General features: G+C 48.4%; 102 protein-coding genes, 1 tRNA gene and 2 rRNA genes (2 of these 105 cut by a window edge). 59 read left to right on the top strand and 46 right to left on the bottom strand.

Translation table 11 applies throughout. The annotated features are described in order from the left end of the window. The 6 genes in view from VF399_06270 to VF399_06245 are tightly spaced (at most 51 nt apart) and all read right to left on the bottom strand, a layout consistent with a single transcriptional unit that may run on beyond the window. Positions 1-328 carry the start of a hypothetical protein gene (locus tag VF399_06270; protein HEX7319942.1) on the bottom strand. 344 nt of this gene lie to the left of the window's left edge, so only the first 328 of its 672 coding nucleotides appear in the window; the start codon lies at positions 326-328; the stop codon falls past the left edge of the window. A 24-nt stretch (positions 329-352) separates the two neighbouring features. Then, positions 353-3709 carry a DNA polymerase III subunit alpha gene (dnaE, locus tag VF399_06265; protein ID HEX7319941.1) on the bottom strand — a complete coding sequence of 1119 codons (3357 nt, stop codon included), beginning with the start codon at positions 3707-3709 and terminating at the stop codon, positions 353-355. Between the two features lie 33 nt (positions 3710-3742). Next, on the bottom strand, positions 3743-4024 hold the full coding sequence (locus VF399_06260) for a hypothetical protein (GenBank protein ID HEX7319940.1): 282 nt from the start codon (positions 4022-4024) through the stop codon (positions 3743-3745). Positions 4025-4072: 48 nt separating this feature from the next. Next, positions 4073-4654 (bottom strand): GTPase domain-containing protein, encoded by a 582-nt coding sequence (locus VF399_06255; protein ID HEX7319939.1) that lies wholly within the window; start codon positions 4652-4654, stop codon positions 4073-4075. 9 nt (positions 4655-4663) lie between these two features. Then, positions 4664-5158: a roadblock/LC7 domain-containing protein gene (locus tag VF399_06250; protein ID HEX7319938.1), complete on the bottom strand. Its 495-nt coding sequence runs from the start codon at positions 5156-5158 to the stop codon at positions 4664-4666. A 51-nt stretch (positions 5159-5209) separates the two neighbouring features. Next, the gene (locus tag VF399_06245) at positions 5210-7756 is read right to left on the bottom strand and encodes a prolyl oligopeptidase family serine peptidase (protein ID HEX7319937.1); all 2547 of its coding nucleotides are present in this window, start codon (positions 7754-7756) and stop codon (positions 5210-5212) included. 119 nt (positions 7757-7875) lie between these two features. Between VF399_06245 and VF399_06240 the strand changes: the two genes are divergently transcribed. Further along, a complete protein-coding gene (locus VF399_06240; protein HEX7319936.1) occupies positions 7876-10689 on the top strand; it encodes a TonB-dependent receptor in 2814 nt (937 codons plus the stop codon). Positions 10690-10799: 110 nt separating this feature from the next. Here VF399_06240 and VF399_06235 read toward each other — a convergent pair whose 3' ends face one another. Next, positions 10800-12197, bottom strand: coding sequence for a hypothetical protein (locus tag VF399_06235; GenBank protein ID HEX7319935.1), 1398 nt, complete (start codon positions 12195-12197; stop codon positions 10800-10802). Positions 12198-12609: 412 nt separating this feature from the next. Here VF399_06235 and VF399_06230 point away from each other — a divergent pair, with 412 nt between their 5' ends. Together VF399_06230 and VF399_06225 are read left to right on the top strand one after the other, a co-directional pair. Next, the gene (locus VF399_06230; GenBank protein ID HEX7319934.1) at positions 12610-13179 is read left to right on the top strand and encodes a manganese efflux pump MntP family protein; all 570 of its coding nucleotides are present in this window, start codon (positions 12610-12612) and stop codon (positions 13177-13179) included. Positions 13180-13222: 43 nt separating this feature from the next. After that, a complete protein-coding gene (locus tag VF399_06225; GenBank protein HEX7319933.1) occupies positions 13223-14959 on the top strand; it encodes a metallophosphoesterase in 1737 nt (578 codons plus the stop codon). Positions 14960-15027: 68 nt separating this feature from the next. On the opposite strand, the gene VF399_06220 is transcribed toward VF399_06225, so the two are convergent. Further along, the gene (locus VF399_06220) at positions 15028-16110 is read right to left on the bottom strand and encodes a DUF3298 domain-containing protein (protein ID HEX7319932.1); all 1083 of its coding nucleotides are present in this window, start codon (positions 16108-16110) and stop codon (positions 15028-15030) included. A 136-nt stretch (positions 16111-16246) separates the two neighbouring features. Between VF399_06220 and VF399_06215 the strand changes: the two genes are divergently transcribed. Continuing rightward, the gene (locus tag VF399_06215) at positions 16247-17698 is read left to right on the top strand and encodes a hypothetical protein (protein ID HEX7319931.1); all 1452 of its coding nucleotides are present in this window, start codon (positions 16247-16249) and stop codon (positions 17696-17698) included. Positions 17699-17763: 65 nt separating this feature from the next. Continuing rightward, a complete protein-coding gene (locus VF399_06210) occupies positions 17764-18150 on the top strand; it encodes a hypothetical protein (GenBank protein ID HEX7319930.1) in 387 nt (128 codons plus the stop codon). A 13-nt stretch (positions 18151-18163) separates the two neighbouring features. Here the strand turns inward: VF399_06210 and VF399_06205 are convergent, their stop codons facing one another. From VF399_06205 to dnaA, 6 genes are all read right to left on the bottom strand, one after another. Beyond that, the gene (locus tag VF399_06205) at positions 18164-18631 is read right to left on the bottom strand and encodes a GAF domain-containing protein (protein HEX7319929.1); all 468 of its coding nucleotides are present in this window, start codon (positions 18629-18631) and stop codon (positions 18164-18166) included. Positions 18632-18792: 161 nt separating this feature from the next. Beyond that, a 5S ribosomal RNA gene (rrf, locus tag VF399_06200) occupies positions 18793-18909 on the bottom strand. 114 nt (positions 18910-19023) lie between these two features. Beyond that, positions 19024-22051 (bottom strand): 23S ribosomal RNA (locus tag VF399_06195). 263 nt (positions 22052-22314) lie between these two features. Beyond that, positions 22315-22839 carry a hypothetical protein gene (locus VF399_06190; protein HEX7319928.1) on the bottom strand — a complete coding sequence of 175 codons (525 nt, stop codon included), beginning with the start codon at positions 22837-22839 and terminating at the stop codon, positions 22315-22317. Further along, positions 22832-23926 carry a DNA polymerase III subunit beta gene (gene dnaN, locus VF399_06185; protein ID HEX7319927.1) on the bottom strand — a complete coding sequence of 365 codons (1095 nt, stop codon included), beginning with the start codon at positions 23924-23926 and terminating at the stop codon, positions 22832-22834. The genes VF399_06190 and dnaN overlap by 8 nt, the downstream gene beginning before the upstream one ends. 192 nt (positions 23927-24118) lie before the next feature. Then, a complete protein-coding gene (gene dnaA / locus VF399_06180) occupies positions 24119-25438 on the bottom strand; it encodes a chromosomal replication initiator protein DnaA (GenBank protein HEX7319926.1) in 1320 nt (439 codons plus the stop codon). Between the two features lie 312 nt (positions 25439-25750). Here dnaA and VF399_06175 point away from each other — a divergent pair, with 312 nt between their 5' ends. The 8 genes from VF399_06175 to VF399_06140 all read left to right on the top strand — a co-directional run bounded on the left by VF399_06175 (position 25751) and on the right by VF399_06140 (position 31201). Further along, entirely contained in the window at positions 25751-26107 is a 357-nt protein-coding gene (locus VF399_06175; protein ID HEX7319925.1) for a septal ring lytic transglycosylase RlpA family protein, read from the top strand. Then, on the top strand, positions 26104-26952 hold the full coding sequence (ispE, locus tag VF399_06170) for a 4-(cytidine 5'-diphospho)-2-C-methyl-D-erythritol kinase (protein ID HEX7319924.1): 849 nt from the start codon (positions 26104-26106) through the stop codon (positions 26950-26952). Before VF399_06175 ends, ispE begins: the two co-directional genes overlap by 4 nt. Before the next feature lie 123 nt (positions 26953-27075). Next, positions 27076-27146 (top strand) — tRNA-Gln (locus tag VF399_06165). 70 nt (positions 27147-27216) lie between these two features. After that, positions 27217-28167: a ribose-phosphate pyrophosphokinase gene (locus tag VF399_06160; GenBank protein ID HEX7319923.1), complete on the top strand. Its 951-nt coding sequence runs from the start codon at positions 27217-27219 to the stop codon at positions 28165-28167. After that, positions 28164-28898 carry a 50S ribosomal protein L25 gene (locus VF399_06155; protein ID HEX7319922.1) on the top strand — a complete coding sequence of 245 codons (735 nt, stop codon included), beginning with the start codon at positions 28164-28166 and terminating at the stop codon, positions 28896-28898. The genes VF399_06160 and VF399_06155 overlap by 4 nt, the downstream gene beginning before the upstream one ends. Before the next feature lie 44 nt (positions 28899-28942). Further along, positions 28943-29524, top strand: a complete 582-nt coding sequence (pth, locus tag VF399_06150) for an aminoacyl-tRNA hydrolase (protein ID HEX7319921.1) — start codon at positions 28943-28945, stop codon at positions 29522-29524. A gap of 183 nt (positions 29525-29707) precedes the next feature. After that, positions 29708-30718 carry a DUF933 domain-containing protein gene (locus VF399_06145; GenBank protein ID HEX7319920.1) on the top strand — a complete coding sequence of 337 codons (1011 nt, stop codon included), beginning with the start codon at positions 29708-29710 and terminating at the stop codon, positions 30716-30718. A gap of 243 nt (positions 30719-30961) precedes the next feature. Continuing rightward, positions 30962-31201, top strand: coding sequence for a hypothetical protein (locus VF399_06140; protein HEX7319919.1), 240 nt, complete (start codon positions 30962-30964; stop codon positions 31199-31201). Positions 31202-31261: 60 nt separating this feature from the next. Here VF399_06140 and VF399_06135 read toward each other — a convergent pair whose 3' ends face one another. The 8 genes from VF399_06135 to VF399_06100 all read right to left on the bottom strand — a co-directional run bounded on the left by VF399_06135 (position 31262) and on the right by VF399_06100 (position 39159). Next, positions 31262-32671, bottom strand: coding sequence for an aldehyde dehydrogenase family protein (locus VF399_06135; protein HEX7319918.1), 1410 nt, complete (start codon positions 32669-32671; stop codon positions 31262-31264). 10 nt (positions 32672-32681) lie between these two features. Further along, positions 32682-32945, bottom strand: a complete 264-nt coding sequence (locus tag VF399_06130; protein HEX7319917.1) for a hypothetical protein — start codon at positions 32943-32945, stop codon at positions 32682-32684. Between the two features lie 73 nt (positions 32946-33018). Next, the gene (gene amrS, locus VF399_06125) at positions 33019-34002 is read right to left on the bottom strand and encodes an AmmeMemoRadiSam system radical SAM enzyme (protein HEX7319916.1); all 984 of its coding nucleotides are present in this window, start codon (positions 34000-34002) and stop codon (positions 33019-33021) included. Continuing rightward, a complete protein-coding gene (locus VF399_06120) occupies positions 33999-34961 on the bottom strand; it encodes an FAD:protein FMN transferase (GenBank protein ID HEX7319915.1) in 963 nt (320 codons plus the stop codon). Before VF399_06120 ends, amrS begins: the two co-directional genes overlap by 4 nt. Next, positions 34958-35860 carry a DMT family transporter gene (locus tag VF399_06115; GenBank protein ID HEX7319914.1) on the bottom strand — a complete coding sequence of 301 codons (903 nt, stop codon included), beginning with the start codon at positions 35858-35860 and terminating at the stop codon, positions 34958-34960. The genes VF399_06120 and VF399_06115 overlap by 4 nt, the downstream gene beginning before the upstream one ends. 195 nt (positions 35861-36055) lie before the next feature. Continuing rightward, positions 36056-37363: a metallopeptidase TldD-related protein gene (locus VF399_06110; GenBank protein ID HEX7319913.1), complete on the bottom strand. Its 1308-nt coding sequence runs from the start codon at positions 37361-37363 to the stop codon at positions 36056-36058. A gap of 1 nt (position 37364) precedes the next feature. Continuing rightward, positions 37365-38729, bottom strand: a complete 1365-nt coding sequence (locus VF399_06105; protein ID HEX7319912.1) for a TldD/PmbA family protein — start codon at positions 38727-38729, stop codon at positions 37365-37367. 16 nt (positions 38730-38745) lie between these two features. Next, complete coding sequence (locus VF399_06100; protein ID HEX7319911.1) at positions 38746-39159, bottom strand: secondary thiamine-phosphate synthase enzyme YjbQ; 414 nt, start codon at positions 39157-39159, stop codon at positions 38746-38748. Positions 39160-39412: 253 nt separating this feature from the next. Here VF399_06100 and VF399_06095 point away from each other — a divergent pair, with 253 nt between their 5' ends. Continuing rightward, a complete protein-coding gene (locus tag VF399_06095; GenBank protein ID HEX7319910.1) occupies positions 39413-43900 on the top strand; it encodes a hypothetical protein in 4488 nt (1495 codons plus the stop codon). A 315-nt stretch (positions 43901-44215) separates the two neighbouring features. Then, the gene (locus tag VF399_06090; GenBank protein ID HEX7319909.1) at positions 44216-47107 is read left to right on the top strand and encodes a hypothetical protein; all 2892 of its coding nucleotides are present in this window, start codon (positions 44216-44218) and stop codon (positions 47105-47107) included. A 253-nt stretch (positions 47108-47360) separates the two neighbouring features. Here VF399_06090 and VF399_06085 read toward each other — a convergent pair whose 3' ends face one another. Beyond that, positions 47361-47657, bottom strand: coding sequence for a hypothetical protein (locus VF399_06085; protein ID HEX7319908.1), 297 nt, complete (start codon positions 47655-47657; stop codon positions 47361-47363). On the opposite strand from VF399_06085, the gene VF399_06080 reads away from it, so the two are divergent. The 3 genes from VF399_06080 (at position 47634) to VF399_06070 (ending at position 51115) form a co-directional block, all read left to right on the top strand. Further along, positions 47634-48545 (top strand): radical SAM protein, encoded by a 912-nt coding sequence (locus tag VF399_06080; GenBank protein ID HEX7319907.1) that lies wholly within the window; start codon positions 47634-47636, stop codon positions 48543-48545. The two genes, VF399_06085 and VF399_06080, sit on opposite strands and share 24 nt — an antisense overlap. A gap of 263 nt (positions 48546-48808) precedes the next feature. Next, the gene (locus VF399_06075) at positions 48809-49039 is read left to right on the top strand and encodes a KH domain-containing protein (GenBank protein ID HEX7319906.1); all 231 of its coding nucleotides are present in this window, start codon (positions 48809-48811) and stop codon (positions 49037-49039) included. Between the two features lie 144 nt (positions 49040-49183). After that, positions 49184-51115: a hypothetical protein gene (locus VF399_06070; protein ID HEX7319905.1), complete on the top strand. Its 1932-nt coding sequence runs from the start codon at positions 49184-49186 to the stop codon at positions 51113-51115. Positions 51116-51360: 245 nt separating this feature from the next. Here the strand turns inward: VF399_06070 and VF399_06065 are convergent, their stop codons facing one another. Both VF399_06065 and VF399_06060 read right to left on the bottom strand, forming a co-directional pair. After that, positions 51361-52287 carry a hypothetical protein gene (locus VF399_06065; protein ID HEX7319904.1) on the bottom strand — a complete coding sequence of 309 codons (927 nt, stop codon included), beginning with the start codon at positions 52285-52287 and terminating at the stop codon, positions 51361-51363. Next, a complete protein-coding gene (locus VF399_06060) occupies positions 52287-53678 on the bottom strand; it encodes a kelch repeat-containing protein (protein HEX7319903.1) in 1392 nt (463 codons plus the stop codon). Before VF399_06060 ends, VF399_06065 begins: the two co-directional genes overlap by 1 nt. A gap of 485 nt (positions 53679-54163) precedes the next feature. Here VF399_06060 and VF399_06055 point away from each other — a divergent pair, with 485 nt between their 5' ends. The 12 genes from VF399_06055 (at position 54164) to VF399_06000 (ending at position 65184) form a co-directional block, all read left to right on the top strand. Then, the gene (locus VF399_06055) at positions 54164-55114 is read left to right on the top strand and encodes a hypothetical protein (protein HEX7319902.1); all 951 of its coding nucleotides are present in this window, start codon (positions 54164-54166) and stop codon (positions 55112-55114) included. Then, positions 55111-56424 carry a hypothetical protein gene (locus tag VF399_06050; protein HEX7319901.1) on the top strand — a complete coding sequence of 438 codons (1314 nt, stop codon included), beginning with the start codon at positions 55111-55113 and terminating at the stop codon, positions 56422-56424. Before VF399_06055 ends, VF399_06050 begins: the two co-directional genes overlap by 4 nt. 282 nt (positions 56425-56706) lie before the next feature. Continuing rightward, complete coding sequence (locus VF399_06045; protein ID HEX7319900.1) at positions 56707-57195, top strand: TlpA disulfide reductase family protein; 489 nt, start codon at positions 56707-56709, stop codon at positions 57193-57195. Between the two features lies 1 nt (position 57196). Then, positions 57197-58141: a hypothetical protein gene (locus tag VF399_06040; protein ID HEX7319899.1), complete on the top strand. Its 945-nt coding sequence runs from the start codon at positions 57197-57199 to the stop codon at positions 58139-58141. After that, positions 58134-59045: an HNH endonuclease gene (locus VF399_06035; GenBank protein HEX7319898.1), complete on the top strand. Its 912-nt coding sequence runs from the start codon at positions 58134-58136 to the stop codon at positions 59043-59045. Before VF399_06040 ends, VF399_06035 begins: the two co-directional genes overlap by 8 nt. Positions 59046-59415: 370 nt before the next feature. Then, a complete protein-coding gene (locus VF399_06030; protein ID HEX7319897.1) occupies positions 59416-59634 on the top strand; it encodes a hypothetical protein in 219 nt (72 codons plus the stop codon). Further along, on the top strand, positions 59627-59818 hold the full coding sequence (locus VF399_06025; protein HEX7319896.1) for a helix-turn-helix domain-containing protein: 192 nt from the start codon (positions 59627-59629) through the stop codon (positions 59816-59818). Before VF399_06030 ends, VF399_06025 begins: the two co-directional genes overlap by 8 nt. 24 nt (positions 59819-59842) lie before the next feature. After that, positions 59843-60631 (top strand): ATP-binding protein, encoded by a 789-nt coding sequence (locus tag VF399_06020; GenBank protein HEX7319895.1) that lies wholly within the window; start codon positions 59843-59845, stop codon positions 60629-60631. 168 nt (positions 60632-60799) lie between these two features. Continuing rightward, positions 60800-61648 (top strand): ParA family protein, encoded by an 849-nt coding sequence (locus VF399_06015; GenBank protein ID HEX7319894.1) that lies wholly within the window; start codon positions 60800-60802, stop codon positions 61646-61648. Next, positions 61645-62190, top strand: a complete 546-nt coding sequence (locus VF399_06010) for a hypothetical protein (GenBank protein HEX7319893.1) — start codon at positions 61645-61647, stop codon at positions 62188-62190. The genes VF399_06015 and VF399_06010 overlap by 4 nt, the downstream gene beginning before the upstream one ends. 198 nt (positions 62191-62388) lie before the next feature. Beyond that, complete coding sequence (locus VF399_06005) at positions 62389-64035, top strand: tetratricopeptide repeat protein (GenBank protein HEX7319892.1); 1647 nt, start codon at positions 62389-62391, stop codon at positions 64033-64035. Positions 64036-64329: 294 nt separating this feature from the next. Beyond that, positions 64330-65184, top strand: a complete 855-nt coding sequence (locus VF399_06000) for a pirin family protein (GenBank protein HEX7319891.1) — start codon at positions 64330-64332, stop codon at positions 65182-65184. A gap of 267 nt (positions 65185-65451) precedes the next feature. On the opposite strand, the gene VF399_05995 is transcribed toward VF399_06000, so the two are convergent. Beyond that, positions 65452-66327: a hypothetical protein gene (locus tag VF399_05995; protein HEX7319890.1), complete on the bottom strand. Its 876-nt coding sequence runs from the start codon at positions 66325-66327 to the stop codon at positions 65452-65454. A gap of 642 nt (positions 66328-66969) precedes the next feature. Between VF399_05995 and VF399_05990 the strand changes: the two genes are divergently transcribed. Continuing rightward, positions 66970-67734: a class I SAM-dependent methyltransferase gene (locus VF399_05990; protein ID HEX7319889.1), complete on the top strand. Its 765-nt coding sequence runs from the start codon at positions 66970-66972 to the stop codon at positions 67732-67734. A gap of 87 nt (positions 67735-67821) precedes the next feature. Here VF399_05990 and VF399_05985 read toward each other — a convergent pair whose 3' ends face one another. Further along, a complete protein-coding gene (locus VF399_05985; protein HEX7319888.1) occupies positions 67822-68493 on the bottom strand; it encodes a hypothetical protein in 672 nt (223 codons plus the stop codon). Positions 68494-68653: 160 nt separating this feature from the next. Here VF399_05985 and VF399_05980 point away from each other — a divergent pair, with 160 nt between their 5' ends. The 5 genes from VF399_05980 (at position 68654) to VF399_05960 (ending at position 71312) form a co-directional block, all read left to right on the top strand. Continuing rightward, entirely contained in the window at positions 68654-68860 is a 207-nt protein-coding gene (locus tag VF399_05980; protein ID HEX7319887.1) for a hypothetical protein, read from the top strand. A gap of 228 nt (positions 68861-69088) precedes the next feature. Further along, positions 69089-69859, top strand: coding sequence for an arylamine N-acetyltransferase (locus VF399_05975; protein HEX7319886.1), 771 nt, complete (start codon positions 69089-69091; stop codon positions 69857-69859). A gap of 4 nt (positions 69860-69863) precedes the next feature. Further along, positions 69864-70331, top strand: a complete 468-nt coding sequence (locus VF399_05970) for a DUF3795 domain-containing protein (GenBank protein HEX7319885.1) — start codon at positions 69864-69866, stop codon at positions 70329-70331. A gap of 19 nt (positions 70332-70350) precedes the next feature. Next, positions 70351-70896: a TonB family protein gene (locus VF399_05965; GenBank protein HEX7319884.1), complete on the top strand. Its 546-nt coding sequence runs from the start codon at positions 70351-70353 to the stop codon at positions 70894-70896. Positions 70897-70925: 29 nt separating this feature from the next. Continuing rightward, entirely contained in the window at positions 70926-71312 is a 387-nt protein-coding gene (locus tag VF399_05960; GenBank protein HEX7319883.1) for an OmpA family protein, read from the top strand. Positions 71313-71459: 147 nt separating this feature from the next. On the opposite strand, the gene VF399_05955 is transcribed toward VF399_05960, so the two are convergent. Continuing rightward, complete coding sequence (locus VF399_05955) at positions 71460-71828, bottom strand: VOC family protein (GenBank protein HEX7319882.1); 369 nt, start codon at positions 71826-71828, stop codon at positions 71460-71462. A gap of 246 nt (positions 71829-72074) precedes the next feature. On the opposite strand from VF399_05955, the gene VF399_05950 reads away from it, so the two are divergent. Both VF399_05950 and VF399_05945 read left to right on the top strand, forming a co-directional pair. Further along, the gene (locus VF399_05950) at positions 72075-74396 is read left to right on the top strand and encodes a YncE family protein (protein HEX7319881.1); all 2322 of its coding nucleotides are present in this window, start codon (positions 72075-72077) and stop codon (positions 74394-74396) included. 327 nt (positions 74397-74723) lie between these two features. Next, positions 74724-75335 (top strand): hypothetical protein, encoded by a 612-nt coding sequence (locus VF399_05945; protein HEX7319880.1) that lies wholly within the window; start codon positions 74724-74726, stop codon positions 75333-75335. A 111-nt stretch (positions 75336-75446) separates the two neighbouring features. Here VF399_05945 and VF399_05940 read toward each other — a convergent pair whose 3' ends face one another. After that, positions 75447-76073, bottom strand: coding sequence for a hypothetical protein (locus VF399_05940; protein HEX7319879.1), 627 nt, complete (start codon positions 76071-76073; stop codon positions 75447-75449). 257 nt (positions 76074-76330) lie between these two features. Between VF399_05940 and VF399_05935 the strand changes: the two genes are divergently transcribed. Together VF399_05935 and VF399_05930 are read left to right on the top strand one after the other, a co-directional pair. Further along, a complete protein-coding gene (locus tag VF399_05935) occupies positions 76331-77068 on the top strand; it encodes a LamG domain-containing protein (GenBank protein HEX7319878.1) in 738 nt (245 codons plus the stop codon). A 242-nt stretch (positions 77069-77310) separates the two neighbouring features. Beyond that, positions 77311-78687 carry a DUF6804 family protein gene (locus VF399_05930; GenBank protein HEX7319877.1) on the top strand — a complete coding sequence of 459 codons (1377 nt, stop codon included), beginning with the start codon at positions 77311-77313 and terminating at the stop codon, positions 78685-78687. 148 nt (positions 78688-78835) lie between these two features. Here VF399_05930 and VF399_05925 read toward each other — a convergent pair whose 3' ends face one another. Further along, positions 78836-79960: an exo-alpha-sialidase gene (locus VF399_05925; GenBank protein HEX7319876.1), complete on the bottom strand. Its 1125-nt coding sequence runs from the start codon at positions 79958-79960 to the stop codon at positions 78836-78838. 514 nt (positions 79961-80474) lie between these two features. On the opposite strand from VF399_05925, the gene VF399_05920 reads away from it, so the two are divergent. Next, positions 80475-82817, top strand: a complete 2343-nt coding sequence (locus VF399_05920; protein HEX7319875.1) for a helix-turn-helix domain-containing protein — start codon at positions 80475-80477, stop codon at positions 82815-82817. A gap of 337 nt (positions 82818-83154) precedes the next feature. Here the strand turns inward: VF399_05920 and VF399_05915 are convergent, their stop codons facing one another. Further along, positions 83155-83418 (bottom strand): RNA-binding protein, encoded by a 264-nt coding sequence (locus tag VF399_05915; GenBank protein ID HEX7319874.1) that lies wholly within the window; start codon positions 83416-83418, stop codon positions 83155-83157. Between the two features lie 131 nt (positions 83419-83549). On the opposite strand from VF399_05915, the gene VF399_05910 reads away from it, so the two are divergent. Continuing rightward, positions 83550-83888, top strand: a complete 339-nt coding sequence (locus VF399_05910; GenBank protein HEX7319873.1) for an MTH1187 family thiamine-binding protein — start codon at positions 83550-83552, stop codon at positions 83886-83888. Between the two features lie 64 nt (positions 83889-83952). On the opposite strand, the gene VF399_05905 is transcribed toward VF399_05910, so the two are convergent. Then, positions 83953-84198 carry an SHOCT domain-containing protein gene (locus VF399_05905; GenBank protein HEX7319872.1) on the bottom strand — a complete coding sequence of 82 codons (246 nt, stop codon included), beginning with the start codon at positions 84196-84198 and terminating at the stop codon, positions 83953-83955. 315 nt (positions 84199-84513) lie between these two features. Between VF399_05905 and VF399_05900 the strand changes: the two genes are divergently transcribed. The 4 genes from VF399_05900 (at position 84514) to VF399_05885 (ending at position 86700) form a co-directional block, all read left to right on the top strand. Further along, positions 84514-84897: a VOC family protein gene (locus tag VF399_05900; GenBank protein HEX7319871.1), complete on the top strand. Its 384-nt coding sequence runs from the start codon at positions 84514-84516 to the stop codon at positions 84895-84897. Between the two features lie 37 nt (positions 84898-84934). Then, positions 84935-85453: a hypothetical protein gene (locus VF399_05895; protein ID HEX7319870.1), complete on the top strand. Its 519-nt coding sequence runs from the start codon at positions 84935-84937 to the stop codon at positions 85451-85453. Between the two features lie 66 nt (positions 85454-85519). Then, positions 85520-85888 (top strand): hypothetical protein, encoded by a 369-nt coding sequence (locus tag VF399_05890; protein HEX7319869.1) that lies wholly within the window; start codon positions 85520-85522, stop codon positions 85886-85888. Between the two features lie 41 nt (positions 85889-85929). After that, positions 85930-86700 carry a hypothetical protein gene (locus tag VF399_05885; GenBank protein HEX7319868.1) on the top strand — a complete coding sequence of 257 codons (771 nt, stop codon included), beginning with the start codon at positions 85930-85932 and terminating at the stop codon, positions 86698-86700. A gap of 32 nt (positions 86701-86732) precedes the next feature. Here VF399_05885 and VF399_05880 read toward each other — a convergent pair whose 3' ends face one another. Then, positions 86733-87197: a GNAT family N-acetyltransferase gene (locus VF399_05880; protein HEX7319867.1), complete on the bottom strand. Its 465-nt coding sequence runs from the start codon at positions 87195-87197 to the stop codon at positions 86733-86735. A gap of 246 nt (positions 87198-87443) precedes the next feature. Here VF399_05880 and VF399_05875 point away from each other — a divergent pair, with 246 nt between their 5' ends. Together VF399_05875 and VF399_05870 are read left to right on the top strand one after the other, a co-directional pair. Next, on the top strand, positions 87444-89774 hold the full coding sequence (locus tag VF399_05875; protein ID HEX7319866.1) for a T9SS type A sorting domain-containing protein: 2331 nt from the start codon (positions 87444-87446) through the stop codon (positions 89772-89774). A 149-nt stretch (positions 89775-89923) separates the two neighbouring features. Continuing rightward, on the top strand, positions 89924-90211 hold the full coding sequence (locus VF399_05870; protein ID HEX7319865.1) for a cyclic nucleotide-binding domain-containing protein: 288 nt from the start codon (positions 89924-89926) through the stop codon (positions 90209-90211). 12 nt (positions 90212-90223) lie between these two features. Here the strand turns inward: VF399_05870 and VF399_05865 are convergent, their stop codons facing one another. Continuing rightward, complete coding sequence (locus VF399_05865; protein ID HEX7319864.1) at positions 90224-90400, bottom strand: hypothetical protein; 177 nt, start codon at positions 90398-90400, stop codon at positions 90224-90226. Positions 90401-90497: 97 nt separating this feature from the next. On the opposite strand from VF399_05865, the gene VF399_05860 reads away from it, so the two are divergent. The 10 genes from VF399_05860 to VF399_05815 all read left to right on the top strand — a co-directional run bounded on the left by VF399_05860 (position 90498) and on the right by VF399_05815 (position 100289). After that, positions 90498-91250, top strand: a complete 753-nt coding sequence (locus VF399_05860) for an MBL fold metallo-hydrolase (GenBank protein HEX7319863.1) — start codon at positions 90498-90500, stop codon at positions 91248-91250. Positions 91251-91259: 9 nt separating this feature from the next. Then, a complete protein-coding gene (locus VF399_05855) occupies positions 91260-92558 on the top strand; it encodes a pitrilysin family protein (GenBank protein ID HEX7319862.1) in 1299 nt (432 codons plus the stop codon). A gap of 121 nt (positions 92559-92679) precedes the next feature. After that, entirely contained in the window at positions 92680-92952 is a 273-nt protein-coding gene (locus VF399_05850; protein HEX7319861.1) for a DUF5661 family protein, read from the top strand. A gap of 52 nt (positions 92953-93004) precedes the next feature. Continuing rightward, on the top strand, positions 93005-93778 hold the full coding sequence (locus VF399_05845; GenBank protein HEX7319860.1) for a 5'-methylthioadenosine/adenosylhomocysteine nucleosidase: 774 nt from the start codon (positions 93005-93007) through the stop codon (positions 93776-93778). Positions 93779-93838: 60 nt separating this feature from the next. Then, the gene (locus VF399_05840; GenBank protein HEX7319859.1) at positions 93839-94270 is read left to right on the top strand and encodes an OsmC family protein; all 432 of its coding nucleotides are present in this window, start codon (positions 93839-93841) and stop codon (positions 94268-94270) included. Positions 94271-94382: 112 nt separating this feature from the next. Beyond that, entirely contained in the window at positions 94383-96032 is a 1650-nt protein-coding gene (locus VF399_05835) for a tetratricopeptide repeat protein (protein ID HEX7319858.1), read from the top strand. Positions 96033-96132: 100 nt separating this feature from the next. After that, positions 96133-96411 carry an HgcAB-associated protein gene (locus VF399_05830; protein HEX7319857.1) on the top strand — a complete coding sequence of 93 codons (279 nt, stop codon included), beginning with the start codon at positions 96133-96135 and terminating at the stop codon, positions 96409-96411. A gap of 1 nt (position 96412) precedes the next feature. Further along, complete coding sequence (arsM, locus tag VF399_05825; GenBank protein ID HEX7319856.1) at positions 96413-97237, top strand: arsenite methyltransferase; 825 nt, start codon at positions 96413-96415, stop codon at positions 97235-97237. A gap of 41 nt (positions 97238-97278) precedes the next feature. After that, positions 97279-97914 (top strand): SagB/ThcOx family dehydrogenase, encoded by a 636-nt coding sequence (locus VF399_05820; protein ID HEX7319855.1) that lies wholly within the window; start codon positions 97279-97281, stop codon positions 97912-97914. A gap of 140 nt (positions 97915-98054) precedes the next feature. Further along, a complete protein-coding gene (locus tag VF399_05815; GenBank protein ID HEX7319854.1) occupies positions 98055-100289 on the top strand; it encodes a patatin-like phospholipase family protein in 2235 nt (744 codons plus the stop codon). An 82-nt stretch (positions 100290-100371) separates the two neighbouring features. Here the strand turns inward: VF399_05815 and VF399_05810 are convergent, their stop codons facing one another. From VF399_05810 to VF399_05755, 12 genes are all read right to left on the bottom strand, one after another. After that, the gene (locus tag VF399_05810) at positions 100372-102192 is read right to left on the bottom strand and encodes a DUF885 domain-containing protein (GenBank protein ID HEX7319853.1); all 1821 of its coding nucleotides are present in this window, start codon (positions 102190-102192) and stop codon (positions 100372-100374) included. 132 nt (positions 102193-102324) lie between these two features. Next, positions 102325-103245, bottom strand: a complete 921-nt coding sequence (gene fba, locus VF399_05805) for a class II fructose-1,6-bisphosphate aldolase (protein ID HEX7319852.1) — start codon at positions 103243-103245, stop codon at positions 102325-102327. A gap of 91 nt (positions 103246-103336) precedes the next feature. After that, on the bottom strand, positions 103337-103969 hold the full coding sequence (locus VF399_05800; protein ID HEX7319851.1) for a hypothetical protein: 633 nt from the start codon (positions 103967-103969) through the stop codon (positions 103337-103339). Next, positions 103966-104832, bottom strand: a complete 867-nt coding sequence (locus VF399_05795) for a hypothetical protein (protein HEX7319850.1) — start codon at positions 104830-104832, stop codon at positions 103966-103968. Before VF399_05795 ends, VF399_05800 begins: the two co-directional genes overlap by 4 nt. Then, positions 104829-105491, bottom strand: a complete 663-nt coding sequence (locus VF399_05790; protein HEX7319849.1) for a hypothetical protein — start codon at positions 105489-105491, stop codon at positions 104829-104831. Before VF399_05790 ends, VF399_05795 begins: the two co-directional genes overlap by 4 nt. Positions 105492-105502: 11 nt before the next feature. Continuing rightward, entirely contained in the window at positions 105503-106591 is a 1089-nt protein-coding gene (locus tag VF399_05785) for a DUF6754 domain-containing protein (GenBank protein HEX7319848.1), read from the bottom strand. Positions 106592-106635: 44 nt separating this feature from the next. After that, on the bottom strand, positions 106636-107349 hold the full coding sequence (locus tag VF399_05780; protein ID HEX7319847.1) for a ComF family protein: 714 nt from the start codon (positions 107347-107349) through the stop codon (positions 106636-106638). 23 nt (positions 107350-107372) lie between these two features. Next, entirely contained in the window at positions 107373-108149 is a 777-nt protein-coding gene (lgt, locus tag VF399_05775) for a prolipoprotein diacylglyceryl transferase (protein HEX7319846.1), read from the bottom strand. An 18-nt stretch (positions 108150-108167) separates the two neighbouring features. Then, a complete protein-coding gene (locus VF399_05770) occupies positions 108168-110210 on the bottom strand; it encodes an elongation factor G (protein ID HEX7319845.1) in 2043 nt (680 codons plus the stop codon). A 168-nt stretch (positions 110211-110378) separates the two neighbouring features. After that, positions 110379-110789 carry an archease gene (locus VF399_05765; GenBank protein ID HEX7319844.1) on the bottom strand — a complete coding sequence of 137 codons (411 nt, stop codon included), beginning with the start codon at positions 110787-110789 and terminating at the stop codon, positions 110379-110381. A gap of 67 nt (positions 110790-110856) precedes the next feature. Then, the gene (locus VF399_05760; protein ID HEX7319843.1) at positions 110857-111405 is read right to left on the bottom strand and encodes a hypothetical protein; all 549 of its coding nucleotides are present in this window, start codon (positions 111403-111405) and stop codon (positions 110857-110859) included. 56 nt (positions 111406-111461) lie between these two features. Continuing rightward, on the bottom strand, positions 111462-114917 hold the full coding sequence (locus VF399_05755) for an alpha-amylase family glycosyl hydrolase (GenBank protein ID HEX7319842.1): 3456 nt from the start codon (positions 114915-114917) through the stop codon (positions 111462-111464). 103 nt (positions 114918-115020) lie between these two features. On the opposite strand from VF399_05755, the gene VF399_05750 reads away from it, so the two are divergent. Then, positions 115021-115343, top strand: partial view of a M23 family metallopeptidase gene (locus tag VF399_05750; GenBank protein HEX7319841.1) — the start only. Its footprint extends 598 nt past the window's final position; only the first 323 of its 921 coding nucleotides appear in the window; the start codon lies at positions 115021-115023; its stop codon lies beyond the right edge, outside the window.

The raw sequence follows: 115343 nt of genomic DNA, 5'->3' as shown, positions 1-115343 counted from the left end.
CATAATACCGTTCGTTATTGAATCCGCCATAACCCTGGTTATCAAATCCAAAAGCGACAGCAGGCATAAAAGCACTCGGTTCAAGCGCCAATACCCTTGCCTGTACGCCTGGCTGGGTGTAGAAATCAGGATCTCCGGCTCCTATAAGGTTCGCCGCACCGTAACTGACGCCAATAGACAAGCGGTCCCATAGATCAATGCTGCCGTATCCGATTATTTCACCAACAGGACCAAAACGAAGCTGTACATCGTATCTGCCGTGTTGCGGTATCAAAATATCCGGTTGATCCACCAGATAAAAACTACCTAGAAAAACCATGAGCATCATGTTACCTCCTATTTTCTTTTTTACTCATAATTGTCCGAATATCTTCAATGTGTCAGGGCCAAAGATCGCCCGGATCTTTTTTAATACCTCGGGATCCGGGTTTATTTTCATGGATTTTGACCTTATTTTCCGATTGTCGTTCCCATCTGCTACTTTGAACCATATTTCACAATTTCCCTTGTTGTCTGCGAGTAATTCCTGGAAATCCTTCAAATTCACTTCATTGATCTTCCCGTTCTTGCATTCAATGAATATCCTTTTGTAAAACGCTCTGGAATTTGCAAAAGGAATGATCTGTTCAGCACGAATACTCCTTTTTTCATCCTCGCCTGATATGCGCCCTTTTATTATCAATGGCGCGTCCGTCTTCAGCAGTGATGAATACTTTTCAAAAGGCTCGGAAAAAACGAAAACATCGATCGCCCCGTCAAAATCCTCCAGACTTATTATCGCGTAGTTACGATCTTTTTTGTCTTTTCTCACCTTTTTTGCACCCAGAATGCCACCGATAATGACACTCTGCCCATCTTCCACTGTTACCAGGTTGTTAATGGGGGTCAGCCCCAGGACGCTGAATTCCTCGCGATATTTATCAAGAGGGTGCTCTGTGAAATAGAAACCAAAGGCTTCTTTATCCATTGCGGTCTTATCCAATGATTCAGTTTTGTTATTTCCCGTGTTTTCTTGTACTTCGTCTGTGAAAAGGGATGTTTGCGTCCCCTTGGTCTGTTTTTCAGTTGACTGATCCAGCAGTTTCTTTATATTGGCTTCAAATTTGCTGAATGCGCCGGCCTTGATCAGCGCTTCGATGGATTTTTTATTCAGACCCTTCATCCTGATCTGGAAATCAAAAAACGACTTGAACGCACCGCGGGTGCGCTCTTTCATGATGGCTTCAGATATGGGTTTTCCCAGGTTCTTCAAAGCACCCAGTCCATACCGGATATAGCCATTCTCTTTTTTAAATGCGTAATCGCTGGCATTGATATCCGGGATCAGCACTTCAATACCCAGGCGCCTGGACTCACGGATCAGCACCCACAAGCGGTCCGTATCGCCGATCTCGCTGTCCAGCGATGCCAGCATGAACTCCTGCGCGAAATGCGCTTTCAAGAAAGCCGTCTGGTATGCCAGGACCGCGTAGGCGGCAGCATGCGATTTATTGAATCCGTATCCGGCGAACGGTGCGATGTTCTTGAAAATTTCTTCAGCCAGATCCTTAGAAACATTATTCTTCGCGGCACCGGAAATAAAACGTTCCCGGTTTTCATCCATCAGTTCAGGGATCTTTTTTGCCATCGCCCGTCTGAGATTATCGGCTTCAGCAAAAGAAAAACCCGCGATATGGGCGGCGATCTGCATTACCTGTTCCTGGTATAAAATCAAACCATAAGTTTCTTTCAGGATCTTTTCCAATGACGGGTGTTGATACTTGATCTTTTCGGGATGCTCTTTATTCTCAATGACTTTTTGCATATTCATGTTACCCATGGGCCCTGGCCGGTACAGCGCAATGATCGCAGTCAGTTCTTCAAACCGTTCCGGCTTTACTGACCTTAGCAAGTCCTGCATGCCATGACTTTCCAACTGGAACACGCCGATAGTCTCGCCTTTCTTCAGGATTTCATACGTTTTCTCATCATTAGGCAGCATGTCCTCTTTTCTTTTATTGATCATTTTCAACGTGGAGTCGACTACTGTCAATGTCCTCAACCCGAGGATATCCATTTTCAGGATGCCTATATCTTCAAGTGAATTTTTAGCATATTGAGTCGAGATATCACCCTTTTCCGGATTTCTATATAGAGGCACGTATTCAACAAGCTCTTTTGGTGTTATTACGACACCGGCCGCATGTGTTGCCGGATGTCTTGCCAGACCTTCTAATTTCTTTGCAATTTCGACCAATTCTTTATATTCTTCTTTAGACTCGATCGTCGCCTTGAATTCTTTAACGTCATTGAGCGCATCATCAATACTTTGTTGAAACGGTATCATTTTGGCAAGTTTATCTACGTCATTATACGGTACTCCAAGCACTCTGCCCACATCCCTGATCACCGCCCTTGCCTGCATCGTGCCAAAAGTGATAACCTGGGTAACGTTTTTCTCACCATACCGGTTCTTGATAAATTCTATGACTTTATCTCTCTTTGCATCGCCAAAATCGACATCCACGTCCGGTAAACTGATACGATCCGGGTTCAAGAACCTTTCAAAAATGAGATTATACTGCAACGGGTCGACATCGGTTATATCAAGGGCATATAATACAAGGCTGCCGACCGCTGAGCCCCTGCCAGGACCGACCGGGATATCCTGCGACTTGGCGAATTGAATGATATCGCGGACGATCAAAAAATATCCTGATAGACCCATTTTCTTCATGATACCGAGCTCAAAATTCAAACGATCCTCGATCCCGGGCGTCGTCCTGGGATAACGGTGCTGAATACCTTCGAATGCCAGGTACTTTAAATATTCAAAATCACTTTCAAAATTCGCGGGCCTGGGGAAGTTCGGAAGTTTAACGTCCTTGCCCGACGTGTCGATCGCAAGGTTGCAGCGCTCAGCGATCAGCATGGTATTCGTGATCGCTTCTGGCAGGTCCTCGAACAACCTCATCATTTCTTCGGGCGGCCGGAAATACGCGTGTTTTGTCTCGAATTTCAACCGTTCCTTGTCTGACAAGACCTTTTTAGTGCCGATGCATAAAAGCACGTCATGCGCCTTGTGGTCGTCCTGGCTAAAATAATGGCAGTCATTGGTCGCCACGAACGGCGCGTCGAATTCCTTGCTCAATTCAAGCAGCTGGCTGATCGTTTTTTCTTCGTTCTTGATACCCATCCGCATGATCTCCAGATAGAAATTATCCTTGCCCAGTATCTCCTGGTATTCAGCCAGCGCTTTGCGCGCTCCCGCCATATCGCCCATGTTCACGCGGTACGTCACTTCGCCTTTAAAACATCCGGAAAGGCCGATCAAGCCCTGACAATGTTGTTTTAACAACTCTTTATCGATCCGCGGTTTATAATAGAAACCCTCCAGGTACGCGTGCGACGAGAGTTTCACCAGGTTCCTGTAACCCTGTTCGTTCTCGCATAAAAGCGTCAAATGAAAAGAAGATTCCGGAACCTTAATATCTTTTGTCTGGTCAAACCGCGATCTCGGGGCGATGTAGGTTTCAATGCCGATGATCGGTTTAACGCCGCGGCGCCTTGCGCTCTTGTAAAACTCGATGGCTCCGAAAAGATTGCCGTGATCGGTAATGGCAAGAGATGACATTTTAAATTTCGCCGCGAGATCGGTCAAGCGGTCGATCTGCATTGCTCCATCAAGCAGCGAATATTCGGTATGGTTGTGGAGATGGATAAATGACATTTATATCGTCATTTTAAGGTTTTTAATAGATTATTATTTCATGGAGACGTTGTCCAGCGGCAAGTGCAGGGGATTGGCACAATAAATCTCTTTGCATCGCGGACAAAGCGTAAAGTAGAATTCTTTGAACACTTCTTCTTCTAAAAGGTCTTCAGGCAATGATTTGATTTTGTCAAATTCCTTTTTCATATCAAATTTTTTTTCTTTGATATTGATCACGCCGTCAAAATCGGCAAAAACCTTGATCCCCACCTGATAGAAAAGATCACCGGGGTTAATGATCTTATTGCACCGGCTGCATATCTTTGAAGTCATGATGTGTTATTTTTTTCTTTTAGGTTAGGTTAATATTATCAGTTTATTTTACGCCAATGCTATGAGCACGCGTTTACAGATCTCTTTAAGGGTTTCAAAAACCCCGATGCCCTGCGACGCGACCGCTTCAAAATATGGATATTTGTTAAGCGGGTTCAGCGCCTTCTGCAATTCTTCCACGGATGTGATATTTGGCAGATCCCGCTTGTTATACTGGATGATCAACGGTATTTTCTCCAGGCTCAGATTATAGGTCATAAGGTTATCTTCCATGTTCTGGAAGGATTCGATATTCTCGTCAAAACGCTCGATCTGCGAGTCGGCGACAAAAATGATGCCGTCCGCGCCCTTTAAAATGAGTTTTCTTGAGGCGTTATAGAAAACCTGGCCGGGCACCGTGTACAGGTGGAACCGGGTCTTGAACCCCTTAATCGTTCCCAGGTCTACCGGTAAAAAGTCAAAGAAAAGTGTGCGGTCAAGTTCGGTCGCCAGGCTGATCAGCTTCCCCTTGATCGATGGGTTCAATTTCGTGTAAATATACTTAAGATTCGTTGTTTTACCGCCCAAGCCTGGTCCGTAATAGACGACCTTGGAGTTTATCTCTCGGGACGCGTAGTTAATTAATGCCATGCATCAGGGTCAAAAACCAAACAGCTTGTCCAGCTCTTCCTCGGCTGCTTTGGTGAAATCGATGTCTATCGGTTTCGGCGCATCGGTCCCCTTGGTGAGCTTGTTGAAAATATCGGTGAATATTTTTTCCAGTTCGGTCGCGGTATTCTTTGCCTTGACCCTGATCAAACCCAGCGTTGTTCGCTGGTCAAAAATGACCGCCAGGATGACCCGGTTGGCGATCAAACAAACATATAGATTCTCCCTTTCACCCTGGTGGAACAGCGTGGAAAATTCCTTTTCTCCGATCAAAGCAGCCAGCTGGCTGGTCGCCGCGAAATCCGCGGCCGATAGCGTGGCGAACGATGACACATCTATCTTCGCGGTGTCGCCGGCTGAAGTGATGAGCTGCCCGGCTTTGTCGATCAACAAGACAGTGCGCGCGTTTGTGCCTTGCAGTAAGCGGCCCAACGCGTCGGTGATCGCGTAAAAATCTTCTTCGAAGATATTGATGCCTTCTTGCATTGTAATATTATAAATATTATTTTACAAAAGTCAAGGACAATACTCGGCTGGTTATTCTTTAAGGAACATCGACTTTCGGTCCAGCTGCCAGCGCTGGTCAAAAAACCCGCACGCGACCACGCCGGCCCAGCCGAAGCGCGCGGCTGACGCGTCCCAGATAATGAAGTCGGGGAGACCTGAACCGGAATAAAGAACCGGGAAGAGGCTCATATGTTTTTCCGCATAGGCCGACGCTGGAGCGTACACCAGCACGAATCTTTCCTTGTTCAATGGGTTGGGATAGATTTCCATCAGACACAGGTCGTCCGCGTCGAGACGCTCCTTGCCCACGCGGAAATGACCGTACTCGATATTTATCGGCAGTTTATAATTGATATATTTCACATAAGAATTTGTTTCGTTGTTGCCGAATAATATCATATTAAATTGCTCGGTTATTTCTTCAGTTACTTCGGTGTCCGGCAGGATCTCGACAAAACCATTCGCCCGTATCCACCACGTGTAGGCATACGAACGCGCCAGGTGCAGGTTATTCTCGGTTGACATCGGCTCGCCGGTCGTGCCGTAAACTAAAATGAAGGGGGAGAAGAACGCGCGCTTGATCGGACCGTAAAGCTCTGGAATTTTTTTCAAACCATGTTCTTTTGGTTTGCCAATCTTATAGTTATTACCCTCTTTATAAATTGATACATCAAGGGATTTTCCATTAGAGAAAATAGATTGTTTTCCATTTATAGAAAAGCCGGATCTTTCAGCTTCAAGTTTTGTTTTAAAAGATATCGTAGCAGCTTTTACATTACTCCAGCTCATTTTTATGTCATCAACTTCAAATCCCCCTGTTAAATAATCATCAATTACATAATGTTTTTGCTGTGCTGTCAGTTCGCTAGAATGATATAGCTTCTCCAGTTCATCGATGTGAATCCAATAAGAATTATTTGTCTGTGCCAAATCGTATGGTCTTATTCTAACTTCTTGAGGCCATGGGTTCCTCGTTTGCTTTTTCATGAACTCCATCATTTCTTTTAGGTCCACGCAGTCCGTGCCCGGGGTTGAATCAATGTCCCACCAGTGGCTCATATCCGGCACCTCGTTATAAATGTAAATTTTATGCATTCCTGATAAATATTTATTCATCAGCCTGGCCTGGACAGGAGGGACATTGTCGTCCGCGCCGCCATGCAGGATATAGATGGGCAGGTTCAGCGCGTTTTCCAGAAACAGCGCCGGATTATCCTCGCGCATGACCATATCCCGATACTTTAACTGCTCCGGTTCGGCGAACAGATAACTCTTCTGCAGGGTAAACGGCGCGTACAGCTGGATCGTGGTCCAGCCCGCAGACGGCGCGATCGCGGCAAAGAGGTCAGGATGCGACAGGCCGATATGCCAGACCCCGTGCCCGCCCATGGAGTGACCAGTTAAATAAACGCGATTTTCATCTGTTTTGTAGTTCTTTTTGACTTCGTCTAACACCTCAAGAAAATCCAGCCGTCCCCAATCCTGCCAGTCAAAACCAAACCTGCGGCGGTTGGTCGGCGCGACCACATACGCCCAGTCCTTTTGCGTGTACGCGCCAACCTGCCCGCGCGCTTCAACACCAGCGCCATGGCAGGTCATGATCAAGGCGTACGTGCTGTCCGGTCCATAGTCTGCTGGCGGCAAGACCGCATAGTACTGGCAGGAGTTGTCAATCTTTGACAAAAATGTGCGCGCGTATGAACTGTCGCTGTTTTTGATCTTCAGCCAGCAGATCTTCCGGGTAATGAGATCACCGCTGCTGAGTTTTATCTCGACCTGGGTGCTGTCACCCGAGCCCACAATGTCCCGGGTCTCGATCGCCAACGGCGCTTTGATGCATGACAGGGGCATCAAACTGCGCAAGGTTCTGCTTGAAGGCTTTATCAATTCTCCGGTCACTTCGATAATGATCTGATCCAAACGCTTTTCCGTCGTATTCATGACCGGTACTCCAATATAAGCAGCAGTTTTTTCGCCGACAATGAGATCGGCGACAAGCACGTCTTCAGCGACGATCCGGAGCGGTTCAGCTACGGGTTCTATTCTGAAACTCGCCTCGTGATCGCCATAATCAGACAGTTTAAGCACAATTGTGTTCGTGCCCTTTTTCAACACCACCGGAACACGGAAATAACCGTCGCCGTACGCGTCACCCGGGAACGACCTGCCGTTTAAAACAAAAGAACCGATGCCCTGCGCGTTTATCAAAACCCTGTAGTCTTTGTCGCAACCAAATTCCGCCCACGCATAAGTCGCGTTGAGCAAACCAATAAACCCGTAGATATCCTGAAGCGTATCCCATGGAACATTTTTATATTCGACCCGGATATTACCGCTGTCAGAATTTGTTTTCTGCCATTTGACAACACCTCCGTCAGCCAGGATCGTGGGATATGTCCTCAGCGTTTCCGGTTTATATCCGGCCGTCTCGATGGCGGGGTCGGCGTCGACTATGGCTTCCCGGACACCGATCGAGAACGGTCCCAGGCACAGCCATTCATCAATGAACAACGTGTCTTTGATCGATGGCAACACCTGCAATTGCACTTGGGTGAACAACGCCAGATATATAAACATCGTCGCACAATTATAGAGGTAAACCGTTCACTGTCAATGCTTTTTCATCACTTGACATTTAAGCCTAAATGGAGTACATTATCATGCAAATACATGCATACATAGGAAGGAGGTAACCTATGAAGCGCATCGTTGTGATATTTTTCATGATCATTTCGTTCCTGGCTGCCATGGAAAGAGGCAGGATACAGGGACGGGTTATTGATTCTCAGACAAATCAACCTATCCCGGGTTCTAATGTTATTATAGAAGGTACGGAATTGGGCGCGGCCTGCGATGAAAACGGAGAATATCTTATTCCATATGTGCCGGTCGGCACGTATTCCATCGCTTCAACATGTATGGGTTACAATCCGGCGACCGTCGAAATGGTTGTCGTGATATCGAACCAGACAACACCCTTGAACTTCAAATTATCGCCCACGATCATCATGCTTGAACCGGTCGTCACGACCGCTCAGAAGCAGATCGTCATCCGCACCCAGACCCAGACCAGCCACACGACCACGGCCGATGACATCAGTCGATTACCCGTGAGCGAGATCAACGAGATCATAACCCTGCAGGCGGGCGTGTCTCAGGACGGCTACGGCACGCACATCCGCGGCGGCAGGGCAGCGGAGATCGCGTACTTTGTGGACGGCGTTCTTACCAAGGCGCCCCATTACGGCACCCAGTCGGTCCAGATCAACAAAGATGCGGTCGAGGAAATCGACATCATTACCGGCGGTTTTGACGCCGAGTACGGCGAAGCGCTTTCCGGTGTCGTCAATGTCGTGACCCGTGAAGGAAACGACCGGTTTGGCGGCAACGCGCGGTTTACCACGGACGAGTTATTCACGACGTCCAAGCTGAATTACGGCTACAACCTTGTCGAACTGAGCATGGGCGGAGGATTGTTGGTAAAATCAAGATTCCGTTATTTCCTGTCAGGCGAGACCTATAGTTCGGACGCGCATGAAGCTGCCCGTTGGAAAACTCCGGCTGAGCGTTTTGATTACAAGGGCCAGGCCAAACTTTCCTACCGGTTCCCCAATGCCAAGGGCAAGATGACGGTATCGCAATTTTATTCGCACGAACAGTACATGCATTACGCCGACATGTGGGGCGAGATGTCCATGGTTTACTATCTTGACCATCGCGCGGCCGACCTGTGGAAGAACTGGCTCACCACGGCGACTTTGAGCTACAACCCGGTGCAGTCGCAGATCGTGGAAGCGAAGTTCGGCTACACGAGAACGACCAGATTCTACGCGGTGCGCGACTATACCGTCGAAGATTCGCTGGACCGCCAGTGGTGGGAGGACTACCATTTCAAGGGCGAACACCTGATCGACATCCTGCTGCAAGATCTGCCGGACACCGTGAAAAAACATTACCTGATCGATTCTTTATCCGACACGCTCATGCCTTATCATTATACCGAATATGAACGGACCACGGCCGCATCGCTCCGGCGCAATCCCTACGGCGCGACCGGTTTTTACTATACGATCGGCGATGAAAGGATGTGGCGTTATTTCTTTAACCGCGATATCCAGACGAGCCTCAATTACACCAATTCCATCGGCGGAGTCCATGAGATCAAGACCGGCGTCAACTTGATCTTTCAGAACGTGGGCTGGTTTGACAACAACCTCCCCTGGGTGAAGATACCGTTCTGGGACATGTACAACAAGAATCCGGTTAAAGGCGCTTACTACATCCAGGACCAGATGGATTTTCAAGGTATCATTGCCAAACTAGGCTTGCGCTTTGACTATTTTGATTCCAAGGCCATGGGGCTTGCCAATCCGACCAACAGCGCGGACAGCACGATGACGGTCACCGATGCCAAGTGGCGGCTCTCGCCGCGGCTCGGGTTCTCGCTGCCGATCACGGATCGTTCAAAAATGCGTTTTAATTACGGGCATTTCTTCCAGACGCCGACCGCGCACAACCTGTACCGTTCGACCACGCCCGAGGTTGTCTGGCTGCTCCTGCGGCGTTTCAACTCGGTCCTGGGCAATCCCAACCTCACCGTTGAAAAAACGATCGCTTATGAAATGGGCTACGAGAACCAGCTCAGCGACATCTATGCGATCGGCCTTATAGCCTATTACAAGGATATCTATGACCTCATCCAGACCAAACGGTACGAGACCTTGCCCTATGCTTATTACCAGGTGACAAACCTCGACTACGGCAATGTCAAAGGGATCGAGTTCACGCTGAAAAAACAGCTCGACCAGCTGTGGTTCGTGGACTGGTACTTCGACTTTTCCTACACGCTCCAGTTTGCCAAGGGCACCGCGTCGGACGCGTGGCAGCATTACTACGATATTTATGTGAATTCCAACATCGATCCCATCACGGGCGAATACAAGACGCCGCAGATCGATTACTGGCTCGATTTTGACGAACGGCACATTGTCAATACCACGCTGGGATTTTCCCTGCCCAAGGATTTCTTTATCGTTCCGGCCCGCGAATTATCAAGCGACTTCATTATCACCTTCCACTCCGGCTTCCCTTACACGCCGACCGATGCCAAGGGCAATGCGCTCGGCGATCAGAATTCCGCGCGGATGCCCGGGTACGCGAATGTTGACGCCAACCTGAACAAGAATATCAAGGTCGCGGGTTTAAACGTGAACCTGTTTGCCAACATCTTTAACCTGCTCGACGCCGAGCAGGTGAACAGCGTATTCGGCACCACGGGCAAGGTCGATGACGACGGTCTTGAAGGCACGATCCTGGTTTCAGGGTTTTCGGCCATAACCATGACCAGCAGTTACTACACGCCCCAAGCCGACTACAATCACGATGGCGTTAATTCGGCCCCGGAATTGCGCAACGAGTATGTCATGGCGCGGCGTTTCTACACCTACGAAAATCCGTTCCGGTGGAAACCCGGCTTCCGCATGAGAGTGGGGATCGGGCTGAAAATATGATTACAGAGATAAACAGATGGATGACGGTGATTTAAGTCATTAAAATATTTTTGTTCTTTATCGTTGTAATCTGCCTTTTAATCGCTGATATCAGTTAAGCAACTTGTTGCTTAGTCCCAGCGGTTTATTCCGAATATTTGGAATTCTTCGTATTTCAGAAGGTGCGCCTTTCTAATACCCGTTAAATCTTTACCCACGTTATTGACGGCGATCCATTTGCCGTCGGCGGCACCGATAAAATGGCTCTGGTCTTTTACGCAATACTGCGCAAACGCTTTATTTGATCCCGCTGTGTTGTATCGGGCGATAAACATTCCGTTTTTGGTGCCCCCGATTATATCTATATCAAACGCAGGTCCATATTCAAGGCGATTATGTATGAAATCGGGATTTATGAACCACAGTCCCCATGGTTTGCCTGGAATAAGAATATCGGTCTTCCGCCATGCTTCAGCTCCAGCGGCGTCATATTTTACCAGGACCAGGCGATCCATTTGATCCTTCCTGCTCCCCGCAACATACACGCAGCCGGAATCATCGATCGCGATGGCATGGGCTGTATTATGACCGCCGTTGGTATCCTTAAATGCAGCACGCCAGCGCATTGTGTTCATACCGTCATAGGCAGTGGTTGAAAATCCCCAACGGTCACTGGCAACAAGATATATGGATCCGCCTTCATCAGTAATGATATCCGCCAGCGCATTTTCCTGTTCAGTGCTCTGACAAACAACCATATCCAGCGCTTTGCCCAGTGAATCAAAGGGAATATAAAAAAGGTCATTTTGTTCCCCTGACAGACCCGCGCAAACCAGCTGACCAGGATATCTCATCTGAAAAAGCACATAATGGCAGTTTAATCCAGGGTTTTGATAAGTACTCGACCATAACGGATCGCCGGACGGGCTGAATTTATATGAAAAGATCTCGCTTACAATGTCCTTGTTCATCATGTAGCCGGCGCAATATAAATTCATGGTATTGTCTGTATAAAATGAACCGACTATCTCATATTTTGACTGCGCGAGGGTTTTTTCTAACAACTTGCCGCCCAGGCTGTCATATTTCAGCAACATCAATTGTTTCTGCTCATTGCCGGCACCCTCTTCCGCCAGTACATAAACACACTCTTCTTTCAAGCCACCACCGGTATTCACCAGCAGCGATATGCCATAACTGACCTTTGACCGGGTACCTTGTGCATCCGATTCAGGATAAAGTTTATACCAGAGCGGTCTGCCGTTTTCATCGTACTTGGCGGTTAGGCAGCGCGTTACCCCGTCGGCGCCCCGGTATGACCCAGTTACATATATATATTGATGGCCGCTTGAGTTTTTTCCTTCGATGCTGATCGGCCCGCGATTACTGGACACTGCTGCGATGTCGAAAATATTGTAATTCCCTTTGCCAGCGACATCTATTTCGGAGAATACAGTAATCTTAAGTTTATTGCATGCCACTGATATAATGCTTGCCAAGAAGATCAGAATCGCAATGTATTTTTTCATGTTGCCTCCTATTACAACCGATAATTGGTTAACGAATGATATCGAATTGCACGAATTTGCCGATAACGATCATCTTCGACTTGCTTGCTATCATCAGCCATATTCGTAAAGAAGCTTTTAAGACGTTCAATAACATAACCCGGTAAACGCCTGGTTTGTTCATACTTTTAATAATGATACCTTGAAAAAGCGCGACTGTCAACCGTATTTATCGCTGATTTTTTCCATTTAATAAAATCCCCCTCCCTCGATGGCAACATAAAAGACTAAATCCTCACCTTATTCCTCTCCCTTAAAAAGGGAGAGGGTAGGGGTGAGGGATAACTGGTGTCCCTTAAGGGAGAGGGGATAAAAGGGAGGGTGAAACAACTAATTGATTTTTGGCCGATATTGGTTATAGTTTAAACATCCCATGGATATCATATCGATCCTGCTTATTGCCGTTGGCCTCTCCATGGATGCGTTCGCGGTTTCCATCGCGAACGGCATGGCCGGTAAAAAAATGACCGCAAAAATAGATACCGCCCTTATTATGGGCCTGTTTTTTGGCGGCTTTCAGATATTTATGCCCATCGTCGGCTGGCTCGCCGGCATGAGCCTGCGTCAAATCATCTCCGGCATCGACCACTGGGTCGCATTATTGTTATTGGTCGCGATTGGCGGAAAAATGATCTATGAGTCATTTGAATCCCATGATGAAAAAAAGGAAACGGGCGCTTCGACTCTCAGTTTTGCCACGCTATTCGTCCTTGCGATTGCTACCAGCATAGACGCTTTGGCAGTAGGGCTGAGTCTTTCGTTCCTCAATATTTCGATCTGGCTGCCGGTGATCATCATTGGATTGATAACCTTTACATTCTCCTTTATCGGCGTTCATATCGGCAAAAAAGTCGGTCATTTGTTCGGGAACCGCGTCGAGTTTATCGGCGGGTTGATATTGATCGGCATTGGCATTAAAATACTGATCGAACATTTGAAGTAATAACTCAGTCTAACGGTAGTAAAAAAGAAAAAAAGGAGGAAAAATGCTAAAATATTTCGTCGCATCAATAATCTTTATCAGCACGCGCCTGACTGGCGCTGATCTCAGGTTCGCGGTCATCGGCGACCGTGCAGGGAGCCACACGGACAGCGTCTTTGAAGAAATAATCGGAGAGGTCAAGCTCCTTACACCTGACTTTGTCCTCAATGTCGGGGATCTCATCGAGGGTTATGAAACCGATACCATGATCACAAAAGCGCAATGGGAGGGGATCCTGAATACCATCAGAATTCTTCCCTGTCCCTTTCATTTTGTTCCCGGGAACCATGATATCGAAAGCGAGATCGACACGGGCATTTTCGAAAAAGTCAGTGGAACAAAGCATTACTACTCGTTTGACGTTCAGAACAGCCATTTCATCATCCTTGATAATACATCATTATATTGGCAAACCGAAGGCGGACTTGACAGTGCCCAGTTCGCCTGGCTGACAACTGACCTGGAAACATCAAAAAGCAAAGATAATAGCTTTGCCTTTTTCCACATCCCGACCTGGTCTGACAGCTGGAATAATGCCCAGGCTGATACCGTGGAAGCATTACTCGAGCGGTACGGTGTAAAAGCGGTATTTACCGGTCATCACCATACGTACACATATTTTGAGAAGAACGGCACAAAATATGTCACGCTCAGCAGTTCTGGCGGCGGGCTTGATGATATGGATATCGGGAAAGGAAATTTATTCAGCTACCTGCTGGTGACGGTCCGCGGTAAAGAAGCTGACATCGCAGTAATGAAAAAAGGATCGGTTCTGGAACCTGACTTTTTTACCCTGGAGGATAATACCCTGGTCCTGAAGATCTTCAAGGAGGCGTTCACGTTCTCGCCCTGCCTGGTCCGGGACGAAACCGGGAAAACCGCGCAAGTTTTCAAGGTCACGGTAAAGAATTTCGGTCCGGATTCAATAAAACAGACTATCAAATGGAAATATAACCACAAAAAGTATTCGATCAAACCCTCTGCCGCGCCGCTCGCGATGGCCAGCGGCGAAGCAAAAGACGTGAGTTTTGAACTCGCGGTCTTCAATGGTTCGAACATATACCCTCTTCCTCAATTGACCATGGTCTATCCGTACAAGCACGAAAAAGCCTGCACTGTAAGGATAAATGCCGGCATGATCAAAAGGATCGCGCCGGTGATGAGGATACAAAAGCCGGTGGTCCTTGATGGTATCCTCAATGACGCGGCCTGGACAAAGATAAAACCGATCACTGACCTGACCAGCAGTCAGTACGGTTCATCGGGCTCGGCAATTGATGAAACCCAGTATTATCTCGCGCATGACGCTGATAACCTCTACATGGCAATACGCTGTTTTGACAAAGACCTCGGTAAGCTAAAAGCGCTGGCAACAGAGCACGATGGCGCCACGTACTCGGATGACAACATCTGGTTCTTCCTGGACAGTGATTATGATAAGGAAACATATTACCAGGCGATCATCAACAGCAACGGCGCGGTGTATGACCGCCGGTGCAGCCTAAAGGATGGGGTCAGTACGAAAGACCTTGAATGGAACGGTCCTTGGGAAATAAGATCCGGTAAAGAACCCAACGCCTGGACATTGGAGATCAAAATACCTAAAAAAGGGCTCGCGCCGTTCAATGAAAAACAATGGGGTTTCGCGTTCCGGCGCCTGCAGCCCAGGTTGGGAGATGCAGGCTGGCAGATCCCGTTTGGCCACGATCCGTCGAATTTTGGGATAATAGAGTTTAAATAGTCAGAACAACCAATCTCCGTAGTGGTCGAGCTTGCTCGATATTTATAGACGCAGAGTAACCTCTGCCACTACTTTATGAAAATATCAACAACCGACCCAGATTGGATAAGGTTTTTAATCTTCGAATACGGAATAAAAAATTCGATCGTCCCGGCCGCGTAAGGAGCGATCTCGTAAGGATTAAACAGGAACAGCAGGCCACCCGGGGTGATCAGGAAATTATCCGGCACCGCGAATTTCCCCGGTTCCAGCCAGAATCCAGCGTTTTCATAAGTATTCTTTTCATCAATATTATATGTTTTCTTGAACTGCTCCTCGGCCGCGCGGTTGAGTTCGGTCTCATAACCATTTGTTAATATATCTGCTGGAGATATCAGGGTGCCATTGCCGGTATTTATGTTTGTATAGGCGACCGAATGGTTGGGGTGGGCGCCGCCGCTGTACTCCTTGAGATAACTCTTAATGCCCAGGATGTTGTTGTCATTAAACGCGATCGATATCTGTTCCAGGTAATACCAGTCGCTCGACGCCTCTTCATTCTCTGTATACATATTCTTCAGGTCGCTGGTGATCGAACTCAGGTTCTGCTCCAGAGCCGCTTCCGGGCTGATGCCGTTTCTTATCAGATTGTGGATTCTTCTCAAGGTAAGCTGGCTTTCAACGCCGGTGATCACGGGGTATTCCAGTGTCACGGTGGCTTTGTTCCTGTAAACATCGTTTTCTTTGTGCAGACGCTTCATTTCTGCCTTGACGCTGCCTGAAGGATATGTCTCGGTCAATTTAAACGCCGCTTTCGCAGTGCCGCTCGGCGTGTTCCACACGCCTTCGATCGTCGAGGCATTGGTATACTCGCCCTCAAAAAGACCGGTCAATTTGGCGGTCATGTATTCTGAAAGGTTTGCCTTGCCGGATCTATCAAAAGAACCTTTGATCGAGATCAGTATCCCCCTGTCCTTATAAAAATAATAACCGTCCGCGGCCTCGTCGCGCTTGTGCAAATTCATCACGATGTTTAGTTGCTTTTTTCCGACCGTAATCGTCCCTTCGTACCTTGCGTAGAAAACGTCCGGCAGCACGGTCCTGTTTGATCCCTGGATCGGGACGGCGAGACTGCAGAAAATCATTACTCCAATAGCTTGCCGGTATTTCATAGATTTTTCATCCTCTGCTATGCAATGCTAATATAGAAAAAAACCCTTCAATGTCAATAGGGGGTTGACAACCAGGTAGATTTGCAGTATATAATGATACAAGATCAATGTATTGAACATATAAAGGGGAATGATTTTGATAAAATCTCGAGATCGCACGGCTTTCTTCAAACCAATGCTTTTTATCTGCGCTTTTGCCGTTACCTTTTCAAGCTGCAAAAAAAACGATCCGCCTGATATTCCATCAACACCGTCAGGTTTGGTTGGCGGCGACATTGGTAATTACTATTTTACCTCTTCAGCAACAGATCCAGACTCTGACAGCGTGTCGATCCAGTTCGATTGGGGCGACGGCGAAATATCCAACTGGAGCCTGTTTGCGGGCTCGGGTGATTCAGTTATCATGCAGCACAGTTATATTGATACTGGCATATACCCCATCCGCGCGAAGGCAAAGGATATTAACGAAGCGGAGTCAGACTGGTCGGGCGAGCACGTATTAAACATAAGTCGAAACGTATTATGGGCTAAGACTTACGGCGGCGCTAAAGATGATTTTGCTAATTGCGTTCAGATAACGACTGACGGTTATTACGTTATTGCCGGATACACAACTTCGTACGGCGCGGGCGGCGAAGACATGTACCTGCTCAAAGTAGATCAATCAGGCAATGTCATATGGGAAAAGACCTTTGGCAGCGGCGACGACGACCGCGCGTACGGCATCGCATTGACCCAGGACGGCGGTTACATCATCGTCGGCGGTACTTATTCGTTCGGTTCCGGCGACCAGGATGTTTATCTGGTCAAAACCGACGGTTCGGGTAATCAAATATGGGGACAAACTTACGGCGGCACAGCCGATGATATGGGATACTCTGTCGTTGCAGCGACCGATGGCGGTTACGTCATTGCCGGCGTCAGCTTGTCGTTCGGGAACAGCCAGCAATTTTACCTTATTAAAACCAACACGACCGGCGATACGGTCTGGACAAGGACTTATGGAGGAACTCTCTTGGAGTGCGCGTACTCCCTAGATAAAACATCTGACGACGGGTATATCATCACCGGTTATACGACATCTTTCGGCGCGGGCGGCGGCGATGTGTATCTTGTCAAAACAAATGCTAACGGTGACACCCTGTGGACGAGAACGATCGGGACCACGGCCTGGGACCGTGGCAATTCGGTTGAGCAGACTTCGGACGGTGGTTATATCATCGGCGCAGGCAATGGTAATGTGTACTTGATCAAAACCAACGCAAGTGGTCAGGTTTCATGGGAAAAATTTTTCGGGAATTTCAGCGGAAATCATGACGATTACGGATATTCGGCGATCCAGACCCTGGACGGCGGATATGCCATCGCCGGCAAAACCTGGTCGACCGTGGGAACCTACTCAGACGCTTATGTTGTCAAGACCGACGCCGGCGGCACCATGGAATGGCAATGGGTGAGCAATGGATTTCACATTGACGGCGGCAATTCGATCAAACAGAACGGCGATGGCACTTACATAATAGCCGGTTTTTGGCACATGGTCAGCACGGGCTGGTATGATGTTTACCTTGTCAAAATGAAACCATGAAAATGAAGATGATAGAAAGACGCAACTCTTTTGCATGCTTGCTATTATTAATACCGTTGATAATCATGGTTTGGCTGAATCCTGGCTGTAAGGATCCCAATGATTATCAGCCGCCTGAAGACACTCTGGCAAATCCACCCGATCCGCCCGTTCTTTTCCACCCCATGGATGATACTTTTTTCTACAAGTATGGCATCCCGTATCCTTTGTATGTTAATATGGAATGGTCATATATAGACGAAACAGAATTTTATTTATTGCAAGTGGCTGGCCGGCTCGACAGCCTTTTCAGTGATGTCGATCCGATTGAAGTTTATACCAATACCTATGCCCTGCGCATAGATTCTAACGATTATTATTACTGGCGCGTCTGCGCATACAGCCCTAACTGGAAATGGTACACAAACTGGTCTCCAACGTGGAGCTTCATGACCCGTTATTTTAAGCCGTAGTCAGCAGGTCGGTTTAAAATATCTTTTTTAATTCCCCGCAGATCTTTTCCAGATAAAGCTTGTCCTCTTGGGTGAACGGGTTGGCGGTATGCGAATCGATGTCGAGCTCGCCGGCTATTTTCTCGCCCTTGAATATCGGCACGACGATCTCGGCTTTCACTTTTATGCTGCATGACAGGTAATTTGTTTCCTTGGAAACGTCCTGCACCACGAATGTTTCCTTGCGCTCGGCGGCCTGGCCGCAGATCCCCTGGCCAAACGCGATCTTAACATGCTCGGTCGGCGCGCCCAGATAAGGTCCAAGCATTAAATTCTTCCCGGTCTCGTCGGTGAGGTAGAATCCGACCCAGTTATAATAGGGGAGACCGCCGTAAAGCAGCTGGCACACAGCATTGAGTTTTTCATCCCGGGAGTCATTGCCGGCCGTGACATCTTTGATCTTTGCCAAGATCGTTTCAAACTTTTCCTTTTTTTCGATCATAAACACCTCCTAACAAAAAGCAAGGCTAAGCCTTGCTTTTAATATCTTATCACCGTAATCATTCTTTATATCGCGGCACCGACGTTTGCGTCCCGTTCTGCATTCTAGAATTCTAAAAAATAACGGGGTAATCATTTTGCGCCTTAGGCGCAAAAAGAAAAACCCGGCAGCGACCTACTCTCCCGTACCGTTACCAGCACAGTACCATTGGCCCTGATGGGCTTAACTTCTCTGTTCGGAATGGGAAGAGGTGTGACCCCATCGGTAATGCCACCGGGAATTCTTCAACTTAGTTACTAGTAATCTAGTTACTATGTAATTATGTTCCCTTTTTTCCATTAATTACACAATTACCAATAACACAATAATGTTGAGAAAAAGATGGCGGAAGGAAGTTCAAGTCTCTCGACTGATTAGTACCACTCGGCTCCATGCATTACTGCACTTCCACCTGTGGCCTATCAAACTCCTAATCTCGGAGTAGTCTTATGGCCAATCAGAGGTTGCCCTCTGATTGAACGGGAGACCTTGTCTTGAGGGGGGTTTCCCACTTAGTTGCTTTCAGCGGTTATCCCTTCCGAACATGGCTACCGAGCAATGCCGTTGGCACGACAACTCGTGAACCAGAGGTCCGTCCATCCTGGTCCTCTCGTACTAAGGACAGCTCCTCTCAAGTCTCCTACGCCCATAATGGATAGAGTCCGAACTGTCTCACGACGTTCTGAACCCAGCTCACGTACCGCTTTAACGGGCGAACAGACCGACCCTTGGGACCTTGTCCAGCCCCAGGATGCGATGAGCCGACATCGAGGTGCCAAACCGGGCCGTCGATGTGAACTCTTGGGCCCGATCAGCCTGTTATCCCCGGAGTACCTTTTATCCGCTGAGCGATGGCCTTTCCACACAGAACCACCGGATCATTAGGCCCGCGTTTCCGCTCTGATCGGCTTGTCAGCCTCACAGTCAGGCTCCCTTTTGCCCTTACACTCAACGTCCGATTACCGACCGGACTGAGGGAACCTTTGGGCACCTCCGTTACATTTTGGGAGGCGACCGCCCCAGTCAAACTGCCCGCCTGCCAATGTCTTCCGCCGTACAAGGGCGAAATTAGAACCTCCGACAAAACAAGGGTGGTATTTCACTGTTGGCTCTGCCCTAGCTAGCGCCAGAGCTTCGAAGCCTCCCACCTATGCTACACATGTTCCGCAAAGATTCAATAGCAAGTTACAGTAAAGGTTCACGGGGTCTTTTTGTCCAATTATGGGTAGGCGGCATCTTCACCGCCACTACAATTTCGCCGAGCTCCTTGTTGAGACAGCGCTCCAGTCGTTACATCATTCGTGCAGGACGGAACTTACCCGCCAAGGAATTTCGCTACCTTAGGACCGTTAGAGTTACGGCCGCCGTTTACCAGGGCTTCAGTCGGGAGCTTCACCTGTATTGCTACAAATTGACCCCCTTCTTTAACCTTCTGGCACCGGGCAGATGTCAGTCCCTATACTTCGACTTGCGTCTTAGCAGAGACCTGTGTTTTTGTTAAACAGTCGCTAGAGCCCTTTCACTGCGACCCGTTGTTCAACACAACGGGTACCCCTTCTTCCGAAGTTACGGGGTTAGATTGCCGAGTTCCTTAACAAGGATTCACTCGAGCACCTTAGGATATTCACCTCGCCCACGTGTGTTCGTTTCCGGTACGGTCATCCAAGATTTCTCACATAGAGGCTTTTCTCGGCTGGTCTTCAAGGTGAGTTTGTGGCCTTTTGGGCCTTCCCATCATGCCCCAAGATTAAGAGACACCGGATTTGCCAGGCATCTCACTTGAGGCATTTAGATCCTGTATTCCAACACAGGACTCACCTTTACAACCAGCGTTCCCCCTTAGTTGATAACGAAACCTCAGATGGTAGCCGAATATTAACGGCTTTTCCATCACCTACGCCTTTCGGCCTCAGCTAAGGTACCGACTAACCCTGGGAGGATTAACCTTCCCCAGGAACCCTTGGGCTTACGGTGTCCAGGTTTTTCACCTGGATTATCGCTACTCATGCCGGCATGATCACTTCCAGTTCGTCGACCCCGTCTCGCGACAGAGCTTCAACCTACAATGGAACGCTCCTCTACCACTCTGCGTCTACGGATAGACGCAGAATCCGCAGCTTCGGTGATTGATTTGAGCCCCGATATATTTTCGGCGCAAGATAACTCGGCTGGTGAGCTGTTACGCACTCTTTAAATGATGGCTGCCTCTGAGCCAACATCCCAGGTGTCTGAGTCACCTTACATCCTTTCCCACTTAACCAATTCTTAGGGACCTTAGCTGACGGTCTGGGTTATTCCCCTTTCGGCGATGAATCTTATCACCCACCGCCTCTTTCCTGGACTAAAAAGTAGTAGCATTCGGAGTTTAATTAGATTCAAACCCCGAAGGGTTCTCTTCTATTCAGTGCTCTACAACTACTACTGAACATCCAAGACTGCCCCTAGAGACATTTCGAGGAGAACCAGCTATCACCCGGTTTGGTTAGCCTTTCACTCCGACCCACAGTTCATCCGAGACTATTTCAACAGTCACCAGTTCGGACCTCCATTCCGTGTCACCGGAATTTCATCCTGACCATGGGTAGCTCACCGGGTTTCGGGTACTATCCTAACCTACTGAATCGCCCTATTTGGACTCGGTTTCCCTACGTCTGCTCCAGCTACTTCCGTAGCGGAATTAGACTTGCAGGTTAGGGTAACTCGCCGGCTCATTATGCAAAAGGCACGCAGTCATTCAACGGTCCCGCCCGATTGCTCAGGCGGGCGTCAAACTCCTGCTGATTGTAAGCGCATGGTTTCAGGTTCTATTTCACTCCCCGCCAGGGGTTCTTTTCACCTTTCCCTTACGGTACTTGTTCACTATCGGTCATCTGGTCATATTTAGCCTTACCCAGTGGTTTGGGCAGATTCTTACAAGATAACCTATCTCGCAATACTTGGGTATCCAGCCAATGAAGATCTCTTGGATTTCGCCTACCGGACTATCACCGCCTGTGGTTCTCCTTTCCAGGAGGATTCAACTATCCAGAGATTTTGTAACTTCACAGACTTCATGGCAATCGGCCTGAGCTGGACCCCACAACACCGACTGTACAACGCTTGCCAGCTTATACATACAGTTCGGTTTGGGCTACTCCAATTTCGCTCGCCACTACTTTCGGAATATTTTTTCCTCGGGGTACTGAGATGTTTCACTTCCCCCGGTTAGCTTCCCGCTGTTGCCAGCAGGATTTCCCGCGTTTCCACGGGAAGGGTTGCCCCATTCGGGTATCGCCGGATCAAAGGTTGTTCGCACCTCTCCGACGCTTAACGCAGCCTACCACGCCCTTCATCGCTTCCAGATGCCAAGGCATCCTCACATGCGCTCTTAGTAACTTGAACCTTAAGACCCTTCCGCCAATTGTATAAATTTTCAAAGATCAATTATCAATTGCCAAGCCAAAGAAAAACAATTACCTTTAGCTCTATATTATATAAAAAAAGCATCAATTGTCAAGGGTGTATCTGACAATCGCGTAAGACTAGAAGTATACATATTTTTAAAACAATGTCAATAGTCCCGTTTTTCTTACAATTCTCTTATGTATAAACAGGACGCAAAAGTCAGCGCCTTAATTATTAGATTGTCTGCGCCTTATATTTGTTTATCGGTGCCCGCCGAAGTAGAATCTGAAGCCAAGCCCGCCCATGAAATCAAAATCGGTCGAGGGGATTATATCAACCACCGGATATATTTCGAGGAATATGCCGAACCGGTTGATCGCGTATTCGAGCCCGCCGCCCAGCCTGACGCCGACGTGCAGTTTAGTATCATTGGCTGGTTCTGGTTCTTCCTCGATGGTCAGCCTTCCGCCCACGCCCAGATAGGGTGTCAAACCCCTTAACTCATGGGCCGTGCCCTCAAACTCATCGGTCCATCGCATGGTCTGCGGGAACAGGAATTGATAATCGCACGAAGCGGCAAAATGAACGTCGCCGACCAATCCCCATCCGGCATTTATTGCTATCGCCGAGGTATGAGCGAATACGTACTTGAATGTGAACCCCGTGGGCGAACCAAGGATAATACCGAGGCTCGGCCCATAGTTCTGCCCGGGCAAAAGACCGGGTACCAGGCACAAAATGAGTGCCGAACCAATGATCAGGTGTGTCCATATTCTGCTATTCATAGCTGTCGATCCTTAGTGGCATCAATAAATACAGCATATTTTCATCGTCTTTCGGCCGCACCACCGCGGCGGTTGACGCAGAAGTAAGCTGGAATACGACGTCGTTCGCGGTAATATGCCGGAAGATTTCGAGCACGTAGTTCGCGTTGAACCAGATGCCGGTCTTTTCGCCTTCGAACTGGCACGGCACCTGCTCGCGGCCTTCGCCGCTGTCCGGCGAGGAAGCATACAGCAGGATCGTATTTTCCGCAAAATCGAATTTCACGTTCTTGATATTGGAGCTGGCCACGACGGCCATGCGCTTAAGCGCGCCTTCGAGGATCCCTTTTTCGATCGTGCACTTCGCGGCAAACGTCTTCGGGATCACGCCTTCATAGTTCGGATAAGGACCTTCTATGAGCCTTGCGATGATGGTCGTGTTGAGATATTTCACGCCCATCATCCTTTCTTCCATGAACAGGTCGATCTTTTCCTCAGTCCGGTCAAGGTCCAACAAATCGAATATTTTCGGCCCCGCGATCAATTCGCCGACCGGCGCTCTCATTTCTTTTTTGCACATGGCAAGTCTTGCGCCGTCGGTCGTCACGACCCGCATTTCATTGTCCTTTGACTGGATCAGGATCCCGTTCATGGGCCGGCGGCTGATATCCTTGGAAACCATAAAAATCGTCGAATCGACCATCTGTCCCAGATCGCCGACGGTCATCTGCAACCATATTTTTTCAGGGAACTTCGGCACCTCTGGGAATTCCTGGGAGTCAAGCGCCGGAATATTATAGTGAGCGCCGCCGGTAACGATCTGAAGGTTGAGTTCCTTTAATTTAAACGCCATATCATCGGCATTTGCTTCGCGCGCTATTTCCAGGATCTTCTTGCCGGGTAAAAGTACTTTGCCTTCGGTCTTTACGTCCGCAGGAATAATTTTTTTGACAAAAACATCGAGGTCAGTTCCTTCGATCGAAAGTGCCTTGTCTTTCGCTGCGATAATGATGTTCTGCAAGACCGTGTACGTGCTTTTAGGCGGGATCAATCTAACAATGCTGTTTAAATTTTTTTCCAGGAGATCTCGTTTAATTTTGAATTCCATTAATCCTCCTTACAATAATAATAATAATTTATTAAATATAACATATTGATGTTGTTGTATCCTTTAAACTGTTGAAAAGATGGTTTGTGCGCGGAAAACCAGTTTAAGTCGGCAAACGCCGTGTTGATATTATTGTTCATAATACGTACATTGTTGTTGATAAAGGACACTTCTGCAGCTACTAACATATTCTCAACCGTTTATCCGGCTAGTTATACGCTCGAGCTTTTGATTGAATTCGGGATCTTTTATTTTGAGCTGGTCGATCTTAGCTATGGCGTAGATGACCGTGCTGTGATCTTTGCCGCTGAAAAAATCACCGATCTCGGTCAGCGAAAGATTCAGCATGTTCCTAATAAGATACATTGCGACCTGGCGGGCGAGCGCGAGTTTCTCCGTCCGCTTCTGGCCCTTGATGTCTTCCTCTGAAAAACCAAATTCAATGCTGACTTTCTTCAGTACGATGTCCTTCGTGATCTTTTCCGACGCACCCAGCAGGTCTTTCAATACTTCTTCGGCTAGTTCCTCGGTGACTTCATGTCCGGATAGCGACGAAAGCGCTAACAGCCGTATCAAACATCCTTCAAGCTCGCGGATATTCGACTTCACGCGGGCCGCGATATAGTATGCCACGTTGGTGGGCAGTTTCACGTTCTCGGTTTCAGCCTTCTTTTGCAGGATCGCGATCCTGGTTTCCAGGTCCGGAGGCTGAAGGTCAACGACCAGTCCTCCCTGGAACCGCGATGTCAGTCGTTCTTCCAGGGTCTGGATGTCCTTGGGCGGCCGGTCTGAAGTTATGACGATCTGTTTTTCCTGTGTATACAGACTGTCAAAAGTGTGAAAGATCTCTTCCTGAAGCCGTTCCTTGCCATAAAGAAACTGAATATCATCGATCAGCAGGAGGTCCTTGTTGCGGTATTTCTTTTTAAATGTCATCTGCTGGGTTTTCTGAATAGCCTCGATGAGTTCGTTCATAATCGTCTCGGCCTGCGTATAATAGATCTTTATCGTTTTGTTCTGACGGCAAACAAAGTTACCGATCGCCTGCATTAAATGGGTTTTACCCAACCCGACTCCGCCGTACAGGAATAACGGGTTATACGCCTGCCCGGGAGCCTCGGCCACGGCCAGCGCCGCCGCGTGAGCGAACTCATTATTCTTGCCGACAATGAAATTTTCGAAAGAGTAGCGGTCCTGGAGCTTTGTGCCGTCCTGCGACAGGATCAGCCGCTTTCTTTTCTTGACCGGACGGTCGCCCTGCTGCTTCAGCGCCTTGAACGCCAGGCGCAGCTTGCGGTCTTCGATCTGTCCTACCGCTTCTTCAAGAATCCGGTAGTAGTGTTCCTCGATCCAGTCGATGTAAAAACTGTTCGGGAACTCAACGAGCAGCACATCGTCCTTCAATTCCACGCCCTTGCTGTCGCCGAACCACGTGGTGAACGACTGGGCCGGTATTCTTTCCTTAATGTAAGTTAAAATATTTTCCCAAGTGTTTTTTGCTAGATCGCTCATGTCCTTTTTTCCACAACAATCCACAAAGTTATCAACATTTTTTTACTTAAAACTGCTGAAATATGAGTTCATATTTTTTCGAAAAAAGTTTTTATTAAAATCGAGAATTACCTTCATAAGGATATACAAAAAAAAGCGAAAGTCAAGGCAAAAAGAAAAAATTATTAAAAGTAATTGGCACGGATATTGCATTGACGCTATCCGCGCGCGAATTTCCGATCGCGCGGTGCTAGATCGTGCCTGAATTCGCGCGCGACAGCGGTTTTCATCGCAATTGATTGACAGTCGCTTCAATTTGTTGTATAATTGAACATGATGATCATGATGTTCGCCATGCAGTGCTGCTGTCTCGCGGGAAGCAGCGCGGCAGCCGACGCTTTTGTCCAGACCGGCATGGCAACTTATTATGGTGATGAGTTCCACGGGAAGAAAACCGCCTCCGGAGAGAGCTATAACAAATGGGCGTTGACGTGCGCCCACAAAAAACTCCCGTTCGGAACGAAACTGAGGGTCACGAATCTGAAAAATAATAAGAGCGTTGTCGTGCGGGTCAACGACCGCGGACCATGGGTCAAAAACAGGATAATCGACCTGTCCTTTGCCGCGGCCAAGGAGATCGACATGATCGCGGACGGTGTGGTAAAGGTGAAGATCAAAGAGATCAGATGATCAGCCGGTCTGCGCGTGCGAAGATCAACCTTGGTCTTAAGATCGTCAACAAGCGGGAAGACGGATACCATAATATTGAGACGACTTTCACGACGATAACCCTTGCCGATAAGCTGTTGTTCGACGAAACCGAGTCGGGGATAGCAATCAATGCGCCGGGATTAAAGCTAAGCCAGGAAGAAAATATTTGTTTTAAAGCAGCCGATCTGTTTAAATTGCGCTACGGGCTGAGAAAAGGCGTAAAGATCACGCTGCTGAAGAACATTCCGGTCGGCGGCGGTCTGGGCGGCGGTTCATCGGACGCGGCCGAGACCTTGAAGGGCCTCCGTGAAATGACGGGCGTTAATGTTTCAGATGAAGAGTTAATGGTATTGTCCCGGGAGCTCGGTTGCGATGTGCCATTTTTTATAAAGGGAGGAGCGGCATATGCCCGCGGCCTTGGCGATGAACTTAAATTTTTTAGAATGCCCAAAATGTCGCTTCTGATCTACTATCCCGGGTATGCGGTGCAGACAAAGTGGGCGTATGAAGAATATGACAAAAGGCTATTGACGCCCGCTGTAAATCTGGATATTATTGCAGGAGACCGTAAAAAGAAGAAGGCTGAAAGAACCGGGTTCACGGGCTATGGTTTACATAACGATTTTGAGCAAGTAGTTTTCAGTGCTCACCCGGACCTTCTTGATGTCAAAGCGCATATCCTGGCTAGCGGTGTTTTCATGGTATCCTTATCTGGCAGCGGATCGTGTTTGTATGCCGTTATTGATGAACAAACGAAAATAAAAGCTAAAAAATATTTTTCAGATATCGGCGCGGTATATTTTGAAGCAGAATCAGTACCTTGATTAGTAATTGTGTAATTGGTAATTAGTAATTGACAAAACAGATAGAGAAACACTTTAATGTTATTTTCTTGAAATTACGTTAATTACTAATAACTAATAACTAATTACTTTCTTTGATGGATTTGGGGCGTCGTCTAGTGGCAGGACCCAGGATTTTGGATCCTGTTGCGGAGGTTCGACTCCTCCCGCCCCAGATGAAGGCATGAGGTTATGAGGTTAGGAAGTTATGAGGATAAGTGAATAGCGGGATATTAAGGAGGTTTAATGGATGAAATAAAGTTATTTGCAGGAACCACGAGCAGTGAGTTAACAAAAGATATTTCGAAACATATCAAGGTTGAAATCGGGAACAGCGTTGTGCGGCGATTTGCTGACGGAGAACTGAAAATAAAGATCGAGGAGAATATCCGGGGCCGTGACGTTTTCATTATCCAGTCAACAAACCCACCGGCGGAGAATCTTCTGGAATTACTGCTCTTTATGGACGCGGCAAAGAGGGCCTCGGCTGACCGGATAACTACCATCATTCCTTACTATGGTTACGCGCGCCAGGACCGCAAGGATGAGCCAAGGGTGCCGATATCATCAAAACTGATCGCCAACCTGCTGACGGTCAGCGGCGCGAACCGGATCCTGACGATCGATCTTCATTCAGAACAGATCCAGGGCTTTTTTGATATCCCGGTCGACCAGTTGTACGCGGCGCCGGTATTTATCGAGTATTACCGGTCGCGGGCATTAGATAACTATGTGGTTGTTTCGCCTGACGCGGGACGCGTAAAACATGCGCGAGGGTTCGCACGTCGACTGGGCAAAGAAATACCCATCGCCATCGTGGATAAGCGTCGAACCGGTCCAAATCAGTCTGTTGTTTACAATATCATCGGCGATGTATCAGGCAAGACCGCATTGATATATGATGATATCCTTGATACCGGCGGAACGATGATCGGAGCAGCTGAGGCAATGATGGAAAACGGAGCAAAGGAAGTCTACGCTTGCGCGGTTCACGCCTTGTTGTCAAAAGACGCGCCGCTGCGGATAATGAAGTCAGCGATCAAAGAACTGGTGGTAACGAATACCATACCGCTGGATAGCGCAAGAATAAATAAAAAGATCAAAGTCCTGTCGGTTGCCAAACTGCTGGGCGAAGCGATCATGAGGATCCATAAAGCGGAATCAATAAGTGTGCTATTTAAGGAGGTTGAAGAATGAAAATTGATCTGGAAGCATTCGTTTACACCCGGGAAAAGAAAGGCGATATTAAAAGGATGAGAAAAAACGCGAAAATACCGGGCGTTGTCTATGGGCATAAAGACAAACCTAAAAGGATTTATGTCCCTGAGAAGGAATTTAAAAAAGTACTGGAAATACTAAGGAAAGAAGTGGTGACGATCGACCTCAAGGTTGATGATAAACATTACCCCTGCCTGATCAAATCTGTCCAGCATAACCCCATGACCGGCAACCTCCTGCACGTTGATTTCCAGCATATCTCGAAGAAAGAAAAGATCAAGGCAACCGTCCCTCTGCATATTCTTGGCGAAGCGCCGGGGGTAAAAGAAGGCGGTGTGCTTGATCAGCATCTGCGCGAGATCGTTGTCAAATGTCTGCCCGACGACATACCGTCGCATATTGACGTTGACATCTCCAAGGTTTTGCTTAACCATACGATCCATTTGAAAGATATCAAACCAGCCAATGTTGATTTTGAGCTGGGACCTGAAACCGCCGTTATCTCATGCTCGACGCCAAAGGTCGAGAAAGTCGTGGTTGCGCCGGTGGTCGAAGAAGGAGCAGTCCCGGCTGAAGGAGCGGCAGTTGAGGAAGGCAAAGAAGTTAAGGAAGGCAAGGAAGGTAAAGAAGGCAAAGAAGAAAAATCGAAAGAGGAAGACAAAGCAGGAAAAGACAAAGCTACGAAAGAGCCGCCTCCAAAAGGCAAGTAATACCATTTGGACCGGTCTGGCGGATCTGCCGATCTGAGCTGATTATGATCATCTTTGGCTTGGGAAATCCCGGGGAGCAATACCGCAATACCAGGCATAATGTCGGTCATATTTTCTTAAACCTCCTGGCAAAGCATTTTCATAAGCGTTTTATCAGACGAAATGATCACTATGCATGTTCATTGAATGTAAAGGGCAGCGCTTTGACATTCGTCAAACCTGTCAGCTGGATGAATCTGTCCGGGGCCGTCACTGCCAGACTAACGGTAAAATACAAACAGGAGATCCTGGTCGTAGTCGATGACATTGCCTTGCCATTGGGCAGGATGAGGTTAAGGACCCGGGGAAGCGATGGCGGGCATAAAGGTCTGCGGTCGATCGCCGAACATTTGAAAACAGATGATTTTGCCAGACTGCGGATCGGGATCGGAAAACCCGATATTAATCCGGCTGACTATGTGCTGTCACGGTTTTCCAAGGCAGAAATGAGTGTGGTTAAAAAAGTCATCGATGAAGGTATCAAAGGGATCGAGATCGCGGTCAAAGACGGATTTGAGAAAGCGCAGAACTACATTAATGCTGTAAATCTAACGGATAAATCCGAAGCACTAATATCGAAATCCTAAACAAATCCAAATGGAAAAAACGTTTTCGTTATAGGGCATGGCCGCTGGTATCGTTTTACGGTGTTGTTAAAGGAAAAAACCACGTGTGACGATAAACGAAAGACGATACGGGCAGCGATGCCGAATAACGAATTACAAGAGATGTCTTCTTACGAATTTCGAATATAGGATTTAGAGTTTACCATGAAAATAGGTATTGTCGGCCTGCCCAACGCCGGAAAATCGAGTTTGTTCAACCTGCTGACCAAGGCCAATGCTCAGGTCGCGAAATTCCCGTTTACGACCATCGACCGGAATGTCGGCATGGTCATGATCCATGATGAGCGGTTTGACCGGATCATCGAGATCTTGAAACCTGCAAAAGCTACGCCGGCCGCGATCGAATTCGTCGATATTGCTGGTTTGATCAAGGGCGCCTCCAAGGGCGAGGGCCTGGGTAACCAGTTCCTCTCCCATATCCGGGATGTCGATATCATCGTTCATCTGCTCAGGTGTTTTGAGGCCGCGGATATTCCGCTGGGGCACAGCGAAATGCAGATCGATCCCCTGCGTGACTATGACATCGTGAGAACCGAGCTCATGCTCGGCGACCTGGATCTGGTTGAGCGCAGGCTTGATAAGATCAAAAAGAAGTTCGAAGTCAAAGAAGAGTTCGATAAACTGACCAAAATCAAGGAATCGCTGGCAAAGGGACAGGTCCCGCAGTCGACTGTGCCTGATCTGCCCCTGCTTTCGACCAAACAGGAGATCATCGTTCTTAACCTGGATGAAGACGGCGCGTTTCAAACTCCGATCCAGGGCTACCGGATGTCCGTGAAGCTTGAAGAAGATATCTGCGATTTTGACGAAAAGGAAAAGACCGAGTTAAGGGTCAGCGGCAAGCTTGAACCAGGGGCGCTTTTCGGCCTGGTGAAGTTGTGCATGGAAAGACTTTCGGCGATCAGTTTTTACACGATAAAGGGCGAAGAAACCAGGGCGTGGATCATCAGGAAAGGCACCAAGGTGATCGACGCGGCCGGGATGATCCATTCCGATCTGAAAGAAGGTTTTATCAAAGCCGAGATCCTTGATTTTGATGGTTTTGTCAAGGACCGCGGTTTTACGCAGGCACAGCATCTTGGCCACACCAAGATAGAAGGCAAGGAATACATTGTCAAAGACGGCGACATCGTCTTGATAAAGTTCAGGGGTTGAGGAACTGAGACGCTATATATTTCAATGCGTTTACCAATACTTCCCCTCCCTCGATGGCAACATTAAAAATCAACATTCAATAACAGCGATTGTAAAAGATTTTTCTCCACGTTGCCATAATGGGGGAGGAATTATGATGCGATATTTCTAACGGGGTTGACACCACAAAAATAATCGTTATAATTTCAATAAGAAGGCAAGTACTTTTGCTTCGTTCCAAAGGGCTTGCTGCAAGGAGGATTTATGGCAGTGTGGGCAATAATCGTTTTTGCTGTAGGCGTCATCATCATGTTATTTCATATTTTCCAGGCACCAGCCGCGTTTTCCTACTTATGGGCAATTATTCTAATGGTCATTGCTTTTGTCATGTTGTACCGGATTGCCCAGAAGGAAAAGGAAGCTGAGAAAGAAAAGTTGGTGGAACGAATTCAGGAGCTAGAGGCTCAACAGCAAAAGCAGGAGAAAAAAGAAGAGCAAAAATAAAATCCCCCTCTTATCCCCCTTTATCAAAGGGGGAAGAAGGGGGATTAAAGAAATACAAATTCAGGGCAGCTGGTCAAAAACTATCAGTTTTTCCTCGGTCATTTCCTTGATGGCAAAATCCGGTCCTTCGCGGCCGATGCCGCTGCCCTTGGTCCCGCCGTAAGGCATATTATCGACGCGGTAAGTGGGGGTCTCGTTGATCAGCACCCCGCCGGCGTCGATTCCGGAAGCGCACTCCAGCGCCTTGTTCATGTCACGCGTGAAAACCCCTGCCTGCAAACCGTATTTTGTGTTGTTCACTTTTTGGATCGCTTGTTCCGTGGTCTTGAACGTGTTGACTACGACGATGGGCGCGAAGGCTTCTTCCTGGACAACCAGAGCGTCCTCCCGGGCATTAAAAATGATCGTCGGCAAGAACACGTTTCCCTGCCTGGATCCTCCCATGATCAGGATCCCCGAATGTTTTTTCGCGTCTTCACAGAACTGGGCGGCTTTGTTCAACGCCGTTTCATCGATCATGGGACCCATTTCCGTGTCTTCGGCCATGGGATCGCCAAACTTGATCTGTCCGACCTCAAGGGATAATTTCCTCAGGAACTCTTCCGCGATCTCCTCTTCGACGTAAACCCGCTGGATGCTGATGCACACCTGGCCGGCCAGCGTATAACCCCCTCGTCTCACTTTTTTCGCCACGTAGTCAAGCGGCGCGTCCTTGAACACGACGACGGCCGAATTCGAACCGAGCTCCATGGTCACCCGTTTCAAGCCGCAGTTCGCCATGATCGTTTCTCCGACTTCAAGGCTGCCCGTGAAGCTGATCTTGCGGGTCGCCCGCTCCTTTACAAGTTGATTACCGATCGTGCTGCCCGGTCCGACAACGACCGTAATGCCGGCTGGCGGCAGCCCGGCATCAACCAGCGCCTGGGCCAGCATAATGCCAGAGAGGGGTGTTTTGGTGGCGGGTTTATGGATGACCGAATTGCCGGCGGCAATGGCCGGTCCGATCTTGTGACAGGACAAATTCAGGGGAAAATTAAAGGGCGAGATCGCCAGGACTATGCCCAGCGGCACCCTCGTGAAATATCCGGTTTTCTTCGTCGGTCCGGCCAGGTCGAACCTGACGGTCTCGCCAGCCAGCCTTGTGGCCGCAACGGCTGAAAGATGCATGGTATTGATGCCGCGGTCGACCTCGGCCCGCGCTTCGTTGATGGTTTTTCCGGCTTCCAGGCAGATCGTCCTGGCAAGATCCGGCTTTCTTTCCTGCATCAGTCCGGCCGCGCGCTCGAGGATCCTTGAGCGGTCGCCGGCTGGCAGCTGTTTCAGGATAGCGAAACCCTGCTGGGCGGTCTCCAGGATCCGCGGGATCTCTGACAAGCCGCACGATCCGACCTTTTCTATCACCGTATTGTCATAAGGATTGATGACCTCCACGGTTTTGGGCAGTGATACTTTCTTGCCTTGCAGGAACACGTTCTTTTCGCTATAGTTTGAACAGTAGATAGATCGTCACGAATATGAAAATGACGGTCAAGACCGTGATGTTGAGAAATAACCCGAAGGAAAACATGATGAAACCAAGATTGATGGTGACCGTGGAAAATCCGATCTTGAGCGCGTCGAAAAAGAAGCTCTTTACCGGTCCCCTGGGGAATATGTTGTTGAAAAAATAAGAAAGAACTGAACCAATGATACCGCCCACGATAATGCCCAGAATAATTATGCCGATCTTTCTTCTTGCCGCCATTGTGCACCCGCCTTCCTGTTATGGTGTGTTAAGATCTTGTTTTTAAAAAAATTTCGTTCTATTAATTCGCGCCTCATACTATGACACTTACCTTTTCCCCGCATTTTGAGCACTGGTCGCCCTTTAATCCTTTTAGCAGCGCCTTGAAATACAGGCGCTCGATCAGCAGGTTCTTGCATTTCGGACAATAAGTATTCGCGCCTTCGTCGCCGGGCACGTTCCCGAGATAGACATAGTTCAGTTTCTCTTTTGCCCGCTCGTACGCGTATTCCAGGGTGCCGGTCATGGTCGGCGCTTTCTTGTACTTGTAGTTTGGATAATAGCGGCTGAAATGGAGCGGGATATTCCTGTCGATGGAGGCGACGTAATCGATGAGCTGGTTGATCTCCTCTTCCTTATCGTTCAGGCCGGTGACAAGCAGGTTCGTGATCTCGACATGGCAGTGCCGGTGCGCTTTTTCGATCGTTTTCTTGACCGTGTCAAGGTCGCCGCCCAGTTTTTTCCTGTACACGTTGGGGTTGATACTCTTGAGATCGATGTTCATAGCGTCGATAAGCCCGAGCAGGTCTGCGAAAGGCGCGTCATTTATCAGCCCGTTGGTGACGAGCACGTTCTTTCCGCCGTTATCCCTGATGATCTTCATGGCATCGAGGAGGTATTCAAACCACATCAGCGGTTCGGTATAAGTGTAAGAAACGCCCAGTCCGCCGTGGTCCTTGAATATCTTCAACAGCATTTCGGGCGGCAAGTACTGGGTCGCGGTGTCGACCTGGGAGATTTCCCAGTTCTGGCAGAACGGGCAGCGCATGTTGCAGCTGTTGCAGGCGATGGACAGGATCTGGCTGCCCGGATGGAAATGGTAGAGCGGTTTTTTTTCGATCGGGTCCAGCGCGACCGATGTCGTCTCGCCGTAATCGAGCGCCATGAGTTTGCCGTTCTCGTTAATGCGCGAGCGGCAGATGCCTTTGTTATCGGGCTTGAGCTTGCAGAGATGAGGGCAGAGCAGGCACTGGACATATCCGTCCGCGCTCTGGTAGTATTTGGCCTCGATTTTCATCGGTTTGTGACCCGTTTCAGCGCGCCGTTCTCCTCATAGTATATTATACCTTTAATGTGTATCGAGTCAAGAAACTTTAAACCGTCTTCAGGGCCCATGACCGCGACCGCGGTGTCGATGCCGTCGGCGAACGCGCATTCCCTGGCAAAAATAGTGACCGACGCGAAGTGCATTGCCGGGCATCCGGTTCGCGGGTCGATTATGTGCGGATAACGGCGGCCATTGATCATAAAGTACTTTTCGTAATCGCCCGACGTGGTGACCGCGCTATCCGCCAGCTCGACCGATTCGATCGTGCCTGCGGCCCTCGGGTTCTTGATCCCGACATGCCAGGGCCGGTCATAGGGGGACTGGCCGACTGCCAGGACATCGCCGCCGATGTTGATGATCGCCGAGAGGATTCCGTATTTACGTATGATCTTACCGACGCGGTCCGCGGCATAACCCTGGGCAATGCCGCCCAGGTCGAGCACCATGTCCTGCGGAATGAATATGGAATCCCCCCGGATCATGATGGCGCGGAAATTGACCCTGCGGCGCGCTGCCGCGATCGCGGCATCTGAGGGCATTGCCTGTTTGCCCGAGTAGAAGCCCCAGGCTTCGAGCAGCGGGGCGACCGAAATGTCGAAAATCCCGCCGGTCAGCCGTGAAATGGAATCGCACAGCGTAAAAAGGTCGGCCATGTCCCGGTCAACGCGCGCCTTCTTGTTCTTGTTCAGCGCGCTCAGCCAGCTCTGCGGTGAAAAAAAGTTGTAAAGAGAGTCAAGATAACGCAGTTCCTCGTCGATCTCGGCGGCGGTCTGGCTGGCAAGACCGGCGTTCGAACAACTGTACGTGATCTCGCAGGGACCGCCCATGATGAAGTTCGTGTACGTGAATTCTTTTTTCTGGGCGCAGGAGGTCATGAAAAACAGCAGGTAGAATAGGAGATAGAACACCGGCAGGATATTTTTTCTCACTTGGCCCCGCAGAAGATGACCAGGAGCACGCCGGCAAAGGCGGTGATTATGCTCATTGAACGCCGCAGATTGACCGGTTCCTTGAGGAAGATCCCGGCGAAAATAAAAATGAATATCGTGCTTGTCTGGTTGAGCGCGGAGGCGGTCGACGCGAACGTGTATTTCATACCGGCAAGCCAGATCAGCATTGCCACGTACGCTCCAAGGAACGAGCTGCTGACCATGAACGGCCAGGTCTTGGCTTCGAACATCGTGCGGAAAATCCGGGCGCGGCCGGGGAACAGCAGGAAAATGACCGCGAGCACGGCGATGCCACCGACCAGGCGGACCTCGGTAGCCCAGACCAGCGGAGAGACGGTCAGCACCGGTTTCATGAGTACAACGCCGGCCGCGCTTGTGGCGGCCGACAAGATACCAAAAAGAATACCTTTCATGATCCGGGCACGGCTGACTTTTTGAGAATTTTTTTCAAGCGAGGATAAGAGGATCGCGGCTACGATCAACGCCACTCCCAGTGCCTGCAGGATAGTAAAATGCTCGTGCAGCAGGAGGATGGAGAACAAAATAATGAACGGCGAGCCCATGCAGACGACGATGCCGGTAAGGCCGGCGCCAAGGGCGTTGAGGCTTAGAAAATAGAGCGTATCGCCGAACGCGATGCCGATCGCGCCGCTGGCGAGCAGGATCAGGTATTCGCGCGCCGAGGCCGGGAAAAAGAGTTTCTCCCCGAACAAAAAGACCGTGGGGATAAAAAGAATAATAGCCAGGGAATTCTTAAAGAGATTGAGGGCCAGAGGATGCACCTTTTCGCCGCTTTTGCGGAACAAAATGACGGCCACCGCCCAGATAACGGCGCACAGAATGGAAAAGAACTGGCCCGCGTACTGGAAACTGCCCATGGCTGATAGTATAGCTAAAATACGTGCTGATTCAATATCCCCCTCCTTTTTTTCCTCCCCACTTGTGGGCAGCATCAAAGATTGAACCCTCACTTTATTCCTCTCCCTTGGAAAGGGAGAGGGCAGGGGTGAGGGATAATTGGTGTCCCTATGGGAGGCGGGTTAGGGGGGTGGGAACGAATCGCCGATGCGGTTCTACTGGACGGCGACCATCGCGGATTCGAACAGGATCGCCGGCATAACGCCCTCATACGCCGGATGCGCTATGTTCTCTATGTCGATGATGTTTTTCATCAGATCATAGATATTGCCGGAAATCATGGTGTTCTTCACGCGTCCGCGGATCTCGCCGTTCTCGACGTACAATCCCGGTGATAGCCCGATAGAAAAATCACCGTTGGGGATATTTCCGCTGTGCGCGCCCAGGCAACCGAAAACGATGATCCCGCGCCGCATGGTTTTTATTAGCTGTTCAAAGCTTTTATCGCCGGTTTTGATGAAAAAATGGTTCAGGCAGGGCGCCGGCCTGGTCGATACGGGGTCGACGCTCCACATCGCGCTGCGGTAGCCGTGGCCCGTGGAAGAGGTTTTCATTTTTGCCGCGTAATTCAGGTCATAGTAGAAATTCTTGATACACCCGTTCTCAACGATGTCCAGTTTCCGGCATGGCGTGCCTTCGTCATCGAATGACCGGGCGCCGGTATACCTGTCGTCAAGCGGATCGTCGTAGGCGCTGAACTTGGGATCGAATATCTGTTGTCCCAGTTTATTGATGACCGGAGATTCTTTTTTATATACACTACGGCCATTCATGGCGCTCTTGAGACGCCAGATCAGCGTATACATTTCCTCTGGAACAAACAGGATCTCCATTCTGCCACCGGGTGGTGTCACTTCCCGGGTCGAGGCATTGTAGATCTCTGCCAGCTGCTCCATGGCTCCGCCATTTAAAGGCATGAAACCTTTTGCATCCCCTCGACCGCAGATCGCGGCGCGTGTGCCTGGGAAGGAGAGATCCGCACCTATGTTATAAGATGTCGACTGTATCGCGATATCAGTGCCCGCCGAATTGATGATATGCACCTTGGCGGCTTGACGGTAGAGATAGACATCCAGCTGGGCTTTGGTTAGCTTACTAAGGAAGCCGATCACCCGTTCGCATTCCGCTGCGAGCTCGGAGCAGGACATTTTTTCCAGCGCCTGGTCATAGGTTGCAAGCTCTTTCACCTGCTTTGTACTTGGGAACGCGAAATCAGCAACAACGCCTTCGCGCATGGAAGCCAGGGCATTCTGGACCATCTGGTCGAAATTTTCGCGGTTTCTCGTATACGCAAAACCAATATGACTATCTTTTATTAAACGTAAACTTGTGCCTGACTGCATTGAACTGTAAACATTCTTAAGACGGCTGTTCTCGTAGACCAGCGCATCGTACGATTGTTCAAAATTATAGATTTCCGCGTCACGGGCTGATTTACGGGCTTGCTCGAGCAGTTTTTCCATATTAATGTCCTCCGACCACGAGATCCCGGACTAAAATATGCGGCCCCCCGTGGCACGAACGGATATTGATCTGCCCTTTACCGCAGCCTCCGGTCTGAGACAGGACAAAGTCATTGGCGACCGCGCTTATATTCTGCAATGTCTGGTAAAGGTTGCCCGTGATGTTTATGTCCCTGATCATGCCGCTTTTCTTGCCACGTTTGACAATATAACCGTATTGAGCGCCGAAAGTAAAATCCTCGCCGCCGGTCTGTCCTCCCTTGGCGTCAACAATATACAGGCCATCGCCGAGTTTGGCAAAGAGTTCATCGACGCTATCCTTGCCCGGTCGGATAAAAATAGTGCCCATACGAACGATCGGCGCGTAGCGGTAATCCTCGGCAACGCAGCGGCCGTTAGCCGGCTCGTCGAATTCGGCGGCGGTCCGTCTCGAATGCAGGCGTCCGGCGAGGATCCCTTCCTTCAATAAGGTCACTGCCTGCGCCTTAACGCCCTCGTCATCGTAATAATAAAAACCGAGCTGGTCCGGCATGGTCGGGTTATCCGTGATCGTCACGATCGCGCTGCCCAGGCGCGCGCCGATCTGCATTTTTTTGCGCATCGTCGGGTAGTCCTCTATCGAGTCAGCTTCGGAAAAATGCCCGAATGCCTCGTGCGTGAAAACGCCGGCCATGCTGTTGTTCAAAATAACGTTGTAAACGCCGCCTGAGACTGGCTGCGCCTTGAGCAGTCCTACCACGAGCTGTTTTTTGTTCTCGAACACATCGTCGCGGTTGCGCAGGATGGCGAAACCGTTGCTGCCGCCTACCGCGACCCGGATATTCTGCAGGAGCGTGCCGTCGCTGCTGGTTATCATGCCGCTGATGCTGGTCGTGACCAGATCTTCGCGGACCTGCGCGCCGTCGGAACTGATGAAGTATTTTTCCCGGACAGTCTCGAGGTAACCGATGCTTGTAGTCGCGATACTGGGATGGCTCGTGGCGATCGAGTTGTAGTGTTTTGTCAGAGCGATCTTTTCTTCAAGCGATATCAAGCGCGGGTCTTCCTTAAGGTTTGGCTTGCGATCTTCTTTAATGACAGGCACCGCGGCAATCACGGTCGGTTTGGCATTGGCGCGGCCGATAATCTTTGCGTTATCAAGGCTTCTTTTTACGGCTTTTTCCAGGTCTTTTTCCCCGGTGAATGCGCACGACGCGAACCCGCCGCCCTTGAGAACACGGAGCACGAACCCGTCGCTGGTATTTATCGCGACCTGCGAGAGCTCTTTCCCGTCAAACGAGATCCTCGTTTCGTGCTTGATCTCATACCGGATGTCGGCGTAATCGGCGGGGATGGACGCTAGAGCTTTTTTAAGCCGGTCGAACACAGGACTCTTGTATGGGTTATTTGCCTTCCATGACCTGGACCATGACGCGGCGGTTGTGCCGCGGGCCGTCGAACTCGCAGAACATGATCGACTGCCAGGTCCCGAGCATTACTCTTCCCTTGTAAAGCGGTATGGTCAGGCTCGGACCGACCACGGCGCTGCGGATATGGGCGGCCGCGTTCTGGTCGATATGATCATGAAGATAATTGGCGCGCTTCGGGATGGCTTTTTCCATGGCTTTTAAAAAATCGGTCTTGATGTTCGGGTCGGCGCTTTCATTGAGGATCACGCCGGCCGTGGCATGGGGTATAAAGACGTGGACGATCCCGTCGGAAATTTTTGATTTGTTGACCAGTTCGATCACCTCGTCGGTGATGTCGATCAATTCTTCGTTCTGGGTCGTGGAAATGGTGAATTCAAACACCGCCATGAACAATTTTACATAAAAAACATCTCTGTGCAAGGGTTTATTCCGTTCCTCTGTCATTCCCGCGCACGCGGGAATCCAGATGTTCTAAATCCTGGACTCCTGCTGGAGTTTATTCCGTACAAAGATACGCGGCAGGAGTGACAAAAAGAGATGCTCTTGTATTTTTCGTAATTACAGTATAATTAATAGCACGGTAGTATAATAGCTATATAGATAATCATCCCGTATCATGACAATACGGGGGGAGGAAAAAATGAAACGCAATATCATCACATTTACATGCATAATGCTTGTAAATATGGCATTCAGCCAGGCGGTCAATAATGAAAATGTAGGGCGAGGTCATGATCCTGCACGGCGGGACTTTAGCCTTGCAAAAAATAATGATGCGCGCCTTGCGCCGCGTCTGCTCAATTATCAGGGATATCTTACGGACACATTGGGCAACCCGATCAATAATTCGTCCGTTTCGATGTCATTCGCTATATTCGATAATTCTTCCGGTGGTGCACAGAAATGGACAGAAACTCAACCATCAGTCAGCGTTGATAAGGGCATTTTCAACGTGCTCCTGGGCAGCGTCACTGCGATCCCGGACAGCGTTTTCCTGAACAGCACCGGTCGCTGGCTGGAATTATCTGTTGCCGGGCAAACGCTCACGCCCCGTACCCAGATCGTGTCTTCGGCGTATGCGTATACATCAACCTACTCGGATACCGCGGTCTATGCCCGAAACTCCGCACCGGATAATGATTGGATTTATCTTATTTCCGATGGCGCGGATACGACACTCCAGATGGGCGGCAGGTGGGGAGTTGCCCGTCCGGGCAATATGCTATATGGTACTGCCGACAGCACACACGTGAACCTCGGAGTAATCAGTACGACCGGGACCTTAGGTCAAAATAACAAATATTGCACAGTTGGCGGCGGCAATAACAACGCAGCGAGCTTGCCCGGTGCGACCGTGGCAGGCGGAGCCAGCAACACCGCCAGTAACACTTATGCGACCGTGGGCGGGGGATTAATGGATACAGTCAAAGCAATATTTGGTGGCGTCTCTTCGGGTTGGCACAATGTAGCAGGAGATCAAATTGGTGACACCGCTGCATTTGTTGGTGGTGGAAGGGATAACCTGGCAATTGCTAGCTACGCGACGGTGAGTGGCGGAACGAGTAACAAGGCAACAGCAAAATACGCAACGGTGAGCGGAGGATATTTCAATACAGCCGGATGGCTGTATGCGACCGTGGCGGGTGGAGATCACAACACTGCCAGCGGTCTGCATGCGGCTATTGGCGGCGGCTCTGATAATACCGCCAGCGGGGATCATGCGACCGTGGGCGGCGGGTCGAGCAATGCTGCCAGTGAGTACCAGTCAACCGTGGGTGGCGGCGAAGCCAATGGTGCCAGTGAATACTTTTCAACCGTAGGCGGTGGTTATTCTAACAGCGCAGAAGGCATTTATACCACCATTGCCGGCGGTTATGCTGATACGATTAGTGAGACTGGTCAGTATTCCTATCTTTTCGGCATCAACAGCAATCTCACTGAGGATTCCACATTTATGGTTGATTTACCGCATATCAGATTCGGCACCGAAACCAATGGTTATGAGTTTCCAATATCGCGGGGTACGAATGGCCAGTTATTGGCCACCGACAGCAGCGGACAACTGGCATGGAGTTTTGGCGGTTCAGAATGGATTTTTCGTGTTTCTGAAGGGGCGGATACAACCCTTCAAATGGGCGGCAAATGGGGTCTTGCCCGTGCCGGCAATATGCTTTATGGCATATATGACAGGACACATATAAACTTTGGAGTCGCTTGTACGACCGGCACAGATGGTGAGCACTTCGAATATTGTACTGTTTCTGGTGGACATCTCAACGCCGCCACTGGCACCGGTGCGGCAGTGGGTGGCGGAGAGCATAACTCTGCAGGCGAATATTCTACGATTGGTGGTGGTAAGTCCAACATTGCCAACGGCACCTATTCTACCATTGCTGGTGGATTTGATAACGATGCTGGAGAAAATTCCTCAACGATATATTCAACGATCGGTGGAGGGCATGTTAATTCTGCAAATGATTCAGGTTCCACAATCGGCGGCGGTGAGGCCAATCTTGCCGGCAAATATGGTACGGTTGCCGGTGGCAAATCAAATAGCACAATCCAAAGTTATGGTTCAGTTGGCGGTGGTTATTATAATAACGCCGAAGGTCCTTATGCTTCAATTGGCGGTGGTTACGAGAACTACGCAGCTCACTATTTTACTGCGATTGGCGGTGGGAGAGAAAACACTGCATATGATAGCAACGCGACCGTGGGCGGTGGTTTTTTGAATTATGCCGGCGGTAAATATTCTGCTATTGTTGGTGGTTACGCGGATACGATCAGTACGACCGGGGATTATTCCTATCTTTTCGGCATAAACAGCAATTTGACGCAGGATTCAACTATCATGGTCGATATGCCGCATGTCTGGTTCGGGGATGAGGCGACGGGTTACGAGTTTCCCAGGCAGCGAGGTGCGGATGGCCAGGTTCTGTATACGAATGCCAACGGTCAGCTGAACTGGACTTACGGTGTTCCTGATGCTGACTGGGTGATCACCGGTTCTGACATGTATTCTAATGTTTCTGGTAATGTCGGCATTGGAACTACATCGCCACGCGGAAAATTGGATGTTGATGGGTCTTCTGATATATGGCTGGTTGATGATGGACTGCAATCCGGTTCACAGAATATTCATATACCAGGTTCTGTAATTATAACCCCCTATGCAACAGGGAATGTTGCTTATTTTCAAGCAAGGCGTAGTGATAATTCTGGTTCAACAGAATTAAGGTTTCGAACCTTTAATAGCGGTTCTGTTACAGAAGCCATGCATTTAAGCAGTACGGGCCATGTTGGCATTGGCACGACCACTCCTGATACTACTCTCCATATTATTGGGAATATCAAAATGGCAGATGGTAATCAGGGTGCGGGTAAAGTTTTAACCTCTGACGCCTCGGGTCTTGGCACCTGGCAAAATACAGCCATGGATAATGACTGGAATTTTAGGGTTACTGATGGTAATGATACTACATTGACGACGAGTAGTACGTGGGGTCTTGCCCGTGCGGGCAATATGCTTTACGGTAACGCGGACAGCACGCATGTGAATCTTGGTGTTGCCTGCGCGACTGGCTTTTCAGGGCAGAATTATAAATACTGTACTGTGGCAGGTGGATACAACAACAAAGCCAGCAATCAGGATGCGACCGTGGGTGGCGGATGTAATAACACGGCCAGCGGCGCCATGGCGAGCGTGGGTGGTGGATTTAACAATACCGCCAGCAGCCAATTTACGACCGTGGCCGGCGGCTGGAACAACGTCGCCAACGGATCATTTGCCACCGTGGGTGGCGGAGTACAAAACTACAATGTCGGTAATTACTCGGTCATTGTCGGTGGTTATGCCGATACCATCACCACCACCGGGTTTTGTTCCTATCTCTTCGGAGTTAATAGCAATTTGACCCAGGATTCGACGTTCATGGTGGATATGCCACATGTCTGGTTCGGCACCGAGGCCATGGGTTATGAATTTCCCAGGCAGAGGGGAACGGATGGCCAGGCCATGGTCACAAATGCCAGCGGTCAATTGGCATGGGGTTCAGGTAGTTCTGATAATGACTGGAATTTTCTTATTACCGACACGGCTGATACAACTCTGCAAATGGGTAGCAGGTGGGGTCTTGCCCGACCGGGCAACACGCTATATGGTAATGCTGACAGCACGCATGTCAACTTTGGCGTTGCGTGCACGACCGGATCATCGGGTCAGAACTTTAAATACTGCACAGTATCTGGCGGGTACCTTAACAATGCCAGTGGTACGCGTGCGACCGTGGGCGGTGGGTATAGCAATACTGCCAGCGGTACCCATGCGACTGTGGGTGGTGGAATATCCAACAACGCCAGCAATTACGCTGCGACCGTGGGCGGCGGGCGTGAGAACAGTGCCAGTAATTACTATGCGACCGTAACCGGTGGGCGGGAGAACAGTGCCAGTAATTACTATGCGACCGTGGCGGGCGGGTATAGAGATACTGCTGCAGCATATTTCAGTTTTGCTGCTAATTACAGCACCATGGTCGCTGCCAGCGATACGAATTCAGCGGCTTTTACGACCAGCCATACAATTGCCAAGAACCAAGTACGCGCTGCGGCGTTTTCGACGGGCACATTGGATTTTGCAATGGACCATCCACATGATCCGATGAATAAGATCCTCAATCAGTACGCGGTAGGTTCGGATGAAGTTATGCTCATGTACTGCGGTTCGGTCGTACTCAATGCAAATGGTCGTGCAACTGTGGATCTACCTGATTATTTTGACGATATCAATCGCAATCCGCGCATCCAATTGACCGGTGTTGGGACATATGAGATATACATAGCCGAAGATATTACAGGTAATCGTTTCACGATCGGTGGTAGGCCCAATACCAAAGTCTACTGGACTGTCACGGCCGAACGCAAGGATATTCATGCCGAGATTGCGCGCATCCAGACACCGGTCGTACAGGAGAAGAAGGGCGGATTGCGCGGTCATTCCATCGACGACGACGCCATGATCGGCATTTACGATGGTCTCAATCAGAAAAATCCGGACCTCTTCAAGTTCAAGACCGAAGAAGGCCGCGGCGTGCATGAACAAGCGAAAAGGATCGTAGACGGTGATCAGTAATCCGTAGTCCCAAATAAGAGCATTTTGTCATTCCGTGTTTACTAACAGTCTCGAGGTAAACGAAGGGACACGGAATCCAGTTTTTATTCCTGGACTCCTGCTTCCTCAGGAGTGACAAAAAAGATGTTGACATTACGACCTAAACAATACTAACGATTTAAGCGCTCCAAACGATCTCAACGAGATTAACGCTCTGAACGTTTTAACGCCATTGACTTAAGTCCCACGCTGAATAAACTGTTAATCAGTAATCGGTTAATTACTAAATTACATAATTACATAATCACATAATCACCAGAAAAAAAGGGAGGTTTTATGATTAACAAATCGGGAATATGCATAGCAATTATTCTGGCAGTCGCTTTCAGCCAGTCAGTCTTTAAAAACGAAGGCAACGCGCGCCTTGCGCCGCGCCTGCTCAATTACCAGGGTTATCTCACGGACACACTGGGCAATCCCATCACCAATCCCGCGGTCTCCATGACCTTCGGCATCTGGTCATCGTCCGGCGGCGGAACGCAGCTGTGGTATGAAACACAGCCGATAAGCATCAGCAAGGGTATTTTCAGCGTGCTCTTGGGGACTCTTACGCCGATCCCGGATACGGTGTTCACGAAAAGCGTGGACCGCTGGCTGGAACTGACCGTTGCCGGCATTACTCTGGCGCCGCGCACCAGGATCGTGTCGGTTCCGTATGCCTATACCGCGACCAATTCGGACACGGCGGCATACGCGCGTCTCTTGCAGGGCAAGGACACGACGGCCCTGGACGCGCGGTATGTCAATGAAAGCCAGGTGAATTCCATCTTCACGCCGATGATCATTGACACCGCGGTGACCATGGCCAAGATCGCGCGCGCCGGCGCTTCGACCAATCAGGTTATCAAGTGGACCGGTGTTGCCTGGCAGCCCGCGACCGATGTCGTCGGCGCCGACGCCGATTGGAATTATCTTATTTCCGACGGCGCGGATACGACGCTCCAGACCGGCGGCCGGTGGGGTCTTGCCCGCGCCGGTAACGTTCTGCTTGGCAACGCCGACAGCACGCACGTGAATTTCGGCGGGGCCTGTACTACCGGCGTCGCGGGTCAAAATTACAAATATTGCACGGTTGGCGGCGGGCTTTATAATATCGCCGGTAACTATTATGCGTCTGCATTTGGCGGGATTAGAAATCGAGCCGGCGGCTATGCCGGAACCGTAGGTGGTGGGTTTGGCAACACCGCCAGCGGCAATTATGGATCCTTGGCCGGAGGAGCCAGCAACACGGCCTCTGGGGATTATTCGACCGTGGCCGGAGGATACGCCAATGTCGCGAACAACGCCTGGGCGACCGTTGGCGGAGGTTATGCGGATTCGGCAAAAGCTTACTACGGCGGCGTGGGTTCCGGCTACTCCAACCTCGCCGGCGATGTTGTGACAGATACTGCCGCGGTCGTGGCTGGCGGCAAGGACAACTCCGCAATCGATAAATATACATTCGTAGGCGGAGGATTCAATAACACTGCCAGCGGTTATATTGCGACTGTAAGCGGCGGGAACAACAACGTTGCCAGCTATGACTATGCGACCGTAGCCGGGGGGATCGGCAACACGGCCGGCGCGGGTTATGCGACCGTGGCCGGCGGAGGGAACAACGCGGCCTACAGCATGCTGACCACCGTTGGCGGGGGATGGTCTGACACTGCCAATGGATACGCGGCGACCGTGGCCGGCGGATATTCCAATTACGCGGGTAGCGCCTACTCGACCGTGGGCGGGGGATATAATAACACCGCGATCAACCAGAATACGACCTTGAGCGGCGGGATGAACAATATTGCCGGCGGGAACACGTCAACCGTGGGCGGGGGATCTGGCAATGATGCAACTGGACCTTTCGCGACGATCGCCGGAGGGCAAGCCAATCTTGCACTCGGTGAGCAATCGACTATTGGCGGAGGTTATGGAGATTCGGCATGGGCGACATTCAGCGGCGTGGGTTCTGGCTGGAAAAACCGGGCCGGGGACGCGGATACCGATACCGGCGCGACCGTGGCCGGCGGCTGGAACAATTCAGCGATCGCAAAAGGTGCGTATGTGGGCGGTGGATTTGGCAATACTGCAAGCCGACCTTTCGCGTCCATTTCCGGAGGTTGTGCGGATTCGGTAAAAGCCCCATATGGCGGTGTTCTGTCCGGCTATAGCAATCTAGCGGGTGATGCATCGAGCGATACCGGCGCGATCGTGGCTGGCGGCTGGAACAATTCCGCGCTCAGTCGATATGCATTCGTAGGCGGGGGAAGCAATAACAGTGCCAGCTACCAATATGCGACCGTGGCAGGAGGTAAGAATGATACCGTCTATGCAGATTACGCGACCGTGGGCGGCGGGATGAATAACTATGCCGGCGGCTACTATGCGACCGTGGCCGGAGGAGCGTATAACCGCGCAAACTCTTTTTATGCGACCGTGTCCGGCGGGGATCATAATATCACTGGCAGTAGCTTTTCAACCGTTAGTGGAGGAGTTTTGAACTATGCCGGCTACTGTGCGACCGTGGCCGGAGGGGCTGATGATACTGCTGATGGTAGTTATAGTTTTGCGACCGGAGAGCATTCTGTAGTTCCTATATATTGGAGAAACTCCGCCGCTTTTAACGGGACAACGGCAAGCGGCGACGATCAGCTACGCTGCTATCAGGTGGTTCAGGGATTTGCCGGTTTTGCCGTGGATCACCCGCTTGATCCGGACAACAAGATCCTCAATCAGTATTCCATGAATTCGTCGGAAGCGGTGATGTTTTATCGAGGCTCGGCAATGATCGGCTCCAAGGGCCGGGTGGATGTGCAGCTGCCGGATTATTTCGACGCCTTAAATAAAAATCCCATGATCCAATTGACCGGCGTCGGCACTTCGGACGTTTATATTGCCGAGGACGTCAGCGGGAATCATTTTGCCATCGGCGGCAAGCCCGGAACCAAGGTTTACTGGACCGTCACCGGCGAACGCAAGGACGTGACCGCCGAGATCTGCAAAGCGATGACACCCGTGGTGCAACCCAAGTCCGGCGCTCTGGCCGGCCGTTCTTTGGACGACGTCGGTTTGATCTACGGCAAGGACCTGCTTGATAAAAACGGGGACGGCAGAAAATTTCAGTTCCGCACCGAGGCAGGAAGAAAGAGACATGAGGATATAAAACGGATGCTGCAGGAAAACGGAAATTAATAGTCTATTAGTTTCTCTTGTTTTTTTCGTTTATCTGGTGAAATAAAAAACTAGATTTTGAGGTCATTGCGAGCACTCTTTGTGCGCAACCTTTCACCCCCTCCTTTTTCCTCCCCCCTCGAGGGGGAGGGTAAGGGTGGGGGGGATAACTGGAGTCCTGAGGAACGAGGAGCGGTAATCTCAGGTGTTTTGCTTTTTATTCTTTATCGTTTAAATCAGAAAGATAAAATAGTTTCTTGCTAAATATTACTATTTAGTTATACTGGTTTATGTCTTCCCGGCGCGCTAGCGCTCTCTCCCGATCATCGAAGATGATCCAATACCGTTCGCGTAGCGAACCATGAGCGCGAATAATTTTCGCTTTCTTTTCGATCGCGCTCTCGCGGATCTTTTCCGCGAAGCTCTGGGAAAGTTCTGGACCGACCCGCGCGCGGCATGGTCTTTTTTCCGTATCCTTCTTTATCAAAGGCAAGCGCGGCAGAGGCGCAGGCAAAACGAACAGCGCGGCCTGATCGTACCGGCGGTCATGATCATCAGCATCACACGGCAATGCAACCTGCGCTGCGTCGGCTGTTATTCACGCCTTCTCAGGTCAGAAGAAAACAATAGAAAAAACGAACTCAGCCCTGACCGGTTGCGCTCCCTGCTCAAAGACGCGTCAGAACTTGGTATCTCGGTGGTCTTCTTAGCCGGCGGAGAACCCCTGCTTCGGCCCGAGATCCTGAATATCACGGCCGAATTCCCGGAGATTGTGTTCCCTTTGTTCACGAACGGTACGCTCGTGAATGAAGATTGGGGCATGTTCCTGCGCCGTCATGAAAATATCATCCCGGTACTAAGCCTGGAAGGCCTGCCTGAAGATACTGAGGACCGCCGGGGACGCGGCATCCTGGCGCAGCTCGACCGGGCGATCAGTGTCTTCCGCGCAAAAAAGCTTTTCTGGGCCGTATCGTTCACGGTCACGAGCCTGAACTTTTCGGCGGTCGCGAACCGTGATTTTCTCGAACGGCTCGTTACCCTGGGCAGCCGGGCTTTTTTCTTCGTCGAATACGTGCCGATCCAGGAAGATTCTGAAGGATTGGTCCTGACCGAGGAACAGAAACGGGAAATGATCGAACTTGTCGCGGGATTCAGGCAGAGCGTGCGCGCGCTCTTTGTCATGCTGCCGGGCGACGAGACCGAATTCGGCGGATGCCTGGCTGCCGGCCGGGGATTTATCCATGTTAATGCCGACGGCGATGTGGAACCGTGCCCGTTCGCCCCGTATTCAGACACTGATGTCCGCGATGGTACACTAAAGCAAGCCCTTGGGTCAAAGTTGCTCGCTGCGATTCGCGAGCACCATCAGGATCTGAAGGAAACCACGGGCGGCTGCGCTCTCTGGGCGCAAAGAGAATGGGTAAAGCAGCTGATGATGGAAAAAAAACAGTCTATTTAGTTTTTCATGTCTTTTTCGTCTATCTGGTTAAACCAGATAGACCAGATAAACTAAATGTTATATGTATCTGCATCTTGACAAACGTTCGCATTTGTTATATAGTTATATTAAGAAAGACGAGAGATAGCGACTGAATAGAAAAAGACAGTCGTTACAAGCTCAGAAGCAAACAATAAATCGGGATCGCATCGAGTATTGGATTTCGTAAGGGGTTCATCTGCAAATACTGAAGCTAACCTGATTGCAACCGAAGGAGGCTGGTCATGAAAGAGCTTGTGGAAATCATTGTAAAAGCGTTAGTGGATAATCCGGAAAAAGTTGTGATAAAAGAAATCTCCGGCGACAAGAGCATTATTTATGAACTCAGGGTCGGCGAAGGCGATATGGGTAAGGTGATCGGTAAAAAAGGCAGAACAGCAAGCGCGATCAGGACGATCATTGCCGCCGTGGCAATGAAGCAAGGAAAACGCGCGGTAATAGAGATCCTCGAATAAAGAATATTCGTTCTTTATTCTGTCTACCCCGTTAGACACGGAATCTAACGGGGTTTTTTTCCGCGTATGCGGGAATCCTGTATTTCTGCTTGTGCAGTTGTCAATTACCTAATTGCTATAGTGTACCCAATAAAGGAGGACTTCATGAAGTCCAAAAAATTAATGATAATTAGTATTATATCTGTTATTCTGGCATTCAGCCAAACAGTTTTTAAAAATGAAGGTAATGCGCGCTTTGCACCGCGCGTGCTCAATTACCAGGGCTATTTAACCGACACGCTCGGCGCTCCGATCACGAATCCGTCGATTTCGATGTCATTTGCTATATTCAATGCCATATCTGGTGGCACTCAAAAATGGTCTGAAACTAAACCTGCGGTAAGTGTTGACAAGGGGATATTCAACGTGCTCCTGGGAACTAATACGCCGATCCCGGATTCGGTGTTCACGGCCAGCATCAGCCGTTATCTGCAATTGACCGTTGCCGGGCAGGTCGTATCGCCCCGGACCCAGATCGTATCATCGCCATACGCGTATACATCAACTTATTCTGATACGGCTATTTACGCGCGTAGCGCCAAGTCAGATACGGACTGGATTTTTTCCGGCAACAACATCTATTCTGGTGTCTCGGGCAATGTTGGTATCGGCACGGGGGATCCGGGAGCGATTCTTACTGTGAACGGATCTGGGTCGAATTACGGCAATGGAATTCGTATAACGAACGGAGCCAACTACTGGGAAAGCGTTCACGATGGCGCCCAAGGGCTTACTTTTGGATACAATGGCGCTGATAAATTTGTCATCAGCCGATCCGGCAAAAGTTACTTTACATCTGGCAATGTCGGCATCTTGACGGCGAACCCGGCAGCAACGTTTGCGGTATCAACCGGAGATGACAGAAAGCAGTTTGTGATCGATCCTTTTGTTGATGCATATACGGTAAAAATAGGAATGCCTGATTGGTATGGCGTGGGTCAATTGGCGATTGTTAACGGCGCCGAACGAATGCGTATCGATCAAAATGGCAACGTCGGCATCGGGACAACCAGTCCGAGTAACCTTTTACACGTGAACGGAACCACAAGAACCAACGGCTTGTTGATACCTACTGGCGCCGCGAGTGGCTACGTGCTCACCTCCGACGCTGGTGGAGCCGACACCTGGCAAGCACCGAATTCGCATAACCATTTGGGCCAAACCTGGAGCAGTGCTTCTTCTCTTTTAGGCTTAAGACTGAATCTTAATGTAACCAGTAATTCAGCCGTAGTTGGTATAAGAGATAGCGTTACTAACAGTGGCGGAGGACAATGCTATGGTGGTTTATTTTACGCTGGTGGCGCGGCGGGCGGTCGTAATATCGCATTAGCTACGAGTGCTTATTCGCCGGCAGGTAACTTCAACGATGCTTATGGCATTAGTGTATATAGCGAACATGACGGCACCTATTTTGCTTATGGCGGTCGATTTTCTGCCTATGGCGCGGGAACGGGTAATAAATATGGTATATATAGTGAGGTATCTGGCGGGGGTACTCTATGGGCCGGGTGGTTCGATGGCAATGTTCATATTACCGGCAGCCTGAGCAAAGGCAGCGGTTCGTTCCTAATCGATCACCCGCTGGATCCTCAGAACAAGACCCTGCGGCATAATTTTGTGGAGTCGCCGGAGAACCTGTGCCTGTACCGGGGTAAAGTCAAACTGAACTCGTCCGGCGAGGGCAGGGTTGAAATGCCGTCCTACTTCAGGGCGCTGACAAAAGAAACTGAGGCAACCGTGACGCTGACGTCCATTGGCAGGCCGTTCAACACCGGGTATGACTGGAACAAAGGTTATACAGTGTTTACGGTCTACGGCGAACCCAACCGTGAAGTTTCCTATATCGTAATGGCTGATCGGGACGATCCGGTGATTAAGCAATTATACAAGCCGGTGGAGGAGGAAAAAGGCAACGGTAATTTCACCAAGGGAAAATTGCTATATCCCAAGGCCTATGGGTATCCCGAGGAAATGGGCGAGGAATACGAGAACCGGCGGGATCAAGATGTTGCTGCCCGGGCCGATGCCGGGAAATAATAGAGAATAAAGTATAGTCTATTTAGTTACTCCTGTCTTTTTCGCCTATCTGGTATAAACTAAATAGACCAGAAAGACCTGTTTTTGAGGTCATTGCGAGCTCCATTAATGTCATTCCCGCCCCGTATCGAGTACGGGGTAAACTCCAACGGGAATCCAGTGTTTCCCTTTTTGTCATTGCGAGCGTGTTGGGTGCGAAGCAATCTCAGCTTTTAAGTCATGTAGCAATTTAATTACATAATTACTTAATAACTATTAATGTTTTCGTCTTCTAGCGTTTTTACCCACCATAATTCCGGATAAGATTCAACAACCTTTTTTCTTAAATCTTGGTCCATAATCTGTACCGGTATTTTTGCCCCCTGTCCGCCGTACCACTTATCGAAATCCATCTTTTTAGCGGCGACGCGTTGGTATGAGTAGATGGAATCTATGCGATGGATCAGTTTTATGATCTTAAATTCGACATCGTCCTCGATGATATCATGGTATATTTCACCGGCTTTCATACCTGAAAAGATCTTCAGCATTGGATCGTTTTCCTGGGAATCACCGCTGGGTGGGTATTCTTGCAGGATCGAAGGCGGCTGCGATCTTACCACTCTAAAAGTGTCTACTGAGTATGCAAGCTTGCAGGCGCGCGCCACCGCGTCAAACGGCATCCCCGTGAGCGCAAGTCGATGCGCGCGTTCGATCCTGGTTCGCTCGCTCTTGTGAATGTCCACGTCCCGGCTGAACCAGGCGTGCAATTTATAATTGATGATTTTTGGCTGCAGATATATGCGTTCATATGACCGGATATCGTGGCCGAAGATCTGTTTGATCTTTGCCAGGATTTCAGGCGCCTTGCTGGTTTTGCTGGCATGTTGATCCAGGGCTTTTAAGTCTTCGGGTGCGGCGGCAATTCCGTGCATGCGCGCGACTTCAGTTTCAAAGGCGTCGTTGATGAGCGCGACCAGTGCCGCCTGTTCGGTAAACGCTGTGTCGCCATACGCTTTTTCGATCGCTATTTTGTATGCAAGGTCGGCGCGGGTAATGCATGTTTCCGCGACGACCGCTAATGTTCGATGATCGTCCGATCCGCAAGAAATGATGGCGATGAACGTAAACAACAACAATACGGTCAATACTCTCGGAATTTTTCGGTTCTTCGCAGTGGCGATCGCCGGCATTAATTTTTCATGTGAAGATAGTATTTAACCAGCAGGGATTGATATTCCTCGTTCTTCTGGTCACCGCCGTTCCCGCCGATCGCGTAAATTTTACTGCTTACCACGCAGGCGCCAAAAGCGGCGCGTGCCGTGGGCATGCTTACCCGCGTCTGCCAGGTATTTGTGACCGGGTCATATTCTTCATTCGTCGCTGCTGAGCCAGTATTCCATCCACCCAGGGCATACACCTTGCCGTTCGCCCCGACCGCTGCCAACCCAAAACGTGCCGTGGGCATGTTCGCTCGCGTCTGCCATGTGTTCGTTACAGGATCATATTCTTCGTTTGTTTGCAAGGGATTGTTCGAGCCATCCTGCCCACCGATCGCGTAGATCTTGCCATTAACCGCCACCGCAGCTAGATATCTGCGCCCAGTGGGCATGTCGGCTCGAGATCGCCATGTGTTAGAGTCCGGGTTGTATTCGTAATTGCCTGTTTGAGCGCCGGAACCGCCGCCGATAACATAGATCCTGCCGTTGACCGCGCAACATCCAAAAAACTGGAGCGAAATAGGTGCATACGCCCTGACCTGCCAGGTGTTAGCGATGGGATCGTATTCTTCGGTGAAACTGCCACCGGCCCAACCACCGATCGAGTAGATCTTACCGTTGATAGCTGCGGCGCCAAACCCCGCATGGTTGGCAAGCATGACTTCACGGGGTCGCCAGGTGTTCGAGACCGGGTCATATTCTTCGTTAGTATTTATGGGAACATTACCACCAAGGAGTCCACCCAAGGCGTATATTCTGCCGTTAACTTCTACAACGGCAAGCTCGCTGCGCCCGGTGGGCATGTCAGCCCGTGTCTGCCATGATTCAGGCCGCGTGAAGTCGCTATAAAGATCTATGTACGTGTATCCGGGCGGCGGAGTCGTCGTCGGTCCTAGTATGCAGTACCCCTGGGGTACGCCCGTGGTTGGTGCCGCGCGTGCGTATTGGGCAGTATCAGAATAGGTGGATGTATAAGCGTAGCCCATGGAAACGATCGGTGTCCGGGGTGATACGACCTGTCCCGCAACGGTCAATTGTAGATAACGGTTGGTGCTTGCCGTGAATACAGAATCCGGGATCGGCGTGACGCTGCCCAGGAGCACGTTAAAGATGCCCTTGTCTACGCTGACTGAGCTTTGAGTCTCGGTCCATTTCTGAGAACCGCCGGAAGGACTGTCGAATATTGCAAATGATAGCGAAAGAGACGAATTCGTGATCGGGTTGCCGAGCGTGTCAGTAAGATAACCTTGATAATTGAGCAGGCGGGGCGACAGCCTTACCACATCGGATTTCTTTACGACTTTTTTTTGCGCGAAGCCAAGCGACAAAAAAAGCACAAGACATACAAGAAATCTATTATTCATGTTTCCTCCCTCATTATTATACACTATAATTTTACTTATTATATTATGTAGGTCAATAGCGTTTCCCGCTTTCCGCGCTTTACGCCTCCCCGGCTCGCAGAACCCTAAGCCGCGCCATTCGCGCCTAAACCGTTTATCACACGATATAAACGCTATTAACGTTCTAAACGAGATAAACCAGCACCCTTGACAAAAGGGGGCGCTGTTATTATACTTAAGTGTGGAATAGTAGTTAACTCCAATCCCCCTCCCTTGATGGGAGGGGATAAAGGGGAGGGTGAATTATTTCACCATGAGTGAGGGTTTATGAATGAACCAAACAAATGCATTTACCGCGCTGACTTCTGCGTATCGTTTGTACATATAGGAATTTAAACAAAAAACGATGACATTACGATATGTCTCTCTGTCATTCCTGCCCCGTATCAGGTACGGGGTAAAACTCCAGCGGGAATCCATGATACTTAACAAATAAAAGGCACATCATGAGCTTGAAATTCAATTGTCCTGCATGCGGCAAACCGATCATTGTCGCTTATTTAAAAAAGGGAGAGACGGTCAGGTGCAAAAACTGCAACGCGGACGCGGTCATACCGGATAACGCCGTGGAGACCGGTGAGCAGCCTGAATACCTGGCGTCGCTGCCGGTTGTTTCGGGTTCGGGTAAAAGAGAAGAAATACGCCCACCGGTCATTGAAAGCATGCTTGGCCCGCGGACCCTGGGCAAATTTATCAACGATTCTTTTAAGATCTATTCTAACAACTTCAGCGCTATTTTCTTTTTGTATATTGTCTGGCAAATAGTGGTCACGGCTTTTTGGCTCGGCACCACTTTATTGTTGAAGCTGTCTCCCAAAGGCATTGATCTTGAAAAAGGATTCAAATATTATTTCGCTCTAATGATCGTGATCCTGGTGACCAGCATTATTGTGAGCACGATAACCACTGCAGCGACCATAAGAGCTGTATGCGCGCAATTTTACGGGAAGGTTGATATTGACAGATGTTTCAAAGACGCATTCGGTAAATTCTGGCGCATGCTCGGCGCTGGATCATTGGCGGCATTAGGTTTTGGAGCGATGGCGATTACTATAATAGGTATACCATTTGCTTTATATTATGGCATATGCTGGGCTTTTATTGCGAATGTTATTGTCATAGAAAACAGCAAAGTCATCAACGCTTTCTACCGGAGCAAACAATTGGTAAAAAAGAGCTGGTGGCGTGTTTTTGGCATAGTTCTTGTTTTTTATCTGCCATGTGCCATCCTGCAAAGAGTCCTTTATATGATACCCTATGCGGGCGTGTTCCTGGCTGTTTTTATATTTCCCGCTTGCTTGATCGCTTCGGTCTTGCTGTATCTTGACCTGCGCGTGCGCAAAGAAGGCTACACTCCCGACCTCCTTGCCAAAGACCTTGGAATGGAGCAAACATGATTTTTTTTTCGGTATTTTTTCTTTTCACCCAGGCTCCCGACACGCTCTGGACAAGAACTTACGGGGGTACAGGCTGGGACGAAGCCTGTGAAGTGGAATCGCGTGAAGACGGAGGGTACATCGTCATCGGTGAAACCCAATTGTCCGGTAACATTTATGCGTGGTTGTTGAAAATGGATGCTGACGGGGACACGCTCTGGACAAAAATTTATAATGGAGAATTCTGGGCAATAGAGCAAACAAGCGACAGGGGGTATGTTATTGCAGGGTCAATATGCCAACCGGGCGAAAATAACCTTGATGCTTATCTGCTAAAAACTGATCCGGCGGGCGATACATTATGGTCGCGGTGCTATGGTGGTGCCCTTGATGATATTGCGTACGCCGTGCAACCGACCTTTGATGGCGGTTATATCTTGGCGGGCCAGTCGAACTCCTACAGTGATGTTTATGTTGTAAAAACAGATTCACTGGGCAATATGCAGTGGCAAAAAACGTATGGCGGGACATACCGGGATTACTGTTTCTCTGCGAAGCAGGTCAATGACGGCGGCTACATTTTCGCGGGATACACTGCTTATCTTACAGATCCTTGGGCTGACGTATATATAATAAGAACCGATTCAATCGGCGATACGCTTTCGACGAGGACATATGGAACGCCCGGAAACAATGACGAAGCTTATTGTGTACAGTGCGTCTCGGGCGGCGGCTATATTGTTGCGGGATGGACCTGTTCTTTTGGTCAGGGTGGTGACATTTGGCTGTTGCGTCTCAGCGATAGAGGAGATTCATTATGGACAAGAACCTATGGCGGGCTTGATTTTGAATACGGTTCATCCGTTCAGGAAACAGGCGACGGCGGTTTTGTGATCGCCGGTTATACCAGGTCTTTTGGAGCGGGATATGAAGACGTGTATGTTGTCAAAACCGATTCTGTCGGCGATACGTTGTGGACCAAAACCATCGGCGGAGCAGGACAGGATGAGGGATATTCGATATCCATGACAGCGGATAATGGCTGTATAATCGCCGGCAGGACAAATTCCTATGGCTCTGGAAGCTGGGATGTATACCTCGTTAAGCTGGCGCACCAGACCGGCGTGGTCGAGGAGAAAAAGCAGACATCGGATCCGGAATACATGATCCCGACTGTTTTCCACGGTTCGCTGCGGTATTTGAGCGGCATGAAAAACTGCAAGGTCTTTGACATCATGGGCAGACAGATTAATCCCGCTTCTATTGGCCCTGGCATCTACTTCATCGAGATTAACGGCAAAATCGAGCAAAAAGTCATTATAGCGAAATGAAATTACTGTCATCATGTCTGTCATCGCTGACATCGACGCAACCGCCTGGTTGCGTAAAGGTTAGATAATGCATAACGTTCATGTGTCATTCCTGCGCAAGCAGGAATCCAGGTTTTTTGCCTGCCCCGTTAGACACGCCGTGTCTAATGGGGTCATTGCGAGCAAGCCTTGTGTGCGGCAATCTCATCTGGTTCATTTTCCTCGCCCCTTGTGGGCGACGTGGAAAATAGTCTTTTTAATAACTGGTGTCCCTATGGGAAGAGGGTAAGGGTGAGGGGTATATTGTTTATTGTATTATTGCTCCTATTTTTTTCAGCCTGCGATCACGACGATCCCCAATACTCCGTCCCCGACTTCACCCTACCTGATGTTTATGGCAATGAGGTCAACCTCTACGGCTATCTAAGTCAAAGTCCAGTGGTAATTATTCCCTGGGCAATGTGGTGCAAAATGAGTATAGAGGAACTGGATGCCCTTTTGCTTTATGGTGATACCCTGCATTCGATACGTGTCACTGTTTTTGCGATCAGCCAGGATGGGAGCCAATATGCGTCGCAGGTTACGGACACTGCTTTTGAGCATGACTGGGTATACGAATACGAGATCCTGCTGGATACGGCAAACATCATCCGCGATCTGTATGACATTCAGGCAATGCCATCCACAATCGCGATTGACATGAGCGGCGATATTGTTTATAGGCACGAAGGTTACAAAACTGGGGATGAAATTATTATTGTCGATACGTTGAAAGCAATATTTGGAGATTAACATGAACATCTGGCGATTGAATGTAAGAGAAACTCAATTTAAGTCTTGTATTCATAATAGAATGTTTGCAATATCAAATAAACCTCGTAACCCGGAGATTGAAAAGGGTGATGTTTTATTACTGCAATTAGTTTTGGTGGATGCAAAAAGATTAGGCAAGGAAGATAGACGAATAGAATATGCACTTATTTTTGATCACTATGAAAACGATTTTAATGGGACAATTAGTCGTGATTTCTGGCCTGATGCAGGAAAGACATGGCCATGGATTCTTTATTGCAGTGCAATAGTGCCAACGATTCATTTTTCATTAGAGGATATTGGCTTGAAATACAATTATGCAGGGCAATCAAATCCTGCATTAATACATGAAGATGACGCCAAAAAAATAATGCCGTTTATATTGCGATTATATGCAGAGAAAGATATCGAAAAACATGTTCACCGAGTGCTTGATCAAGCTCGTGCTCGGCGTGACTATCAAATATGGTCATTTATTAATGGAAACGATCGTATCGTTGAGGATTCACCAGATCAAATTGCTTGGGAAACTGTGGCAGAATACAAGCGAATAAAGCGCAATCCTGAACTACCAGTGATTCTTAAGGAATTATATAAATACAAGTGTCAAATATGTGAACACGATTTTAAACCTACTTATGGTATACCCTATTCAGAAACCCATCATATGATTTGGCTATCCCGCGGAGGCGTTGACCACAGCAATAATATAATTGTAGTATGTCCAAATCATCACAGGATTATACATGAAGCAAAACCGAAATTTGATCGCAATAATTTCAAGTATATTTATCCGAATGGACACCAGGAAAGCCTTGTTTTAAAAGATCATCTGAAAAGCGCAAAGTTTCTACTAAAAATTGAAAAATGGGCTAAAGAACGTTATGATAATATTCAAAAGGAAAAAGGTATGATAGATGAGTAATATACCAGATATACGATTAAGATTAAAAGTATTCGAATGGCTAAAACAACAGCTTTTGTTGTTTCCAAATACTTTACCGCGTAAATTATTGGAAGAAGGCTTCAATGTAGGTGATACAAGGATTCCTTTGCTGGGACCCCAGGGGATATTTAAGCCGAAAGTATTTGAATTACCATTATCCATAACAACAACACCTTCAGGGCCTTACGATGATATTTATAAAAAGGGGGATTATCTATATTATCGATATCGGGGCAATGATCCTAACCATAAGGATAATCGGGGATTACGACAAGCGATGACTTCAAAAACCCCATTGATTTATTTTGTTGGCTTAAAACCAGGTCAGTACGAGGTAATATGGCCGGTATTTATTGTTGCTGATGATCCCGCAAAATTAACCTTTACAGTCGCGGTGGATAATATTAACGTATTCAAAGATATGGACAAGAATACTGATGCTCATGATTTTGCATATGATAAAGAAGATCGGCGGGCTTATATGACCGCTGAGGTAAGGATAAGACTGCATCAACATAATTTCCGTATTCATGTGTTAGATGCCTATGGAAATCAATGTGCGTGTTGCAAGCTGCGGCATGACGAACTTCTTGATGCAGCGCATATAATTCCCGATCCGGAGCCCGAAGGATTGCCCATTGTTTCAAACGGTATTGCCATGTGCAAACTGCATCATGCGGCCTTTGATAATTATATTATTGGCATATCCCCTGATTATCGTGTTCATGTGAGACAGGATGTTCTAGATGAGGAAGATGGCCTGATGTTAAATTATGGGTTGCAAAAAATGGATGGAGGTAGTATTATTTTACCTAATGAAAAACAATCATATCCAGATAAAACATTATTGGGGAAACGATATCAAATATTTAGAAATTTCTAATTTAATTGCTTTTGCAGAGCCTTTTTGCCACTCAGAATTAACATTCGTTTACGATTGGATTTTGATTTTTTGATAACATGGGGGTGAGTATGGTCAAAATGGGAAAATTGCCAATACTTTTAAATGCCACGATCTCTAGCCTTAAGTCAATATAGGGGAAAATACTGATTGACTTAGTTCATAGAGCGTATATAATCATGAAATAGGGAAGGGTAGAGAAATGAAGAAAAAAAAAGCCAACCTGTCTGCCAGAACCCAGCGAAAAACACTTCCTGCCATTACGCTGAGCAGCATCGCACTGTTAAGAAATAGATAGGTACATATTGTGGATAGGCTGGTTTCGCTACAAAAATAGAGGAGGAATGAAAATATGTTAAAAGTAGCTAAAAAACCGAAATATTCAACAGTAGAAATGAAGCTTATAAAACTATTGGATAGAATTGTAGATTTAATAGAAGTCGAGTTAATCGTAGATCTTATTGATAGAGATCTACCGAAACATAAAATAAGAGAAATCCTTGGTATTGAAATGCGGCGTATAACCTATTTTTCTAAGATTATTAAAAAGAAAGGAGCAAAAAATGGCTAAATCCAAAAAAAACCGCAAATCTTCAACAAACAACATTCGTGCTGTAACTGATGAACTTAAGGATATAAAGCGTATTTTGATCTTAGCCTTAATTAAACAAGGGATAAAATCAAAAGATATTGCTCAAGCGCTTAATATTGATCCAAGTGTAATCACGCGTATGGTCCCTTCGCGGTCAAAATAATAATAAAAGCAGCAAGACCAGGGAATGAATTTACAGGAACTTGTAGGACGTGCGAGATTATTATTTTCAAAGGCACCTGTGCGTATGATGATTTTTGATCTGGTTAATGGGAAAAGATCTGCAAAAGAAATAGCACGAAAGAGCGGGAAATCATTAATTGCAGTCCTTCAATCTCTGCAAAAAATGCGAGATTTAGAATTAATAATTTACAAAAAAACGGATGGAGGTAAAATAATAAAGAAGAACAATTCAATTATTTACGAAAAGGTTCCATTGCTTAAACATCTCTCGAAATCTTATTTTAGACATCCCACAAAACTTCCTGTTTCTCAAGAAAATAAGATGTCGAAGAAAGGCGTTAGGAATATAAAAGGAGTTTCCATTCCAGTTGAAAAAGAAATATTGGATATTTGTAATTCTGGAGAAGATCAGCTTTATGAATTTAAAAGAGCAGGTGTAGATATGCGTATTTTATCAAAGGAAATTTGTGCCTTTGCTAATACACGCCTTGGTGGTTTAATTTTCTATGGTGTAGAGGACGATGGCGCCATTGGTAATGCAGACATGAGAAGGCAGGTGTTCGATCAACGCTTACAAAATAGTATAAGAAATAATATTTCTCCAGCACTGGCTGTAAAAATCATAGAAAAAGACGTGGTAGGCCATAAAATTTTTTTGATTTGCATCTCTCCCTGGAACCAAAGTGATGTGTATCAGTTTGATGGGCGCGTATACATTAAGCATGGCACTAATGTTTTTGTCGCTAAACCAGAAGAATTAAAAAAACTGCATAGCGGTAAATATGTTGTTTAAAATCACATGATATATGACAGATAATTCATATATCTTAGAATGCCAGTGTATTATGAAAAAATTATACTGGAGCAAATTAAAATATTCATACCTCGCATGCGGCATACTATCTTGACATCGGATAAAAATTAGTTATGTTTCTACGGATATATTCTACTGGAGGTTAATATGGCTAAAAAAGTATCGATAATCAATATGAAAGGTGGTGTTGGTAAATCTACGTTAGCTATTAATTTAGCATGGCAGTTTGCAGGGCTTCGCAAGTGGGATAAGAAAGTGCTTGTTGTTGATCTGGATCCGCAATTTAATGCAAGTCAATATCTGATTGGTGTCCGTAAATATCAAACAATAATTGCTAAAAATATCCCAACTATATGGGAAATATTTGAACAGCAAACGCACTCACCTGGTAAGTCGTCATCTGAACCACTTGATCCACAGTCCGTATTATTTAATGTTGTTGAATATCCGGATGGCAGCCGGATTGATTTAATACCTTCGCGCTTAGAACTAGCTTATTCCTTGCGCAATCCAGGACAGAAAGAAAGTCTTCTTGCGAAACTTATTGTTAAAATTGAGGATAAATATGATTTGATACTGTTAGATTGTGCACCTACAGAATCTGTACTTACCACTGCAGCTTATTTGACAAGTGACTACGTACTGGTACCCGTAAAACCGGAATTTTTATCTACTATAGGATTGCCATTACTTGTTCGGTCCATGCAGGAATTTGAGGAAGGTCCATATGCAAGTCATAAACTTTCACTTGCGGGAATAGTGTTCAATCATTCATCTGACTATATACCAGAAGAGGTTAAATCTAAAAGGGAAGTAAAGTCTGTTGCTGCAAAATATGGATGGTATGTATTTAAAGCAGAAGTAAGTTTTTCTCGCTCATATCCTAAAGGTGCTCGGGAAGGTAAACCAATATTTAGTACTACATATGCACGGTCTTATCAAGCAAATAGATTTCATAGCTTTGCAGTAGAATTTGCAGAAAGGATAGACTTGTGAAAGCCGATGAAATTGATTTATTAGTTGATTTAATACATCTATTTAAGAAGTATGGTCCTGAGACATTTAAAGCACTCTCAACATCTCTTTCATCAAAAGAAATAATTCAATATTTCCCTCCTATATTAGCACAAATGGCAATTAATTTACCATATCGACAGAAAAGAAAAAAAAGAAAAGGTCATACTTTAATAAAACAGTCAAGTCTTTATTTACCAGTAATGCTTAATAATGTAGATTCAAATATACGTGGCATTTTATCAGAGCTTTTTCAAGATTTAATTGAAAGAAGAGTATTGCCTACACTTGGAGATATTAGGGAGTTTGCTGTAGAACATAATTTGTCAAAAATCAATACTAGCTCAAGGCAGAAAGCAATTTACTCACTTATTGCATCATTTTCAAAATTACCGCGTGAACAATTGGTTGATATGATCAACGCAGTTAAAGTCTATAATAAGGGTAGCCGTGGTTTGGAAGATTGGAGTACGATAATATTGGGTAAAAATCTTAAAAAGGACCACGGAAGCGATGAAAAATAAATCAATTGCTAGATTTGTAAAACATGAAATTAACATAAATAAAATTTGGTATCAGAGCATATAGTAGACATCTCGTAAGTGTTGCTTACGCATATATAATATTGTACGCTTGACATCACATTAAAGGTCAATATAATAAAATATATAGATTATTATAGAAAACAGCAATCCTGTTTTAAAAATATAGGAGGTTCGTTTATGGGTGTTAGACAATCTGTTGTATTATTTGCTGATATCATAGGATGTTCAGAAATATCAAACAATTGTAATATTGTGGAATATGATAAAATAATTTCAGAATTTCATAATACTTGTGCAGCAGCTTGTTCTATATTATTTCCTACTAACGAATATTCATCAAATGAAATCGAAATAACAATTCGTGGAGACGAATTGTGTTTGATTTTGCATTCTGGTCTTGATGTCGCTACAGATAATTATTGGGCAGTTCCGGTAAATAAAGCAAGTATAATAAAAGATGTGCAGCAAGCAGTACGCCTTGCTTTTGGACTTAAGTTGCTGTGGTTAATATCGAATTATAATAAAGCAAGGATGAAGTGTGCGTTATTACCACGTGATATTGGTATAGGTATAAATATTGGTCCAGTTATGTTCTCGGTGCATCAATCACCTGTAAGGCAAAACACATCAGAGGGATATTCTATTAATCTTGCCAAACGTATTGAGGGAATTTCAAGACTTGGCTATCATTCAAAGATATTTGTTTGCCGTGAGTTGGCACACATATGTAGTACGAATGATGTCTTGGTTGCGTTTACTGAAGGTAAAATATATGAAATAAAAGGGATAACAACACCGCCATATTTGCATGAGATAAAAGACATAAATGATAACAAAATTGTTACAAAATCTGCAATTATGCAGGAATTAAAGAAAATTACACAAGATGATCTGGAACTATATTACAATGCAGCATGTACATATATACATGAATTCTGGCTTAGAAAATTAGTGCGTTATATTCTTCTGGCTTCAAATGATAAACGTGCCTTTGATTTGCTTAAAGAAGCAAATTTACTTCAACCAGATGAATTAATAGGAAATCTACTTGAAAAAGGTCATTCACATTTTTATATGCATGATTTTACTGAAGCAATTTCACATTATCATAAGATATTGGAAATCGATAGTAACTTCTCACGCGCTCTTTATAACTTAGCGCTTTGTTATCACAAAATCGGAGATAATGATAATGCTCTTACTTATTTTAACCAGTATATGTCATTAACTCACATTGAAGCACATCCTTTTACTGAAATTGGGTTTATCTATGCTGAAATGGGTAAATATGATAAAGCTATAGAATTTTTTAGAAAAGCACGAGAAATTGATCCAAATAATATTGAACCTCTTATTGAAATGAGCCTAGTTTATGCTGACAAGAAAGATTTTGAATCTGCTCTTGCTTGTTTAGATGAAGGCAAGCACTTGAATCCTACTAATGATGCTTTATATATAGCATATGGTCATATAAGTAGAGAACTGGGAGATATAAAGTCATCACTAGATTATTTAAATAAAGCCATTTCATTAAATCCAAACAATGAAGATGCATATATAGAATTAGGTATTACACAGGGTGAAATACCCGATTTGCCTCTTGCACTAAATACATTGCAAAAGGCCATCGAAATAAATCCATTTAATCCTTCCGCTAATTATAATATTGCATGTATTTTCGCGATGAATGCTGATAATGAAAAAGCTTTATCATATCTCAATAATGCGATAAAGGCAAATAAAAAATATAAAGGTTTTGCAGCAGAAGATAAATCATTTGCCATTATTAATACTACTGATGCTTTCAAGATACTTATATCATAATATAGAAAAAAATCCGCCCTAACAGAAAAAGTTGAATTGCCCTTAAATCCGCCATAATTTCAGTAGATATTCTGGCGGTGTGGTATTTAGGGATTATAAGAACAAATAGCGGACAGTCCGAGTTTGGTTGGTTTTGATGCAGTATCTTGCGTAATTTCGAGGAATTGATTGAGTGCCGTTCATGAGTAATTCGTAATTGAATAAAATCATAATTAGAGTAATTATATTATCTGCAGAAATCCATAAACAATTCTCAAAATCGCGTTGTCCAAATATCGTATCAGGATCGAAACTATGAGAAAGGTAAAGACAATCATTACCGCAAAGCCAACGCTTGAAGGGGCGGGAGTAAGGCTCAAGCGGGTATTCGGACCCGGCGAAATCCCGAATTTCGATCCCTTTCTACTGCTGGATCATTTCGGCTCGGATGATCCCGAAGACTACATGAAAGGATTTCCGTGGCATCCCCACCGGGGGATCGAGACGATCACCTACGTGATCAGGGGTGAAGTGGAACACGGCGACAGCATTGGCAATACGGGAGTCATACGTTCCGGCGACATACAGTGGATGACTGCGGGTTCCGGCATAATTCATCAGGAAATGCCCCGGCCATACGACGGTAATATGATGGGGTTTCAGCTCTGGGTGAGTCTACCCCGGGTTAAGAAGATGACCAAGCCAAGATATATGGGTATAACAAAGCATGAGATCGCTTCCGCCTCATTGGATGGCGCGAACGTTAACGTTAACGTCATTGCCGGTTCGATCAGGGACCAGAAAGGTCCGGTAAAAAATCTGTTTATCGATGTCGAATACTACGACGTGCACGTATCCGGGAGGTTCGCCCACATTACGGAAAAGAGAACCTCTTTCATTTACGTTTATGAAGGAGCAGTGAACATCGGGGATAAACAGGTGGCTTCGAATAACTGCGCTCTGCTTGAAGAACAAGGTGAGATCCTGGTGAACGGCAGCGGCAGATTCCTCCTTGTCGCCGGTGATCCCTTGAATGAACCGATCGCCTGGGGAGGCCCGATAGTCATGAATACCAAGACCGAGCTCAGGCAGGCATTTCAGGAGCTTGATGAAGGAACCTTCATAAAAGGAACGGTCCCCGACAAGATCGCCGACAATTTCTACAGATAAAAACTGACCTACTACACGTTGAAAACAAAATAAAGTTATTAAGTTATTATGTAATTGAGTTATGGGGAAAAGTCCTCGATCAGATAAAAATTACATGCTGTCCGTGATTTGCTTTACACGTATTTAATAAAAACCGATCGTCAGCCGGCTGCGCTTTATCGACAGATCACGATCTTCTTTTGCGCTCCTATTTTTCTTCCCCCTGGCGTATCATATTGTACTTCCGTGAAATACACGCCGCCAGCTGAATGCGGCTCCCAGCGATAATTATTTCAATTTTATGATCTTCTTTGTAGCAGTAAATCCATTGGTCTTCCCTGCGGAATTTAAAATTAATTGACAAATGTAAACACCGGCAGGAAGTTTACGGCCAGTGTCATCATCGCCATACCAAAAAACCTCAGGTGAATGACTTAAAATGCCGGATGTCAATTCCTTAGATAGATCCTTGATTTTTTTCCCGGATACATCAAAGACCCACAAAGAAATATCAGCCGTTTCCCACTGTGCATCCTGCACCCGACACTGAATATTCATCCGATCCGAAAATGGATTAGGGAAGATATGTATAACCAATGGTTCGATTATTGATCGTCGATTACTCTCTTCTATTCCAATTATAGCAGCGTCTAAAAGAACATCATCAATAAATACGCCATGGCCATATGCTGAGTAATCTGACCAAAACCAAAATCTGATCGCTGTGGCGTCAACCGGGATATCGACTGTCCTTTGAAACCAAGAATAACCATAATTGCCCGATTCACGCCAAGCACCAATCCAGGAACTTGTATAATATTGGAGCTCCACAAAGTCATAAGTAGCTTCAGTCATCACCATCCACCAGAAAGAAAGCGAAGCAGACAAACAATTAGACAAGTCGATTGATCGTTCCATATAGATATCTTCGCCGTGACTATAGTAATCCGTGCTGCAGCAAGCTGCCGAACACCAGGGTGAGGAATGGCCCTCCGGTCTCATGACCCAATGAAACCCATAATTCCCGTAAAGTGTCCATCCATCAGGGAAATTGGTCATGTCGTCATAAAAGATCGGTTCTGTCATAAGGGGTTGAGAGAGAAAAAATAGCAGGATCAGGTATTTCATACTCTTCTTAATGAAACCCGTAAGCAGGATAGTCATTAAAACCTCCCTTACTTTTAAGTTTATGCTACATGTAGCTTAACTAAAATACTCATGCTGTCAACAGAACAAAAACCGATCCGCCATATTTTTTGGAAAGAAATCCGAAATGTCTATCGTTTGGATAACGTGTAATTGTGTTATTAGGGAACTTATAGAGCAAGGACATGGGGTCAGCCCTCGAAATTAGAAACAAATATCGAATAAACAGTGAACGGGGCTACCCCAATTCAAAGCTATTTGACCGTAAAAGTTATCGAGGTTATTTCATTGCCATCTTTATCAGTATCATGCATGCGGAAATCGTATGAACCAGCATCCTCTGGCGCTTTAAAGACTAACAAGCCATTTGTTCTCTTGTTGAGATACTGATATGATACATCATGATTATCATTCTCGGTTTTATTACCGTGGACATAACTGACCTGCCATATATTTTATACTTTTAGCCCTGAAAAGGCACGGTATTTCAAGGGGAACCAGTGGGGTCAAATCTCTACATTCTACTAGAACATAACAAAGAACGTTTGGATCGTTATTTGTATTGGGATCGTTAATATCGTTTAAATCGTTAAACACGAATCCACATCCTGATCGCTTGACGGCAAGTAAAATTATCATATACTATAGCGGAAGATAATCATGTCCAAGCTTTATGAGAATCCAAAATACTACGAAATTGCCTTTTCTTTCCGTAATATACCGAAAGAAACGAATATCATGGAAAATTGCATCAACCGATTTTCAAAAATACCGGTCAAATCCATATTGGAGGTCGGTTGCGGCAATAGCCCTCATATGAATGAATTGCTTAAGCGGGGTTATCGTTATACCGGTATTGATCTCAGCAGGAAAATGCTCGAATACAGCAAAAAGAAAGTAAGCGGTGAATTTCTGACCAGAGTTAGATTTATTAAAGCGAACATGAATAATTTCGCGCTTACCAAAAAAGTTGATTTTGCTTTCATTTTACTGGGCTCTTTATACGCATCAAACTCTTCGGAATTGTATTCTCATTTCGCCTCGGTAGCTAAATGCTTAAGACCGGGCGGGTTATATTTATTAGACTGGTGTGTCAATTTTGATCCCCTGACCAATGCAAAAGAAACATGGACTATGAATAAAGGTGATACCGTGGTCAAAGCAGCCGTTACGTATACAGTGATCAATCCCGTTAATCAGTTATATGAAGAAAAAATCGTTTTAAATGTCATGGATAGAGGAAAGAAAAAGCGGATAATCGAAAGAGAAAGAAAGATTGCTGTTTATCCGCAAGAATTCCTTTGCTTGATTAAAAACATGAGGCGGTTTAAATTTATCGGATGGTGGAATAATTGGAATTTGAATCAAAGTCTGGACCAGGTTTTAAATATCAATCGACCGATCATTATCCTGCGGCGAATTTAACCGACTGTATAACGCGGGACAAAACTGACCTGCCATACATAAAAACAAATAAAGTTATTAAGAATTCGGGGCTACCCCAATAAGAAGCTATTTGACCGTAAAAGTTATCGAGGTTATTTCATTGCCATTTTTATCAGTATCATGCATGCGGAAATCGTATGAACCGGCATCCTCTGGCGCTTTAAAGACTAACAAGCCATTTGTTCTCTTGTTGAGATACTGATATGACACATCATGATTATCATTCTCGGTTTCATTGCCGTGGGGCACGTCCGACGGGATAATGCCGATCCAGGCATTTTCCGTAAATTCAGCAGGCGCTGTAAACGCCAAGCGAATTTCTTCACCGGGTTTAAAAATAGTTTTATCCAGTTTCAGTTCCGCGCCCTTGGTCGTCTTTATCACCTCAAACGAAACAGACGCGACTTCTTTGCCATTTTCATCCGTATCGTGCATGCGTAAGTCATATTTGCCCGGTTGTCCCGGCGCATAAAAATTCAAAGTCCCGGAAACTTTTTTCTCAAGATAAATATACGCAATGTCATGTTCATCATTAGTTGTTTCGTTCCCATGAGGAATGTCTGATGGAATAATGCCGACCCATGCCCTTTCAGAAAAACTCGGTGATGCAACAAAGTTTACTGCAATTAGTTCGCCTGGTGCAAAGGATGTTTTTCCAAGTGTTAATGAAGCCTTTGGACCACAGGAAAGCAATGACAATAAAATTAAAAAAGATGCTATGATGGTAAGTGTCCGCATAAAACCTCCTTTGGCACAGTATATAAGCCTTTTTAGTAAAGTCAATATGAAAACGAAATGGGTTCAATCCTAACATTATAAACTTTATTCCATTATTATTATTGACTAAAGTTTTATTTTTTTGTATAATAACGTCAGTAGATAAGAAAGGAGAAAGACAATGGCAGATCAAGAGCTGACGGATAATGCCGGACGATATATTGGAAAGATACAAGAACTTAGCGGTGGCGTCTTGGAGGGCCGGGATGCCTCAGGGCGTCTTAAGGGGAAGTATTATCCCAAGAGTAACGAAACGCACGATGCAAGTGGGAAGTTAGTCGGCAAAGGCAACATGCTGTCTAAGCTCATCACAGACTCAACGAAGTAAGCAGGAACGCAGGTATCGTATGTAAACTTGTGGGGGTAAATCTTCACAGTATACGTTCTATGATAAGAATTCTAGCAGTCCATCGTTTAGAGTTCCCAAAACATATATCGCAGCTTTCCCCTTGACTGTCCTTTAAACCAGAATATCATTTCTCCGGAGACGATTTTGGCTGAGATGATACCCAGAACGCTAGACCCGGCGGTCGAGAATGCACTGGCATAAGACTGCATGGACATAAACGCTTACCTCAATCGCATCAAGTACTCAGGCCCCAGGACTCCCACTGCGGAAACTCTGCGCAAGCTCCACCGCGCGCACGTGCTGGCGGTCCCTTTTGAGAACCTTGATGTTCATCTCGGGCGTATGATTGTTCTTGATGAAAAAAAATTATTTGAAAAGATCGTCCGGCAAAAGCGGGGCGGGTTTTGCTACGAGCTGAACGGGTCGTTCGCCGCCCTGCTGCGCGCCCTGGGTTTCAAAGTTACCATGCTTTCGGCGCGCGTTTATCTCAATGGCAAGCCAGGAAAGGAATTCGACCATATGGTGCTGCTCGTCCAGCTTAAAAAGCGATGGTTTGCCGATGTCGGTTTCGGTTCCTTGTTCATCGAGCCGCTGCGGATGGACGATAAAAACGAGCAGATCCAGAGGAACGCTGCCTATCGGATCAAACAGTATGGCGACATTTGGAAGTTGATGTTACGACAAGCCGAGGATCTCTGGCAGGTTATTTACCAGTTCGATCTTAAACCCCGTCAGCTTCAGGATTACGCTAAAATGTGCCGCTGGCACCAGACATCGCCCCGGTCATGGCACACGCAGAATCGCGTTTGCACCCGTGCAACGCCTAAAGGCCGGATCACTTTGAGCGGGATGAAGCTGGTCATCAGGAAAGGTCAAAATCGCACCGAACAGGTGTTAAAAACGAAAAAGGAATATACTAAAGCTTTAAAAACTTATTTTGGTATAAAGACAAAGAATTTTTTACATATCTGGAGGTAAATTTATGAAAAGCTCCAAAGAGAACGCAAAGAAAATTCTGGCCCCGTGCGGCATTTACTGCCTCGAATGTTCTTTCAAGGTGACGTATGAAACGCAAAACCGGGCGCACGTGATGGCCATGCCGTCAAAGTACGATAAATTTAAAACTGCAGATCTGACTGAATTTAATTGCAGCGGATGCACACCAGAAAATCAGGATGCAAATTGCGAGATCAAACAATGCGCGATAGCCAGAAAACTTGAGCATTGCGGACAATGCGACGAATTCCCCTGTAAACTGATTAGTAATTTCGCCACCGATGGAATTCCTCATCATAAAAAAGCCAAAGAACATCTGGAGTATATTCGAAAACACGGATTGAACAGATTCATTGAAGAAAAAGAAAAGCAGATCAAATGTGTTTGCGGGGAAAAACTGTCCTGGTACGTGACAAAATGCTTGGTTTGCGGAAAAGAAAATGATTATGATTGATCAAACAAAGAAAGGAAACATGAATATCCGCAGATCGGTTTTAGCAATATATTTTATCTTCGTTTTAGGTTTGTGCGACCAACTTGCGACAAGCGCCAACGGTATAGGACTTATCCTGAGGGCTGATGGGAAATGGAAGATAGTCAATGAAGATACGCTGGAATTTGAAATTAAACTTGTGCCTCCCATAACTACAGCGGACAGTCAAATAGTATTACTAAAAAAACAAAGCTGGGTCTACGCCAATCTTGAAGATTCCTCATTGTTAAACGATACCGCAAAAGTGATTTTGATCGATGAACCTCCCAAGTGCATTAGACAACCAATGCCAAATTACCCAGAGATGGCGCGAAAGTGTGGGATCGAGGGAAAAGCGATGGTAAAAGCATTAATAGATATCGACGGCAGTGTTATCGAAACAGTTATAGCAGAAACAAGCGGTAATGAATCGTTAGATGAAGCTGCGCTCGCCGCGATGAAAAAGGCGAAGTACAAGCCGGCGATGCGGAAAAACAAACCCGTGCAAATATGGATCGGAGTACCAATAAATTTTATATTAGATTAGGCTTTTGAGTATTTTATGAGATTTCTTCAATGATCAAAAAATATTTTTTTCTCTGCCTTCTATTTTGCGCTGTCGCATGCCAGAAAGAGATTGAATTCAATATTATCCATTTTACCGGCTATACGGAGATCGCCGTGGAAGATTCGGCTTTGTTATATGAAAACCTACAGCTTCTCCAGGATCATCCTAAGATCGATGTTGAACTGCGCGGCTATACCGATAGCGTCGGCGAGGATTCGGTGAATATGGTCAAATCCCATGCCCGGGCCGATGCGATCAGGGCCTGGCTGGTGAGCAATGGCGTTGATTCGCTGCAACTTTATGCCATTGGCTGGGGCGAGGATGATCCGGTGGGTGATAACCATACCGCGGAAGGCAGAGCGCTGAACAACCGCGTCGAGTTTGTTTATAAATAATAAACACCTTAGACTTAGACAAAAATTCCGGCCTGTCCGTCGTACGGTAGTTGCATAGTTAAACAATTGAACAATTGTTCAATTGTTTAAGGGTTGTAATGAAACGGGTTTCTGTTAATTTGCAGCTTTCGAATTCCCTGCCCGTGTTTATTTCTTCGATTGGAGCATGGCGAAGGTCACGCCCGACGGCTCTTTGAACAGGCAGATCACGGGTCCGCCCGGTGTCACAACTTTGGGCGGGATCTCAATGGATCCGCCGCATTCTTCGATCTTCTTCGCCTTTGCTTCGATGTCGTCGACCTCGATATAAACAGTCAGAAAAGGTTCCCTTGCCATGCTCAAGGTGAATATGCCGCCGCCGGCAAAAGCTTTCTGTCCTTCGCCGGCCGGCAATTTGTGGATCGTCGATTTTTCATCGTATGCAAAAATCCATCCAAAGACTTCCTGGAAAAAACGCACTGATCTTTCGGCATTATTAGATGCCAGTTCCCAATAAAAGATCGGATTTTGTTGCATATAATTCCTCCTTATTGTTCAATAATCATCCGGTATATCTTAATGAACAATCTCACACAGCGCTCACATGAGCAATTGGCGTCAGCCCTCGAAATTAGAAATAATTATAGGAATTGATATTTATATAAAAACGGTAATTGAAATCCATGTTTAGGTTCCATGAATTTATTGACAACTGGTTACTATGTGATATAATTAAATAGCGATGTTAGTAAGGCTGCTGTCAAGTTACTTTGAGGAGGCATCATGATAAGTCCTAAGAAATATTTATTGTTGTTGTCAACAATCTTTCTATGCGTATTACCAATCTCCGCATCTGCGCAGTGGCTCGAGACAACGATCTATGTGCCGGATTCGCTTTGTGAAATCGTTCAACCTCAAGCCCTTACCTACAACGCGACCGATAACAAAATTTATGTTGGTGGACAAAACGGAGATTGCGTGATCGCGATCGATGGCGCGACCAACGAGAAGATCGCGCGCATCCCAGCAGGCGATGATATTCAAGCGCTGTGCTGGAACGAGACGGATGATAAGGTTTACTGCGCCAATGGCGGCAGTAATAATGTGACCATCATTAACGGCGCGACCAATGGAGTCATCGCGACGGTCACAACGGGGAATAATCCGATTGCGCTTTGCTGGAACACAACCAGCGACAAGATCTACTGCGCCAATGGTAACAGCAATAATGTGACGATCATTAACGGAGCCACCAATTCAGTGATCACTGTTGTCACAGCCGGGGGCGCTCCTTATGCCCTGTGCTGGAACGCGACCAACAACAAGGTCTACTGCGCCAACTTCGGCAACAATACTGTGACGGTCATTGACGGCGCAACCAACGCGGTCATCACCACGATCACGGTTGGGAGTATGCCGAGAGCCCTGTGCTGGAACGCGACTAACAACAAGATTTACTGCGCTAACGGCAACGGTCAGAGCGTAACGGTGATCAATGGCGCCAGCGATGCGGTCATCACCACGATCGACTGCGGTACTCAACCGCGCTCCCTGTGCTGGAACGCGACGGACAACAAGGTCTACTGCGCCAATGCTGGCAATGACGTGGTGACGGTCATTGACGGCGCGACCAACGCGGTTATCACCGCGGTTCCGGCTGGAACTGATCCGCAGGTTGTCTGCTGGGATTCGACCAGCAACAAGATTTACTGCCCTAATTTCAGCAGCAATAATGTGACGGTAATTGACGGCGTGAGCAACTCGGTCATCACCACGATCACGGCTGGAATGGCTCCTCAGGCCTCCTGTTGGAATTCAGTCAATAATAAGATCTACTGCGCAAATTGCTACAGTAGCGATGTCACGATGATAGACGCTGCAACCGATTCGGTGCTAACCACGGTGCTTCTCGGGAGCGGGCCTAATGCCCTTTGCCGCAATGCAACGAATAATAAAATCTATTGCACTAATTATAACAGCTATAATGTAACGGCGATCGATGGCGCGACCAACGAGGTTCTGAGCACTTTTACCACCGGTTATTTACCATTATATCTCTGCTGGAACGGGACAAATAATAAGATCTACTGCATTAACAGCGGAGCTGGTAATATATCTATTATTGATGGGCAGACTGATACAGTCATAACCTCAGTCACGCCCGGAAGCGCTCCCCAGATTCTCTGCTGGAATTCAACCGGAAACAAAGTATATTGCGCCAATCGTGCCAGTAGCGATGTGACCGTGATCGACGGCACGAGCAATGCTGTGATCGCCACGGTCCCAGCGGGCGTTTATCCCGGGGCTCTATGCTGGAACGCGACCAATAACAAGGTATACTGCGCCAATGAGGACGATAACAGCGTAACGATAATCGACGGCGCGACTAATGCGGTCATAACCACGGTCACGACCGGGAATACACCACGGGTCCTTTTTTGGCATGAGACCAGCAATAAAATCTACTGCGCCAATGCCTACAGCAATAACGTAACGGTGATCGACGGCGCCACCAATTCGGTCACCGGAACGGTCGCGGTCGGTAATTATCCATCCGCCCTTTGTGGGAACTTGACCGATAATAAGGTTTACTGCGCGAATTGGAGCAGTCATGACGTGACGGTCGTCGATGGCGCGGCCAATTCGGTTATTGCCACGGTGCCGGTTGAGCAATATCCATCCGCTCTCTGCTGGAGCTCGCTCGGCAATAAGGTCTACTGCGCTAACAGCGAAGACAGCGGCAGCGTTACTGTCATCGACGGCGCTGCCGACAGCGCGATCGCCACGATCGCTGTTGGCAACGGGCCGATGGCTTTAACATGGAGTCCTTTTCAAAACCGGACCTATATTGCGAATTTCAGAAGCCATAGCGTTTCGGTGGTGCGTGACACTGCGACCGGCATCGAGGAAGATAATATCCGCGATGCAAAAAGAATAATCTTCGGCGCGACAATCATCAACGGACCTTTACAATTGCCTGCGGGAAAAACATACCGCGTATTCGATATAAGCGGCAGAATGGTGCTTCCCGGCAAAACGAAACCAGGGGTTTATTTTATAGAGATCAACGGTCAAATTTTACAGAAAATAGTGAAGGTCAGGTAAAACCAAAACCTATCTACGAATCCGCCTTTCCGCGCAGGTGTAAAAAACACCTATTCCACTATTTCGAAATAGTGAAATCGAAACGAATTACACCCTGCCCCGGTACGCATCACACAGGATTAAATGAAAACCGTAAAATGTTGAATTATTGCCCTTAAAACCTTCATAATTTCAGGTTTTGCGCTATTGACATAATGGTAATAATTGGTATGATTTATATAAAGACCGTATTATGTACATTAAACACTTTGACATTAATTCAGATTTTGAATCTACCGGAGGTATTATAAGACGTAAAAGATCGTAAATACGCACAAGGAGGATAACATGACAAAAAGCATCCTGATCACTGCCATGATTTTGATGATGGCAGCGACAATCAACGCCCAGCCCACGGTAGGTTTGGGGGTGAAAATGAGCCGGCACGAGGTGAGCTTCTTAATAACCGCTGACGGATACGAAAAATATCAATGGGAACGGTACTGGGGCATGAGCTGCGACATCACGGTCAATTTCACCAGATACCTGACGCTCAGGGTGGAAACAATGGAATTCAAAAAATTCGACAATTCCGGAGGTTTGGGCAACGGCGGTTACAGTTTCAGTCTTTTTTCCGACCTCGACGCCGATCTGATGTATATCCTGCCGCTCAAGTTCCCGGTTTCACCGCTTGTATACGCCGGCGCGAATTTCGAGAAATTCATGGACAAACCGGTAGCCGACCCGCGCGGCATTGCCACGCCTTCAGAACTCAGGATCGGGCTCGGCGTCCTGTACCACCTGCGCGAAAAGTCAAAATTGCAGCTTGAATTCCAGATCTACGACAAGCGCCAGACCGCGGCTCAGTCGTATTCCGACTATCCCGAATCTTTTGTCTACGAAACCATGGAGGCCATCGGCTTTAACCGCGCGAACCTGGGAGCGTACATCAATTTTTGAACAACGAACAAAACTGATCTGCCATACGTTGAAAGACAAAATATAGTTATTAGGTGATTGGGTAATTGTGTTATTTAGTAAATAGCCTGACAGGGAGTGCTTTATTCCCGCTTATTTTTTCTTAATTATAAACCCGGTATCATTTATATAAATATCGTACGGATCCTGACTTGGATACTGGAACGCGGCGGTGCCGTAAGCGGCATCGATGAAGGGGATTTTCTTCCAGTTTTTCAGCATAAAACGCCAAAAGCCGGTCTCATTCGCAATCTGGTATCTATTTGAATAAACCGCATCTGATCCGGAACCCTCGACATCGCGTCCTTCGAACCTCGTGATGCAATAATATGATTCGGCCCCAAGCCACCTCAGACTTGTCTTCCATCGCACGATATAGCCCTCGATCATCCACTGATCACCGGTTAGTTTGAAAAAATGACTCTTATCCTCCTTCGCGTTGAAAAAGGTCATGGCGATCGTGTCGCCATGCGCCTCGGCAAATACGTATCCGATCTTTTCTTCATGGGAAAACCTGGCAAAAGTGTACACGAATAAAGCGATGGCTGTGAACGCAAGTCCAAAACCAACTGTAATAAGGAAGATCAGGAGGGAGATTAAAAAGCCTTTTGCATCTGTGCGTTTTTTAAAGACAGCGATCAGAGCCTGGATGATCACGATGATGCCCAGCGCGAGCAGAACAATACCGACGATCCCGAGCACCATAACAAATGTATCCATGCCTTATTATAATCTCACATATCCGCAAGTCAATGGAACCTTATGGGGTTAAGTCTTCCTTAGAAAGCAAGAGTAATTAAGTGGTTGAGTAGATGAGAATAGTAAGTAGCGTGCGATTTATTAACGAATCACGTGAAAATAGGCTCAGTTCTCTAAATTACTAAAATTCACCTGCTTGATTTTTATTTCGTAAAGCATATAATTCTGTAGGAATTTCGGTCGTATAGACTAAGTATTACAATAAAAAGGAGGTTTGCATGGATAGATCTTTGAGGATCGCAGCCGTGAAAATAATGTTTTTCTTGCTCATAGCATGTTCATGTAGAGAAGGGTTGGAAAACCTGCCGCCCGATATCGATTCGGATCTTCTTGCGTATTATCATCTTGACGGTAATGGAAACGATGCGAGCGGTAACAACCGGAACGCTGTACTGTACAGCGTGAACGCTACTGCCGATAACAAAGGCAACTCCAACGGAGCATGCATGTTCGACGGATCGACGTCCTGGATCGACGTGCCGGCGTTACCCGTAAGCGCCGATCTGACGGTCAGCTTCTGGATGAAAACGCAGGCGACCAGTTGGAGTATATTCCCCTGGTCGATGTTCATCATCGACCGCGACCTTGCTGGCGCAAACCGCGATTGGAGTATTTGTAACGGGCAGGACGGTTTTTTAGAATTTAACACGGGAAGCAGTTATGATTATACCATGATCAGCACGGATACTATAAACGGCGGCCAATGGCTGCATGTCGCGGTCGTCAGGGATTCCAGCGCGAAATTAAAAAGCATCTATATTGACGGCATTGTCAACGCAACGGAAGAATTTGATGATCAGCCGTTCGTCAATCAGGATTCCAATATTTGCATCGGATGTTCCAGGGTCGATAAAGCGAACCATTTATTTTACGAGGGCGCGCTGGACAACGTGCGTTTCTACAGCAGAGCGCTTTCCGCTTTCGATATCGATAGTTTATATAAAGCGGAAAAATAATTTAAACGCATCAGTATAACAAAATCAACTGGTAAGTAATTGGGTAGTTGTGTTATTTGGTAAATAAGCCAAAAATTATTCTGGCAACAAACACGGGATTAACCCTCGAAATTATAAGCTACTCAGGACAGTCTTGACAATTGGGCACCGGGTGTTATATTGTAAAATAAAACAGGAGCCGGAGAGAGCTATGAAACTCGATATGGTTTTAGAAGTTCTATGCTGAAGGCATGGGATAAAGAATGGCTAAACAAGTAGAAGTGAACACAAAATCATCAAAAACCTTGAATGCTACATCAGTAGTGCTCAGGGTATTTGTAATTATGGCCATTATATTGTACATTGCTGCACGGCCGTATGAAGATGCTGACTATATCGGGTGCCGGTATGTCGCGTTTTTTGGATCAGTGCTTCTCATATTTTATAGTATCTGGGCTAAAAGCAAGCTCTGGACCGTGGTGTTTTGCGCGGTTGCCGTGATCTTTTTTCCGGTAATACTAATTCATATTAACCAATATGCCTGGTCATTTATTGCTTTTTTTGCCGCGGTGGTTTTAGGATTATCCATAAAATTCTTAAAAAATAAGAAAGAACCAATTGTATATGGTAAAAATGCGAAGAAACCCTCGGCAGCCGCAGAAGCGTACCCGCACCCGCAGCATCAACAGGAAAAGCAACCGGATGCAGAGCGTCCCAGTCGCGAGCATGTGCTATGGGAACAGCAACTGAACCCGGATGTCGTGAATTCGGTGCGCAATTATTTGATCTTTGTATTGGATCAGTTACGACCGACCGATTGGGAAGTGTATGCCTTGAAAGCGATATGCAGGCATTCGCCGGCTTTGTCATACTTGCTGGTAAACGGAAAACTCGATATCGAATTTATTAAAAACAGGGAGGCGGAGGGCATGCGCATGGCGATCGATGTCATAAAAGAGATCCCGGTATACGACGGCATGACCCTGAGAGATTTTTTTCACAACGCATTCGAAGCCATGTACAAGGAAACAAGCTATGGCAGAGGCGATAAGTTCTGCTGGTATGGCCGGGACCGCGTGATCGAGACTTTAAGGTCATTTCAGGTTAGCTCAAAAACCATTGTGCCGCACAATGCCAAGTTTTACGATATTGACGGCAAGGAGTTGGAGCTCGATACGACCATAGATACCGATACCATTCAAAAGATCAAGGATTCACTTGAGTATTTTGAAAAATCGAGAGAAAAACACACGGAGAAAGACGCGGTAAAAGGTAAATACCGGTTCGAGATCCAGTCCGAATATCCGGTGATTGAATTCGACCTGGAAGCGATCGAGAAAGCAGGAATATTTGAATATAGCGGTTCGCTGGTGAATAGTCTATATGAAGATCTGAAACAGCTGCTTAGCGTTAGTGCTGACTATACCTATCTTGGATATTATGCCGCGAGCGATCCGCGTTACGATGTCCTCGCATCAAGTTATGGAGTCTTAGACGGTGTTCTCATGCTGATCAAGTATAAGGGCGCCGTAGAATATTTCGCGGACAGGCTTTACGTGGAATTCCAGGATATTGATCAGAAGAGCTGGGTTTTTCAGTGGCTAACATGCCACAAATTGCATATCGAGGGGAACGATTAATAAAAAGACAGGGGCAGGGTTCTAGTTTCCAGATACTAGGATCCAGGGCTTAGAATCTAAAAACCGCTCTTTAATACTAGATGCAAAGTGCCAGGGATTAGACGAGGAACCAGGACCGAGTTTATTAACCCAGCCCTGCGGCAAATCCTCACTTCAACTTGATGAGTTTCTGAGTCTCAATCTGTTTGTTCACGTCAATACAAAGAAAATAGACTCCAGAGGCAAGGTGCCGAATTTCTGTATTGTTTAAACTCAACAAGGAAGGCACAAAAGCATAGGTTGAAGAGAACACCGGGACACCACGGATATCGTAGAGTGTAATCTTCAATGGTTCTATCCGCTCCTGATCAAATCTCAATATAATTTTATCACTGAAGAATGAGGGAGCGAGAAAGGAGCGAGAAAGAGACGCGAGCGTCTTTTCTTGTTCCGCTATTCCTAAATTGCCCGTCGGGTTGCGTTTATAGTATATCTCCCAATTAGCATCGCGGCTGTCATGCCACACCGCATGCACCATCGAATCAGAAACCACTATCGAAGGTTCCCTCGATTCAGAAAGATTATCAGTAAGCCTGATATCTGCTCCCCAGCTTGCGCCGTTATCGGCGGAGCATTTGTAGTAGATCTCAGAAGTGTCTCCGTTACGGTTATCCGGCCAGGCTACATGCACCATTGGGCTAGAAGCCGCTATTGAAGGATACCACGAAGAATAGTTCTCGGCAAGTTGCGTTTCCGTTTCCCAGGTTGTGCCGTTATCAAGAGAACGGGTGTAATATATCTGGGGGGTCGTAGATCCATGGCGAAAGTCAGCGTATGCCACGTGAACGATCGAATCTAAAACCGCTACCGAGGGAAACTGCGAGGGAGCAGGCGTGATGCTTTTATCTGTCTCCCAGGTTACGCCGTTATCAAAAGAACGGGTGTAATAAGTCTGAGGGCTGGCGCGCATATCCATCCAGACCACGTGGACGATCGAATCAGAAACCGCTACTGAAGCGAGGTTCTTTCCAGCAGCCGGGGCGGCCGGGGTGATTATTCTATCCGTCTCCCAGGTTGTGCCGTTATCGAGAGAACGCGTGTAATAGATCTGAGGGCCGGCGCGCATGTCGGTCCAGACCACATGCACGATCGAACCGGTAACCGCTACTGAGGGATGGTACGCCACGCCGCTGGCGGAAGTGAGGGCCGTGTCCGGTCCCCAGGTTGCGCCATTGTCTAATGAACGTTTGTAGAATACCCTGGGGGATCCTAGACGTCCGTCATACCAGACCACGTGGACGATCGAATCAGAAAGCGCTATTGAAGGACGTTCTGACCAAGAAGCATCTGTGGTAAGACGCTCATCAACTCCCCAGGTTGTGCCATAGTCTATGGAACGTTTGTGGTAAATCTCTGTATTTCCATCGCGATTGTCATGCCACACCACATGGATATTAGCGCCAGAAGCTGCCACGCACCGGGCATTGTTGAAAGAAGTTACAGACTCAAGAGAATCATAAGTCAGCCGCGTATCCGACTCCCATTGAGCCAATAGCATGAAAGGCATGAATAGCCCCGCGGCTATCAATAGCAGATATTTGTTCTTTCGCATTTTACCTCCTTTTATCGCCGTCTTGTTTTTTTATCCGTAAAAGAATCTTTTTTGGTTTTCACTACATAATAATATGCTAAACTGTGTAGCGCTTCAATGACCGAGATTTCCTAAAACCATTGGTTTTCCGGGGGTTATATGAATATGTTTTCTCCCCTTGACAAATGTCTGTATCTTATGTAAGATGTTTCCACGTATGGATAACAGACAGACGCTGCGGCTTAAGGTTGCGCAATACTATCTCAATAATGGCATATCGTTCAGGCAGGCCGCCTTGAAGTTTCATCTTGCATACTGCACGATCTTTAAATGGGTCAAATTATACAAGAAACAGGGCGAAGAGGGGCTTTTATCTGCCTATAAAAGACCCTGGAACCGAGCAAGACCTGACGTTGAAGAAAAGATAGTTTTAATGAAGGAGTATGAGCCTGGTTTAACCGTGCGCCAGGCAAAGGCGAACCTTGAAAAAGAGGGCATCCGGATTTCTATTAAGGGGATATGGGGGATCTGGAAAAGGCATGGTTACGCCGGGTACAATCAGGAGAATGTGACCGGTAATTTCACTGATTGTCCATGGACCAAGGAGGCGCAAAAGAAATACGAGGTTGTGAAATGGCTATTTGAGCGCGGGCTGGTCGCCAGATCAGCTGAGATACTGAATTCCATGCCGGTCCTGCCTGAAAATGATCTCCTTCCCCGGATCTCTGATTCGCGGTTAAACATAAGAAGGCAGATCGAGAAGACCGGTCTCCTATTCGGCAAGATCCCTGTCCGTTCTTATCTGAAGCGACTGAGGATCTTGTATGATGAGTGCCATCGCCGAAATTTACATTATTCTGTCTTGATCGTTGGATTAGTAGAAATCAAGGTACTATCATGGAGTGGCGAGCCGTTGGAAATGCTGAACAAGGTGGCGGAATTGAAAGGCATGCTTGAAAAGACCGGAAATCAAAATTCTTATTCACTCTTTGCCCTGCGTCTTTCGCTCCTGATCTCCGAGGGATTTGCGCGTACCGGTCTTCTAATGTTAAAAGAAGCATCGGATATTGCCAGGACCTGCCGTATTATATTGAAAAGGCGGAAACACATATCTCCTTTTTTCATGCGCGATCTGGGACAGCTGTACGCGCAATTGGAGGATTTCAGAGAAGCCAAGTATTGGTATCTAAGATCAATCGACGGGTTTGACGCGAAGGAAGCAAAAATAACCAAGCCTCTCCTCGCTGACACATTCACCGTCAGGGGAGAGTACAAGAGGGCGCTCGAAGTCGTGAAAAATGAAGAGCTGGACCATTGGGGGAGTCATTCCAAAATGCTTCGCATTCAGTCCTGGTGGTCGCTCACAAAAGGAATGCCCGATAAGGCAATATCGCTTGCGGTTGAGGTTCTTGCGTCGTTGGAAAAGGATAAAGCAAAAGGCAGTATGTTTGGCTGTTATTTGACGATCGCGAGCGCATATTGCAGTCTGGGTGAAAAAAACAGGGCAAGACGAACACTTAAGAAAATCCTTCCCTTTTTGATAAAGAACCAGTTGGAAGTCGTTAAGACGATCGTCGACATTCTATTCTCAAAACCCCAGCCCGCTGCGGACGCAATGCTCTTGCGCAGACAGACCTTACCTACGATCAAGCTCGCGCTTCTTCTTAAGAACGGTCAATATGCCGGCGCATTGAAATACGCCGAGAAGAAGGGTATTTTGGCGTTCTTGCATCGATACGTCTTTTTCTTTCCAGAAGTGATCACGGATCTGCTTGAAAAAGGCAAACCTGTCGGCCTTCCACGGGCAATGCTCAATTTGCCGGTATTCCGAAAAGAAATTCCGGTTTACTCAGTAAAATTTCTCGGCAACCTCATAGTCCACAAAAATCAAAAATATCTAAAAATTCACACCGTTAGGAAAAGAACGCAAGTTGTTTCATCAGAAAAATGCAGTTCGGAAGCTGGCATATCTCAGGCTTTCAAGGTGAGAGAGAGTCTCTCTAACGGAGTAAACTTAACGCCCAAAGACACCGCCTTCTTGATTCATCTTGCGACCGCAAAAAGCCGGCATATTGCACTTGACAGGATCTATAAGAATTTCTGGCCGCACAGCGAAAATTCTTCACGAAACCTGGCACACCTTTTGGTGAGAATAAGAAGAGCGCTTCGGCTTCCCTCTCATTTTCTCTATATAAGAGGAAATAGGCTCTGTTTTGATTGTCATTTCATCACCGATTATGGTGAATACCAGGAGCATATTGCCCAGGCAAAGGCATTCTCAACCGCCGGTGAATGGGCATTTGCCAATGCTGAATACTCACAGGCATTTTCACTGTTCCGTAACGCGCCCTTTAATAAGATGTATGATAACTGGTCCGAAGATATGCGCAACACGGTCCTCGGAAACCTGGAAAATGGGGCGATTAAGTTCGCCGAAGTTTGTTCAGCTCATGGTGACCGGGAGAAAGGCATTGCGGTATTGCAGAAAATCTCCGAGATTATCCCTTACTCGGATGAAGTCAAAAATCGTATGAGCAATATAGCAACCGGGATCAAATAGCGGAGAGGCTGGTTTTTTTGGCGGACAAAGCCGATTTCCGCTTCCAGATACTGCCAGACCCGGCGCGTTGCGAGCTCATAGCAGCGTCTGAGCTTATCTGCCGATAGTTTGTCCGAATATTAATTCAGCATTGTAGGCAGGATCTGATTATCGGTATGAGGGTGAAAATCCAAGGATAAAGTCATCCATCCCGGATACCTTAATTGGATTACTACCGGATGTCAAATCCGTAAAAATATCTGGGCAGGTTACGACTGGAAATTAAATGGCAGCTGCCATTGTTTGTATACGGGATAATCTCATTTATCCCGTAGTGGGCATTGTGAGGTCGCCTACGTTACCCACCGCCTCGATGCTCAGTTCGTGGGCGTGCCTCATTGATATTGAGCGCTTGACCCATGAATTCCTTGCCATTCAACGCTGCTATTGCCGCCTGGGCTTCATTATTATCCGGCATTTCGACAAATCCAAATCCTCTTGACTGGCCACTGATTTTATCTTTAATGATATTTACGGACGCGACCTTGCCAAAGGCTTCAAACGCCTTTTGCAGATCACCATCAGTGGAGTCGTGCGACAGATTACCTACATATATATTCATAGTATCTCCTTTATATAGTAATAGTTATACATATTTTTAGCACGATGTCAACAAATATTTTGGGGTGCTTGACAAGCTGTGAGCGAAAAAATATAATGGATCGAGACCTAATCATAGAGGAGGCTGTCGGCATGAAGATGAAACAAAAGAAAGGAAATACGGTTCTAGCCGGTTTTTCCATCGCGCCGTTCGGCGTCGGCGACAAGCTCAGCAAATACATAGCCGGGGTTTTGAATATCGTCGACCGTTCGGGTCTGGAATACCGGCTTGGTTCCATGCAAACCTGCGTGGAGGGCGATTTCGAACGGGTAATCAAGGTGATCACTGCCTGTCATAAATACATGATCAGGCAGGCACCCAGGGTCCTTACCCACATCACGATCGATGACCGGCACGGCCGGACTGGCCGGATCACAGGTAAGATAAAGGACGTGGAAAGGGTGCTGGGCCGGAAGCTCCGGCATATATAAAGACCGGCTTTAGATGTTGAGTAATTGTGTGATTGTATTATCAGCTAATCGCAACAACCGATGACTACTGCTGTTGCTCCAGGTCCTTTTTCTTTTCCTCAAATTCCTTCTTTTCGATCTCACCCTTGGCGTAGCGCTGCTTCAGGATATCAAGCGGTGTTGTATTATGCTCAATACGACAGGATCTGCCCGCGACCATGCACCTTACGAACCAGACGATCCCAATGATCAAAAGGATCCAGAAAATCAGCATAAATATACCACCCATCCAACCAAATCCCCATGGACCACCCCAGTATCCGTGCATCATAAAAGCCTCCTTTTTACCCCTGCCTGACTATTAGACAACAATTAAAGGACAAAAGTACATCGGTAAAGACTAAATATTTTTTACAATCACCAAGCTAATAGACTCATAAACAATTGTCGAAGCTTCGTTATCACATTTTATATGAGATAACAAAGGGAGAGTATTATAGCGAAGGTTGGCAGCCAATTAAACGTCGATAGACCGATCCTGTTTGGTATTGTAAAAAAGATCGATTTGGATAAACTTGAAGAGACGTATGAAGGATAAATTTACCAAAGGTCAACGAATCGCGTTCGTGATTCGGAAGGAGGAATTATGCCAAGAGTGATTCATTTTGAGATCCATGCCGATGACCCCCAACGGGCCGTGAAGTTTTATAGCGGGGTTTTCGGCTGGGAAGTACAGAAATGGACGGAGCCAACGGACTACTGGCTGCTGATGACGGGCAAGGATGAACCGGGGATCAATGGTGCGATCATGAAACGCGAGAAACCGCTCAGCGGCAGCGGCGATATCATGGCATTTGTCTGCACGATCAGCATTGATTCGGTTGAGAAATACTCTTCAAAGATCGAGGCCGCCGGCGGCAAAATTCTTGTTCCCAAGGGCCCCATCCCCGGGATCGGCTGGTTTGCCCAGTGCCTCGACACCGAAGGCAACGTTTTTGGGATCCTGCAGAACGACCCGTCAGCGAAATAATTAAAAGTATGAATTCTGCACAGCAGCAACGAGAAAAATGAAAATAATAAAAACCATAATTATCGTTATTGCGCTTTTTGTTTTCCTGCTCATCGTACTTTTCGGGATCTATCTGGTAACGCACCGGCAGGGCGTTATCAAACCTTCCGAGATCGTCAACCCCGAGGCGAGCAAAAGTATCCTTATCGCCAGTCAAGGCAGCAAGTTCAAGAATGAGCTGGTCGACAGCATTACTGCCCGGCTAAAGAACAAACCTTTGTCAATCAAGGTGGTTGACGTTACTACCCTCAATGAAATCAGCGAAGCCGATTTTTCGGCTTTGGTGATCATTCATACAACGGAGAAATGGGAAATGCCGGCCGATGTCAAGAAGTTTCTGGACCAGGCAAAGGATCTGAAAAAGATCCTGCTGGTGACTACGTCGGGCGACGGGAACTGGAAGACAAAGGATTATAGCGTGGATGTCATCACGTCCGCGTCAGCGAGATCAGAACTTCAGGTTTTACCCGGCCGCATCGGCGCGTGGGTTGATTCGACTTTAAGAGAGTTTCAATGAAACTCATTGGATTGGTCATGATTGCCCGGTGTGGTTAAAAAAAGAATTTGGGAAAGAGGAAGTGGCATGAAGCCTTTAACCAGACATTTATTGTATTGGTCGCCCAGGGTACTTACAATTCTGTTCGCCATCTTCATCGGTCTGTTCGCCCTCGATGTCTTTTCAGCAGGCAAGGGATTCTGGGAAACGGTTCTTGGTTTGCTGATACACTTGATCCCAACAGCCTTTATCATAGGCGTGCTGGTGTTTTCATGGCGCCGGGAGTGGATCGGGGCGGTCATCTTTGTCGCTTTGGCGGTCCTGTATATCGTTTTAGCCCGGGGACGGTTCCCCTTGAGCACTTACGTTATCATCGCTGGTCCCCTGATATTGGCAGGAGGTTTGTTCATGCTGAACTGGCTGCTGAGGGCAAGTCCCTCAGATAAATCCAAGTGAAAAAATCAGGGCAGAAAGTTTTTTATATTATAATTATATGTTTGCTACTTCAGCTTGTTCCTCTTTACGCGTATTTTGATCAGGATGAACCGGCGCTCGCGCCATTGACTTTATGGACGTCCGACGTCCTCAGACAAAAGGAGTGGTTCTTTTGTCCCTGGGGATGGACCGCGTTTGGGATCACAGATAGGATCACCCTGGAATGGGATTGGATGCTTGCGGTCGGTCTATGCCCGGCGGGGTATATCAAGGTAAACTATTACCGGGATCCAAAATGCGCTCTTTCATTTGATCTCCTCGATTATTATATCCGGCCGCAACTGGTCGACACGGTGGAAGATTTCCAGCCCGGATATCAGTTCATCGGATATAAAATCTCCGGCAACCTTGCGTGGCTGCATGCTTCGGCAACCTATAGTTTAACGCAAAAATTAAGGGCTCATGTTACGACCGGATTCTCCTACACCGGTTATTACAAGATATGGCGCAAGGACCCACTTCCTATAATAACGGCAGAATTTACCAGCCGCATCAGCCCTGATCTATGGTGCGGTCTGGAATATAATGCTCACAAAAGCGTACATTTGATCGCAGCCTTGCTATACGGCAATTCTTTTGGTTTCTGGGACCAGATCCCGAGAAAACTGCAGGTGATCGGCGGCGTTTCATGGGCGCCGTTCCCGGATAACTGGTGGGGTATTTTACGGCGCTGGCGGCTCGATGTCGGGATATTCAATACCTATTTTTTAGAGATCGACCGCGAGCAGGGTTTTCTGCCGGCCCCTTATTTTTACTGGCAGGTACCTTTTTAAACGGCGTAAAATAGGCTGGAAGAAAAGTTTTGTTACAGCGCAATTTCCATGTATCTTGCGCCTTTGACAGGGTTGTAGCGATAAGGTTTGATGTCCTTGAATCCGAGGGATTCATAGAGTGAGATCGCTTCGGTCATCGTGTCGATGGTATCAAGCCTCATCCTTGCATAACCGATCGAGCGCGCGATCTCGATGATCCTCACTGCCATTTCCCGGCCAATCCCTTTGCCGCGGTACTTCGGCCGCACGTACATCCGCTTCATTTCGCATATTCTGTCTTCGATCTTGCGCATTGCCGCGCAGCCGGCGGTTTCATTGTCCCATAATGCCAGCATCAGGAAGCCATCGGGCGCCTGATACTCACCCGGCAACCCGGCGAACTCCCGGGCGTAATCCTGAAAATCAAGATCGAACCCCAGGGTCTCGGTGTATTCTTTGAACAGCCCGCGTATCTCCTGAACATGATTCTGGGATGTCGCTTCGATCAGTTTAAGCATCCGGAACAATCCTCCTCATTAATTTAAATCTGTCGTCCGCAATTTATCATACTTAACTTTTTTGTATCGTCAATGCCCTTAACCCGGGGTCAGAAACAGGGGATCTATGGATTGGTGATTTTGTTATCAGGCTGCAGTTAATTAGGTTATTGAGTAAATAAGTTATTCAATAGAAAAGAATATGCACCGAATACATTGACTTTGTGACACGATTGGTGATAATTAGATAATGATATGAGGAGAGCCATGGCGCCAGCAACAAATGCATGCCGCAGGATCATTTGCGCCGTTATATTCCTGTTCGCGTCTGTGGCAATGCTGCACGGAGGCCTGAACGTATGGACGTCGAACGGGCCGTACGGCGGTCACATTGTTTCGCTGGCGATCCATCCGACCGATCACAATATCGTTTATGCTGGTTGCGATGACAGCGGCGGCATTTTTAAAACAACGGACGGGGGCGAAACATGGGTATTCATATCGTCGTCGGTACCCGACGTGTGCGGCTGGGCGATCGCGATCGATCCCCAGGATCCCGGCATTGTCTACGCCGCTGACATCTACGGCTTTGGCGTATATAAATCGACCAATGATGGCGCCACCTGGGAATACATGAACACGGGCCTTGATGAAACCCATGTGACGTGTTTTGCCATCAGCAGGGATTCCTCAAATATAATCTACGCGGGAACTGGAGGGTGGCGGTTTCCCGGGAACGGTATCTACAAGAGTGTCAACGCGGGTGCCAGTTGGGTAGCCTCGGGCTTGAGCGGCACAAAAGTATATTGCCTGGCGATGCATCCTGATTCCTATAATATATTGTATGCCGGGACACATGGTAACGGTCTTTACCGAAGCACCAATGCCGGGAACAGCTGGTCACTATTATCTTTACCGTCATCCTATGTCAATTGCCTGGCGATCGACCCGGTTTCTCCTGATATTGTCTACGCCGGAACTTTGGCAGGTATTTACAGAACGACCAATAGCGGAAGCACGTGGGATTCGCTCGGTTTATTCCAGGAACTTATATGGTCGCTGACCATCGATCCAACATCAACAAATGTGATCTATGCTTCCACGTGCTGGAATGGTTCATACAAAAGTATGGACAGCGGATCGACGTGGTCGCCGGTCAATGCCGGGGTCAATTATCCGATTAATTTCTGCATCGCGGTCGATCCTGTTTCATCCAGTACGCTTTACCTCGGCACCGCCGCCGGCGGGGTCTATAAAAGCATCAATGGAGGAGCGTATTGGTCGCAAAAGATCCAGGGCATGAAAAACACGTACGCGTTCGGGCTCGTTCCTCATCCGGATTCTGCCGGTATCATTTACGCCGGACGCTGCTATGCCGAACCAGGTGCGTTTTTTTACCGGAGCATTGATGGCGGGCAGAACTGGGCGTCGCTCACCCAATTTGTAAATGTCGGGTTGACCGCTTTGATGATCGATCCTGATGACCATCGTGTTTTTTACGCGGGGGCGATCAAGGCGATCGTCAAAACAACAGACTACGGCGCGACCTGGATATTGCTAGACTCCCTGCTTCATACTGAAGAGCGCGTCCCCTCGATGGCCATTGATCCGTTCGCGACGAACACAGTTTATGCCGGCGCCTACATAGTTGACCCGGACACCGGGATATCGGTCCGCAAGAGCGTAGACTACGGCATGCATTGGTCTGAAATAGCGTTTTTTCCCAAGACGGTTGAGTCCCACGCGCTTGATCCCGTGTCTGACATCCTCCATGGCGGAGCCCTGGCAGTAAGTCCCGTCTCTTCAAATGTCATTTACGCGGGAGCATTTGGCGGAGTGTTCAAGAGCACGGACGCAGGAAATATCTGGTCTATCCAGGGACTAGCAAACGAGGCGGTCTTCGCTCTTGAGGTAAACCCTGATTCTGAACAGATTATATACGCGGGATGCGAATCAGGCAGGGTTTTCAAAAGCACTGATTCCGGCAATAACTGGATGCAGGTCGACCCGGGTTGGCCGTCAGCCATGATCACTGACATTCTGGTAGATCCTTCTTCAACAAATGACGTGTACGTGAGCCGCGATGCATCGGACTGGCATGCCGGAGCGCACGGGGGCGTGGCGCACAGCACTGACGGAGGATCCAGCTGGACCGAGATCGATTCCGGATTGACGACGACCCACACGATCAGGCTGGCGATCGATACGACCGCGAACACTTTGTACGCCGCGACCTACGGCGGTGGGGTATTTTCTTACGCTTTTTTTACCAGTGTTGAAGAGGATCCAAGCGCGTGCGAAGATCCACAAAACAACGCAGTGGTTCAGATCTATCCTAACCCTTTCTCAAGGATGACAACGATCAGCTTTGATACAAAACCGGGCATAAAGAGCATGGAGTTGAAAATCTATGACGCTGCCGGAAGGTTGGTGAAATCATTTAAACTACCTACTGCCTACTCCATACTGCCTACTAATGTCGTCTGGGATGGTTCAGACGACTTCGGTGGTCAAGTGCCTGCCGGGATTTATTTCGGCGAACTCAAAGCGCGAAACTTAAGAACGGTCAGTAAACTCATTCTGCTTCGTAAACCGTAAGTTATTGAGTAAGGTGCTAGACCTTTTTGCTCCCCTTAGTATAACCGGATGTGTTTAAAAATTATACACCCGTCAATAATTTCTCATTGACATTATGTTATATGTATATATATTAAATACTTCAGTTAAGGAACCGGAAAGGAGAAGCCATGGTTGATATAGAAAAACTAAAAGGTTTTAGTTTATTCAAACATCTCAATGAAAGAGAACTTGAACAGATCGCTCAAATCGCGGAAGAAGAGTCATCCAAAAAAGATATGCGGATATTCGAGGAAAAAGCACTGGCTGTGAACCTATACCTGGTATTGGAAGGCAGGGTGGAGCTCAAGATCTCGGGTGATGGTAAAGAAAAGATCGTGATCGACACGGCCGGACCGGGCGACATATTTGGCTGGTCGGCAGTAACCGACCCGCATACTTTTACCGCGGCTGCCTAGACGATCGAGGACTCAAAGTTCATCGTTCTTAGCAGTGAAAATCTGATCAGCCTTTTTGACAAGAACAATCACATCGGTTACCGGATAATCAAAGAGATCGCTACGGTCGCGTCCCGGAGAGTGAAAGCTCTGGAGCAAAAGCTCGCCGATATCATCCACGCGAAATAATATAATACAACCTTCAGGCACTGGTTCCTCATTACCTGTCCACCCATATTTCGTCAATTGACGAAATATGAAAAACTGATGCTTGATTTTTTGATCGGTTTGCGGATAATAAAATGACATGTTAGTCAAACACTTTGTTTTTGGGCCTATCGAAACGAATTGTTATCTGGTCGCGTGTGAAAAAACCAGGGACGCGATGGTTGTCGATCCCGATGTCAGGACAAAAGAAGAAAAGGATAAGCTCAGCAGCGCGATCAATAAGCCCAAAATAAAATTGAGGTATATTGTCAATACTCACCACCACAGCGATCATACATCCGGCAATAGCATACTTAAGAAGGCCACTGGCGCTGAAATACTGATACACGAGTTGGATGCAGCGGTGTTGCCAAAACCCTGGGAATGGTGGTCAAAGATGATCAAAACCGACCCGCGACGTCCTTGCCCGGCTTGCGGCAATGAAGGATCTAATCACGTCGAGATCCTGAATGGCCAGGAAAAAGCGGTCTTGAGCTGCAATGCCTGTGGTTTAAGGTTCGAGATATTTTCTTCTCCGCCGGCGGACCGTTTGCTTCATCATGGCGATGTAATAATAGTCGGAGAGCTGGAATTTGTCGTCATCCATACGCCGGGACACAGTGCCGGCGGCATTTCACTCTATTCAAAAAAGGAGAAGGCGGTCTTCACCGGCGACACGCTGTTCAAAGGATCGGTTGGCAGGACCGATACAATCGATAGTTCTTGTGAAGATATAATCAGATCGGTCAAAGAGTTGAGTAAGCTGCCGGAAGATACAGTCGTGTATCCCGGGCACGGCGAAACAACCACGATTAGCGAAGAAAAATGCAATAATCCCTTTCTGCAAAATTAAGAAGGATCCATGAAATATTTTATCGCAACGATATTGATCTCTGCCGTAGTAATATCCTGCGCGCGGCAATCATCGATAACTGAATACCAGCTTTCCAACGGGCTCAAGGTCATTATCATTCCCTTTAAAAAGGGAGAGCTTATCTCCATGGTCACATTATATTCGATCGGTGAAACCAGCGACCCGCTGGAAAAATCAGGCATGGCGCATCTTATCGAACACCTTTACGTCACCTCAGCCGCCGGAGCATTTCCGTCCCGGGATATCAATCGCTTTATGGCTGACTATCCAAAAGGATGGAACGCCCAGACCGGCATGGATTACACGGTCATCGCCACAGTTTTCCCCAAGAGACAACTTGATGCGGAGCTCAGGATGGCCGCGGCCAGGATGAAAAGTATCGATATCACCGAAAATGACCTCGACCGGGAGATCCCCCGGATCGAAAAGGAACTCATCAATATGTACGACAGGATCCCGATGCTCGCCAGCCAGAACCTTTCGGCGGAAATGCTTCTCGGCTCTCAGCTCAAAGAGCGCAAGGGCGGGGTGAGCGAACAGATACGGACCATAACCGTTGACGAACTGCGCGCGCGCGCGAGCACCTTTTACAAACCGGTCAATGCGCAGATCATTGTCTGCGGGCCCGTGGAGCCGGGAAAAATTAGGAAGCGGATCGACAAATTGTTCTCGAATATCCAGACCGGTGAACCGGTCCCAGCCAAGACCGTTACTCCTTTACCTGGCCATAAAAAATTACAGATCAAAGATATAACACCATCTTTTCCAAATGCCCAGTCCTGTGTCGCTCTATCATACAGGGCTCCCTCTCCGGCAGACCGATTGCATCCGGCTTATCTGGTTTTAGTACATAGACTTCAGGTAAATTCGCAGGCATTGGAATTTTCCCCGAATACGCTCCTGGTTTTCTATGCTGCCCTGGACCGACCCGAGGTCATAAGCCTTGTTTTGCCGGTTGAAAATCAAGAGAACCCCGAGGCAGCCCTTGACCGGCTTGAAAAATACGTGGATGAGATAAGGATCCGGAAGATCGATAATGAGGAAATCATAGCCTCAAGACGGAATTTCAACTTTATATTTTGCCGGGAGACCTACCCAAACAGTGTGCTCGCGGGCGATTCATACGGCGTCGCCTTCGCCATAGGACGAAAGAAACAGCTCGGCATTAACGGCGATACGCTCATGCAGCAGATCGACGCTGTAACCCAGGAGGAGCTTTCGGCGGCGGGAGAGTACTTTGCCTTAGAAAAAAGCGCTGCAGCCATAATCAAAATCAGAAAATATTGAATTCCACCTTGCTATAAGATCATCATTGTACGCTTGACTTGGGCGGGAAATCCGGGATAATATGGCCGGATAAAACATGGATCGCAAGGATGATATGCTGGATAGATAACAGGAGGCATACGTGAGCTCAAAAAAACATATCAGCGATGAGGAAGCAAAAAAGATCGGCGAAAAACTCGGCGTAAAGTGGGACAAGTTCGACGTGGACCAGTTCCGAAGGGGCATGGATGTCGAACTGGAACACGGAACTGTCGATGCCTGGACGAACGTGACGAACGATGATCCGTTGACAACCGGCAAAATCGCGCTCGCGCACTTGAACGAGTTTGCGGATTATTATGATCGGCTTGAAAAAATGGAAAAAGAAGCTGATAAATTCTGGGGGAAAGAGTAGACTCAGCGCGAAGGCGCCGATTGTAAAAATCTAAGTCTATCAGGGAGGTCCGATGTTGACATTGATATCGATCCTGCTTTTCGGGACGGGCGTTTATGAAAGGATCGGCATAATCAGCGCGATGGACGTGGAGCTCGCTTACATAAAAGAGCAAATGCAGGTGGAATACGTCGATACCGTGAGTCGCCGGATATTCGCCCGCGGTAAGATCAGAGGCGTGGAGTGCGTTCTGGTCATGGCCGGCGTGGGCAAGGTCAACGCCGGGATAACCGCGGAAATATTGGCCAGCAAATACGACGTCGACGCCGTCATCTTCGGCGGGGTTGCCGGCGGCATAGATCCAAAACTTGACATAGGCGATATCATCATTTCTGAAAAGGTATTCCATCATGACTACGGCGTGATAGAACCCGGGGGATTCACGCCCTGGGATACGGTTGGTTACGCGGCCGACACGTTTCTGGTGAGACTTGCCCGCGATCAGGCAGGCAACGTCAAGTTCCAGGAAATACCCGAGAAGATCTGCAAGGAAACCGGTCATTATCCGCGGGTCAAGACCGGCCGGGTGGTCACGGGCGACCAGTTCATCGCCAGCGAAGTTAAACGCCAGTGGCTGGAAAAAACCTTCCGGGCTGACTGCGTGGAAATGGAAGGCGCCGCGGTCGCCCAGGTATGCGCGATCAATCGGATCCCGTTCTTGATCATCCGCTGCCTGTCTGACCTGGCAAACGAGAGCGCCGACGTGGACTTCGATGCTTTCGTGGATTATGCCGCTCGGAATTCCAGCGTTCTGGTGGTGGAGATCGTGGGATCGCTGAAGCAATAAGATCGGATTCCGGATTTTCCATCTTGATATATAGGGCAAAAAAGTTAAGGAGGATATGCCATGGGTAACGAACAGTCGGCGATCACCGTGAAGCTCATCAATAAAAAACTACAATTTACCGGCACGGCCGGGTCGAACGCACCGGTCACGATCGATTATGTACCGCCGCTCGGCGACGGGCAGTGTTATATGTCGCTTGAATTGCTGCTGATCAGCCTTGCTAGCTGCTGCGGTTCGACCGTGGCATCCCTGCTCCGGCGGATGAAAAAAGACGTATCCGGAATGGTGATCGAAGCTCAGGGTGTCCGGCGGGATCAACACCCGACGTCATTCAGGAAGATCATGCTCGAATTCGTCATCAATTCCCAGGATGCGGTCGATGCCGATGTTCAGAGCGCGATCAAGCTATCAGAAGATACATTCTGCCCGGTATGGGCGATGTTGAAAAATAACGTGGAAGTCGCGACCGAATTCAAAATAATAACAGGTTAGAGCTCCCTACAAGCAAACCTGTTTTTACCACTACAGCATTTATCTAGCCCAACAGAACGTTTCGTTGACATCAGCGGCAATCGTTGTATAATGCACAGATATGCGCCTGAAAATGACCACCAACTCAATTGAAGATCTCCTGGTCCGGGTGCTTAACGGCAGGGCCGATGTCTATAGAATTCTTGGTAAGTTCAGCCGGGCGATCGAAGACTACCACAGCATACTTAAAGCCGCCGAAATAACCGGGAATCCGGATCCTTTGATCGTGCCGGAAACAATGCTGAATATCGGCTATATTTATACCGAAGGCAGCAGTGATTTTGACAAGGCTAAGAAGATCGTCAGGAAAGCTTTCGCGGAGATCGATCAAAAAAAGGAACAAAAAATTTATGGACGGGGGATCGGTATCCTCGGCAATGTCGCCCGGCGTCAGGGTGACTACGACAAAGCGATAAAATATTTTAATAAGATGCTTCTGATTCAAAAAAAATCCCATGATAAAAGAGGGACCGCAGTAGCAGGCAATAACCTCGGGAACAGTTATTGGAATAAGGGAGAACTGGATAAGGCGCTCAGGTATTATAACCGGTCTTTGGCCATTGCTACGGAAATAGGCGACAAAATTGTGGTGAGTATGGTTTCCGGGAACATCGGTCTAGTCTATCACGGCAAAGGCAAACCTGACCAGGCCTTGAAGTATTTTAATAAATCCCTTAAAATAAAACAGGAAATTGGCGATAAGCGGGGGCTTGGGATTATTTATGGGAATATCGGAACCGTCTACACCAATAAAGGAGAGATCGACCAGGCATTGGAACAATATAAGAGATCGCTCTGTATATATGAAGAGATAGGCAATAAGACAGGGATCGCCACAGCTTTGAACAATATCGGGCTTGTTTATTTTGACAAGGGAGAATACGGAGAATCGCTAGAATACTATAAAAGATCGCTTTCCAGGTCGGAGAAGATCGGTGATAAAACGCAAACCGGTTTGGTGTTAGGCAATATCGGATTGCTTCATCACAACGAAGGTAAGTTCGACAAGGCGCTGGACTGCTTTAAAAGGTCACTTGTTCTGTCGATGACAACCGGAGATAGAGTTGGCATCGGCATTGCATACCAAAACATCGGCACGGTGTATCTAAATAAGGGAAATTTGAAGAAAGCGCTGCGTTATTTTAAAAAAGACCAGGCGATGAGGATGGAAATGGGAGATAAAAACGGCATCGGTCTATCCTGCATGAATTTTGGCGCCTACTATATTGAGCTTAAAAAATACGCGGCTGCCGGTCGGTATCTTGAAAGAGCCGAGAAAATATTAAAGGAGATCGGAGATAAATATAATCTGGCTAAGGTCTATGCTTTTACTGCCGAATTGAGCATAGCCCGTGATAGATCAGCCCGGGCATACGGCTATGCCAAAAAGGCATTGTCTTTGGCAAAAGAAACCGGCACAAAAGAGCACGATGTCCTCGCCTTGCGGGCGCTGGGCAAAGCGCTTCACGCGCAGTATAGTGCATCGGGCGGAAAGAAAGCCATTCTGATCACGAGAGCGATCACATACCTTCAGCAGTCGGCAGATCTGGCAAGAAAACAGAATATGATGATCGAACTTGCCAGATCGCTGGATGAGTTGAGCATTATGATGAAACACGCCGGCATGAACGAGGAAGCTGGTAAATGCCTGAAGGAAGCCGCCGCGATATTTAAAAGAACCGGCGCAAAGCAGAGGTCAATAACAAAAGACCACGATAAATGATAAAGCCGAATAAACTTTTCGTATCGGCTTAATGTCTAATTCATATAAATCAGAATTATCAGAATAATAAGAATATTCTGAAAGATAAGGAGAAATTACCATGAAAGGACAAAAACGGATGGTGGGATGCGTCCCGGGCGGAGGCGGCGGGGATTGTTGCAGCGTCTCGGCAGTGGTGGGGGTCGACGAGCGGGGACAGATCGTGCTGCCGAAAGAACTGCGGGATAAGGCAAAGATCAAGGCCGGCGACAAGCTGGCGGTCGTTGCGCTAAGCGGCGAGAAAGGATCATGCTGCTTCATGCTGATGAAGGTCGAAGAGCTTGACCGGATGGTGAAGATAAAGGTTGATTCGGTGCTGGGCAAGGGAAAAGAGGCTTAAAATGAAGGCAAATAAGATCAGGAAAGCAGTGCGGAAAACGTATGCCGCGGTGGCTAAACAGGGTAGTTCATGCTGCGGTCCGGCTGAGCCATGCGAATGCGGAATCGGCGAACTTCAAACATCGGGCCAAGCCATGGGTTATTCGGCGAAAGAACTGAATTCCGCACCAAAAGGCGCGAATATGGGGTTGGGCTGCGGCAACCCGGTCGCCATCGCGTCGCTTAAAGCGGGAGACACGGTCGTCGACCTTGGATCCGGAGGCGGTTTTGATTGTTTTCTCGCCGCCCAAAGGGTTGGTAAAAAGGGACGGGTGATCGGCGTGGACATGACACCGGAAATGATCGAAAAGGCGCGGGAAAACGCAATGAAGGTCAAGTATAACAACGTCGAGTTCCGGCTGGGCGAGATCGAGCATCTGCCGGTCGCAGACCAGAGCGCGGACGTCGTGATCTCGAATTGCGTTATCAACCTGGCGCCGGATAAAAGGGCGGTTCTGAAAGAAGTCTACCGCGTGCTGAAGAGAGGCGGAAGGATCGCGGTCTCGGACCTGGCCCTGGTCAAGAAGCTGCCTCCGAAGTTAAGGAACAGTATCGAGGCGTACACGAGCTGCATCGGCGGCGCAATCCTGCTTGATGATTACAAGCGGGCGGTCAAGGCGGCCGGATTCAAAAATATCAAGATCGCGGTAAATGACAAAGCGGGTAAAATAGTCAAAGCGGCAGCTGCAGACTACAAAGGGTTTTCTCAAGCCGACCGGAAAAAACTCACGATGATAAGGTTCCTGGCCGAGCATGTTGTCAGTGCTTACATTCAGGCGGTGAAATAGAGCTTGGATACCCGGGATTAGATCTAAAGGAAAGGAGAATCATGAAAAAGTCGGTTATCATTGGCATATTATTGAACGTCATGTTTTGTTTATCGTACGCCCAGGCGGGTCAGGCCATCCAGCTGATCCCGCCGGACACCACGCGCGGGTTGCCGGTCATGAAAGCCCTTAAGGTAAGAGCTTCGGCGACCGATTTCGATACGGTCATGCTCAGTGACCAGGACCTGTCCGACCTCATCTGGGCCGCTAACGGGATCAACCGGCCAGAGAACGGAAAGCGCACCGCGCCATCGGCGACGAACGCGCAGGACGTTGATATTTATGTTTGCCTCAAACAAGGTACTTACCTTTATGACGCGAAAAAGCACGCGCTGGGTCAAGTGACCGAGGGAGACACAAGGTCGCTGGTTGCCTCGCGGCAGGAGTTCGCGGCAAAGGCGCCCGTGATCTTGCTGCTTGTTTCCGATATCTCCCGGTTCAAACATGGCGGCGATTCGCTGAAGCTTGTGTGGGCGGCCATGGACGCGGGGATCGTTTCGCAGAACATCGCGGTCTTTTGCGCGGCGACGGGATTGAGAACCAGGCCGCGGGCCATCATGGACCTGAAAAAGCTGAAGGCGGCTTTAAAACTAAATGAAACGCAATATCTGATGCTTAACAATCCGGTTTCGTACTGATATTGGACAAGGCAGTCAATTACGTTATTAGTTGATCATGTGATTAAAGACAAAATATTCGATCCGGTCGTTTCAATCGCGTATTGATTTTGCTGCGCAAAATTGTATAATTCAGCCGGTAAGCAAGAAAGGATGGGATCATGGATAAAGCGGGGCGTAGATCTCCAGTTGCTTTTTCAATGGTGATCACCATTATTTTTTCGATGCCTGTCTTCACGGTCGCCGGGGATCCGGCACCGGCTGACTCGGTAAAGATCGGGCTGGTCCTTTCCGCCGGCGGCGCCCTGGGTCTTGCCCATGTCGGCGTGCTCAAGGTGTTGGAACGGGAGGGGATCAACGTTTCGTGTATATCCGCCAACAGCATGGGTTCGATAATCGGCAGCCTTTACGCCGCTGGTTATACCGCCACGCAGATCGAAAGTATCGCCCTTGGCATCGACTGGAAGAAAATGATCGTTTTTGGCCTTCCGTCCGGCGTGAACCAGCACCCGGGCACGCGGCAGAGACTGGGCTATCTTGTCAGCCTGGAGCACCATGGTTTCAGCCCCGCCCTGCCCAGCGGCGTGGCCAACCTGCAGAACGTGGAGTTCTTTCTCGCGCAACACCTGGCCCGGCCGGAATACGATGCCGGCGGCAATTATGACAGCTTGGCGATCCCCCTCCGCCTGATCGCCGTGGATCTGAACTCGGGCCGCAAGATCACGTTCTGCAGCGGCAGTCTCGTAAAAGCGATCCGGGGCAGCATCGCCATACCAGGCGTTTTCGCTCCTAGCATGTTCACGAATATGCGTTTGGTTGACGGCGGCGTTATGCAGTACCTGCCGGTGGAACCGATAAAAGAAATGGAACCTGATCTTATCATCGCGTCGCTGACCATAAAGCAAAACGAGCAAGCCGGCGTATCCATGATTGATATCATCTCCCGCACGACCAGCATGTTCGGCATTTCGGACATTGAAAAGCAGAAAAAGATCGCCAATATCCTGATCGAACCGGACCTCTCGCAATTTGACGCCACTAATTATGATCAGGCAAAGGAGTTGATCGCGGTCGGCGAACAGACAGCGGAAATGGCACTGGACGGGATCCGCGAGAGTATCGCGGGCAGGACGATAATAAAGGCAAAGAAAGAGATCACGCATCGGCCGCTACCGTTTGTGAGAAAGATATCATTTGAAGGAATGAAGACACTGTCCGCAAAAAAAATATCCAGGATCCTGAAAATAATACCCGGAAGCCAGCTCGATTTTGACGCTTTTATCAAAGACCTGATCAAGCTTTACGAGACCGGCCTGTTCGAACATGTCGATTACCGTTTGCATGACGGCGGGGATTCGGTTGAGATCACGATCGAAGTGCACGAGCGGGATTTCGGGTATTACCTGCTGGGACTGCGTTATGACAACTATGATAATGCGACGATCGGCCTGGAAATGGGCATTGACAATATCGGGGGCAGCAGTTTCGGCGCCAGTGGAATAGCGACGCTGGGCGAGCCGAGCGAATACCGCGTGCGGATTGAATACTTGAACCCCCAATATACAACGTTATTCGGGCACATCGATCCATTCTGGTCATCCATTGACCGGTCGTATTACGATGGTTCGGGCTGGGTTGCCGATTATAACATTGACTGCCGGGGCGCAGCGTCGGAGATAAACTGCAACCTTGGATACGATACTTACGTGGGCTTTGGTTTCAAGGCGCACCAGGCGTTGTACCGTTTTCCGCAACTCGCCGTGTTCGATACCCTGCCCATGGACGAATGGATCATCGGGCCGACCATATCAGTCGAGCAGAATGACGAAGCCGGGTGCGACCTCTCGTCGGACAACAACTTCGTCCGAATTGAATGGCAGTATGCGGGTTCTCTTTTTCACAGCCGCGCGGAATTCATACGGATAGCGCTCATTACTGACGCGAACAAACCGCTCTTCGGACGTTTCAGCACTTCGGGAGTTCTTTGCGCCGGCGCCTCGGCCGGCGATCTGCCTTGGTCAGAGCGCTTTTATACCGGCGGCGCGTCATTCGTCGGATACCGGTTAGAACACGTAATGAGCAGGCAAAAACTGACTTCCAACGTGAGCCTTAACTACCGCGTTCTGGGCACAGCTCGAAGCAGGACTTTTTCGCTCTATTTAAGACTGGTGGGCGCGGCCGGGCTCACTTCGGACATTACAAATATCCTCAATATTACCGACCCGCTCAGTCTGGATTACCACTATGGATGCGGCATTGGAATATGGATGGATACGCCCATCGGACCGGTCCAATTGACCACCGGTGCCACAGATCCGCAATGGGGCGACGGTTTTAAATGCAAAACCGCCGCGATATTTTTTTCTATCGGTCGGGACTTCAGGTACACGAAATAACAGTAAGTAGTCCCGCTTTTATTTCATAAAAAAACAGCATTGATAAAGCGGGATCTTCGATAAGTAGCATGTAGTAAAACGGCTAGTAATTAGCACCCTTTTTTGTATCGATGTAGTCTTCCAAAAGTTCTTCGAGCTGGTCAAGCGGCATCGAGCCGTAGCGAAGTATCTCATCATGGAATTCTCTGATATCGAAATCCCTGCCCAGCGCTGCGCGCGCTGATTCGCGCAGGCGGATGATGGCCAGCTCGCCGGTCTTGTAAGCGCATGCCTGGCCCGGCCAGACAATGTAGCGGTATATCTCTCCATCGGCGCTCCACAGGCAGTGTTCCTGCATGTACGCGGCCGCCTGATCGCGCGACCATTTTTTCCAGTGAATACCGGTGTCCAGGACCAGGCGCACGGCGCGGAACAATTCAGAGCGCAGATAACCGATGCGGCTGTACAGATCGGTATAAAAACCGTTTTCCAATGCCAGGCGCTCAGCATAGAGGGCCCAGCCCTCGACATAGCCCGTGAAGAAAAATAAACTTTTAAACAAACGCGCGTCAGCCGATCCCTGTTCCAGAGCGATCTGAAGGTGATGGCCGGGTATTGCTTCATGATAAGTCAACGCTTTCATGCCCGGCTTGGAGTGCCGGTAACCAAGGTTGGCGTAGAAGATCCCGCCTCCAGTACCGTCCAGACGCGGCGGCTGATAGTATGTCCCGGCCGTCGCCTCTTTGAATTCGGGTACGCGACCGACCTTTACGACCGCTTTAGGCACGGTGCCGAACATATCCGGCAAGTGCGCGTACATCGTATCGATTATTGTTTGGTAACCTTTAAGGGTTTGCTGTTTGCCCACATCCGTTGCCGGATAGAGAAATTTACCGGTGGTATCGGCCAATATTAGCTTTTGGAAGGCAATAGCCATTTCCTGGTAATTTTTACCGGGGATCCCAAGTTCTTTGTAAATCTTAACAAGTTCATGCTCGATACGCGCGACCTCGGCCAGTCCCAGTTCATGGATCTCAGCCGGCGCCATGCCCGTGGTGGTGTGAAAATTGAGACAGTATTGGTAATAAGCGTTGCCCTGGGGCAGTTTCCAAACACCGGCAAGACTATCAGCTTTTGGTCTCAATGTGGCGAGATACGATATGACATTTCGGTATGCCGGATAGACGGAATTATCGATCGCTTTCAAAGCTTCTTTTTTCAACCGGTCTTTTGTTCTGGCATCAGCGGCACTGATCTCCGATAAACGGTCCCGGAACGATGTATAGAGGATATTTTCGATTGGAAGAACAGAAATGAATTCAGATAAGATCTCTTCCAGGTTTGAAATTATATAGACCGGCGGGACCGCTTTTTTCTGTTCGCAGATAGCAAGGTGATCCAGCAGCTGTTGAATATAGGTCTGATAGCCTTTCAACCTCGCGATATAATCTTCAGCGTCCTTAAATTTCTTTATTTTGTGATGCTCGGTCATGAGGGTCGTCAATTCATTATGAAATCCAAAACCAGGGTTGATCAAGTACCGGTTATAGCGATATGCGTCACCCGCGGTCCGCATGTCCATGTACCACTTAAGCTGAGCGCAGGCCAGCCGCTGGGAAACAGTCAGGTCTTTTTCTTCATGACGGTCAAGACGCGCGCGGTATTCCTTGTACAGGGCGAACTCCTGATCCTGGCCTTTTTGCGAAATGTCGTCGAGAAGGTCATTGCGGACCGGGATACCGGCTGATGCCGGAAGTCCCAGGGTCGTGCCCGTAGTCGGGCTCAGTGCCACGTAATCACGGACAAAATCAGTGAACAGCTGTTCAATGTCGCCGTCGCCCGTATCCGCAACCTTCTGCGCGTCCGCCCAGGAGTTAAGCATTAGCGTCAAAACGATCGAAATGCTGAATAATGAGGATTTCATGGTCCCCCGCCTTTTCATGTTAGATATATGCCGGTTTCTCAAAAAAATATCACATAAACACAGATGCTAGGTTCTAAGTGCTAGATGTCAGATACTAGATGCTAGGTGCCAGATACATATAGGCAAAACTTGTTAAGCTCTGCCTTTTGAGCCGAACACCCTGATCCGTTCCCTGATCACCCTGGTGATCTGGTCCCGGCCGGCGGCAAGGGATTTGCGGGGGTCAAAATCAGCCGGGTTTTCGGTCAGGTACTGCCTTATTCCCGCGGTGAACGCGATGCGCAGGTCCGTGTCGACATTGATCTTGGTAATACCGCTCTTTATGGCCGATCTGAGCAACGCATCCGTGACGCCGCGCGCGTGGGTCAGATTTCCGCCGTATTTGTTGACCAACTCCACATAGTTTTTCTTGACGCTCGACGCGCCGTGCAAAACAAGGGGGATCTTCACTTCCGCGGCGATTTGCCTCAGGATATCGATTCGCAGTTTTGGCTTGCCCTTGAATTTGTAAGCGCCATGGGAAGTACCGATGGCGATCGCCAGGGCGTCGCATTCTGTTTCCCGGGCAAAACGCCGGGCTTCTCCAGGGTCGGTGTAAAGCGCCTGATCATGGGACACCGCGACGTTATCCTCGATCCCGGCCAGACGGCCGATCTCGGCTTCGACCGACACCTTGTGCCTGCGGGCAAACGCTTTCACCTTGCGGGTGAGCCCGACGTTTTCCTTATACGGCAGCGCAGAGGCATCGATCATGACCGACGTGAACCCCGCGCGGATGCACGCTTCGGCCAGTTCGAACGACGGTCCATGGTCAAGGTGAATGACCACCGGGATCCTTATTTTACGCGCCAACCCCGTTATGATCGCCGTGATCTGAGGCAGGCCTGCGTACTGGATCGCTTTCTCGCTGACCGCGATGATCACCGGCGCAGACAGCGCCTGGGCCGCGGCCAGGATCGCCTGGGTGATCTCCAGGTTGGAGGTGTTGAAAGCGCCGACCGCATAGTGTTTTTTCTTCGCGTCCGGCAGGACATCATTCAATGTCGTAAGCATTTCGCATCCTTTCCATTCACAGACTGCGTTATTTCGCCAATTGGCATAATGGCGTGATCACGATTATTATCTGAAATGACAGGTCGAATTCCTATTTTATAATCCCCAGCCAGTCTCCCATGAGGAACTGCAGTTTTCCGATCAGCAGGGTTACGCGGGACATGACCGTGTAGCCGAACGAAGCGCCGAAACCGAGCATGATAAAAACAATGCCGATGCGCGAGGTCACGCGCAGGACGCCCTTGTGCTCACGGGAAAAATAAAAGTAAGAGATCGTGCAGATGACGCCGATTAGCAGGATCACCGACCAGACAATGCCCAGAGCCCCGGCATTCCACATCTTGAAGTTCTGTGAATTGAGGAGCGTCGCCTGGATCTGTTTTATGATGTCGGCCTGGATCGTAACCGGAATGAACAGACCGGTATAATACCCCATGAACAGGGCGATCGGGATCCTGACCAGCCATGACAGTCTGGGGATGAAGCGCGTGAAATAGAGCATCCCGATGAACGCCGGGATGATGAGCAGGTACATGCCGGAAAAAAGGCGCTTGAACAGGATGGGGACGAGGATGTTATGCCAGTAGAACGTGACCAGGTACCCGTTGATAACGCCGATATATATATGCTCGGCAACGTAGTAAACCGGGTTTTCTTTGTACAGGAACGAAAAGATCGCGAGGCTGAGAAGCGCGCCTATCCAGATCCACGGGTCAAAGTTCATTTTTTCCTCCTGGTTACGAAGTAGCTGATGTTGCCGATGACGATGAAGGCGATCATGATCAGGTGGGCATAGGTCAGCGACAGCATGCGCTCGCTCGCCACGCGTTCTGCCGTTATGTTGGCCCGCGAGGAAGCAAGCTCTTCGTATTCGGCAGCGCCTTTGACACCAACCATCATGCCGGTGAACTGCCCTGACTGATAATACGGGTAGTAATCGGCGCCCAGCACCGCGCTGCAACCGGCGCCCACGCGGAGGCCGAATTTCCGCTGAGCGAACTGGGCCCACCACTTTTCAGAACCGGTGCCGCCGCCCAGGGCCACAAGAATGTCGACGTTGTTGTAGTTCTTGATATGCTTCATGAGCGGCAGCGTGTCGGTCTGGTTCCCATAGTAGTCGACCTGGTAAACGCCGGCGATGCTCTCGCCCATGCCGAGGATGGGAATAATAGGCGGAGGCTGCCAGCCAAGAAATACATAATCTCGTCCGTAGATCAAGCTGTCGGCGCGGGATGTCGCGTTGCGGTTGTATTCCGCGATCACATCATCCAGCACTTTTTTCGCCAGACCCAGGTACTCTGCGTACAGGCTGAGCGCGAGGACCTTGGTGCGGTTCTTGAAAGCGTGACGCAGCACGGTATAAGCCATGGGTTCGCATTCTGCCTGATACTGCGGTCCGTAGGAGATATCCAGGATAAGCGCTTTGTCCGGCGTGATCTTATCGATCGCTTCATAGAGTTTGGTGACCGGGGGGAATACCCTGACCTTTAGAAAACGCGGGAACAACAGCGAGAATATGATCAGCCCGCCGAGAGCGAGAAAAATGATCCGGCGGTCGATCCGAGTAAGCGTTTCAAATAACTTCATGCGCCGCCTCCGCCCAGCCAGGAACGTTCTATGCCCAGCACGATCTTGAGCGCGGTTGCCAGGCCGCCGAGCGCGATGCCGAACGCAATGCCGCGCTGGCCCGCGGCATTGGGCACGTCCAGTATCCATTGAGCGAACGCCGGCAGGTGATGGGATATCGCGTCGCCGATGGGCAGCACGCCCAGCATGACGATGAATGCGGCCGAAAGCAGGAGCGTGGCTTCAAAAGAGCGGATGCGGAAAGCGCGGTATGAAGCTGAAGCCATGTAGAAGGCGAGCAGGGCGAACATCGAGGTGCTAAGGGCGATGATGACGTTCTGGTATATGGTCTGGATGTTGAAATTGAAATTGCCGATCTGCGTCGGCAAGATGCCCTTACCGCTGACGCCGCCGCCCAGGCCGATGACCGAGGTGATCAGGAATGATGCCAGCAGTACGATCGAATAAGGCCATTTGTGGCGCCTGGTTCTGATCTTGGACGTGTGCACGGACACAAGGCTGCTCAAGGCGAGGATGAAGGCGAAGGACTGGATAATCCGCAGAACATCGTTGCGCATGATTTCATCACCGGCCTTCACGATGGGGTGGGGAACGAACGCGGCAACCAGCCCGGAGACGCCGGCAATAAAAACAAGGGCGAGGGGGATCTTTTTCTTCATGGCAGTTCTCCTTATTTGAACAGCGACAGGATCTGAAACTTGGTTACCAGCCCGATAACCGAACCGACCAGCAGCAGGCCGACGATTATCACCTTGATGAAATCTTCGCCCTTGATCGCGCCGAGCAGGAGGGGTTCTTTTGAGATATAAGCCGATGCTGCGTATAGTTCTTCGCCGATAAGGGTATAGTCGCAGGCGGTTATAAAGAACGGCAGCTGGGTGACATTGTCGGTGCCGGCGATCTGGATCGCGCCCATGGCGGCGCCCGTTTCGGCCAGGATCAGGGACTCGGCGCCGAAACTGCCGATCCAGAAATTAGTAGCCGGACGTTCGCGAGTCATGATGCCGCATATGCCCGAAGCGTAAGCCATGGAGCTGGCCGCAAGGTAAAAGACGCTGTTCGGGTCATACCGGTCGGGTTTACCCACGGTGCTATAAGACTGCTTGACGATCTCCCGCGAGACCGTGTAGACGACCGGATCAAAGGTCGGGCACAGGAACTTGGTCTCGAACTCCGCGCATTTTTTGGCGACTTCGCCCACGATATTGAGCGAGGCAATCGTCGCGATCGCGTCGATCTGCCCCAGGCCCAGGCTGTAGAGGATGGGTTTGCCCATTTCCGTGGCGCGGCCGACCGCGTCATCGACCGCGCTCAAGCCCGCGATCTTCCTGATGAAAAGGGATCTGCCCTTGCGGGCGCGGTAGATGTAGAAGATAATGAAGAAAGAGGATACGATAAATCCGATCAGCACGTTCCACATGGTCGTGCTGAACCACTGGGCAGAGCTTGAAAAAGGTCCATGGGATGGGGAATAAGCGCGCGCGGTGTCCCTGACCGCGGCGATCCGGTAGAAATAACGCTCAATGTCCTTGGTTTTATCTTCGGTCTGCGCAATTCCCTTGCCCACAAAACCGACTTTTTCAAATGTTACGTTGTCCGTGCTCCGGTGGATCTCGTAACCGTCCACGTCTTCATCATCCGGAGACAATTGCCATTCGATAGTGATAGAACTGCCGCCGTCACCGGGCGTGTCGTACGCCTTGACGCCTGACGGTGGCGCCAGCGCGGACATGACGGCGATCATTATGATCATGATCATTAAACCTCCTTTAATTCATCATTCTGCTGTTTGCGCAACGATCTTTACCCCGGCGTTATGCCAGCTACGATGGAATAGACGCGGGCCGCTCCTGATCGTTTGAGCGCGCGCGCGCATTCCCTTATCGTGGCGCCGGTAGTCATGACATCATCGACCAGCAGGATCGTGCTGTCCTGGAACCCGTTGCCGTTTAAGCGGAAAGCGCCGCGAACATTGCGCAACCGTTTTTCCCCGTTAAGCTTGGTCTGCGTCCGGGTGTTGCGGGTCCGCGCCAGTGTGTCGTGCAGCGGGATCCCGCATTCGCGGCTGATCACCGACGCCAGCAAGCGCGACTGGTTGTAACCGCGCCGTAATTTTTTCCACCAGAACAGGGGTACGGGCACGACGCAATCGGCTTCCTTTAACCGCGGATCATAGCGTACGATGTTCGCCATGGACAGGCCCAGAAATAAGGCCAGGTCGCGGAAGCTCCGGTATTTGAAAAAATGCATGACCGTGTCCAGGGGCGGTACATAAAGGGCCCAAGCACGGCCGTAATCAAGATCTTTTTCGTAGCGGCAGTAGGCGCATTTTTTTTGTTTTTGGATCGGCCTGCCGCAGACGGGACAGGCCGGATTGCGGATGTGCGTTATCGTATCCAGGCAACTGTTGCAGACAGCGCCCCGGTCGATCTCCTGCTTACAGACAATGCAGGTGCGGGGCAACATGAAGTCAATGAAGTAACTGGATAGTGTTGCCAGACCATTATCCAGTTTCAAGCCGAGGAGTTCCTCTTTACTGGCTAGACGATGCGCTTGTCAGCCGTCTTTTTTTTGTACACTAAGACCAGCATTATGATGCCAGCGATAACGGTCGCGCCGGAAATGAATTGGTTGACCAGCAGGTTCGCGGCATTCTCGTAATGACGGATGAAATCAATGCCGAACCTGAAAAGTCCTGATACCACCAGGTAGATGGCGAATAATTCCCCACGGTAGTGTTTCTCACCGAGCCGTTTCTGGAGGAAGAAAAAAAGGAGAAGGCCGAAAAGCGAGGAATAGAGTTGCGTGGGGTGGAGCGCGGTGTCACAGGAATAGGCGCGGGCCGGCAAGGAACCAAAGGGGAATTTTACCGACCAGAACAGAGCGGACGGTATCCCGAAACAGCAGCCGTTAAGGAAACAGCCGATTCGGGTAAAGAACTCGCCCAGGCCAAAGCTGGGGCTGATCAGGTCGGACAGCAGGAGAGGGGAAACCTTTTGTTTGCGGACGTACAGCAGACCGGCAACCAAGGCGCCGATAAAACTCCCGAAGAACATCATGCCGCCGGTCCAGATCTTAAATATGACCAGGATGTCCGATTCGAAATCGCTCCAGTGAAAAAAGACATAAAGCAGCCGGCCGCCAACGATGACGCCGACCATGATCCAGAAAGCGAGGTTCTCGACAAAAGCCGGCGAAATGCCGTAACGCTTGGCTGACCGCTTGACCAGGAAAAGCCCGACAACGAACGAGATCAGCAGCATCACTCCGTAGGATGGTAAACCGATGGGTCCGATCTGGATCAGCGTTGGTCTCATGGTTCTTAAGTTGCGGCGTTACTTGGCTTCTCTTTTGGATTCCTCGACGATTTTCTTGGTGATTTCCTTTGGCACTTCTTCGTAATGGTGGAATTTCATGATGAAGTAACCGCGGCCCTGGGTCATCGAGCGCAGGCTGGTCGAATACTTATACATTTCCGCTTCCGGCACGATGGCTTTTATCATCTGGTTCTTGCCCACCGCTTCCATCCCCATGATCTTGCCCCGGCGGCTGTTCAGGTCGCCGATCACGTCGCCCATGAATTTTTCGGGAACATACACTTCAACTTCGCTGATCGGCTCCAGGAGCACGACGTCGCCCTTTTCCGCGTTCGCTTTCATCGCCATCGACGCCGCGATCTTGAACGCGATGTCGGACGAATCTACCTCGTGGTACGAGCCGTCATAAACACTGACCTTGATGTCAGCGACCGGGTACCCGGCCAGGAATCCCTGCTCCAGGAATTCCCGGACGCCTTTTTCCACCGATGGGACATAGCGTCCCGGGATCCGGCCCTGGGTGATGGCGTCTTCAAACTCGAACCCCTGACCGCGTCCCAGCGGTTCAATGCGCAGCCAGCAGTCGCCGTACTGCCCGTGGCCGCCGGTTTGTTTTTTGTACTTGCCCTGGGCCTCGGTTTTTCTCGTGAATGTCTCGCGGTATTTGATCCGCGGTTTTGCCAGGTCAACGCTGACACTGTATTTTCTCTGCAGCCGCGCCAGGATCGTATCGAGATGCAATTCGCCGATTCCGGAAATAATAAGCTGTTTTATTTCCGGGTCATACGCGAAATTAAAGGTGGGATCTTCGTTGCGGAGTTTGTTCAAACAGGTTGATATTTTTTCCTCATCGCCTTTTGCCTTGGGGATGATCGCCATTGATATCGATGGCAGGGGAAACTTGATGGCCGGCAACTTACCGTTAACTTTGACCGCCAGGGTATCGCCGGTGTGCGTGTCTTTGAGCTTGACCAGCGCTCCGATCATGCCGCTCGGCAGTACGTTCGTTTCCTTTCTTTCTTTGCCCTTGAGAACGAGGATCTGGTTGATCTTTTCCGTCGATTCTTTCGTGGCGTTGGTCACGGTTTCGCCGACCTGAACCTTGCCGCTGTGCACACGAAGGTAACAAAGCTCGCCGAGATGGGGTTCGACCGCGGTCTTGAATATGTAGCCGACGAACGGCGCGTCGTCGCTCCTTTTCAGCGACTGCGAACCGATCGTGAAGTCAGGCATCGCTTCGGCCGAAGGGTAATGTTCGATAAGGGCATCGATGAGATTGGTGATGCCGATTAATTCCAGGGCGTCCGCGGCCAGGCACAGCGAGATCTGGTTCTGCGCGATGCCCTTCTTGATCGCGGGGATACATTCCTCGAGTGTGACCTTTGATCCCTCGACGTATTTGTTCATGATCGCCTCGTCAAAATCCGCGGCGATCTCGACCGCCAGGTCCCGGTACTTCTCGAGCTTGCTCGCAATATCGGCCGGTGCCGCACCTTCAACCGGCTTGCCGTCCTGGAAGGTGTAGATTTTATTAAGGAACACGTCGGCGATGCCCTGCGTTTTTTCGGCGCTGCCGACCGGGATGGTCATGGGGATGATGCGTCTCTTAGTGATGTCTTTCAACCCTTCAAAAACCGCAAAAAAATCAGAATTCTCTTTTTTCAGTTTATTAACGAAGAAAAGGCAAGGGAGGTTTTTCCTTTCGACTTCGTGGAGATAGCGCTCCGTACCGACGGCGATGCCGTCAACGCCGTCAACTACGATGACCGCGCTGTCGATGGCCTCAATGCCGCTGAGCGCTTCACCCATGAAATCGGAATATCCGGGCGTGTCGACGATGTTGAAAGTAAAATCGCGGTACGCCAGTGTCGCCAGGCCAAGGTTCAGACTGCAGCCGCGTTTCAATTCTTCCGGTTCTGTGTCAAACACCGATGTGCCTTCGCTAACTTTTCCGAACCTGGTATTCGCGCCGGTAAGGTACAGGATCGCGTCAGCAATGGTCGTCTTGCCGCAGCCTGCGTGCCCAAAGAAACCAATATTTCGGATCCCTTTTGTTGCCATTATCTACCTCCTTCTCTTCGCTAATCCTCGGTTTTGTCAATAGATCAGTAATTGGGTCATTACTGTCATATCTGGTATTTAGCTGTTACCGTCTTAGCCACCGGTTATTGTACATGAAAACCGCGAAAAGTCAAGACGGCGCGGCTGGCAGATATGAGTTTGGGCGCTTTACACGTCAAAAATGAGCATTGTTTTGTAGCCGGATTGCAGTTTCTTCAGTTTGAATTTATGATACGTGACGTTCTTAATCTCCAGTTTTACTTTATGCTTTTCAATGCTGAATGTATCCCCCATGAGATCGGCTGAGAGCGAGAATTTTTTTACTGAAATACGATAGATCTTGGGGATGAACCCTTTAACCGCGAAGTTGTATATCAGTTCGCGGCACCAATCGATCACCAGGTCACCAAGGGATTTGCTCTGGATCGAAAAACGCATGGTCTTGACCGCGTCAACAGTGCCGGAGATCTGGGTTTCGAAGATCGCGTTGCTGATATTTTTCAAGAGTTCTTTGAACGTCCTGGCCTTGACCTCAATGCCGAGGTCGGCGGTGTGGTTTATATACCGGTAGTTGGCCATGGCGGTATTTAAGCCCCCGCCCCCGTCCTCCCATTAGCAGGGAGTAACAGGGGCGGGCTAAAAGTCTTTAATAATACCAGAGCAGGTAGAACGCGAACGGTTTTTCGTTACCGAGCTTGAAGTTGAGGTAGGAATCACCGCCTGCTGGCGGGTTGGAGATGAAAGTGAGTCCGCTTATGGCCGCGAGATTGATGGAAAAATGCTCGCTGCAAAAATGTTCAAGGCCGAACCCGAAAGGTACGCTCAGGCCGAATTCAGCATCGGCTCCAGGGGCACCGGTTGAGTAAAACATGAAGCCAAGGCCGGCTTTCGCATACACGTTGGTTTTACTGTGGCCTTTCATAAGGATATCGAGCAGTGCGTCGAGCCTGAAACGGATAGATGTATTGTCATTTGCGTTGACCATGGTGAACTGGAATATTGGTTCCACCGCCATCTTGGGGCTGAACCCGAATTTTGTCACGGCCAGGTCAATAACCGGGAACCCCAGGGTCGTGAGCCCAGACTCAAGATACGTATCCGGGCTGAACCCCAGACCCATTCCGATCCTGCCGTCTAGATCGACCGCACCGACCAGCGCAATGGCGGCCACCAAACCGATCAGAGCTTTTTTCATGTATCCTCCTTTTTCAGTTTCTTTAATAACGTAGTATAGCGATAATTTAAAATCTGTCAAGAATTCGTTTTGACCGCCGGCATTGACCGCAAAAGGTCGTTCCAGCGGTATTCCGATCTAATGGAAGATGCTAAAAGAGTGGACAGCAGTGCATGGTCACGTTCGATCCGGACGCTGGCCGATGCCGGGTCATCAGCACTCTGCGCCAGCGCTTTTACCGCAGCGACCAGGAAGAGCCATTGCATCAGTTCTTCGAAGCTTTCTTTATGGAACCAGGTGATGCCGCCGTGTTCGTGGACACTGATGTACTGCTGAACAAGGCGATCATTCATGAGCGCGCTTAGGTTTGCGGCGGTCAATTCGTCGGTGATCCGTTCGGTGCTGATCAGGGTCTTGATCAGCCGGATATGACGTTCCGCGGCCGGCTGGTCCTGGCCAAAATCCTTGAGGACATAGAAAATGACGTCGCCGAGGAGCAGGTTATCGAAGAACAGAATGCTCTGTTGTTCAAACCCGGTGCCGGTCTTCAACTTGCCAAGACCCCGCGTGATCAGCCACAAATAGAGGATGGCATGCCTGGTGACGCGCGAGGGCACGACATATGAACTCAAGGGCTGTCGGGACTCTATGGTCGGTTCCAGACGGTCTTTTATGACCCGCCACAGTAAGGTGAAATCACCGATGACGGTCGACTCGCTGCCCGGGCTGTCCGTGAATTTTTTTATGGCGGTGGTGACCTTATACATTTTTTCAATCAGGGGCAGTTTATCGTCGGCCGCTTCCATGGCGACCAGCGTCTCTTTGTTGACAAGCTGGCGGAAAGGCGCGGTCACCGGTTCCAGTTTCATGTGGCGGAGCGCCTGGACGATCGAATCCACGCCGCGGCCGTTTAAAACCGCGCACAATTTTGCATGATCACCGGTAGGATCGTGGATCTCTTTGAAATCCATGAACAGATGGTACTGGTAGGCGCCGAGCTCAACATACAGGCCGGTTTGAGCAAGGTCTTTGCCGGAGCGGACATATTCAAGATTGCTAGCGCGGTCCCGGAATGAATAATAATGATCATCGTCCGGTCTCAGCCCCAGCGCCTGCGTCAGGATCTTCCGGACCGACGCTCCACCGCTTTTGTGATTGACCGAATTTTTTATCCAGCCCTTGACGTTCTGGTACTTGTTGTTATAGACTACAAGCGCCTGCTCGCGGCCGGTACTGTTGGAATAAGCGAAAACGTCTTCGATCACGGCGCCTGAACTGTCATAAAAATCATAAAGAAAAAAATTATCCACGCCGCTGAACAGGCGGCGTTTTTTCAGCAGGGGAAAGATCTCGCGCCGGTGCCGTTCGATCAGTGACTGGTCAGGCGCTTCGTCCCAGTAGGCCTTCCGGTATTCCATGCCGTATTTTTCCCCCAGCCCATCGATCTGGCCGTGCCCGAACATCACCAGGCCCGGCAGCGTCGCCATCATCATGGCGATGCCGAAATACTTGTCGCCGGTGCCGAACTGCTCGATCGCCGGCATTTCATCCGGATTGGACATGAAATTCACGAACCGCCTGAGGATCTCGGGATTGAAATCGAGGACATTCTTGATCGTGACCCGGAAATTGGCGTTGTCCTCGCGTTTCAGCATGTTCATGAAGGCGCTGTTATAAACGCGATGCATGCCGAGGTTCCGGACAAAATAGCCTTCCAGGAGCCAGAACGCCTCGGCCAGAAGCAGCGTGTCAGGAGCTTCGTTTTGTATACGGTCAACGACCTCGCGCCAGAATTCTTTGGGAAAGAACCGGTTGAACTGGCCTTTGGTCATGCTGTGCACGGTACGCGAGGGAATGTCGCCGCCCGTGCCCGGTTCCGGGAACCAGAGTCTCTGGTAGTGCTGTTTGGTAAGGGTCATCGCCGCATCCAGCCTGATCAGGGGCGACCTTTTTGCGACCTGAACGATTTTTTGAATGACCGCTTCCCGCACTGCCGGCAGGAGAAAATTGAGCTGTGCCGTATCGTTCCACGGTGTGCTCGTGCCGTCATTGCCGTGGTATATATAACGCACCTTGCCGGTGTTGTTGTCCTGCAGTTTGAAAACAACCGCAGCGTCGGTCCGGTTCCAGTAGCCATCCTCGATGTAGGTACTGATCCCGGGATCGTCAGAAAGGTCCGGCCCGGTAAAGGCGTACCGCGGGAACGGCGGATTATTGGACTGGATGAACCAGTCCGGATGGTCGAGGATCCATCGTGAAAAAATGCCGGTATGATTCGGCACCATATCAACCGCGATCCGGATACCGCGGCTGCGCGCCCGTTCTTTAAGGTTGTTAAATGCGTTCTCTCCGCCGAGGTCCCACGCGATCTCGTAATCATAGACCGAGTACGCGGACGCGAGAGCCTCGGGATTGCCGCATTTGTTCTTGATCTTCTGGGACGGTTTGCTCCTTTCCCAGATCCCGATCAACCACAGTGCGTTTATGCCCCATTCGGCCAGGATATTGAGTTCATCATCAGGGATCTCGTCGAGTTTTGTGACCGGCCGTGAGTATTTTTTCGAAAGCTGCGACAGCCAGACATTGGTCTGTTTTGCGATCATGACCACGACCGGCATCCAATCCGTATCGGCGCTGAAACGCTCTTCATCTCTGAAACGATCGCCATGATCGCCGTCATGCGTTTGGAATTCAAGGGGCTTGGCAGCGCCAGCAGCGCCTTCCCGGACCTTTGTTTCCTCCCGGATGAAATCAAGGGACAGGAGTATTCTGCGGGTCAGGCGCTCCCTCATTTCCGGCGACAGGATCATTCCCCAATGCTCTTTGATGTACAGGAGCTGGCCTTCGAGCGAATGCGGCGACGCTTCTGCTGGCGCGCGCAGCATGTCGATAATGTGCTGGTTATAGGGACCGTACGGCGGTTGAGTTTTGAAGAATTCATGCAGTCCGTCGAATATTTTAAAATACGCGGTGCCATTGAGATCGTCATCATTAAAGAATTCGCGGAAGGACGCGAAGGCCGGGTTTGTGTTGGCCAGGCGCAGCGCGAGCAGTTCGGCGATCGTAGCGTGGACATTGTGTTTTTGGCGCAGGTAGCTGGCGGCAGTTTGTTCTTTTGCGTATACGGCAGCCGGCGGGAACAGTTCGACGAACTTTTTCACCGCGCTGGTGACCGCCTTTTTGCCGCAGCGATCGTTGATGAAGGCAAGGGCATCGCTTAAAGCATTGGCGTTTTTCTGTTTCCGGTACTGTTCAAGAACAAAATGGAGGATTTCATCGATCAACCCCATGGCATTGACCTGGCTGGGCGCAAGGAGGCCGCTTTTCTTCTTTTCATTGACCTTAAGGACGAACGTTTTGACAGCTGGGATATTGGCAAGAATGACATTGCCGGTCAGAGAGAACAATTTATCGGAAAAAGCATAGAAATCACGGCATTTTTTTGAAATATGGAATTCGAAAACGCATTCGTTGCCGTAGGCGTCGTCTCCACGCCTGGTCAGGCGGGTATCTTTTTTGCGCGCGGATGCCATGTAGACCTAATCATAATGATAAAAAAGGAGATGTCAACCGAGCATGATAATTATATCATTGACCTCTTGACACTTGAATATTTATTAGTATAATATAATAGCGATGAACCACTTTATCGATGTCATATTTATTTCTCATAGGAGGAACCGAACCTTCGGTCTCAAGCTGCCGGTGTGGTTCATGTTCGCTCTGGCCGCGACCATCGCTTTGATGACGATCGCCACTGCCGTTCTTTTCCTGCGGCACACCGGCGATACCATCGCCCGGGTGAGCCTTATGCGGGCTGAACAAGAGAACCGTGGTTTGATCGCCAGACTGGAAGCGTGTTACGGCATATTGGAGAACACCAAGAACGGTTTTGAAGATTATGTGGCGCAGGATAATCGTGAAAGAACGTACTGGCAAATGGCACATATTCACCCTGA

This window comes from bacterium, assembly GCA_036382775.1.
In the GTDB taxonomy this organism is placed as follows: domain Bacteria; phylum Hydrothermota; class Tepidihabitantia; order SM23-42; family JAOAFX01; genus DASVHD01.
The sequence above is the reverse complement of the archived record's forward strand: the minus strand, read 5'-3'. Positions and strand labels throughout refer to the sequence as shown.

What these genes read in the sequence shown, in the direction of transcription:
- VF399_06110 (HEX7319913.1), bottom strand. Translation starts at nt 37,363, where the DNA reads ATGGAAAAACTGCTCGAGCAAGCCCGTAAATCAGCCCGTGACGCGGAA.
- VF399_05935 (HEX7319878.1), top strand. Translation starts at nt 76,331, where the DNA reads ATGGATAGATCTTTGAGGATCGCAGCCGTGAAAATAATGTTTTTCTTG.
- VF399_06220 (HEX7319932.1), bottom strand. Translation starts at nt 16,110, where the DNA reads ATGAAATACCGGCAAGCTATTGGAGTAATGATTTTCTGCAGTCTCGCC.
- VF399_05955 (HEX7319882.1), bottom strand. Translation starts at nt 71,828, where the DNA reads ATGCAACAAAATCCGATCTTTTATTGGGAACTGGCATCTAATAATGCC.
- VF399_06020 (HEX7319895.1), top strand. Translation starts at nt 59,843, where the DNA reads ATGAATTTACAGGAACTTGTAGGACGTGCGAGATTATTATTTTCAAAG.
- VF399_06060 (HEX7319903.1), bottom strand. Translation starts at nt 53,678, where the DNA reads ATGAATAATAGATTTCTTGTATGTCTTGTGCTTTTTTTGTCGCTTGGC.
- VF399_06235 (HEX7319935.1), bottom strand. Translation starts at nt 12,197, where the DNA reads ATGAAAAAATACATTGCGATTCTGATCTTCTTGGCAAGCATTATATCA.
- fba (HEX7319852.1), bottom strand. Translation starts at nt 103,245, where the DNA reads ATGCTTACGACATTGAATGATGTCCTGCCGGACGCGAAGAAAAAACAC.
- VF399_05870 (HEX7319865.1), top strand. Translation starts at nt 89,924, where the DNA reads ATGGTTGATATAGAAAAACTAAAAGGTTTTAGTTTATTCAAACATCTC.
- VF399_06025 (HEX7319896.1), top strand. Translation starts at nt 59,627, where the DNA reads ATGGCTAAATCCAAAAAAAACCGCAAATCTTCAACAAACAACATTCGT.
- VF399_05950 (HEX7319881.1), top strand. Translation starts at nt 72,075, where the DNA reads ATGATAAGTCCTAAGAAATATTTATTGTTGTTGTCAACAATCTTTCTA.
- dnaN (HEX7319927.1), bottom strand. Translation starts at nt 23,926, where the DNA reads ATGGAATTCAAAATTAAACGAGATCTCCTGGAAAAAAATTTAAACAGC.
- VF399_05855 (HEX7319862.1), top strand. Translation starts at nt 91,260, where the DNA reads ATGAAATATTTTATCGCAACGATATTGATCTCTGCCGTAGTAATATCC.
- VF399_05790 (HEX7319849.1), bottom strand. Translation starts at nt 105,491, where the DNA reads ATGAAGAAAAAGATCCCCCTCGCCCTTGTTTTTATTGCCGGCGTCTCC.
- VF399_05945 (HEX7319880.1), top strand. Translation starts at nt 74,724, where the DNA reads ATGACAAAAAGCATCCTGATCACTGCCATGATTTTGATGATGGCAGCG.
- VF399_05960 (HEX7319883.1), top strand. Translation starts at nt 70,926, where the DNA reads ATGATCAAAAAATATTTTTTTCTCTGCCTTCTATTTTGCGCTGTCGCA.
- VF399_06130 (HEX7319917.1), bottom strand. Translation starts at nt 32,945, where the DNA reads ATGGCGGCAAGAAGAAAGATCGGCATAATTATTCTGGGCATTATCGTG.
- VF399_05810 (HEX7319853.1), bottom strand. Translation starts at nt 102,192, where the DNA reads ATGAAATCCTCATTATTCAGCATTTCGATCGTTTTGACGCTAATGCTT.
- VF399_05930 (HEX7319877.1), top strand. Translation starts at nt 77,311, where the DNA reads ATGGCTAAACAAGTAGAAGTGAACACAAAATCATCAAAAACCTTGAAT.
- amrS (HEX7319916.1), bottom strand. Translation starts at nt 34,002, where the DNA reads ATGAAAATCGAGGCCAAATACTACCAGAGCGCGGACGGATATGTCCAG.
- VF399_06000 (HEX7319891.1), top strand. Translation starts at nt 64,330, where the DNA reads ATGAGAAAGGTAAAGACAATCATTACCGCAAAGCCAACGCTTGAAGGG.
- VF399_06100 (HEX7319911.1), bottom strand. Translation starts at nt 39,159, where the DNA reads ATGGCGGTGTTTGAATTCACCATTTCCACGACCCAGAACGAAGAATTG.
- VF399_05795 (HEX7319850.1), bottom strand. Translation starts at nt 104,832, where the DNA reads ATGAAGTTATTTGAAACGCTTACTCGGATCGACCGCCGGATCATTTTT.
- VF399_05830 (HEX7319857.1), top strand. Translation starts at nt 96,133, where the DNA reads ATGAAAGGACAAAAACGGATGGTGGGATGCGTCCCGGGCGGAGGCGGC.
- VF399_05900 (HEX7319871.1), top strand. Translation starts at nt 84,514, where the DNA reads ATGCCAAGAGTGATTCATTTTGAGATCCATGCCGATGACCCCCAACGG.
- VF399_06250 (HEX7319938.1), bottom strand. Translation starts at nt 5,158, where the DNA reads ATGCAAGAAGGCATCAATATCTTCGAAGAAGATTTTTACGCGATCACC.
- ispE (HEX7319924.1), top strand. Translation starts at nt 26,104, where the DNA reads ATGATCAGCCGGTCTGCGCGTGCGAAGATCAACCTTGGTCTTAAGATC.
- VF399_06095 (HEX7319910.1), top strand. Translation starts at nt 39,413, where the DNA reads ATGAAACGCAATATCATCACATTTACATGCATAATGCTTGTAAATATG.
- VF399_05875 (HEX7319866.1), top strand. Translation starts at nt 87,444, where the DNA reads ATGGCGCCAGCAACAAATGCATGCCGCAGGATCATTTGCGCCGTTATA.
- VF399_05765 (HEX7319844.1), bottom strand. Translation starts at nt 110,789, where the DNA reads ATGGCCAACTACCGGTATATAAACCACACCGCCGACCTCGGCATTGAG.
- VF399_06145 (HEX7319920.1), top strand. Translation starts at nt 29,708, where the DNA reads ATGAAAATAGGTATTGTCGGCCTGCCCAACGCCGGAAAATCGAGTTTG.
- VF399_05895 (HEX7319870.1), top strand. Translation starts at nt 84,935, where the DNA reads ATGAAAATAATAAAAACCATAATTATCGTTATTGCGCTTTTTGTTTTC.
- VF399_05965 (HEX7319884.1), top strand. Translation starts at nt 70,351, where the DNA reads ATGAATATCCGCAGATCGGTTTTAGCAATATATTTTATCTTCGTTTTA.
- VF399_06210 (HEX7319930.1), top strand. Translation starts at nt 17,764, where the DNA reads ATGGTTTGGCTGAATCCTGGCTGTAAGGATCCCAATGATTATCAGCCG.
- VF399_05890 (HEX7319869.1), top strand. Translation starts at nt 85,520, where the DNA reads ATGAAGCCTTTAACCAGACATTTATTGTATTGGTCGCCCAGGGTACTT.
- VF399_06055 (HEX7319902.1), top strand. Translation starts at nt 54,164, where the DNA reads ATGAGCTTGAAATTCAATTGTCCTGCATGCGGCAAACCGATCATTGTC.
- VF399_05980 (HEX7319887.1), top strand. Translation starts at nt 68,654, where the DNA reads ATGGCAGATCAAGAGCTGACGGATAATGCCGGACGATATATTGGAAAG.
- VF399_06225 (HEX7319933.1), top strand. Translation starts at nt 13,223, where the DNA reads ATGCTAAAATATTTCGTCGCATCAATAATCTTTATCAGCACGCGCCTG.
- VF399_06030 (HEX7319897.1), top strand. Translation starts at nt 59,416, where the DNA reads ATGTTAAAAGTAGCTAAAAAACCGAAATATTCAACAGTAGAAATGAAG.
- VF399_05975 (HEX7319886.1), top strand. Translation starts at nt 69,089, where the DNA reads ATGGACATAAACGCTTACCTCAATCGCATCAAGTACTCAGGCCCCAGG.
- VF399_05820 (HEX7319855.1), top strand. Translation starts at nt 97,279, where the DNA reads ATGAAAAAGTCGGTTATCATTGGCATATTATTGAACGTCATGTTTTGT.
- VF399_05920 (HEX7319875.1), top strand. Translation starts at nt 80,475, where the DNA reads ATGGATAACAGACAGACGCTGCGGCTTAAGGTTGCGCAATACTATCTC.
- VF399_05845 (HEX7319860.1), top strand. Translation starts at nt 93,005, where the DNA reads ATGTTGACATTGATATCGATCCTGCTTTTCGGGACGGGCGTTTATGAA.
- VF399_05755 (HEX7319842.1), bottom strand. Translation starts at nt 114,917, where the DNA reads ATGGCATCCGCGCGCAAAAAAGATACCCGCCTGACCAGGCGTGGAGAC.
- VF399_05985 (HEX7319888.1), bottom strand. Translation starts at nt 68,493, where the DNA reads ATGCGGACACTTACCATCATAGCATCTTTTTTAATTTTATTGTCATTG.
- VF399_06090 (HEX7319909.1), top strand. Translation starts at nt 44,216, where the DNA reads ATGATTAACAAATCGGGAATATGCATAGCAATTATTCTGGCAGTCGCT.
- VF399_06255 (HEX7319939.1), bottom strand. Translation starts at nt 4,654, where the DNA reads ATGGCATTAATTAACTACGCGTCCCGAGAGATAAACTCCAAGGTCGTC.
- VF399_05800 (HEX7319851.1), bottom strand. Translation starts at nt 103,969, where the DNA reads ATGAACTTTGACCCGTGGATCTGGATAGGCGCGCTTCTCAGCCTCGCG.
- VF399_06140 (HEX7319919.1), top strand. Translation starts at nt 30,962, where the DNA reads ATGGCAGTGTGGGCAATAATCGTTTTTGCTGTAGGCGTCATCATCATG.
- VF399_05860 (HEX7319863.1), top strand. Translation starts at nt 90,498, where the DNA reads ATGTTAGTCAAACACTTTGTTTTTGGGCCTATCGAAACGAATTGTTAT.
- VF399_05785 (HEX7319848.1), bottom strand. Translation starts at nt 106,591, where the DNA reads ATGATCATGATCATAATGATCGCCGTCATGTCCGCGCTGGCGCCACCG.
- VF399_06050 (HEX7319901.1), top strand. Translation starts at nt 55,111, where the DNA reads ATGATTTTTTTTTCGGTATTTTTTCTTTTCACCCAGGCTCCCGACACG.
- VF399_05905 (HEX7319872.1), bottom strand. Translation starts at nt 84,198, where the DNA reads ATGATGCACGGATACTGGGGTGGTCCATGGGGATTTGGTTGGATGGGT.
- arsM (HEX7319856.1), top strand. Translation starts at nt 96,413, where the DNA reads ATGAAGGCAAATAAGATCAGGAAAGCAGTGCGGAAAACGTATGCCGCG.
- VF399_06015 (HEX7319894.1), top strand. Translation starts at nt 60,800, where the DNA reads ATGGCTAAAAAAGTATCGATAATCAATATGAAAGGTGGTGTTGGTAAA.
- VF399_06205 (HEX7319929.1), bottom strand. Translation starts at nt 18,631, where the DNA reads ATGATCGAAAAAAAGGAAAAGTTTGAAACGATCTTGGCAAAGATCAAA.
- VF399_06190 (HEX7319928.1), bottom strand. Translation starts at nt 22,839, where the DNA reads ATGAATAGCAGAATATGGACACACCTGATCATTGGTTCGGCACTCATT.
- VF399_05815 (HEX7319854.1), top strand. Translation starts at nt 98,055, where the DNA reads ATGGATAAAGCGGGGCGTAGATCTCCAGTTGCTTTTTCAATGGTGATC.
- VF399_06245 (HEX7319937.1), bottom strand. Translation starts at nt 7,756, where the DNA reads ATGTTTATATATCTGGCGTTGTTCACCCAAGTGCAATTGCAGGTGTTG.
- VF399_06115 (HEX7319914.1), bottom strand. Translation starts at nt 35,860, where the DNA reads ATGGGCAGTTTCCAGTACGCGGGCCAGTTCTTTTCCATTCTGTGCGCC.
- VF399_05770 (HEX7319845.1), bottom strand. Translation starts at nt 110,210, where the DNA reads ATGGCAACAAAAGGGATCCGAAATATTGGTTTCTTTGGGCACGCAGGC.
- VF399_06065 (HEX7319904.1), bottom strand. Translation starts at nt 52,287, where the DNA reads ATGCCGGCGATCGCCACTGCGAAGAACCGAAAAATTCCGAGAGTATTG.
- VF399_06230 (HEX7319934.1), top strand. Translation starts at nt 12,610, where the DNA reads ATGGATATCATATCGATCCTGCTTATTGCCGTTGGCCTCTCCATGGAT.
- VF399_05910 (HEX7319873.1), top strand. Translation starts at nt 83,550, where the DNA reads ATGAAGATGAAACAAAAGAAAGGAAATACGGTTCTAGCCGGTTTTTCC.
- VF399_06040 (HEX7319899.1), top strand. Translation starts at nt 57,197, where the DNA reads ATGAACATCTGGCGATTGAATGTAAGAGAAACTCAATTTAAGTCTTGT.
- VF399_05970 (HEX7319885.1), top strand. Translation starts at nt 69,864, where the DNA reads ATGAAAAGCTCCAAAGAGAACGCAAAGAAAATTCTGGCCCCGTGCGGC.
- VF399_06260 (HEX7319940.1), bottom strand. Translation starts at nt 4,024, where the DNA reads ATGACTTCAAAGATATGCAGCCGGTGCAATAAGATCATTAACCCCGGT.
- VF399_06175 (HEX7319925.1), top strand. Translation starts at nt 25,751, where the DNA reads ATGATGATCATGATGTTCGCCATGCAGTGCTGCTGTCTCGCGGGAAGC.
- VF399_06005 (HEX7319892.1), top strand. Translation starts at nt 62,389, where the DNA reads ATGGGTGTTAGACAATCTGTTGTATTATTTGCTGATATCATAGGATGT.
- VF399_06160 (HEX7319923.1), top strand. Translation starts at nt 27,217, where the DNA reads ATGGATGAAATAAAGTTATTTGCAGGAACCACGAGCAGTGAGTTAACA.
- VF399_05760 (HEX7319843.1), bottom strand. Translation starts at nt 111,405, where the DNA reads ATGAAAAAAGCTCTGATCGGTTTGGTGGCCGCCATTGCGCTGGTCGGT.
- VF399_06075 (HEX7319906.1), top strand. Translation starts at nt 48,809, where the DNA reads ATGAAAGAGCTTGTGGAAATCATTGTAAAAGCGTTAGTGGATAATCCG.
- lgt (HEX7319846.1), bottom strand. Translation starts at nt 108,149, where the DNA reads ATGAGACCAACGCTGATCCAGATCGGACCCATCGGTTTACCATCCTAC.
- VF399_05940 (HEX7319879.1), bottom strand. Translation starts at nt 76,073, where the DNA reads ATGGATACATTTGTTATGGTGCTCGGGATCGTCGGTATTGTTCTGCTC.
- VF399_05835 (HEX7319858.1), top strand. Translation starts at nt 94,383, where the DNA reads ATGACCACCAACTCAATTGAAGATCTCCTGGTCCGGGTGCTTAACGGC.
- VF399_05995 (HEX7319890.1), bottom strand. Translation starts at nt 66,327, where the DNA reads ATGACTATCCTGCTTACGGGTTTCATTAAGAAGAGTATGAAATACCTG.
- VF399_05990 (HEX7319889.1), top strand. Translation starts at nt 66,970, where the DNA reads ATGTCCAAGCTTTATGAGAATCCAAAATACTACGAAATTGCCTTTTCT.
- VF399_06080 (HEX7319907.1), top strand. Translation starts at nt 47,634, where the DNA reads ATGATCATCAGCATCACACGGCAATGCAACCTGCGCTGCGTCGGCTGT.
- VF399_06240 (HEX7319936.1), top strand. Translation starts at nt 7,876, where the DNA reads ATGAAGCGCATCGTTGTGATATTTTTCATGATCATTTCGTTCCTGGCT.
- dnaE (HEX7319941.1), bottom strand. Translation starts at nt 3,709, where the DNA reads ATGTCATTTATCCATCTCCACAACCATACCGAATATTCGCTGCTTGAT.
- VF399_05915 (HEX7319874.1), bottom strand. Translation starts at nt 83,418, where the DNA reads ATGAATATATATGTAGGTAATCTGTCGCACGACTCCACTGATGGTGAT.
- VF399_06070 (HEX7319905.1), top strand. Translation starts at nt 49,184, where the DNA reads ATGAAGTCCAAAAAATTAATGATAATTAGTATTATATCTGTTATTCTG.
- pth (HEX7319921.1), top strand. Translation starts at nt 28,943, where the DNA reads ATGATCATCTTTGGCTTGGGAAATCCCGGGGAGCAATACCGCAATACC.
- VF399_05880 (HEX7319867.1), bottom strand. Translation starts at nt 87,197, where the DNA reads ATGCTTAAACTGATCGAAGCGACATCCCAGAATCATGTTCAGGAGATA.
- dnaA (HEX7319926.1), bottom strand. Translation starts at nt 25,438, where the DNA reads ATGAGCGATCTAGCAAAAAACACTTGGGAAAATATTTTAACTTACATT.
- VF399_06035 (HEX7319898.1), top strand. Translation starts at nt 58,134, where the DNA reads ATGAGTAATATACCAGATATACGATTAAGATTAAAAGTATTCGAATGG.
- VF399_06155 (HEX7319922.1), top strand. Translation starts at nt 28,164, where the DNA reads ATGAAAATTGATCTGGAAGCATTCGTTTACACCCGGGAAAAGAAAGGC.
- VF399_05840 (HEX7319859.1), top strand. Translation starts at nt 93,839, where the DNA reads ATGGGTAACGAACAGTCGGCGATCACCGTGAAGCTCATCAATAAAAAA.